At 51.6% G+C, this 115343-nt stretch carries 103 protein-coding genes and 1 pseudogene (2 of these 104 only partly in view); 28 read left to right on the forward strand and 76 right to left on the reverse strand.

Annotation, left to right across the window (positions count from 1 at the left end; translation table 11 throughout):
- Positions 1-81: the end of a PLP-dependent aminotransferase family protein gene (locus NST96_RS23250; protein WP_251237929.1), read on the forward strand. Its footprint begins 1533 nt before the window's first position; only the last 81 of its 1614 coding nucleotides appear in the window; the start codon falls outside the window, past its left edge; it ends in the stop codon at positions 79-81.
- A 92-nt stretch (positions 82-173) separates the two neighbouring features.
- Here the strand turns inward: NST96_RS23250 and NST96_RS23255 are convergent, their stop codons facing one another.
- From NST96_RS23255 to NST96_RS23265, 3 genes are all read right to left on the reverse strand, one after another.
- Positions 174-695 (reverse strand): hypothetical protein, encoded by a 522-nt coding sequence (locus NST96_RS23255; protein WP_024985548.1) that lies wholly within the window; start codon positions 693-695, stop codon positions 174-176.
- A 513-nt stretch (positions 696-1208) separates the two neighbouring features.
- Entirely contained in the window at positions 1209-1934 is a 726-nt protein-coding gene (locus NST96_RS23260; RefSeq protein ID WP_172920401.1) for an MBL fold metallo-hydrolase, read from the reverse strand.
- Between the two features lie 156 nt (positions 1935-2090).
- Complete coding sequence (locus NST96_RS23265; RefSeq protein WP_122958377.1) at positions 2091-3200, reverse strand: sugar diacid recognition domain-containing protein; 1110 nt, start codon at positions 3198-3200, stop codon at positions 2091-2093.
- Positions 3201-3375: 175 nt separating this feature from the next.
- On the opposite strand from NST96_RS23265, the gene NST96_RS23270 reads away from it, so the two are divergent.
- The 7 genes and pseudogenes from NST96_RS23270 to NST96_RS23300 all read left to right on the forward strand — a co-directional run bounded on the left by NST96_RS23270 (position 3376) and on the right by NST96_RS23300 (position 11335).
- Positions 3376-4518, forward strand: a complete 1143-nt coding sequence (locus NST96_RS23270) for a glycerate kinase (protein ID WP_342404799.1) — start codon at positions 3376-3378, stop codon at positions 4516-4518.
- Positions 4519-4539: 21 nt separating this feature from the next.
- A complete protein-coding gene (locus tag NST96_RS23275) occupies positions 4540-5646 on the forward strand; it encodes a 2-keto-3-deoxygluconate permease (RefSeq protein ID WP_003389999.1) in 1107 nt (368 codons plus the stop codon).
- A 107-nt stretch (positions 5647-5753) separates the two neighbouring features.
- The gene (gene larA, locus NST96_RS23280; protein WP_122958375.1) at positions 5754-7040 is read left to right on the forward strand and encodes a nickel-dependent lactate racemase; all 1287 of its coding nucleotides are present in this window, start codon (positions 5754-5756) and stop codon (positions 7038-7040) included.
- A 102-nt stretch (positions 7041-7142) separates the two neighbouring features.
- The gene (locus tag NST96_RS23285) at positions 7143-8705 is read left to right on the forward strand and encodes a spore germination protein (RefSeq protein ID WP_342404803.1); all 1563 of its coding nucleotides are present in this window, start codon (positions 7143-7145) and stop codon (positions 8703-8705) included.
- Positions 8706-8722: 17 nt separating this feature from the next.
- Positions 8723-9922 (forward strand): Ger(x)C family spore germination protein, encoded by a 1200-nt coding sequence (locus NST96_RS23290; RefSeq protein WP_003390003.1) that lies wholly within the window; start codon positions 8723-8725, stop codon positions 9920-9922.
- A 6-nt stretch (positions 9923-9928) separates the two neighbouring features.
- Positions 9929-10165, forward strand: coding sequence for a hypothetical protein (locus NST96_RS23295; protein WP_003390004.1), 237 nt, complete (start codon positions 9929-9931; stop codon positions 10163-10165).
- Between the two features lie 121 nt (positions 10166-10286).
- A pseudogene (locus NST96_RS23300) lies at positions 10287-11335 on the forward strand (endospore germination permease).
- Between the two features lie 103 nt (positions 11336-11438).
- Here the strand turns inward: NST96_RS23300 and NST96_RS23305 are convergent.
- Positions 11439-12152 carry a hypothetical protein gene (locus tag NST96_RS23305; RefSeq protein ID WP_024985543.1) on the reverse strand — a complete coding sequence of 238 codons (714 nt, stop codon included), beginning with the start codon at positions 12150-12152 and terminating at the stop codon, positions 11439-11441.
- A 112-nt stretch (positions 12153-12264) separates the two neighbouring features.
- Here NST96_RS23305 and NST96_RS23310 point away from each other — a divergent pair, with 112 nt between their 5' ends.
- Positions 12265-12555 (forward strand): hypothetical protein, encoded by a 291-nt coding sequence (locus NST96_RS23310; RefSeq protein ID WP_024985542.1) that lies wholly within the window; start codon positions 12265-12267, stop codon positions 12553-12555.
- A 23-nt stretch (positions 12556-12578) separates the two neighbouring features.
- Here NST96_RS23310 and NST96_RS23315 read toward each other — a convergent pair whose 3' ends face one another.
- The 4 genes from NST96_RS23315 to NST96_RS23330 all read right to left on the reverse strand — a co-directional run bounded on the left by NST96_RS23315 (position 12579) and on the right by NST96_RS23330 (position 15226).
- Complete coding sequence (locus NST96_RS23315) at positions 12579-12980, reverse strand: DUF5360 family protein (RefSeq protein ID WP_024985541.1); 402 nt, start codon at positions 12978-12980, stop codon at positions 12579-12581.
- A complete protein-coding gene (locus NST96_RS23320; protein WP_155808075.1) occupies positions 12977-13114 on the reverse strand; it encodes a hypothetical protein in 138 nt (45 codons plus the stop codon). Before NST96_RS23320 ends, NST96_RS23315 begins: the two co-directional genes overlap by 4 nt.
- On the reverse strand, positions 13111-13686 hold the full coding sequence (locus NST96_RS23325) for a TetR/AcrR family transcriptional regulator (RefSeq protein WP_024985540.1): 576 nt from the start codon (positions 13684-13686) through the stop codon (positions 13111-13113). Before NST96_RS23325 ends, NST96_RS23320 begins: the two co-directional genes overlap by 4 nt.
- Before the next feature lie 91 nt (positions 13687-13777).
- On the reverse strand, positions 13778-15226 hold the full coding sequence (locus NST96_RS23330) for a PLP-dependent aminotransferase family protein (protein ID WP_172920404.1): 1449 nt from the start codon (positions 15224-15226) through the stop codon (positions 13778-13780).
- A 99-nt stretch (positions 15227-15325) separates the two neighbouring features.
- Here NST96_RS23330 and NST96_RS23335 point away from each other — a divergent pair, with 99 nt between their 5' ends.
- Positions 15326-15907 carry a GNAT family protein gene (locus NST96_RS23335; protein ID WP_003390011.1) on the forward strand — a complete coding sequence of 194 codons (582 nt, stop codon included), beginning with the start codon at positions 15326-15328 and terminating at the stop codon, positions 15905-15907.
- Between the two features lie 240 nt (positions 15908-16147).
- Here the strand turns inward: NST96_RS23335 and NST96_RS23340 are convergent, their stop codons facing one another.
- The 3 genes from NST96_RS23340 to NST96_RS23350 are packed head-to-tail and all read right to left on the reverse strand — an operon-like array spanning position 16148 to position 17953.
- On the reverse strand, positions 16148-16462 hold the full coding sequence (locus NST96_RS23340) for a multidrug efflux SMR transporter (RefSeq protein ID WP_003390013.1): 315 nt from the start codon (positions 16460-16462) through the stop codon (positions 16148-16150).
- The gene (locus tag NST96_RS23345; protein ID WP_227278035.1) at positions 16462-17175 is read right to left on the reverse strand and encodes a multidrug efflux SMR transporter; all 714 of its coding nucleotides are present in this window, start codon (positions 17173-17175) and stop codon (positions 16462-16464) included. Before NST96_RS23345 ends, NST96_RS23340 begins: the two co-directional genes overlap by 1 nt.
- Positions 17147-17953: a MerR family transcriptional regulator gene (locus NST96_RS23350; protein WP_339166607.1), complete on the reverse strand. Its 807-nt coding sequence runs from the start codon at positions 17951-17953 to the stop codon at positions 17147-17149. The genes NST96_RS23345 and NST96_RS23350 overlap by 29 nt, the downstream gene beginning before the upstream one ends.
- A 247-nt stretch (positions 17954-18200) precedes the next feature.
- Here NST96_RS23350 and NST96_RS23355 point away from each other — a divergent pair, with 247 nt between their 5' ends.
- The 5 genes from NST96_RS23355 to NST96_RS23375 all read left to right on the forward strand — a co-directional run bounded on the left by NST96_RS23355 (position 18201) and on the right by NST96_RS23375 (position 21030).
- Positions 18201-18548: a metalloregulator ArsR/SmtB family transcription factor gene (locus tag NST96_RS23355; RefSeq protein ID WP_031931673.1), complete on the forward strand. Its 348-nt coding sequence runs from the start codon at positions 18201-18203 to the stop codon at positions 18546-18548.
- The gene (locus NST96_RS23360) at positions 18545-19066 is read left to right on the forward strand and encodes an SRPBCC domain-containing protein (RefSeq protein ID WP_031931674.1); all 522 of its coding nucleotides are present in this window, start codon (positions 18545-18547) and stop codon (positions 19064-19066) included. The genes NST96_RS23355 and NST96_RS23360 overlap by 4 nt, the downstream gene beginning before the upstream one ends.
- A gap of 261 nt (positions 19067-19327) precedes the next feature.
- The gene (locus tag NST96_RS23365; RefSeq protein WP_342404814.1) at positions 19328-19921 is read left to right on the forward strand and encodes a TetR/AcrR family transcriptional regulator; all 594 of its coding nucleotides are present in this window, start codon (positions 19328-19330) and stop codon (positions 19919-19921) included.
- 75 nt (positions 19922-19996) lie between these two features.
- On the forward strand, positions 19997-20482 hold the full coding sequence (locus NST96_RS23370; RefSeq protein ID WP_342404816.1) for a MarR family winged helix-turn-helix transcriptional regulator: 486 nt from the start codon (positions 19997-19999) through the stop codon (positions 20480-20482).
- An 89-nt stretch (positions 20483-20571) separates the two neighbouring features.
- Positions 20572-21030 (forward strand): GNAT family N-acetyltransferase, encoded by a 459-nt coding sequence (locus NST96_RS23375; protein WP_024985461.1) that lies wholly within the window; start codon positions 20572-20574, stop codon positions 21028-21030.
- A gap of 131 nt (positions 21031-21161) precedes the next feature.
- On the opposite strand, the gene NST96_RS23380 is transcribed toward NST96_RS23375, so the two are convergent.
- The 3 genes from NST96_RS23380 to NST96_RS23390 all read right to left on the reverse strand — a co-directional run bounded on the left by NST96_RS23380 (position 21162) and on the right by NST96_RS23390 (position 25605).
- Entirely contained in the window at positions 21162-21767 is a 606-nt protein-coding gene (locus tag NST96_RS23380) for a hypothetical protein (RefSeq protein ID WP_031931677.1), read from the reverse strand.
- A 69-nt stretch (positions 21768-21836) separates the two neighbouring features.
- The gene (locus NST96_RS23385; protein WP_342404819.1) at positions 21837-23333 is read right to left on the reverse strand and encodes a ribonuclease H-like domain-containing protein; all 1497 of its coding nucleotides are present in this window, start codon (positions 23331-23333) and stop codon (positions 21837-21839) included.
- The gene (locus NST96_RS23390; RefSeq protein WP_342404821.1) at positions 23323-25605 is read right to left on the reverse strand and encodes a DEAD/DEAH box helicase; all 2283 of its coding nucleotides are present in this window, start codon (positions 25603-25605) and stop codon (positions 23323-23325) included. The genes NST96_RS23385 and NST96_RS23390 overlap by 11 nt, the downstream gene beginning before the upstream one ends.
- Before the next feature lie 538 nt (positions 25606-26143).
- Between NST96_RS23390 and NST96_RS23395 the strand changes: the two genes are divergently transcribed.
- Positions 26144-27262 carry a deoxyribonuclease IV gene (locus tag NST96_RS23395; protein WP_003390023.1) on the forward strand — a complete coding sequence of 373 codons (1119 nt, stop codon included), beginning with the start codon at positions 26144-26146 and terminating at the stop codon, positions 27260-27262.
- 114 nt (positions 27263-27376) lie between these two features.
- On the opposite strand, the gene NST96_RS23400 is transcribed toward NST96_RS23395, so the two are convergent.
- The 5 genes from NST96_RS23400 to NST96_RS23420 form a co-directional block, all read right to left on the reverse strand.
- Complete coding sequence (locus tag NST96_RS23400; protein WP_339166609.1) at positions 27377-29290, reverse strand: ABC transporter ATP-binding protein; 1914 nt, start codon at positions 29288-29290, stop codon at positions 27377-27379.
- Positions 29287-31014 carry an ABC transporter ATP-binding protein gene (locus tag NST96_RS23405; RefSeq protein WP_003390026.1) on the reverse strand — a complete coding sequence of 576 codons (1728 nt, stop codon included), beginning with the start codon at positions 31012-31014 and terminating at the stop codon, positions 29287-29289. Before NST96_RS23405 ends, NST96_RS23400 begins: the two co-directional genes overlap by 4 nt.
- Positions 31015-31055: 41 nt before the next feature.
- Entirely contained in the window at positions 31056-31706 is a 651-nt protein-coding gene (locus tag NST96_RS23410) for a TetR/AcrR family transcriptional regulator (RefSeq protein WP_039070149.1), read from the reverse strand.
- A gap of 343 nt (positions 31707-32049) precedes the next feature.
- Positions 32050-33858: a VWA-like domain-containing protein gene (locus NST96_RS23415; RefSeq protein WP_031931682.1), complete on the reverse strand. Its 1809-nt coding sequence runs from the start codon at positions 33856-33858 to the stop codon at positions 32050-32052.
- Position 33859: 1 nt separating this feature from the next.
- Positions 33860-34924 (reverse strand): MoxR family ATPase, encoded by a 1065-nt coding sequence (locus NST96_RS23420; RefSeq protein WP_039070151.1) that lies wholly within the window; start codon positions 34922-34924, stop codon positions 33860-33862.
- Positions 34925-35119: 195 nt separating this feature from the next.
- On the opposite strand from NST96_RS23420, the gene NST96_RS23425 reads away from it, so the two are divergent.
- Positions 35120-36673, forward strand: a complete 1554-nt coding sequence (locus NST96_RS23425) for a VWA domain-containing protein (protein ID WP_172920412.1) — start codon at positions 35120-35122, stop codon at positions 36671-36673.
- A gap of 253 nt (positions 36674-36926) precedes the next feature.
- On the opposite strand, the gene NST96_RS23430 is transcribed toward NST96_RS23425, so the two are convergent.
- The 8 genes from NST96_RS23430 to NST96_RS23465 all read right to left on the reverse strand — a co-directional run bounded on the left by NST96_RS23430 (position 36927) and on the right by NST96_RS23465 (position 44994).
- Entirely contained in the window at positions 36927-37640 is a 714-nt protein-coding gene (locus NST96_RS23430) for an AAA family ATPase (RefSeq protein WP_035980189.1), read from the reverse strand.
- A 49-nt stretch (positions 37641-37689) separates the two neighbouring features.
- Positions 37690-38448, reverse strand: coding sequence for an ABC transporter permease (locus tag NST96_RS23435; RefSeq protein ID WP_081787884.1), 759 nt, complete (start codon positions 38446-38448; stop codon positions 37690-37692).
- Between the two features lie 215 nt (positions 38449-38663).
- Positions 38664-39776 carry a YcaO-like family protein gene (locus NST96_RS23440; protein ID WP_024985469.1) on the reverse strand — a complete coding sequence of 371 codons (1113 nt, stop codon included), beginning with the start codon at positions 39774-39776 and terminating at the stop codon, positions 38664-38666.
- Between the two features lie 12 nt (positions 39777-39788).
- On the reverse strand, positions 39789-40874 hold the full coding sequence (locus NST96_RS23445; protein WP_081787885.1) for a YcaO-like family protein: 1086 nt from the start codon (positions 40872-40874) through the stop codon (positions 39789-39791).
- Positions 40864-41697, reverse strand: coding sequence for a nitroreductase family protein (locus NST96_RS23450; protein ID WP_171505805.1), 834 nt, complete (start codon positions 41695-41697; stop codon positions 40864-40866). The genes NST96_RS23445 and NST96_RS23450 overlap by 11 nt, the downstream gene beginning before the upstream one ends.
- Positions 41690-42556 carry an McbB family protein gene (locus NST96_RS23455; RefSeq protein ID WP_170208418.1) on the reverse strand — a complete coding sequence of 289 codons (867 nt, stop codon included), beginning with the start codon at positions 42554-42556 and terminating at the stop codon, positions 41690-41692. Before NST96_RS23455 ends, NST96_RS23450 begins: the two co-directional genes overlap by 8 nt.
- A gap of 645 nt (positions 42557-43201) precedes the next feature.
- Complete coding sequence (locus NST96_RS23460) at positions 43202-43396, reverse strand: hypothetical protein (RefSeq protein WP_141334298.1); 195 nt, start codon at positions 43394-43396, stop codon at positions 43202-43204.
- A gap of 659 nt (positions 43397-44055) precedes the next feature.
- Entirely contained in the window at positions 44056-44994 is a 939-nt protein-coding gene (locus NST96_RS23465; protein WP_024985256.1) for a DUF2167 domain-containing protein, read from the reverse strand.
- 242 nt (positions 44995-45236) lie between these two features.
- On the opposite strand from NST96_RS23465, the gene NST96_RS23470 reads away from it, so the two are divergent.
- Complete coding sequence (locus NST96_RS23470; RefSeq protein ID WP_122959083.1) at positions 45237-46469, forward strand: FAD-dependent oxidoreductase; 1233 nt, start codon at positions 45237-45239, stop codon at positions 46467-46469.
- Positions 46470-46654: 185 nt separating this feature from the next.
- Here the strand turns inward: NST96_RS23470 and NST96_RS23475 are convergent, their stop codons facing one another.
- The gene (locus NST96_RS23475) at positions 46655-48409 is read right to left on the reverse strand and encodes a methyl-accepting chemotaxis protein (RefSeq protein WP_227278166.1); all 1755 of its coding nucleotides are present in this window, start codon (positions 48407-48409) and stop codon (positions 46655-46657) included.
- 155 nt (positions 48410-48564) lie between these two features.
- Positions 48565-48972, reverse strand: coding sequence for a ClpX C4-type zinc finger protein (locus NST96_RS23480; protein WP_003390036.1), 408 nt, complete (start codon positions 48970-48972; stop codon positions 48565-48567).
- Between the two features lie 180 nt (positions 48973-49152).
- Between NST96_RS23480 and NST96_RS23485 the strand changes: the two genes are divergently transcribed.
- Positions 49153-50796 carry a formate--tetrahydrofolate ligase gene (locus NST96_RS23485; protein WP_322630247.1) on the forward strand — a complete coding sequence of 548 codons (1644 nt, stop codon included), beginning with the start codon at positions 49153-49155 and terminating at the stop codon, positions 50794-50796.
- A 203-nt stretch (positions 50797-50999) separates the two neighbouring features.
- Here the strand turns inward: NST96_RS23485 and NST96_RS23490 are convergent, their stop codons facing one another.
- Complete coding sequence (locus NST96_RS23490; protein ID WP_031931685.1) at positions 51000-52010, reverse strand: LLM class flavin-dependent oxidoreductase; 1011 nt, start codon at positions 52008-52010, stop codon at positions 51000-51002.
- Positions 52011-52162: 152 nt separating this feature from the next.
- Here NST96_RS23490 and NST96_RS23495 point away from each other — a divergent pair, with 152 nt between their 5' ends.
- The gene (locus tag NST96_RS23495; protein ID WP_243014151.1) at positions 52163-52462 is read left to right on the forward strand and encodes a hypothetical protein; all 300 of its coding nucleotides are present in this window, start codon (positions 52163-52165) and stop codon (positions 52460-52462) included.
- Positions 52463-52537: 75 nt separating this feature from the next.
- On the opposite strand, the gene NST96_RS23500 is transcribed toward NST96_RS23495, so the two are convergent.
- From NST96_RS23500 to NST96_RS23625, 26 genes are all read right to left on the reverse strand, one after another.
- Positions 52538-54607 carry a methyl-accepting chemotaxis protein gene (locus NST96_RS23500; RefSeq protein WP_243014150.1) on the reverse strand — a complete coding sequence of 690 codons (2070 nt, stop codon included), beginning with the start codon at positions 54605-54607 and terminating at the stop codon, positions 52538-52540.
- Between the two features lie 4 nt (positions 54608-54611).
- Positions 54612-54764 (reverse strand): hypothetical protein, encoded by a 153-nt coding sequence (locus NST96_RS23505; protein WP_243014149.1) that lies wholly within the window; start codon positions 54762-54764, stop codon positions 54612-54614.
- Between the two features lie 178 nt (positions 54765-54942).
- Positions 54943-56637, reverse strand: a complete 1695-nt coding sequence (locus NST96_RS23510) for a methyl-accepting chemotaxis protein (protein WP_003390041.1) — start codon at positions 56635-56637, stop codon at positions 54943-54945.
- 244 nt (positions 56638-56881) lie between these two features.
- Positions 56882-57358, reverse strand: coding sequence for a hypothetical protein (locus tag NST96_RS23515; protein ID WP_003390042.1), 477 nt, complete (start codon positions 57356-57358; stop codon positions 56882-56884).
- Between the two features lie 168 nt (positions 57359-57526).
- Complete coding sequence (locus tag NST96_RS23520; RefSeq protein ID WP_339166618.1) at positions 57527-58891, reverse strand: amidase; 1365 nt, start codon at positions 58889-58891, stop codon at positions 57527-57529.
- A gap of 405 nt (positions 58892-59296) precedes the next feature.
- Positions 59297-60679, reverse strand: a complete 1383-nt coding sequence (locus NST96_RS23525) for an amidohydrolase (RefSeq protein WP_342404839.1) — start codon at positions 60677-60679, stop codon at positions 59297-59299.
- A 71-nt stretch (positions 60680-60750) separates the two neighbouring features.
- Complete coding sequence (locus tag NST96_RS23530; RefSeq protein WP_024985246.1) at positions 60751-61719, reverse strand: dipeptide ABC transporter ATP-binding protein; 969 nt, start codon at positions 61717-61719, stop codon at positions 60751-60753.
- Entirely contained in the window at positions 61716-62693 is a 978-nt protein-coding gene (locus NST96_RS23535) for an ABC transporter ATP-binding protein (protein WP_024985245.1), read from the reverse strand. Before NST96_RS23535 ends, NST96_RS23530 begins: the two co-directional genes overlap by 4 nt.
- A gap of 19 nt (positions 62694-62712) precedes the next feature.
- The gene (locus tag NST96_RS23540) at positions 62713-63654 is read right to left on the reverse strand and encodes a DUF1177 domain-containing protein (RefSeq protein WP_003390049.1); all 942 of its coding nucleotides are present in this window, start codon (positions 63652-63654) and stop codon (positions 62713-62715) included.
- Between the two features lie 15 nt (positions 63655-63669).
- Positions 63670-64941 carry an ArgE/DapE family deacylase gene (locus tag NST96_RS23545; protein ID WP_003390051.1) on the reverse strand — a complete coding sequence of 424 codons (1272 nt, stop codon included), beginning with the start codon at positions 64939-64941 and terminating at the stop codon, positions 63670-63672.
- 111 nt (positions 64942-65052) lie between these two features.
- Complete coding sequence (locus NST96_RS23550) at positions 65053-66645, reverse strand: ABC transporter substrate-binding protein (protein WP_024985243.1); 1593 nt, start codon at positions 66643-66645, stop codon at positions 65053-65055.
- Positions 66646-66676: 31 nt separating this feature from the next.
- On the reverse strand, positions 66677-67573 hold the full coding sequence (locus NST96_RS23555) for an ABC transporter permease (RefSeq protein WP_122957818.1): 897 nt from the start codon (positions 67571-67573) through the stop codon (positions 66677-66679).
- Positions 67574-67597: 24 nt separating this feature from the next.
- Positions 67598-68608 (reverse strand): ABC transporter permease, encoded by a 1011-nt coding sequence (locus NST96_RS23560; RefSeq protein ID WP_003390054.1) that lies wholly within the window; start codon positions 68606-68608, stop codon positions 67598-67600.
- 533 nt (positions 68609-69141) lie between these two features.
- Entirely contained in the window at positions 69142-69624 is a 483-nt protein-coding gene (locus tag NST96_RS23565) for a hypothetical protein (protein ID WP_231504361.1), read from the reverse strand.
- A 77-nt stretch (positions 69625-69701) separates the two neighbouring features.
- Positions 69702-70331, reverse strand: a complete 630-nt coding sequence (locus NST96_RS23570) for a hypothetical protein (protein WP_122957820.1) — start codon at positions 70329-70331, stop codon at positions 69702-69704.
- Between the two features lie 150 nt (positions 70332-70481).
- On the reverse strand, positions 70482-72044 hold the full coding sequence (locus tag NST96_RS23575; protein WP_024985241.1) for a PucR family transcriptional regulator: 1563 nt from the start codon (positions 72042-72044) through the stop codon (positions 70482-70484).
- A gap of 223 nt (positions 72045-72267) precedes the next feature.
- Positions 72268-72930 (reverse strand): AroM family protein, encoded by a 663-nt coding sequence (locus NST96_RS23580; RefSeq protein WP_039070157.1) that lies wholly within the window; start codon positions 72928-72930, stop codon positions 72268-72270.
- A complete protein-coding gene (locus NST96_RS23585) occupies positions 72927-73595 on the reverse strand; it encodes an aspartate/glutamate racemase family protein (protein WP_024985239.1) in 669 nt (222 codons plus the stop codon). The genes NST96_RS23580 and NST96_RS23585 overlap by 4 nt, the downstream gene beginning before the upstream one ends.
- A 259-nt stretch (positions 73596-73854) precedes the next feature.
- Positions 73855-74817: a DUF1266 domain-containing protein gene (locus NST96_RS23590; RefSeq protein ID WP_342404848.1), complete on the reverse strand. Its 963-nt coding sequence runs from the start codon at positions 74815-74817 to the stop codon at positions 73855-73857.
- 3 nt (positions 74818-74820) lie between these two features.
- The gene (locus NST96_RS23595) at positions 74821-77457 is read right to left on the reverse strand and encodes a tetratricopeptide repeat protein (RefSeq protein WP_339166625.1); all 2637 of its coding nucleotides are present in this window, start codon (positions 77455-77457) and stop codon (positions 74821-74823) included.
- A gap of 1 nt (position 77458) precedes the next feature.
- Positions 77459-79159 carry a molecular chaperone HscC gene (locus tag NST96_RS23600; protein ID WP_024985236.1) on the reverse strand — a complete coding sequence of 567 codons (1701 nt, stop codon included), beginning with the start codon at positions 79157-79159 and terminating at the stop codon, positions 77459-77461.
- A gap of 268 nt (positions 79160-79427) precedes the next feature.
- On the reverse strand, positions 79428-81974 hold the full coding sequence (locus NST96_RS23605) for a WG repeat-containing protein (protein WP_122957822.1): 2547 nt from the start codon (positions 81972-81974) through the stop codon (positions 79428-79430).
- An 87-nt stretch (positions 81975-82061) separates the two neighbouring features.
- Complete coding sequence (locus tag NST96_RS23610; RefSeq protein ID WP_342404853.1) at positions 82062-83624, reverse strand: ATP-binding protein; 1563 nt, start codon at positions 83622-83624, stop codon at positions 82062-82064.
- A gap of 317 nt (positions 83625-83941) precedes the next feature.
- Positions 83942-84421 carry a GyrI-like domain-containing protein gene (locus tag NST96_RS23615; protein ID WP_311068036.1) on the reverse strand — a complete coding sequence of 160 codons (480 nt, stop codon included), beginning with the start codon at positions 84419-84421 and terminating at the stop codon, positions 83942-83944.
- Between the two features lie 126 nt (positions 84422-84547).
- The gene (locus NST96_RS23620; RefSeq protein WP_003390068.1) at positions 84548-85120 is read right to left on the reverse strand and encodes a DNA-3-methyladenine glycosylase I; all 573 of its coding nucleotides are present in this window, start codon (positions 85118-85120) and stop codon (positions 84548-84550) included.
- 107 nt (positions 85121-85227) lie between these two features.
- Positions 85228-85959 carry an SDR family oxidoreductase gene (locus tag NST96_RS23625; RefSeq protein WP_251237848.1) on the reverse strand — a complete coding sequence of 244 codons (732 nt, stop codon included), beginning with the start codon at positions 85957-85959 and terminating at the stop codon, positions 85228-85230.
- Between the two features lie 268 nt (positions 85960-86227).
- On the opposite strand from NST96_RS23625, the gene NST96_RS23630 reads away from it, so the two are divergent.
- The gene (locus tag NST96_RS23630; protein ID WP_003390072.1) at positions 86228-87265 is read left to right on the forward strand and encodes an acyltransferase family protein; all 1038 of its coding nucleotides are present in this window, start codon (positions 86228-86230) and stop codon (positions 87263-87265) included.
- A gap of 65 nt (positions 87266-87330) precedes the next feature.
- On the opposite strand, the gene NST96_RS23635 is transcribed toward NST96_RS23630, so the two are convergent.
- Both NST96_RS23635 and NST96_RS23640 read right to left on the reverse strand, forming a co-directional pair.
- A protein-coding gene (locus NST96_RS23635) for an IS3 family transposase (RefSeq protein WP_155808037.1) occupies positions 87331-88679 on the reverse strand; the annotation gives its coding sequence in 2 pieces (ribosomal slippage) (positions 87331-88235 and positions 88235-88679; 1350 coding nt in all).
- A gap of 115 nt (positions 88680-88794) precedes the next feature.
- A complete protein-coding gene (locus NST96_RS23640) occupies positions 88795-89136 on the reverse strand; it encodes an MGMT family protein (protein ID WP_122957823.1) in 342 nt (113 codons plus the stop codon).
- A gap of 263 nt (positions 89137-89399) precedes the next feature.
- Here NST96_RS23640 and NST96_RS23645 point away from each other — a divergent pair, with 263 nt between their 5' ends.
- Positions 89400-89960 carry a cysteine hydrolase family protein gene (locus tag NST96_RS23645; protein ID WP_342404859.1) on the forward strand — a complete coding sequence of 187 codons (561 nt, stop codon included), beginning with the start codon at positions 89400-89402 and terminating at the stop codon, positions 89958-89960.
- Between the two features lie 69 nt (positions 89961-90029).
- On the opposite strand, the gene NST96_RS23650 is transcribed toward NST96_RS23645, so the two are convergent.
- The 3 genes from NST96_RS23650 to NST96_RS23660 all read right to left on the reverse strand — a co-directional run bounded on the left by NST96_RS23650 (position 90030) and on the right by NST96_RS23660 (position 92369).
- Positions 90030-90914 (reverse strand): GNAT family N-acetyltransferase, encoded by an 885-nt coding sequence (locus NST96_RS23650; RefSeq protein ID WP_342404861.1) that lies wholly within the window; start codon positions 90912-90914, stop codon positions 90030-90032.
- Between the two features lie 292 nt (positions 90915-91206).
- On the reverse strand, positions 91207-91560 hold the full coding sequence (locus NST96_RS23655; protein WP_003390076.1) for a nuclear transport factor 2 family protein: 354 nt from the start codon (positions 91558-91560) through the stop codon (positions 91207-91209).
- A 26-nt stretch (positions 91561-91586) separates the two neighbouring features.
- Positions 91587-92369 carry a SagB/ThcOx family dehydrogenase gene (locus NST96_RS23660; RefSeq protein ID WP_031931704.1) on the reverse strand — a complete coding sequence of 261 codons (783 nt, stop codon included), beginning with the start codon at positions 92367-92369 and terminating at the stop codon, positions 91587-91589.
- A gap of 131 nt (positions 92370-92500) precedes the next feature.
- On the opposite strand from NST96_RS23660, the gene NST96_RS23665 reads away from it, so the two are divergent.
- Positions 92501-93373, forward strand: a complete 873-nt coding sequence (locus NST96_RS23665; protein ID WP_024985226.1) for a LysR family transcriptional regulator — start codon at positions 92501-92503, stop codon at positions 93371-93373.
- Positions 93374-93418: 45 nt separating this feature from the next.
- Here the strand turns inward: NST96_RS23665 and NST96_RS23670 are convergent, their stop codons facing one another.
- Positions 93419-94165, reverse strand: a complete 747-nt coding sequence (locus NST96_RS23670) for a stalk domain-containing protein (protein WP_338463195.1) — start codon at positions 94163-94165, stop codon at positions 93419-93421.
- Between the two features lie 313 nt (positions 94166-94478).
- Between NST96_RS23670 and NST96_RS23675 the strand changes: the two genes are divergently transcribed.
- On the forward strand, positions 94479-95153 hold the full coding sequence (locus NST96_RS23675; protein WP_003390081.1) for a response regulator transcription factor: 675 nt from the start codon (positions 94479-94481) through the stop codon (positions 95151-95153).
- A gap of 126 nt (positions 95154-95279) precedes the next feature.
- Entirely contained in the window at positions 95280-96578 is a 1299-nt protein-coding gene (locus NST96_RS23680; protein WP_342404866.1) for an ATP-binding protein, read from the forward strand.
- 57 nt (positions 96579-96635) lie between these two features.
- Here the strand turns inward: NST96_RS23680 and NST96_RS23685 are convergent, their stop codons facing one another.
- From NST96_RS23685 to NST96_RS23705, 5 genes are read right to left on the reverse strand one after another with little or no spacing between them, the layout of a single operon-like run.
- Positions 96636-97241 carry an ATP-binding cassette domain-containing protein gene (locus tag NST96_RS23685; protein WP_003390084.1) on the reverse strand — a complete coding sequence of 202 codons (606 nt, stop codon included), beginning with the start codon at positions 97239-97241 and terminating at the stop codon, positions 96636-96638.
- Entirely contained in the window at positions 97231-98199 is a 969-nt protein-coding gene (locus NST96_RS23690) for an ABC transporter ATP-binding protein (protein ID WP_342404867.1), read from the reverse strand. Before NST96_RS23690 ends, NST96_RS23685 begins: the two co-directional genes overlap by 11 nt.
- A 42-nt stretch (positions 98200-98241) precedes the next feature.
- Positions 98242-99057: an ABC transporter permease gene (locus tag NST96_RS23695; RefSeq protein WP_342404868.1), complete on the reverse strand. Its 816-nt coding sequence runs from the start codon at positions 99055-99057 to the stop codon at positions 98242-98244.
- Positions 99054-100037: an ABC transporter permease gene (locus NST96_RS23700; protein ID WP_024985224.1), complete on the reverse strand. Its 984-nt coding sequence runs from the start codon at positions 100035-100037 to the stop codon at positions 99054-99056. Before NST96_RS23700 ends, NST96_RS23695 begins: the two co-directional genes overlap by 4 nt.
- Before the next feature lie 33 nt (positions 100038-100070).
- A complete protein-coding gene (locus NST96_RS23705; protein ID WP_342404869.1) occupies positions 100071-101684 on the reverse strand; it encodes an ABC transporter substrate-binding protein in 1614 nt (537 codons plus the stop codon).
- 201 nt (positions 101685-101885) lie between these two features.
- Here NST96_RS23705 and NST96_RS23710 point away from each other — a divergent pair, with 201 nt between their 5' ends.
- Both NST96_RS23710 and NST96_RS23715 read left to right on the forward strand, forming a co-directional pair.
- Positions 101886-102293: a hypothetical protein gene (locus NST96_RS23710; RefSeq protein ID WP_003390089.1), complete on the forward strand. Its 408-nt coding sequence runs from the start codon at positions 101886-101888 to the stop codon at positions 102291-102293.
- Between the two features lie 109 nt (positions 102294-102402).
- Positions 102403-103068: a hypothetical protein gene (locus NST96_RS23715; protein ID WP_003390090.1), complete on the forward strand. Its 666-nt coding sequence runs from the start codon at positions 102403-102405 to the stop codon at positions 103066-103068.
- Positions 103069-103334: 266 nt separating this feature from the next.
- On the opposite strand, the gene NST96_RS23720 is transcribed toward NST96_RS23715, so the two are convergent.
- Genes NST96_RS23720 through NST96_RS23730 form a run of 3 tightly spaced genes read right to left on the reverse strand, consistent with a single transcriptional unit; the run spans position 103335 to position 107131 of the window.
- A complete protein-coding gene (locus NST96_RS23720) occupies positions 103335-105515 on the reverse strand; it encodes a YcdB/YcdC domain-containing protein (RefSeq protein WP_342404872.1) in 2181 nt (726 codons plus the stop codon).
- Positions 105506-106066, reverse strand: coding sequence for a sigma-70 family RNA polymerase sigma factor (locus NST96_RS23725; RefSeq protein ID WP_039070164.1), 561 nt, complete (start codon positions 106064-106066; stop codon positions 105506-105508). The genes NST96_RS23720 and NST96_RS23725 overlap by 10 nt, the downstream gene beginning before the upstream one ends.
- Positions 106067-106108: 42 nt before the next feature.
- Positions 106109-107131 (reverse strand): hypothetical protein, encoded by a 1023-nt coding sequence (locus NST96_RS23730; protein WP_039070216.1) that lies wholly within the window; start codon positions 107129-107131, stop codon positions 106109-106111.
- A gap of 279 nt (positions 107132-107410) precedes the next feature.
- On the opposite strand from NST96_RS23730, the gene NST96_RS23735 reads away from it, so the two are divergent.
- Positions 107411-107938, forward strand: a complete 528-nt coding sequence (locus NST96_RS23735; protein WP_342404876.1) for a DoxX family protein — start codon at positions 107411-107413, stop codon at positions 107936-107938.
- 276 nt (positions 107939-108214) lie between these two features.
- On the opposite strand, the gene NST96_RS23740 is transcribed toward NST96_RS23735, so the two are convergent.
- From NST96_RS23740 to nikC, 6 genes are all read right to left on the reverse strand, one after another.
- Positions 108215-108883: a hypothetical protein gene (locus NST96_RS23740; protein WP_157211849.1), complete on the reverse strand. Its 669-nt coding sequence runs from the start codon at positions 108881-108883 to the stop codon at positions 108215-108217.
- A 165-nt stretch (positions 108884-109048) separates the two neighbouring features.
- On the reverse strand, positions 109049-110518 hold the full coding sequence (locus tag NST96_RS23745) for a polysaccharide deacetylase family protein (protein WP_342404879.1): 1470 nt from the start codon (positions 110516-110518) through the stop codon (positions 109049-109051).
- 411 nt (positions 110519-110929) lie between these two features.
- Positions 110930-112492 carry a gluconokinase gene (locus tag NST96_RS23750; RefSeq protein ID WP_342404881.1) on the reverse strand — a complete coding sequence of 521 codons (1563 nt, stop codon included), beginning with the start codon at positions 112490-112492 and terminating at the stop codon, positions 110930-110932.
- A gap of 51 nt (positions 112493-112543) precedes the next feature.
- Complete coding sequence (locus tag NST96_RS23755; RefSeq protein WP_003390098.1) at positions 112544-113416, reverse strand: MurR/RpiR family transcriptional regulator; 873 nt, start codon at positions 113414-113416, stop codon at positions 112544-112546.
- A 118-nt stretch (positions 113417-113534) separates the two neighbouring features.
- Positions 113535-114437, reverse strand: a complete 903-nt coding sequence (gene gnd, locus NST96_RS23760) for a phosphogluconate dehydrogenase (NAD(+)-dependent, decarboxylating) (RefSeq protein WP_039070168.1) — start codon at positions 114435-114437, stop codon at positions 113535-113537.
- 48 nt (positions 114438-114485) lie between these two features.
- A protein-coding gene (gene nikC, locus NST96_RS23765; protein WP_003390100.1) for a nickel transporter permease crosses the window boundary here: on the reverse strand, positions 114486-115343 show its 3' portion. Its footprint extends 39 nt past the window's final position; 858 of the gene's 897 nt are visible here — the last part of the coding sequence; the start codon falls outside the window, past its right edge — the gene reads right to left on this strand; it ends in the stop codon at positions 114486-114488.

A 115343-nucleotide genomic window follows, 5' to 3' on the forward strand; every position in this document is an offset into this window, starting at 1 on the left:
AAGGTGATTATCGGGTACGGGAATTTGCCGGAGGAGGACATTGTGGAGGGCGTATTGCGGATGAAACGGGTTTTGGGCTAGGAGTGGGCTTTGCTCTGAAAACTGGCTACGGATTAAAAATAGGGTCTGGGTGGAGCCAAAAAATGACCCACCCAGACAAGTTTCGACTTCAATTACTTTTCTTCAACGCTCTCTACTGTCCATTCTTTTGAGGACTCATTGGCACTAAGGGATTTTGCGTTTCCTTTAAGTGCTAATTCAATTTTAACTGTCTTACCTTTTCCTTCATCATGCTGGAACAAAATAATGACTTTCGATTTATCATCATTAACAAGCATAAGCGGCATCATGTCTCCCACTTTTGAATGCTTCTCCATCGCTCCAAGCATCGCATCATAAAAGCTTGTTTTCTCTTCGTCACTGAGCGTCTGAGTCAAGTGAATCCGGTCGGCATAGTCAATCTTAGTCCATTGGCTATCATCAATCTCGTAGGTTTTTAACGCATCTTCCCATGAACTTTCAATTTTTTTGTTGATTTCTTCGGGACGATAGTCACTCATCTTTTCCTCTTTCTTCATTTCAACCTTTTCTTTTTTCGCATTTACAGGCTCAACACCATAAAAGCCTCCAAAAGCAACACCCGACAAAACAGCAAATGTGAACATAGACGTTATTACTACATTCCGTTTTTTCATTTCATTCCCCTCCATGTTCTAATTACTATAATCTCTTGATTCGTCAAAGACTGAATCGGCATCATCACTTGACCACCATATTCTATGAGCTGCCGTTGTCTATTTTTGTAAATATTTCCCATGATCCCTTATAAGTAAGACGAAGAATTCTTCATTATGTTTCATGGGATACGGATGCCGCTTGTGTCACGTGTAGTGGCAATGGAATTAACATACTCTTTTCAAAAGATATATCGGTACTTCAGAATTGGAAGGGGACTTACTAATAGTACCGATTGTAGCCATAAACGGAGGGCAGACCATGCGGGTAACCTTTCAAAATAAAAGGCCACCTGATTGAGCAGCCCCTCTTCCTTTACAGCTTTTCTACTTCCCATCCCCACTTGCCTGCACTGCCGCCCCGTTCACAAAGCAGGAAACTACCTCAAGCTCCAGCTCCCCCGGCTGACGGCCAAGAGCGGCGGTTAATCCTGACATGATGGCCTCGCGCTCTCCATCTGTGTCCTCCGCAAGCTAACAGACTAGCCCCAGCAGCTCCGCATAGCCCTGATATTCCGCTTTGGACATCGGCATTTCGTGAGACAGGACATACCAGTCGGCATCGTACTTCTCCAGCTTCGAAAGCAGCGCCCTTGTTTTGGCTTCCGTGTAGCGACCATACAAGTCCGCGTACAGACAATCTCCCAAAAACAAGACCTTCTCTTCCGGGATAAAGACGACCGATGAATCCGAGGAATGATCGCCACCAACATGTTCGACTACGACGCGGATGCCGCCGAGGTCAGCCTCCCAGCTCCCTTGAAAGGTGATCTCCGGCAGTCGGATCGAGATATTGCGCTCGGCGCCGTACTCCTTTTTGATCATCTCGGCACAGAAAGCAAACCCGCTGCTTTTATCCTTCCATTGGTCGATGGCTTCATCTGTCCAGGCGAGAGGAACCAGCTTCTCCAGAACGGCTTTCGTTTTTTCATGGGCAACCAGCTTTGCCCCGATCCGTTCACCGCCAAACGTGTGATCCCAGTGCCAGTGAGTCAAAACGGCAACAGACGGTTGCGATAATCCGTGCCGTTCCAATTCCTTCAGAAACAGCTCCGCATGGGCAGGAGAGTTTCCTGTATCGAGCATTAAAGTCTGTTTCGTCCCGGAAATAGCTGCGAGAATCGGCCGATCTGTTCGCTCATCCGGTGGCAGAAAATGAATGCGGTCAGTCAGACATCTCAAGTGTCGGCATTGTTCCACCAGCTTTCTCCCTCTTTCCTTTCCATTTTTAAGGAAAATCTAGCTGTCTCCATAACGGTACCACGTTTTTCCGCATCCAGATTCACCACTTTTTTACAACCTGGTGAAAGTCAGAAAGAACGAGAACTGCGAAAAAAAGCGGCAGATCCTTCCCGTCTACCGCCCTTCCCCTTCTCCTCCCGCCTGATTTTGCTGCATCCACACTGCCAGCTGCAGCGAGACGGCGTCATGAAAAACCTGCGGATCGTAGCCGGTGCGCTCTTTGATTTTTGTCAAACGGTAGATGAGTGTATTGCGGTGGACATACAAATGTTTGGCTGCTTCGCCGATGTTCAGGTTGCTGGCAAAAAACGCCTCCAGCGTTTCGATCCCCTTCGGCGGGAGATGGGCAAATACGCGATCGAGAAATTTTTGTTTGGCCTGGCTGTCCATCCGCTTGATCAGCGCCTTCGTCTCGATATCCAAATAAGAGGTGATGCCCTGCTCCTGGCTTCCCAAGAGCAATGCCAGCTTTGCCTCTTCAAGCGACATGCCGATTTTCCCCGTCTCTGTCACCTGCGAGCCCAAACCGATCTTGAACGGGATCTCCTTTTGCCGCAAAAACAGTTGAATGGCTTCCAGCTTTTTTATGACTGTGCCTTCCTCCAGACCGGAAGTGAGGATGAACAACCGGTTTACGCTGCGGAATCCGACCAGCCATTTCGTTTCGCCGATCAGTTGCTCGACTTTTTGAATCAGCTCCTGATTTTGCATCGGAATTTCACGCATCTCGATGAGAGAGACCTGGAAAGGCTCCTCCAGTTTCATTTTCAGCAGGGCCAGCCTCTGCTCGACGGATTCTTCCTGAATCTCCCGCTGGATCAGCTCTTCAAAAATCATTTCCTTCAGCCGTTGCTTCCACTCGAGCTGGGAGGCCAGAAAGGACTGGTTGATCATCATCTCCGTAATCATTTTGACAAGCTCCCCAAACTCGCGGATCTCATCTGGCTCCCCCGTGATGCCGATGACACCGATCAGCTTGTCCTGAAAGACGATCGGCAGATTGATCCCCGGGCGCGCGCCTTTGTACTGGCGCTCATTGCTGCGGGTGATCATCAGCGGCTTGCCTGTCCGGATGACATCGGCAGCTCCCTCGTGGATTTCACCCACACGCGAAGCGTCTCCCGAAGCGATAATCGTTCCGGTATGGTCCATGATGTTGATGTTGCGGTTGAGGCGGTTCATCGTTTCGCGTACGATCTGTTTGGCAATCTCATAGGTCAGCATACTCAAATCTTATCCTTCACACATCGATTAAGCCAGCGCTTATTTATAATAAACAAAATTATGCGATAATTTGCACAGGATTTTTATGGATGGTAACCGATGATTTCGCGAATGCCCCTTCTCTATAATGAAAAGCAAGTTATGAAAGCGCTTTACAAAGGAGTGGAACGTCAGCGTGAAGGTTGTGATTGCACCCGATTCATTCAAAGGAAGCTTGTCTGCATTTGACGCTGCCCTCGCCATTGAAACAGGCATCAAAAAGGTTCGCCCCGAAGCCCATACCGTTCTGGTACCGGTCGCAGACGGCGGAGAAGGCACGATGGAAAGTCTGGTCGCAGCGACCCGGGGACGCAAGGTACAGGTCACTGTCACAGGCCCCTTGAACACGCCGGTGGATGCCGCCTACGGAATTTTGGGAGACAACGTCACCTGCGTGATCGAGATGGCGAGCGCGTCCGGCCTGTACCTGGTCCCGGCGGAGAAAAGAAACCCGCTAGTCACCACGACATACGGCACGGGCGAATTGATCAGACAAGCCCTGGATGACGGCTGCCGACGATTTATTCTCGGGATTGGTGGAAGCGCTACCAATGACGGCGGCATCGGCATGCTGCAAGCCCTCGGCATGAAGCTGCTCGACGCTGAGGGACATCAGGTCGGATTTGGCGGTGGCGAGCTCGAACGGATCGAGGTGATCGATGACAGCGGTTTTGACCCTCGCATACGCGAAGCGGAGTTTTTGATCGCCTCCGACGTCCAAAATCCGCTGATCGGTCCGGACGGGGCCTCCCACGTGTTCGGTCCGCAAAAAGGGGCCACTGCCGAGATGGCGGAAAGACTCGATCAATCCCTCCGCGCGTGGGCAGATCTGGTGAAGTCCAAAACCGGCATCCGGCTGCATCAACGGGCAGGGGCAGGCGCTGCAGGCGGAATCGGCGGTGCATTTCAAGCCTTCTTTCCTTCGTCCATGAGACGCGGTATCGACATCGTGATCGAGTACACGCAGCTTGACAAGCATTTGCAGGATGCCGATCTCGTCCTCACCGGGGAAGGACAAATTGACTTTCAGACAGCATCAGGAAAAACTCCGATGGGTGTAGCGCAGGTGGCCCAGAAACGCGGCATACCCGTTTTCGTTTTGGCAGGCTCGATCGGACGCGGTATCGATACCCTTTATCAGTACGGCATTCATAGCATTCATAGCATACTAAACGCGCCGATGTCCCTGCAGGAAGCGATGGAGCGGGCACCGGAGCTGCTCACACAGACGGCAGAGCAAGTATTCCGGACGTATCTGGCCAGGCAAAACCACAACTAAGCGTACAAGGGGGATTGTTGAATGAAAATCAAACGGACCATCGAAAAGGTACCCGGCGGATTAATGGTTGTTCCGCTGCTGCTCGGCGCCTTGCTGAACACCATTGACCAAATGCACATACCCGTTGTCATGGACTTTTTGAAATCCCTTGGGGTTGCTGCGACCAAAGACGGCCATTACGAGTTTTTGCGCATCGGCGGATTTTCCGAGGCCCTCTTTAAAAACAGCTCCATCATTCTGATCGCCCTGTTCCTGTTCTGCTGCGGCAGCCAGATGAATCTGCGGGTCGGCGGAACGGCGCTGAAAAAAGGCGTGCTGCTGACTGCCTCCAAGTATTTTACCGGCGTGATCATCGGCTTTCTGTGGGGAAAGCTGTCCGGCGACATGATGAACGGCTTCCTCGGCCTGTCGGCGATGACGATTATCGCCGCGATGACCAACGGAAACGGCGGGATGTATGCCGCCCTTACGTCCCAGTACGGGAATCGCTCTGACGTCGGCGCCGTTGCGGTCCTTTCGCTGAATGACGGTCCTTTCTTCACCTTGATGGCGCTGGGCATGATGGGTGCGAACTTCCCCTTCATCGCGTTTATCGCTGTACTGCTGCCGATCGGCATCGGCATGCTGCTGGGCAACCTCGATCCCGAAATGCGCGACTTCCTGAAGCCGGGCGAGCTGCTGCCCGTTCCGTTCTTTGCCTTTTCCCTCGGTGCCGGGATGGACTTTGCCACCTTCCTGAAAATCGAGGTGCTGCTCGGCGGCTTGGCGCTCGGCTTCATGACGACCATTTTGACCGGTTCTACAGGCATGCTGGTCTTCAAGCTGTTCCGCGAAAAAAGCCATATTGCCCCCGTAGCGGAAGCATCGACTGCAGGCAACGCCGTCGGAACGCCGGCAGCCATCGCGGCAGCCGCAGCCGTAGCCGCCGGTTCCGGCATGATGTCCGCCGCAGATGCACAGGCCTATCAAAATCTGGTGGAAATCGCGACCGCCCAAATCTCCATCTCCACACTGACTACGGCGATCCTCTGTCCTATCGGCGTGATCCTGGTCGATACGTGGCAAAAGAAGCGAGGTATCAACGGAAAGCTGGAAACCCACGAGATATCAAATACCATCCACACGTAACATCTAGTACATCCATGTATGCGTGTGCTGCCCCTGACAGACGTCAGGGAGTTTCACCTTTCGGATCAAGACAATCATGACAAATACGTGTTGAAAAGGAGAGAGCCATGAAAACGACATTGTTGTACGGCAAGCACGGACTGGAAGTAGAAGTGCCTGATCACTCCCTCATCCTGGAGCCAAAAAATCTTCCCGGACTGGCGGACGAGGAAGCAGCGGTACTGGAAGCGCTCCGCAATCCGATCGGAAGCGCCCCTCTCCGCGAGATGGTTAAAAGCACAGACAAAGTGGCGATCGTGATCAGCGACATCACCCGCCCTACTCCCAATCACAAGCTCGTCCCCTGGCTGTTGAAGGAGCTGTCCCATGTGCCGCTGGAAAATTTCGTCGTGATCAACGGCACGGGCACCCACCGGGACCAGACCAGAGACGAATTCGTCCAGATGCTGGGCGACTGGGTAGTCGAACATGTACGAGTCATCAACCACCATTGCCATGAGAAGGAGGAGCTCGTCAAGGTGGGCGAAAGCCGCTTTGGCTGCGACGTCTACCTGAACAAGGAGTACGTCGAGGCCGACTTTAAAATCGTCACCGGCTTTATCGAGCCCCATTTCTTCGCCGGTTTTTCCGGCGGGCCCAAAGGGATTATGCCGGGCATTGCCGGAATCGAGACCATCCTCACGTTTCACAATGCCAGAATGATCGGCGATCCGCTGTCCACCTGGGGCAATATGGTAAACAATCCGGTGCAGGACATGACGCGGGAGATCAACAGCATGTGCAAGCCCGACTTCATGCTCAACGTCACCCTGAACCGCGAGAAGGAAATCACCGCCGTCTTTGCTGGCGAGCTGTACGAAGCGCATGACCGGGGCTGCGCTTTCGCCAAGGAGCACGCCATGATCCGCTGCGACCACCGGTTTGATGTCGTCATTACCTCCAACTCGGGCTACCCGCTCGATCAAAACCTGTATCAAGCGGTAAAAGGGATGAGCGCGGCGCACAAGATCGTCAAGAAGGGCGGCACGATCATCTGTGCCTCGGAATGCTCCGACGGCCTGCCCAATCACGGCAACTACGCCGACATCCTGAAAATGCGCAAGACACCGCAGGAAATCCTGGACATGATCAATGATCCTTCGTTTAAAATATTCGATCAGTGGCAGGTGCAAAAGCAGGCGGTGATCCAGGTCTGGGCCGATGTGCACGTCTACTCCACGCTCTCCGATGAAGATGTGAGGATGGCCATGTTCGCCCCGACCCATGACATCGAGAAGACCTTGGAAGAGTTGAAGGAGAAGTATGGAGAAGGCATGACGGTGGCTGTGCTCCCGCTCGGGCCGTTGACGATTCCGTATGTGGAGGAAGACGATCATCTGCAAACCGTTTTTTGATTTTTGACTGTTTAGACAAATAAAAAGTGGAAATAGTAAGGATAGGGGAAATTTCCCTATTCCTTTTTTTGTTTGCCGTATTTTGGCTTACCTACAAGACTGATGGGAGAACGGAGGCGGCTGGACGTGGAACAATGCGGTTCTCTTCGCAAAGAGCCGCTGCAGGCTTGCCTTGATGCGAATCTAAAGCGGATCAGGGAAATAAGCGGGGGCAGCACTGACATTATCATACGAGAAGTCAGAATTGGCCGATCAGAAATAAAAATGGCCATTCTTTACACGGAAGGGCTCGCCGATAAAAAAGTGATCACTGATTTTATTCTGGAATCTTTGATGCTTGCGATCAAAGAAACGGAGATTGATCTCAAGATATCCGACCGTTCGCATGTGTCTCGTGTTTTGCGGGATTTTGCACTTACCGTCTCCGACACCAACGAAGTCTCTGATTTTGATGGCTTGTTTGCATTCCTGCTATCGGGAGATGCTGTCATCCTGGTCGATGGTTCTCCCTGCGGGATCGCGGCAAGCTCCAGAGGATGGAAAGACAGAGGAGTTTCAGAGCCCGCCGCACAGACAGTTGTACGCGGCCCCAGAGAGTCTTTTACCGAAACACTTCGGACCAATACCGCTTTAATCCGCAGAAGGATCAAAGACCCTCATCTCTGGCTGGAAACGATTCAAATCGGCCGAGTGACGAGAACCGATGTAGCCATCATGTACATCAAGGGGATTGCCAACGAGAAGATCGTGCAGGAAGTGCGAGACAGGCTCAAGCGAATCGACATTGACGGAATACTGGAAAGCGGGTACATTGAAGAGCTCATCCAGGACAAAACGTTCACTCCTTTTCCCACTGTACATAATACTGAGCGGCCCGATGCGGCGGCGGGTTTGTTGGAGGGCAGGGTCGTGATCTTAGTCGATGGAACCCCTTTCGTCCTCATGGTCCCCGCTCTGTTTGCACAATTTCTTCAAGCGAGTGAAGACTACTATCAACGTTGGGATTTTGCCACTCTAATCCGCCAGATCCGCTATATATCGCTGTTTATATCCCTGCTTGTACCTTCCATGTATATTGCTATCACCACCTTTCACCAGGAAATAATCCCACCCCGCCTGCTCATAAGCTTGGCATCGCAGCGCGAGGGTGTACCTTTTCCCGCTTTTGTGGAAGCGCTGCTTATGGAAATTACCTTTGAAATCCTCCGCGAAGCAGGCGTCAGAATGCCGCGGGCGATCGGTCAGTCCATATCGATCGTCGGAACATTGGTCATTGGTCAAGCCGCGGTAGAAGCGGGCATCGTCTCTCCGGCAATGGTCATTGTCGTCGCCATTACAGCCATTGCGAATTTCGTCATCCCGGCATTCAGCGTGGGAATTTCGATTCGGATGTTGCGCTTCGGCCTTATGGCCTTGGCGGCATCCTTTGGTCTGTATGGCATCATCCTGGGCGTCATTGTCATCGTTCTCCATCTGTGCAGCCTGCGCTCCTTTGGAGCTCCGTACATGAGTCCATTTGCTCCTTTTCATCTGGCTGAACAGAAGGATACGCTTTTCCGCTTGCCGCTATGGGCATTGTTTTCACGTCCGAGAGCGATCAGTCAAAACGATACCATTCGCGAAAACAACGAGCATCCACATCCAGAATCCAAGCAAAATTCTTAAGAGAGGGAGCGATTCGGTTGCGTAAACCTATTACCATGGCATGCCTATTCCTGCTGCTTCTCGTTGTTTTGACCGGATGTTGGAACAGAAGGGAATTAAACGAGCTGGCAATCGCTGTTGCCATGGGGGTTGACAAGAAAGACAACGACTATCTGGTATCCATCCAAATTGTGAATCCCGGCGCGGTGGCAGCACAAAGAGCCGGTACGGACACCGCTCCCGTAATTACCTACTCTACACAAGGGACGAGTATTTTTGAAGCATTGCGAAGAACAACGACAAAATCGCCCCGCAAAATTTACTTGTCCCATATGCAAGTAATTGTGCTGGGCAAAGAGGTAGCCGAAGAAGGAATTGCAAAAGTGTTGGACTTTCTTTCAAGAGACCACGAATTCAGAACCGATTTTTTTCTCGTTGTTTCAAAGGATGCAACCGCCGAAGAAATTTTGAAAACCCTGACTTTGCTTGAAAAAATTCCTGCCAATAAAATGTTCCATTCTTTGCAGTCGTCAAATACTGCCTGGGCGGCAACAGGAAAAGCGACCCTCGACAAGTTGATATCGGACATGACCAGCGAAGGGAAGCATCCGGTCCTGACTGGCATTACACTTGACGGAGCGAAGGATATTGCCGGGACCAAAGAAAATATGCAGCGAATAGACTCGCGCGCTCTCTTGAGGTACGAAGGATTGGCTGTGTTTAAAAAAGACAAGCTCGTAGGCTGGCTCAATGAGGAAGAATCCAAGGGATACAATTACATTCAAAATGAGGTAAAAAGCACAGCAGAATATGTTGCTTGTCCCAATGGCGGAAATATAGCGCTGGAAATCATCCGCACCAACAGCGAGATGAAGGGAAAAGTCGTGCGAAAAAAACCGGAAGTAGCCATCGAAGTCCGCGTGGAAGCAAATATCAGTGAAGTACAATGCAATATGGATTTGGCCAAGGACAAAACGATTCGGGGCCTTGAAGCGAAAGCGGCGGAAAAAATAAAGGGATTTATGCAGCAAGCCATTTCAAAAGCTCAGCATAAGTACAAAGCGGATATTTTCGGGTTTGGGGAAGCTGTTCACCGGGCGGAGCCGGGATTTTGGAAGAAGGCAAAACAGAATTGGGATGAGGAATTTGTCGGCTTGGATGTTGACATGCGTGTAGATTTCAACATCCGGGGCCTTGGCACGATCAGCAATTCGTACTTGGAAACGAAAGAGGAGTAGATCAACATGTTGAAAGCTGCAGCCATCATTGCGGTGGGAATGATCATTGCCTGCATGGAGGTGCCGGCTTTAGTCAAAAACAGGTTCGTCAAGGAAGCATGGGCATTTTCCCTCTTGTTAACGGCCGGGATCACGCTCGGTGTCCTCCAAGTGCTGCATGTGCCGGTTCCGAGTCTTAGCGAAATGATTACCTTTATTTACAAACCGGTCAGTGACGGGATCCTGTCTCTATTTAAAGAGTAACAGCCTTTTCTCCAATTGTTCATTCCAGCAAAGACAATGGCAGAAATGAGAGGTGAGTACCATGCTGGAACAAGGAAAAATCAACATACGTCAATTGACGGTTCTTGTGATTGCCTTTACGATGGGCACCTCCTTTTTGCTGGGACCGTCTCCATTGGCGCTGGAAGCGAAACAAAACGCCTGGATCGCAGCCATTATCGGTATTGTTATCGATTTGGTGTTGATTGTTATGTATGTTGCTTTGGGAAATCTGTTTCCATGACCTTGGCCCAATACAGCGAGAAAATTTTGGGAAAATGGCCGGGAAAATTGATCTCCTTGTTGTTTTTCTCATTTTTCATTTTTCTTTCGGCACTGATGGTTCGTGATCTGGGAAACTTCATCGTGTCAAACGTGATGCCTGAAACCCCCGTAGAAGTTATACTGATTTCCTTCAGTATGGTGGTTGTGATCGCAACGCGATACGGACTTGAGGTCATCGCCAGGACCACGGAAATATTTTTTCCCTGGATATTTGTGTCTCTGCTTTTTCTGACCTTCACACTGCTGCCGGAAATCGAGATCAACCAATTGGAGCCTGTTACGGAAGGCGGAATAAAGCCGCTGCTTGGAGCGGGGATACAATTTTCAAGTCTGCAAGAATTCGTCTGTTTTCTGATGTTGCTCCCGTTTGTCAATCGCCCGAAAAAAGTTCTGCATTCACTCTTGCTGGGCGCTGCCGCGGGTGGTGTCATTTTGATCATCATAACGGCTTTATGCATACTCGTTCTTGGCTCGGATTTTACAGCGAGAAATATTTATCCGTCCTTTGTGCTGGCCAAGAAAATCAGTATAGGCAACTTTTTGGAGCGTGTGGAAGTGCTTTTGGCTGGCGTTTGGTTTTTGTCCATATTTATCAAAACGACGATTACCTTTTATGTTTCGGCGTTGGGACTGGCTCAAAGTCTTGAGTTGAGGACCTATAAGCCATTAACGGTGCCTTTGGGCGTCTTAATGGTCGCACTATCCGTTTTGGCTTACCCGAACATTACCAAACTCCTTGAGTTCGTACCAAAAATTTGGTTTTCTTATGCGTATACGTTTCTGTTGCTGCTCCCTTTATTGTTGCTGCTGGTGGCCTTGATCCGGGGAAAATCCGAAGCGCCTCTTTCCATGGAGCAGAAGGACTAAGGACCAACGCACGATTCGTTGGGAGTCCATGATGTTCCGTCCATGCATGTTCCATCCACTCAGTACAGTCCTAAGCCCAAAGCTTCTGTACTGATTCCCGACCCTATTCATCGCTGCTTTCACGCTCTTCCGCCACCATCTGTTGAAACAACTGCTGAAACTCCCGTGACGCCCGAAAAACATACTGGCTGTCCTCAAATCGAAGCTTCAGATACGATCCGTCAGAGGCGACCCGAAACTCCAGATGTTTGAAGCGGTTGTCCCTGTTATCTGTATCCTGAAACAATTTTAGCTCGTATTCCTCATCCATCCGCTCCCGCAGAGGCAAGCCCTCGATGTAGCGGGATTCCCGCAGAGCGGCATACAGCTTCCGCCCGCTCTCGTCTTTTTCGGTTTTGCTGTAAAAGCGTCGCATGTCCGAACTGGCAACATTCATAGCAAAACCTTTCCCCGTCAAATCCTCATGCAAATAGGTAGACATCTCTGTACGCGGGTACAGCGTGTTTTCGATCCAGTCTGCCACTGGCAAAAAGCCTGCCAGAAACATGATTCCCCCCAGCCAGACGGCCGCAAGCTTCGCCTTCTTGTTTCCATTCGTTCGCTTCACCAGAAGAATGGCGGCGATCAGTCCGAGCGGCATCGAAAGCTGGTTGAACGAAAAACGGAACATCGCAAGCAAGGTATAGCCCATCAGTTTTACAAACAGAAGCGGCTCCCTCTCTTTTGGTGTACGGAACCAGATCAAGGCCAACAGGAGCAGCGTTGTTCCGTACCCGAGCAAACTGACGATCAGCAGGGTATCGCTGCCGTGCTTCATCGTTTCACTCCCCCTCCACTCTCCTTTGCGCTTGCTTGAACGCTTGTTTTTGGCTATGGTAGTACTCGAGGGCACAACCCAGATAAAGAAAGACTCGAGGAGGCTCTGCCGCATGCTGCTGTTGACGGTTGTCACGTTTATCCTCTTGCTTGTTTCCCATATCTTTGTTTATCTTACCATTCAGAAGAAAACGACGACAAAGTCTCTTTCCTTTTTTATCCTTTATATCGCGCTTGCCTGCCCGCTTGTTTTCACCTTGCTCTATGAGCGTTCCAACGACATGGTCGGAGCCAATATCGGCCTCGGCATCGCCTTTTTGTTCACCTGGGCGGCGATTATCGTGATGTGTGCCGTGGGTTTCTTCCGGTTTATCAAAAAGCATATGAAACAGGATGAGATATAGCGGCCATATCTCCCGGAAACGCATTACTGGGAGGCCGCGGAGTCTAGCTGTTTCCCCGCAAACAGACGGTAAAAAAACAAGGGATACAAGAGCAAATACAGATTGGGGAGCCACCAGGCGGGATCGAAGTCCCCTTTGAACCCCCAAAAGGCGATGGCTTGCAGGCCGGAGCAAAAGGTCAGGACGAGCGAAACTTGCGCCATGGGACGCCAGTTTCGGTTTGCATGATAAAAATACAGACTCGTCAGTCCCGTAATGGAAATGAAAAGATCCAGGGGAAAAAACGACAGATTCCAGGCCACCATCAGCGGATTGGCGTAATCCGGATAGAGGTACTCGGGAGGGAGCCATTCGAGGAAGACAATGCTCCAGTAAACGAGAAAGCCGACGTCGGTCAACCAGAAAAAAGGTCTTAGCGCTTTCATTTCACGCATACCTCCCCGGAGACATCCGCGAGGCCCTCCGCTGTGCCTGCGATTTGCCCGGTGGTACCTGCGATTTGCCCGGAGATACCCGCAACTTCCAAACAAATGGCGCCAGACAAGTCCACCCACCTCATCGCTGCCCCTCCTTTTTCCCGCCGCCCGCAATCCCGTGCAGCAATATCTCAATCATCGCGTCCAGGGCATCTGCCATCGTCATGTTTGTCTCCTCTACGACCTGGCGATCCACCAGATGCTCAAGCGATCCGATATACATATGAATAAAGACGGGAATGCTCACCCGCTGGAATGTTCCCTCGGCCATTCCCCGCTCAAGAATATTCCGCACATGCTCCCACTCGTTTTGAAGACAATCCTCAACAAGCGCCCACTGCTCGGGGTAGTACCGCTTGAGCTCGTACCACAGACGGATATGGGTGCTGCCAAAGCCGCTGGGGACAAGTGCCAGCAAAAGCTTCAGTTTTTCCGTCAGATCGATGTCCGTACGCCCGATAATCTCGGCTTCCTTCTGCTGCAGCTCTTTGACTCCGCGCTCAATGATCACGGAGATCAGTTCTTCTTTGGAGGAAAAGTACCCGTACAGCGTTTTCGTGCTCATCCCCGCTTGCCGTGCAAGCTCCGCCATCGTAAACTTGAGCCCTTTGGTGTGGATTTCCCGAATGGCCAGCTGAATGATTCTCTCCTGCACGATTCCTGCCCCCTCTCGAAAATTCAGGAAACGATTTTGTTTTTCATATTTTCCTATCAAGGAGCAGTTTACTCCCAAATCAAGCTCTGCGTCAAGATTTGGAAGCAAACTTGGAACACTGCCCCCACCAAACATCGGCCAGTTTGCGGATACCCGGCTCGATTTTCTCCAATTCAATGCCGGAAAAGCCTACGATAAATTCTTTTTCGGTCGTTTCCGTACGAGGCGTCATCCACGTATAGGCTGCTGAGGCGATATTGATTCCGGCCTTCTTCGCCATCCGGGAAAGCTCCCTCTCCTCCACTTGGTGCTGGACTTTCAGCAGTACATGAAATCCGGCGTCCTCTCCGATCACTACAGTCCGCTCCCCCATGTGCTTCCGGACCGCCTGAACCAGCGTGTCGTGCTTTTTCCGATAGACATTGCGCATCCGGCGCACATGCTTTTCGAAATGTCCCTCCCGCATAAACAGCTCCAGCGTTTTCTGATGCAGAGGAGATGAGGACTGCTCCAGCAGCAGCTCTCTCAGCAAAAGGTCGTAGGACTCAAGCAAAGACTCCGGCAGGACCATGTAATAGGTACAAATGGCCGGGGCCAGCACCTGCGAGAAGCCGCCCATATAGATCACATTGGCTCCCTGCACCAGGCCCTGAAGGGAGGGAACCGGCCTTCCGTGATACCTGAACTCGCCGTCATAATCGTCCTCGATAATGTAGGCGTCCGTCTTCTTTGCCCATTCCAGCAAGCGCAGCCGTTTGGCGATCGGCATGATCATTCCCCGCGGATACTGGTGGGACGGCGAAACCGCGACCAGCTCGACGCCGCTCTCTGCCAGCTCGTTTACATTCAGGCCATCCTCCTCCAGCGAGACGGGGATCACCTCATAGCCGTTTTGGCGGAAGGTCGATGCGATCAACGGATAACCCGGATTCTCGACTCCGACGCGGGCCACGCGAGCTTTCAGGAGCAGAGCGAGCAAGGTCAGCAGCCCGTGCTGGTCAGCCCCGATCACGATCTGCTCAGGTGAACACGAGACGCCTCTCAACTGGCGCAGATAACGGGCCAGCTCGGTTCGCAGTCCATACTCCCCCTGGGGGTCTCCGTAAAAAAGCAGGTCCAGGTGTTCATGCCGCAGCACTCTGTTGAACAGCCGCCGCCACAGGGCAAAGGGGAAGTGGGAAAAATCGTTTTTCGAGAGGTGAAAGTCATAGGGGTACGAGGATGCATCCCGATGCTGCAAGCGAGGGACGGTCAATTTTGTTTCCCTCTCCTCTGCTCTCTCCACCTGCTGATCGGCCAGTGGCTGAACGTAGTAGCCGCTTTTTGGCTTGCTGGCGATAAAGCCTTCCGCGACTAGCTGCTGGTACGCCGTTTCCACCGGGGTCGTGCTGAGTCCCAGCAGATCAGCCAGCTTGCGGACAGAAGGCAGCTTGACATGCTCGGACAACGCCCCTGCGATAATCTGCCGCTTTATCTGCTCGTAAATTTGTACGTAATGGGGAATCCGGCTGGAATCGTCCAACTGCGGTGCGAAAAGCATCGGTGAACCTCCATCTGTCCTTTTACTTTTTGCGAAACTGTCCATTTCCAAGTATACACATTTTCGCTATTGTAAGGTATCAAAAGGAGGCATCGAATCATGCATACATCCGCAAACAAGCCTGTCCGGTTCCTCGAAGGCGAACGCGTCTACCTTCGCCCTGTCGAGCTGGCAGATACCGATCTGTACTTTGGCACGCTCTTTCATCCGGAAACCCGCCGACTGACCGGTACACAGCGCAGCTTTACCCGCGAACAGATTCACCGCTACCTCGACGCCAAGTCCCAGGATTCTTCCAACCTGCTGCTGCTCATCGCCCTGCGGGACAATGACGAAGTGATCGGCGACATTGCGCTCCAATCGATCGATCCGGTCAATCGGAATTGCAATATTCGCATCGCCATCAACGAACTGCAGCATCAGAGCAAAGGCTTTGGAAGCGAGGCAATGCGCCTGCTGCTCGGATACGGCTTTGGCATCCTCAATCTTCACCGGATCGAGCTCAACGTGTTTTCCTACAACGAACGAGCCATCCGCGCCTATGAGAAGATCGGGTTTAAACAGGAAGGCGTCCAGCGCGAGGCTCTCTATTACCATCACCAGTACCACGATTCCGTCATGATGAGCATGCTGGCCCGCGAATACCGGGAGAAATACGGGGCTCCCACTCCCCAGGCGTAAGTTTTTTCAAGCTGTCGAAACGATTATATGGCGGGCAATCCAGCGCTCTTTTATGTGGCAATTCAGCTAATTGGGGCTCTGTTGTACAGATATGTTACTTTTAAAGGATAAACCCGTTTCTCTTGTACGGGGTTACCCTTTTATTTTTCAAGGTGGGGCCTGGGTGGCAACTGCCGCCGAGTCCTGCCGACCGATGGACCGCCAGTTGCCCATGGCCCCTCTCCACAAGCGTGAGCAGTTTCAATCTGCCAGTTTCAGTCCAAGAACAGTCACGATAATTCCCGCCATGCAAAACAGCCGCAGTCGGCTTCGCGGTTCGCGGAAAAACACCATACCGATGGCCGCAGACCCGAGTGTCCCGATACCCGTCCAAACGGTATAAGCCACGGATAACGGGATTTCTTGCATCGCGTGCGTCAGCAGACTGAAGCTGGCAAAGAAGCCGCCGTACAGAAGGAGATTATTGCTCCAGCTATTATGCTCGGCGACTTTTTTGATCCCGATCACGCCGATAATCTCAAGCAGCCCCGCCAAAATCAAATAAGCCCATGCCATTATCCGTCCCCCTTTACACTGCGCGTTTCAGAAGCTTTCAGACCGATGATAAACACGACAAGCAGCAGAACGAAAATCACCTTGACCGCAGAAAGCGGTTCTTTCAAATAGAGCGCTCCCGCCAGGATTGTGCCTACTGAGCCGATACCGGCGAAAACCGCATAAACGGTGCCGACTGGCAATACCTTGGCGGCCCGGATGAGCAGATCGAAGCTGGCAAAAATCGCGATCAGCGTATGAAGACCGATCGATCCGGTCTTGAAGCTGACAGCCCATACGATTTCGAGTATGCCTCCCATGAGGACGTATACCCATGCCCTGCCATGCGATAGCGTTTTTTCCGCGGCTCTTTGGTTCGATGCCTCTTTATTTGCGGCTTGGAAACCTGCCGATGGGGCAGGCATAGGATTGACTGCCCGCTTTTTCGGAAAGAAAGCAAACCACAAAGCCCACAGCGTGTGGATGGTCATGATCGTCGTCCAGACGGAGCTGATTTGATTGCCGAGGGCTTCCCGGTACAAATCAGGCTCCCGGTACATGATCCAGTTCACGATCTGTTCGATATAGGGATTGCCCGAAGGCCCGGAAGCAGGGGCAAGCCCAAACATGTAGGCCATTCCGAAGTGAGCGGCCGCAAAAACAGCAAAATGCCATCGCCAATATCTCCATTGTTGTTTCCCGTACTCATGATCGCCGACGGTCATCCTGCTCATCCCTCTCCTTTCCTCTCTCTTTCTCGTACCACTCAACGATTTGATCGATATAGGCCATCAGCTTGTAATCCAGGCCGTAAACGACGGGAGCATCGCCAGGCGAAGGCCTGATCAGTTCCCAATACTTTTCCATCACCTCCGTATTGCCTCCGAAAAATGCTTCCGCGCAATCCATAACCCGCTTTGCCAGGCGCTGTGCGACAGGTGATTGCGGCGGCTCGTGCATATGGTCCCGGATGTCCCTCAGCAGCTTGACCCATTCGTCGGCCTTCGGATCGTCTGTATCGAATGTCGGCAATCCGTCAATAACCTCGATTTCCTCCGGCGTAAAATGCTCATTGAAAAATTGCTCGCGAGATTCGTCGTTGCTCGGCTCTTTCTCAGGCTGCATCGCCTGAATAAACGAAAAAATGTCGTCGGTGCGAAAATCGCCCGTGATTTCGATCGAATACAGGGTGTGGAACAGCAATCGCTCCAAGCGCCGCAATCGCTCCATTTCTTCCCTGATCGTACCGATTTGTCCCCGGATCGCCTTTTTCCAGCGTATTTCGGCCGGGAGCGCATCCTCGGCATTGAGAATGTCCTTGATGCACGACAACGGAAATCCGAGTTTTTTGAGAGCCGTGATTTGCTGCAGTTTCAATACATCCTCTTTTGAGTAATACCGGTACCCCGTCTCGGTTACCCTGGACGGTTTCAGCAAGCCCAATTCATCGTAATAATGCAAGGTTCTCACCGAGATATTTGTCCTCTTGCGCAGCTCACCGACACTGTACATCGCAGATACCTCCACGAAAGAATTCCGCTTCCTGCTATTTACAATAAACCCTGACGTATGCGTTAGGGTCAATGTTTTTCAGAAGCACTTTCTCATCCAAGGAACTCCGACCGTCCCCTGAAATATGGATACATCCTAATTTTTATTATTTAAGTATTTACTTTATAAAGGTATCGATTTATAATTCAGTTACAACATCAGATTCAACCGACCGTCTTCACGAATACGACCTGGGAGGGAGGAATGTATGCCGAACGATCTGTTTTCCGCTCTCGCTGATCCGACGCGGCGCAGTATTTTGGAGATGCTCGCTGACAATGACGGGGTTCCCGCATCGGCGATCCACGACCAATTCCAAATCAGTCCGCAGGCTGTTTCCCAGCATTTGAAGGTTCTGCGCGAGGCGAATTTGGTACATGTGGAAAAGAAGGCGCAGCAGCGAATTTATCGGATTAACACCGAGACGATGATGGAATTGGAGAAATGGACCGAGAGTATGAGAGATCGATGGACCAGACGCCTTGATGCATTGGATGCTGTTTTGAGAGCCGAGATGGAAAAGAGCGTGAAACGCAAAAAGGAGGATTCCAAATGAATCAACGTACAAATGGGCAAAACCTCGTCATTACCCGTGTCTTCGACTTCCCGGTCGAACTGGTCTGGAAGGCTTGGACGGACCCCAAGCTGGTTATGCTCTGGTGGGGGCCGAAAGAGTACACTTCGCCACGCTGCGAAATTGACTTCCGTGAAGGCGGGAAATACGTATTTTGTATGCGGGCTCCGGAAGAACACGGCGGACATGAATTGTACTCCGCCGGCTTCTACAAGAAAATTGTGCCAATGGAGCGTATCGAATTCACGCAGAGCATGGCCGACAAGGACGGAAACATCATCGATCCCGCTCAGGCAGGCGTCCCGGACTACCCGAAGGAAATTGAATTTGTGATTGAATTTAAAGCTCTGGGCGAGCAAACGGAACTGACGATTACCGAATCCGGTTGGACGCCGGGTCAAATGGCCGAATACGCCGTAATCGGCATGAACCAGTCGCTCGACAAGCTTGCGGAAAACGTAGGCTCGCTGCATCGGGAAATGAAGGAGAAGCAAAAATAAGTACCGAAGGGCCAAACCGTGGCATAAAGCTTATCCCCTGTCGTCCTCCCCTCGCCTTTCCGGCCAGTGGAGGGCGGCCTTTTTACGGGTGCCTGTTTGTGCAAAGCAAAGCGCTACGGCATCGGTTCGTACTCGTATTGTTATAAACACCTGTGTGATCAGAAGCAGAAGTTCTTTTGATTCTTTTCTCTTCTTGAAAAATGGTTTATGATGAACATGCAACACGTTAGTATTCGCTAACATTGATAGAGGGGGGAAAATATGAGCTCGGGCAATCCGCATCTAAGTACCGGAGACAAAATTTTGTTGGCAGCCATCGATTTGATGGCCGAAAAAGGCTACAAAGGCGTTTCCACAAAAGAAATCTCGGCCGCGGCCGGTTTAAGCGAGATGACGCTGTTTCGCCATTTTGGCAGCAAGCAAAAGGTTCTGGAAACCGCAGTCGACCGCTTTTACTATACCGTGGAGATGAAACGGATTTTTGACGAAGAACTGGTGTGGGACTTGCAAGCGGACTTGTTCCTCGTCAGCAAAACGTACCATCAGATCATGGATCGTAATCGAAAAATCGTTTTGATCGCGCTAAAAGACGGCGATTATTTGCCCGGGTTTCGGGAAAAGGCGAACAAACATCCACAGCAGCTAAAAGAATTGTTGACGGACTATTTCGCAGCCATGCAGAAAAAAGGCTTGATGATCACAACCGACCCGGAGGTCCAGGCCATGACCTTCATGTGGATGAACTTCGGCGCATTTGTAAGCAGCCTGACCAGCGGCCAGTTGATAACAAGCACTTCCATCGACGACTTTATCAAATCGAGTGTTCAGTTATTTGTCAGAGCTTTGACGCCATAGTTTTTAAAAACAGCTGTTGTTAGTTAGCGCTAACTATCATTTGCTTTCGCAACGTCAGTGAGGAGGTCATGATAAATGGAAAACAACCCACTTCAGGGGAAAGGGAAGAGAAAGAAGCACTTCTCGCACGATTCTGAAATGCCGATCGGCTGGTATTTGAAACGAGTTGATAAATTCATCACGCAAAACGTCAACGACATGTTCGCACCTATGGCCTTAACACGCACCCATTGGCAGGCCATCAACAACACATACCACGGACGCGTCAAGACAAGGGAGAGCTTGCACGAATTGATTCACGACTTTGTCGATTTGAAAACATTGGACGACGTCATTGATTCCCTGGTGCAAAGAGGCTGGATGATTCGTACGGAAAAGCCGGAGCTGGGCATTACCGAGCTTGAACTGACAGAGGAAGGCAACGAAGCGTTCCCAAGACTTGATGCGATTCTTTTTGAATTTGATAAACAGGTGTTTCAGGGGATCACGGAAGAAGAATACAAGACGGTGATCAAAGTGTTGGACCAATTGATTTGCAATTTAAACCATACTACTCACTAGACTTTCCATTTCCCTCTTCTTTTTCGCATATCGAAAAGGAGCAAGACTATCCCACCCGATCAGAAAATTGCACTTGGAGGCGATTCGATTTGGAGATAAGAACGAGACTGGCAGTAGAAAGCGACGCACAGGAGCTTGCCAGGCTAAACCAGCTGTTCAACGGTGGCGACAGGAGGCCTGTACCGGAAATCGTCGAGAGCATGCGCACGAGCAGCGAGTTGATCGCCGTAGCGGAGTGCGATGGCAAAATCGTCGGATTCGGCTGCGCACAACACTTCCAATCATTCTGTTACGAGGAGCTCCTGGGAGAAATAACGGAATTGTATGTGGAGAAGTCCGCTCGGGGAAAAGGATCGGCTGCTTCCTTGATTGCTTGCTTGGAATCACACCTGATACAGCGCGGAGTCACGGAAGTGAAGGTATTGACCGGCAGACAAAACGCCGCTGCGATTCGGACATATAAGCGCTGCGGCTATGCAGTCGATGACGAGGTGCTGTTCAAAAAACTGCTGAGCGGAGAACCGCCGGATACACAAGCGCTACCGTGAATAAAAAACAGGCAGCAGCTGTTTCGGATTGTATTTTCGAACCCGAATTTGCCGCTGCCTTTTTTGTAATTGCGAGTAGCGAGCGAGTCGAATTTTCGCCTGCTAACTTGTATCGTCCACCTAAGGCGTATTTATAAATTAGCGACTCTCTCCAGCTTCGCCTCCGCTTCGAGCAAACGCTTGTTGAGGACGTCGATTTTGGACTCATGTGTTTCGGTCTTCGTTTTAACAAGCTTGAGCATGCCCAGTACCTCATCCTGCTGGGAGTGTTCGATCCGGTTTACGGATTTTTGCAGTTCGTCCAGCCTCGATTCGACGCGGTCCAGAGAGCTTTCAAAATCTTGCAGCTTGGGTTCTACATTGCCTTGAAACGCTGTCAGCCTGGTATCGAGCCCCACTATTTTCGACTCCATCCGATCTACCGTGCTCTGGAATTCCGTCATTTTCGACTCCATCCGGTCTACGGTGCTCTGGAATTCCGTCATTTTCGTTTCCATCCGGTCTACGGTGCTCTGGAATTCCGTCATTTTCGACTCCATCCGATCTACGCTGCTCTGAAATTCCGTCATTTTCGTTTCCATCCGGTCTACGGTGCTCTGAAATTCCGTCATTCTCGTTTCCATCCGGTCTACGCTGCTCTGGAATTCCGTCATTCTCGTTTCCATCCGGTCCAAGCGGTTCGTCAGCTTCTGAAATTCAGCAAACATCCTGTCCAAAACGTTTTCCAAATCAGACATCCGAAACACTCCCCCAGTCTTCTGTGTTCATTATACAATAGCAGCTATGCTTTTGTACCAAAATGAAAACTATACCAGGCCGCCGCCGTAATCCAGATCCGGGCCCGCCTGCGTTCGCAGCTTCTGTTCCAGCCGCTCGATCCGCTTGCGGTACGCTGCCTCCTCTGCTTTGGACCTGCGGCGCAGCAGCGCCGCTTTCTGCTTCCACCGGTCATACCCGGCTTCCGCGAAGAGAAGCGCCTTCTCCAAGTCCTTTACCTGATGCTCGTACAGCTTGGCCATCTCGATCAACACATCTTCCGGGAGAGTGACCCCGGAATTGCCGAGACCCTCCCATACCAGCAAAGCCCGGCGCCAGTCCTTTTGCCTCTTGTAACAGCTCCCCATCGCGATACGAGCCTTGTCGCGAAGCGGATGAACGCTGTCGGCAACGAGCCGGTACGCCTGCATGGCCCGCTCGGTATCGCCCAGCGCTTCATACCATCGCCCTACCTTGAATCGCTCTTCCTCAGAGATGTCGACCTGCTGCTCGTGTGACAGCAAGAGTGCTGACAGATGAATGTAGAGCGTGATCAGGGAAAGGACGTCGATTTCATTGTGCCGCAAAACCCCTGCCACCGTGTCCGGGTTTTTGTCTGTCAAATAGTCAAAATACCGGATAGGAGCCAGATACCCCGGGACATCGTCTTCCCTCACCACGCCCAGTTTTTCCCGCTCGATCAGGGAAAGCCGGCAAGACTCCAGATCCTCCCGCCACAACCGCCGCGCTCCGTGCAGCAAATCGTAATGGCCAAATGCCGGAAGCCGGGGAACAAGATCACGCAATAGCGTGTGCCGGGTCTTTACCTGCGGCCAGTCAAATGACTTCCCGTTGTACGTCACAAGGTGGGTAGCCGTCTGCGAATCCTCCAAAAAAGAGCGGTAGAGCGCTGCTTCCGAATAAGGAGCGGCCAAAAAATGCTGCCTGACGATGACGCTCTCGCCGTCCATTCGGCTGTGCCCGAGCAGAAAGACCGTGTTTCCCGTCCCGCCGTGCAGCCCCGTCGTCTCCGTATCGAAAAACAGCAGGTCCTCCACTGATCTCCCGGATGCTGACAGGGGGTGTTCAAACCCGGCCCTCTCCCATGCCGCAATCGTCTCGTACAAACCGGCAAATGCATAATGGCCATGCCTCTGGCTGATCGGGTAGCGCACCTCCCGTACCATGACATGCTCGTCTTCCCAAAAGTACGGCTTGGCTCCCAGCTCCATCCATTTGTCCATGAACGGAATTTCTTCCATATTAGCCTGAGAATTGACAGGCGCCGAGTCAGGTTGTGCAGTACCGCGGGCTGGTTGAGGTGCACTGAAGGGCGTCGGTTCCTGGGCTGCGGAAGGTGCTGGTTCAAATAGACCGGAAGACGCCGGTTCATGCCCCGCGGAAGGCGCTGGCTCGAACGGACCGGAAGACGCCGGTTCCAACATACCCCCGGCTCTTCCGGTATCTTTCAACCGGCTCCCTTGCTGCTGAGGCGCTTCCTTGGTCAAATGGTCCTTGAACCGATTCAGCTTGCTTTTAAGAGACATGCAGACTTCCTCCCTGCGCCACCCGCAAGAGCGTGCGCGCCAATTCCTTTCCACCGTCCTCCGCCGCGCCCACACAGGACGGGCAGCCTGATTCGCACGGACAAGAGAGGATCAGCTCCTCGGCCCTCGCGAGAATCGTATCCATCTCTTTGTACACCTGCTCGCTCAAGCCGATGCCGCCAGGGTAACGGTCGTACAGAAAAATCGTCGGTGCCCCGGAATGAATGGCCTTGCGTTGCGGGATGACGTGGAGGTCCATGCGGTCGCACATGACGAACAGCGGAGCGACGTGCTGCAGGACGTGCGCGAGTCCGACCAGACCGCGTTCTACCTCGCTTTTCCCGACTTCATTCATTACCTGCTCGGAAAAGCTGAGCCAAGCGGCATTCGTATGCAGCTCCTCCTCGGGCAGGTGAATCGGACCGGAGCCGATGTTTTCATGCGTCTCGAATTTGATCTTTTTGAAAATCGTCGCCATCGCATTCACAGTGACTTCTCCGTAGGCAAATTCCGTCTCGGCCGCCCGCCGCGTCTGGTCTTCCTCCAGCACCCTCAGTTGGACAGCCAGGTTGGCATCGGTGTAGTAGTCGACCTGGACTTCCCTGACATAGGCCTTCTTCTCCTCGTAGTCCAGCTTTTCCACCTGGTACTGCGTCCCTTGATGCAGGTAAATGGCTTCGTCATGCAGGAGGGTCATCGAGCTGAAGCGGTCCATTTCCCCGATTACCCTTTCGTTGCCCCGCTCGGAAATGTCAATGATCACGACGTTTTCTTGGGAAGCCGAGCGCAGACTGATGTTGTGGGCCGGGAAAGAATCGTTCATCCAGAACCACTTTCCTTTGGCATGGTGCAGGATCTGCTCCTCGGTCAAAAACTCCAGAATCTCCATAATCTCGGCTCGTCCAAAACGGTCCCCTTTGGAAAAGGGAAGCTCGTACGCCGCGCATTTGATATGGTCGACGAGGATAATCAGGTTGTCCGGATTGATCCGCGCGGACTCCGGACTCCGCTCGAAAAAGTACTCCGGGTGCTGGATCACGTACTGGTCGAGCGGCGTAGAGCTGCCGACCAGCACGACGACCGATTCCCCCTGACGGCGGCCTGCCCGTCCGGCCTGCTGCCATGTGCTCGCAACCGAGCCGGGATATCCGGTGATGACGCATACCTGGAGCTGGCCGATATCTACCCCTAGCTCCAGCGCATTGGTACTGACTACACCGATGATGTCTCCCTGGCGAAGCCCCTTCTCAATCGCCCTTCGCTGGCTCGGCAAATAGCCGCCGCGATAGCCCTGAATCGTCTTTTCGCCCAGCTTTCGCTTGATCAGCTCCTGCAGGTATTTGAGCAGGATTTCGACGCGGACCCGGCTGCGGGCAAACAAGATCGTCTGAATGCCATTGGTGAGAAACAGCTCGGTGATGTCCCTGGCCTCCAGCGTCGAGCTGCGCCTGATGTTCAACTGCTTGTTTACGACAGGGGGATTGTAAAAGATGAAGTGCTTTTTTCCGGCCGGAGCGCCGTTGTTGTCCACCAGCACGACGTTTTCCTCTGTCAGCTGCTCTGCCAGCTCGCGAGGGTTTGCGATCGTGGCAGACGTGCAAATAAACTGCGGGCTGCTCCCGTAAAAGGCGCAAATCCGTTTCAGGCGGCGGATTACGTTGGCCACATGGCTTCCAAAAACGCCCCGGTATGTATGCAGCTCGTCGATGACGATGTATTTCAGATGTTCAAAAAAGGAGACCCATTTGGTGTGGTGAGGCAAAATGGCAGAATGAAGCATGTCGGGATTGGTGATTACGATATTGCCGGCTTTGCGGATCGTCTGTCTGATCTGCGCCGGGGTATCGCCGTCATACGTATCCGACTTGATCGACAGCCCCATCTCGTTGATCAGCTCGTGCAGCTCGCTTTTTTGATCCTGGGCCAGCGCCTTTGTGGGGAACAGGTACAGGGCCCGTGCCTCCGGGTTTTCCGTCAGCGTTTGCAAGACAGGCAAGTGATAGCACATGCTTTTGCCCGAAGCGGTAGGAGTCACGGCTACGATGTGCTTGCCTTCGCGGGCATGACGAAAAGACGTCTCCTGATGGGTGTACAAGGAAGGAATCCCTCTTCCCGCCAGGGCCCCCCGAATTCTCGGGTCCAGATCATCAGGAAAAGGAACGGTAGCGGCTTCTCGGGGCGGTATGACCTTCCAGTGCTCTATGTTTGCGCGAAAACGCTCATCCTGTTTCAAGTTTTCCAGTATCTTCGCCAGATCCATTTTGATTTTCATCTCGTTCACCTTCTTTCACTTATTTTACGAATGAATGTTCGGGTTGTAAATGCATGAAGTCCTGGAATCAAAATAAAAGCCGCAGTCCGGATCGTTAAACTGCTGTACATCCGCGAGCATTTAAGTGGACAACCCTTTTTAAAATCGGTAATCTGGAGATGAATCTCTTTCGTCAACGAGATTTTTCCCTTGCAGTTTTGCGACACGTTCGTCTCTCATGTTCGCGCTGAAAACCGGTTCTTACTCGCGTTTTCCTGCTCAGAGCATGATACGGGATTTATACAGACGCGATCGAATGCATGGACGCGGATTCTTTTGGCAATAATAAAAAGTTACGTAGTGTTACAAGGTAGGTACTCAGAGTTACTCGTTACTCAGAGTTAATCAGACTTACTCAGAGTTAATCAGAGTTTACTCAGAATTACACGGAATTGTGGCAGAATTAAGCAGAGTTACGCAGACTAGCACGAGCAACTAGCACTACCACCGGTCCTGAGCCGGGTTCGGCAGTTTCCACCATATAGGAGGTATTCAATCGATGATGAAAATAGGATCGCACGTATCATTCTCCGGGAAAGGGCTGCTGAATGCGGCAGAAGAAGCAGCCACCTACGGATCGAGCACGTTCATGATCTATACAGGAGCCCCGCAAAATACGCGGCGCAAACCGATTGAGGAGCAATTTATCGACGAAGGCAGGGCTGTGATGGACAAAAACGGCATTGAAGAGATCGTCGTCCATGCGCCGTACATTATTAACCTGGGTTCGTACAAGGAAGACACGTTTGAGCTGGCTGTCCGCTTTTTGCAGGAAGAAATACGGCGAACGAGCTATCTCGGCGTACAAAATATCGTGCTTCACCCGGGCGCTTACACCGACAAGGATGCCGAATACGGGATTGAGCGCATCGCGGAAGGGCTGAATGAAGTATTAAGCGGCGTCAAAGACACGGACGTGAAAATCGCGCTGGAGACGATGGCGGGCAAAGGAACAGAGATCGGCCGCAGCTTTGAGGAAATCGCGGCGATCATCGACAAGGTAGACGACAACTACAGGCTGAGCGTATGCATGGATACATGCCATATTCACGATGCCGGCTATGATATCGTCAACGATTTCGACGGTGTCCTCGACGAGTTCGACCGGATCATCGGTCTGGACCGTCTGGCGGTTGTCCACCTCAACGACAGCAAGAACTTCCGGGGAGCCCGCAAAGACCGCCACGCCCCGGTAGGTGCGGGAATGATCGGCTTTGATGCGATGAAATACATCGTCGATCACGAGAAGATCCGCCATTTGCCGCTTGTGTTGGAAACGCCGTGGATCGGAAAGGAAAAAGGCAAGGAACGTCCCATGTACGAAGCGGAGATTGCCCTTTTGCGGGGCGATGTGGAAGGCAGGTTCGGCGACGAATTCCTCGATCATGTGGAGCGTCTGGATTACTTCTTGCGGAAACAAGCGGATGTCGACCACGATTTCGTCCACAATACGTGGAAGCTGCTCAAGGAGGACGCCAAAGCGAAAAAAGCGGATGGCCGCGAACCGATGGAGCGTTTGTACGATATGGTTGCGGAAGCCAGACTCTTCACCGACCTGAGCGAAGAGCAGATCAACCACCGGCTGATCGCCTGGTTTGCAAGCAAACACATTATGTAGAAACTGAAAGTGAAAAAAGGGTCCCCTTTCGTCGAGGGAACCCTTTTCTTTTTTGCTTTTCCTTTTTATTTTTCCGTGTTCCTTTTTCCTCGTATTTCCTGCTTTACATGTTCCCTACCCCGCCTGCTGCGCCATACCGCTTCCGGCAAACTGACTGTTGTACAATTCGGCGTAGAATCCGCCGGCCCGCAGCAGCTCCTCGTGGTTGCCCTGCTCGATGACGCTGCCGTTGTTCATGACGAGAATCAGGTCCGCGTCGCGGATCGTCGAAAGCCGGTGGGCAATGACAAAGCTCGTTCGCCCTTCCATCAGCCCGCTCATCGCTTTCTGGATGAGCAGCTCGGTTCTCGTGTCGACGCTGCTCGTCGCTTCGTCGAGAATCAGGATCGCGGGATCGGCCAGGAATGCCCGGGCTATCGTCAAAAGCTGCTTCTGGCCTTGCGAGATATTCGACGCCTCTTCGTTCAGAATCGTGTCGTATCCGTCCGGAAGCGTTCTGACAAAATGGTCGGCGTGGGCCGCCTGGGCCGCTTGCAGCACCTCCTCATCTGTCGCCCCGGCGCGGCCGTACGCGATGTTTTCGCGGATCGAGCCGTTGAACAGCCACGTATCCTGCAGCACCATGCCGAACAAGCTGCGCAGTTCGCCCCGCGGCAGCTCCCGGATGTCCCTGCCGTCAATCGTAATCCTGCCTTCGCCGATTTCATAAAACCGCATGAGCAGGTTGACGAGCGTAGTCTTGCCCGCCCCGGTCGGTCCGACGATCGCGACCGTCATGCCCGGCTTCACGTCGATATTCATATCCCGGATGAGCGGCTCCTCTTCCTTGTAGCCAAAGGAGACATGCTCGAATCGCACATGGCCCTGAGGCGAGAAGGTCCCTGCCATCGAGACAGGTTCTGCGGACTCTTCCGGTTCGTCGAGAACTTCAAAGACCCGTTCAGCGGCGGCCAGAGTCGACTGGATAATGTTGGCGATGTTTGCCGTCTGGGTGATTGGCTGGGAGAATTGCTGGGCGTATTGAATGAACGCCTGCACGTCCCCGATCCTGATGCTGCCCCGGGTCACGAGCACGCCGCCGACTACGCAGACGAGCACAAAGCCGATATTGGAGACGAGCATCATCAGCGGCATCATGATGCCGGAGATAAACTGGGCCTTCCAGGCGGACTCATGCAGCCGCTCATTGATCGTGTCAAACTTCTCGACAGCGCTTTGCTCCCGGCCAAACGCCTTTACGATTTTATGTCCGGTATACATTTCCTCCACATGGCTGTTCAATTCCCCGAGCGCCTGCTGCTGCCCTTTGAAGTGGGGCCGCGAACGGGAGGCGATCGCCCTGATCACGACGAAGCTGAGGGGCAGCGTCAAGATCAGGATGAGCGTCATCAGCGGGCTGATGGTCAGCATCATCACAATCACGCCGATCAGCGTAATGATCGAGGTGATCATCTGCGTCAAGCTCTGCTGCAGCGTGCCGCTGATCGTATCCACGTCATTTACGACGCGGCTCATCACTTCCCCGTGAGACCGGGCATCGAAGTATTTGAGCGGCAGGCGGGCCAGCTTTTCATCTACTTGCTTGCGAAGCGTATAGACCGTCTTCTGGGCCACGCCTGCCATCAGGTACTGCTGGATATAGGCAAATGCCGAGGAAGCGATATACAGCCCGATCAAGACCATAATGATATGCCAGACGTAGGCAAAATCAATCGCAGCGCCAGGGACGCCGTTTACCTTTGCCATGAAGCCTTCAAAAAGCTTTGTCGTCGCATCGCCGAGCAGCTTTGGACTGACGATGCCAAAAACGGTGCTGAGTGCTGCAGTCAAAAGTACAGCTGTCAGCTTCATGCGGTACGGCTTCAAATAACCGAGCAGCCGCCGCAGCGTCCCTTTAAAATTCTTTGCTTTCTGCCCCGGCATAGACAGCATGCCGGGTCCTCCGAATCCCATCGGGCCTTTGTGGCCGCCCGGTCCCGGGCCAGCCCCGGGAGCACCCGGAGACATGCCGCGTTTTTGCTCGCTCATGCGATCTCCTCCTCCGTCTGCTGAGATGTGACGATCTCCCGGTATACACCGCATGTTTCCATCAGCTCTGCATGGGTGCCGATGCCTGCTACACCGCCTTCCTCCAGCACGATGATCTGGTCGGCATCCATGACAGTGCTGACCCGCTGCGCAACGATAATCACCGTCGCAGCCTGCGTTTCATCTTTCAAGGCCGCCCGGAGTCGGGCATCTGTTTTGTAGTCGAGCGCGGAGAAGCTGTCGTCAAATACGTATACGTCCGGCTTGCGGATGAGAGCCCTGGCGATGGATAGCCGCTGCTTCTGTCCGCCCGACACGTTCATGCCGCCCTGCGCGATGACCGAATCGAAGCCGTCCTTCATCCCCGCGATAAACTCGGAAGCCTGGGCGATTTCAGCCGCATGGCAGAGCTCCTCGTCGGTCGCGTCTTCTTTTCCGTAGCGGATATTGTCCGCGATCGTCCCGCTGAACAGCAGCGCTTTTTGGGGAACGAACCCGATTCTGGACCGGAGCGCCTCCTGGGACAGCTCCCGGACATCGACTCCGCCGATGCGGACGCTGCCGCTCTCCACGTCGTAGAAACGAGGGATCAGGCTGACGAGTGTCGTCTTCCCCGATCCGGTTCCGCCGATGATCGCTGTCACCTGGCCGGGCAGAGCCTCAAAGGAAATCCCGGAAAGCGCCGACTTTTCCGCGCCGGGGTAACGAAACGACACCTGATCGAACACGACGCTGGCCGGTCCATGAGCCGCCGCTGTCGCGCTATCCCGGTCCACAATGACCGGCTCTGTTTGCAGCACCTCCCGGATGCGGGCCGCCGAAGCGGAAGCACGCGGCAGCATGTTGAACATCATCGAAGCCATCATGAGCGAGAACAGGATTTGCATGGCATACTGCAAAAACGCCATCAAATCCCCGACTTGGATATGCCCCTCGCTGATGCGCAAGCCCCCGAACCAGATGATCGCGATCGAAGTGACATTCATCAGCAGCATCATGACGGGCATGATGGCCGCCATGATCTGGGCCGCCTTGATCGAGGTAGCGGTCAGATCCTCGTTGGCCGCATCGAACCTCTCCCGCTCGTGGTCTGTCCGGTTGAAAGCGCGGACGACGCGAATGCCGGTCAAATATTCGCGCAGGACGAGATTCAGTTTGTCAATCTTCGTCTGCATCGCTTTGAAATACGGGATTCCTTTTGATCCGATCAGGTAAATCGCCAAAGCCAAAACCGGAATCACGGCGATGATGACGAGCGACAGTTTGGCGTCCTTGGAAACCGCCATGATAATCCCGCCGATGCACATCATCGGAGCCATAACCATCATCCTCAGCATCATGATCAGCACCTGCTGGAGCTGCGTGATGTCATTGGTCGTCCGGGTGATGAGCGAAGCTGTGCCGAGCTTGTCGAACTCCTGCAGCGAAAACCGCTCGACATGGCTAAAAACGCTGCTCCGTAGCCGCATGCCGAAGCCCGATGCCGTCCGCGAAGCCAGGTAGCTGGCACCGACAGAAAGCGCCGCGCCGACCGCAGAGACGAGCAGCATCAGCCCGCCGATTTTCAAAATGTAAGGCGTGTTTTCTTTGACGACGCCTTCGTTGACGATATCCGACATCAACGTCGGCAGATACAGATTTGCTATCGATTGCAACAGCACAAATACCATCGTCCAGATGATCATGGACCGGTAAGGCCGCAAATACCGCATTAATGTACGCAAAATAACCACCCTCCGGACCTCATTGAACTCGGCTGCAAAGCTTAGACAGGGCGAAGCATCAACGCGCAGGACAACGCCGCATCGCGGATTTCCGTCTCCAGCAGCTCTTTGACTTCCTCCAGGCTATGGCCTTGCTTCAACAGTTCATCGTTTCTCTGCCGCAAATGCGCCATGCCATGCATCATCGCCCCCCAGAACTGGTCCGTGAGCAGTTCCGGAGACATGCGGCGCACTTCTCCCGCATCCATTCCCATCTTCAGCTTCTCAACCATCACTTGCAATTTGGTGTCTCTCCAGAGCAATCCTTTTATTTCCTCTTTGCCAAACAGCTCGCGCAAGTCGTGGCGCATCCGGAAAAAAAACAGCACGTGGTCGGATTGTTCAAACAGGTTGTTGAACATGGTATTGGCAAATTGTTGGCACAGCTCGACCGCGGACCCCTCCTGGCCGAAGTGGGTGCGGATGTGATTGTTGGACAAATCGAACATGTGCAAAAAAAGATCGCGGAACAACGACAGCTTGTCTTTGTAGTAGTAATAGACAAGTCCTCTGGCAACGCCCGCTCGTTCCGCGACATCGCCAATATCGGCGGCTGCGTATCCTTTTTCAACGTAAACACTGAGTGCGCCCCTCATGATCGCTTCTTTGCGCCGGGCACGGATTTCTTCGTTTTGCTCTTTCGTCCGAGGCACGGTTTGTTCACCGCCTTTTTTGATTGACTTTTTTGTCAGTCAAAATATAAACCTATTGTCAGGTTTCTGTCAATAGCCGAACTGCGAGATTCTATTCAGTAGTTTGTTTCAGCGAAAGGCCGCGTTGTTGACAAAGGGGGGCACAAGTTCAAATCCCTGCAACTCCCCGCTCCGAAACATTGCACGAGAAAAGACCAGACCGCCCTGCACAGGCGAACTGGTCTTTTTCTTCTTCCGGTTATTACTTGCTTTACAATCGGCAGCATCGACGGCGATCCTGCTCGGCGCCGGAAACCCTGCTCCAGGCCGGAAACTCTGCTTTCTCAAAGCGGCTTTCTCCGTATCACGATTCCATGCGAAACACGGGTCCTCTGGGCACAAACGGAAGGCTTTTCCCTTTTGGCAAAATGAAAGCGTGGCTCCGTGCGACACGGATGCGGTCACACTCGCCGTCGGTGATGACGAGAATAGGGCCGTCCGGGGGAAAGTCGTGGGCATTTTGCAAAAGATCAATTCCCGGCTGCAGGACCGTCCCGCCCCTGCCCTTTACCCGGACCCGTTCCGCTATATCGTCGGGGGAGAGATACCCGGCATCGTAGGCGGCGGCATCGCAGAAAACGACGCGGGCAAACGGGACATCACGCGACTGGCTGTAGCTGGCGATTGCTCCCAACGCTTTGCCCAGCAGCTTGGCGTCCATCGAGCCTGACGTATCCAGGACGACACCAAACGTACGGCCGGCCTGGTCGGATTCCCTGCAGCTCCATGCCGGACGCGGAATATTCGGCGTAGACATCTGCCGTCTGCTGACACGCGCGTATGTCCTGCTCTTTTCCAAAAGGGGAAAGTGCTCGTCAAACCAGCGCGCCAGTTGAACATCCCAAGGGATCGGCGGCTGTCCCAAAGCGCGAATTTCCTCGACCAGCCCTGCCGGAAGAAGGCCGCGTCCCTTTTCCTGATGATAGACGAGCCCCTGCATCAAAGCGCTGCGGTAAAAGTCATCCAGCGTCGTCCCGTGATTGGCGTCCCAAAAGCGGGGGTCTCCCTTGTCCAGGATATCCCCCATGCCGATCCCGCGCAGCGTAAACAGCTTGCGGTAGGTCCGCAGGTCGGAGACGATGCGGTCGTAAATGGCTTCGGCCGACATCCCGCGCAGCTCCGGGTCCAGCAAAACGCCGACCTGCGGCAGTTGCCCCACGTTCATTTCGACCAGCCATTGGTTGATCACGTAGTCGCAGCTGACATTCCAGTAGTACGGGTCACGCCCCATGCAGCGCTCATGGTGCCGCAGTCCCGCGTGGAGAAGCTCGTGGCCCATGACAAAAATCGCCTCTTCCCGGTCGAGCCCCGCCGCCGGATTCATGTAGATTTCACCTGCGACCACATCAATGGCGGCGACGGATATTTGCAGCCGCTGACACAGCTGCGCATCTTCGATCATCGTAAAATGGCTTGCCAGCGAAGCAAGGAGCGGGAAGTGATTGATAAACCACTGCCTTGCCTCCTGGGCCGGGGACAGCGTGGCAGTCCGGTCATCCAACGCCTGGACGTATCCTCCCGCCACGCTGACGGCCGAATGCACAGCATTGGACAGGCCTGTGCCAAACAGCGCTTCCCAGTTGACATCGCGAAAGCAGCCGCTCCCCTCCAGCTTGCCGGACAAAAGCATGTCAGGCTGTCTATCCCCTCCGGTTCCCCATCCGGCAAACCGCTCGGGGACGCCTTCGTCGCAAAAACGCCTGTACAGCTCCTCCTCGCTCCTGACGGAGTGCTCCAGCTCGCCCGCCCATGCCATCGGCGGCTTTCCGAGCTTCATGCTGGATAGAAAGGAAGCGATGTAGACATCACAGGCGATATTCCACAGAGCCGGCCTTTCTTTCTCGACAAAATGGCCAAACCCGAGGTGCAGCAGATTATGAGCCAGCACGTAGACCCACTCCTGAACGTCCAGTCTTCTCGTAGGGTGGACGTGGATCACTCCGTTTTTGCCCACGACTGCCCACCCGTTTTCCGGGCACTTGCTCCGTTTGTCCCTCACCAGCGAGACACGGCCCATGAGCGGGGAAAACATCGGATGACGCTCGAGATAGCTGACCGCTTCCAGATAAGCGGCAAGGGCGGGGTCCAGCTCCGTCTTGCTTCGTTTCGCCATCTCAGCCGTCCCTTCTTTCCGCAGCCAACCGGGGCAAATCGCGAACCACTTCCACCACAAACCACGACGGAAGCGCATTTCCCTCTTCGTGCTTGGCCACGACCATCTGCGCCATCTCCAGCGAAATCATGCTCAGCTCCTTGAGCAGCGCCTTGGCCCGGTGGGCAAAACGCTTGTGCTGGTCCGTTACCTGCGACTTGTCGGCAGGCAGCTCTTTTCTGATCTGCGCCCGGAACGAGTCGGCGAGGAAATAGAGAATATCCCGATCCTCCGGGGCACTCGGGAAAGTAGCCTCTCCTTCCAGTATCCGGTTCAACTGATACTTTCCCTGGATGTTTTTATGGAAAGCCTGAAACTGCGCCGCATGCTGGGGCGTCAAGCAGCCCCGCGCCAAAATTCCGACCGTTTCATTATCGATCGCTTCGCCGTATTCGTACAAAATGTCCGAGAGCATATGCCAGGAGCGCGGTGTGGAAAAAGGCTCCTCCGTTTTCGGCGGCTGCGACCAGAGGTAGTCGGGGCGCACCTCCAAAAATTGCAGTACATACGGATGAATGCCGTTCTCATACGCCCAGCTTATCCACTCCTGGTACGACACATTGAGCTGGACATGAAACATGCGATTGATCAGGGCGGAGGACATCGGCTTGACAATAGCGCTGTCCTGGGCCCGGTTTCCCGCTCCGATGACGATTGAGCCCTCCGGGAGATGATAATCGCCGACTCTCCGTTCATGGATCAGACTGTAGAAGGATTTTTGGACCTCCTGCGAGCAGGCGTTCAATTCGTCCAAAAACAGGCAGTACGGCTCTTCCCGCGCGATCATCCCGGGAGGGCAAAAACGGCTCTTGCCCTCTACGATTTGCGGAACCCCGATAATATCCTCCGGGGCGAGCTGGCTGCCGAGCAAGGACACGCATGGAAGTCCGACCTGCCGGGCAAAGGATTGCACCAGCGACGATTTTCCAATTCCCGGCGCTCCCCAGATAAAAACAGGCCGCGCAACCGCGACATGCAGCAAAACATCCAACAGTTTTGTTTGTGTTACGTGAATTCCCAGATTCATTCTTGTTCCTTTCTTTTCTCATCAGTTTTTTAAGTATCATCCTCGCTTTTCTGCCTTTTTGACTATGGGCACCCGTCACACCACTAAATATTTCCCATTCTAATCCAGATCAGGAAGCCGAAGCAACCAAAATCTTCAGACCGTTGTAACATTCCTTTTTTTTCCACGTCGAATCAGAAAAGGGGGTATACAGAGATGAAAAAACAGATAGTGGCAAGCGCTTTGGCATTGGTCACCCTAACGGCAGCAGGGTGCAGCTCAGGGGAAAAACAGGCAGTTGCTCCAAGCGAGAAGGCTGGCCGCAGTGTCGAGAGCAAGGCAGAGCATGCCGTACAAAATCAAGCGCAGTACGCGGCGCCTAGCAGTGCTATGGACAGGACTGTTGCCAAAAGGTCAGCCCCGGCGCCGGCAGGGTCTTACAACGGCATGCATTTCAAGAACTACGGCACCAACCCTGCTGTCGATGCGGCTGAAGATCATTTGTCCACCTTTGCCGCCGATGTAGATACAGGTTCTTACTCGGTCATGCGCAATTACATCACGCGAGGCTCATTGCCTCCTGCGGATGCTGTCCGCGTGGAAGAGTTTATCAATTACTTTCCTCTCTCCTACGAGCCGCCCGCCAAGGATGCATTCGCGATCCATACAGACGGAGGCCCCTCGCCTTTTCGTCCGGGCTACGACCTGCTCCGCATCGGGATAAAAGGCAAGGAAATCGCCGTTACAAACCGGAAGCCGGCCAACCTCGTCTTCGTGATCGACATTTCCGGGTCCATGAACCAGGAAAACCGTCTGGAGCTGGTCAAAAAAAGCCTCCGCGTCCTGGTTGACCAACTGGAGGAAAAAGACAAGGTAGGCATCGTCGTCTACGGCTCCAAAGGCAGAAAGCTGCTCGATCCGACATCTGCCCAGAACAAGGCGGCAATTATCGAGTCGCTCGACTACCTCTTGCCCGAAGGCTCTACCAATGCCGAAGAAGGGCTGCGCCTCGGCTACGAAATGGCTGCACAAGCCTTTTCTCCTGATGCGATCAACCGGGTCATTCTCTGCTCGGACGGTGTCGCCAATGTGGGGGAAACCACCGCGGAAGGCATTCTCTCCACGATTGAACGATACGCTGGCGAGGGCATTACGCTCAGCACGTTCGGCTTTGGCATGGGCAACTACAACGATGTGCTGATGGAGCAGCTGGCCGACAAGGGGGACGGAACGTATTCGTACATCGACACGTTTTCCGAGGCGCGCCGCGTCTTCACCGAAGCTTTGACCGGGACGCTCCAGACCATCGCCCACGACGCAAAGATTCAAGTCGAATTCGATCCAAAGGCTGTAGAAACGTATCGGCTGCTCGGCTATGAAAACCGGGATGTGGCGGATGAGGATTTCCGCAATGACCGCGTCGACGGCGGGGAAATCGGAGCCGGCCATACCGTGACAGCCCTTTACGAGATCAAGCGAAAGCGCCCGGAAGCCGAAAAGCTGGGCACAGTCCGGGTAAGGTATAAAGACGAGAAGACATCGCAGGCAAAAGAAGTGGCCGAGCCGATGGCAATTGGAAAAACGCTGCAAAGAGAAGTCCAATTCCTCGCCTCTGTAGCGGAATTCGCGGAAATGTTGCGAGGCAGCGAATGGGCAGAAGGTAACTCGCTGAAGAAGGTAGCCGATTTGGCGGAAAAAACGGCAACGGGCGAGCAGCAGTTGGAATTTGTCCGCCTGGTCAAGGATGCACTGGCCCTGCGGGGAAGCTGAGTTTGCAAAAACCAAAATTGAGTAGGAGGGGGGTAATTAACCTCTCCTACTCAATTTTGAAAACACGGCCAGTATAATTTGTTTGCCGAAATACGGAGGAAAATAGCTTTTGGTGGAATCGAGGCTTAAATACTGAAGGGTTCTTTATAAAAAATACCCCTCAGTTTTTTCATAAACGGATATTTCATTGCTCCGTGTTTTACCACACAGAAATTAATAGAATTTAATGTTGCATAATGAGAAAGTTCTTAGGTTACGTATTACTTTCAATGCAGTACTGAAATGCCCTATCAGGATTGGATGTATTGTATTTTGTAAGTAAATCTTGGTAAGTACCAGCAAACTTAATATTACCTAAATGTAATACAAAAATTTTACATTCAATAAATTCTAGCTCCTGTAATTGATGAGTTGAAATTAACACCGTATGCCTATCTTTTTTTGCTATTTCTTCGATTTTATTGTATATTTTTAGCCTAGCCGTAGGATCAACTCCACTTGTAGGTTCGTCAAATATATAGAAGCTTTTATCTATTTCTGCGAATAATGTTACGAGCAACCATCTTCTTTCCCCGACAGACATCTGACCAAACTTCCGATTCCAAAGTTCACCTAGTAATTCCTTTTCTCTATCATCCGCAAGCGATAAACAAGTCTCAAAATTATTATTAAAATTTTTGTCTGATATATTAAGAATAAGTCTAGTAATATCCTTTCCTTTTAGTATCGGTGAAAAATATAAGCTTTGAGTTTGATAAACAATATCCCTTTGATTTGGAATGTTTATGATGCTGCCTTCCTGGATTGTTAAAACTCCTGTTAATATATCAAAAAGGGTCGTTTTCCCTGCCCCATTTAGTCCAATTACTACATTGACTTTATTCTCTTCTATAATCATTTCTAGATTACTGATTGCCTTTTTGGCATTCTTTGGATATGAGAATGAAATATTTTTTAATTCGATCATAATTATTCACCCACTCTTTTCTCGGCGATTATGTTGAGTAATGGATTATTTATGTTCTTCTTATAGTTGACGTAATCTTAATTCTCGACCATGCTATAGTTCCAATCGCAATATAGACCAGTGATATGAAAAGTAAATATAATTGGTTACTGATGGAATGCAGATTATTAGTCAAAATTGAATAAATAAATACTGAAAAATTAAAAACATATTCAACTGGGTTTAAATTATATAGTGTATTTATAAAAAAATTTGAAGATTCACCACGATACACTGCTAAATACGTTGCAGGAAAAATCAATATATTAACAAGTGTATAAGCGGATGACGCTCGTACGGATAAGCTGGCAACAGATAAGGATAACATAAATAAAGGAATTAAAACTACTAAATATGTGCATGCTGCAGTCAGGAACAAAATCAAGATAGGATAGGTAAAGACGAGAGAGATAGTAACAGTAAATAGAGCTAGGCAAAATATACCAAAAATAATTTGACTAAAAACTAATCCAAAAATAACAGGTGTTTTTGAACCACAAAGAAATACAAAACTTTTCAAAATACCTAGTTCTCTAAAATTGGTTAAAGTTAATCCAACTCCATTAAAAAGTATCAATACTATTGTGAATGCCCAAAAACTAGCAAAGTAAAATACAGCTTTTGATACGTCAGGCTTAGTGTGGAACCAACTATAATTTATGGTAAAAAACAATAAAAGTGGCAAAATAATTGACCAAGCTAATGCAATCTTTTCATCGATCATTGATTTTAAAAATACTATAAAAAACTCATATGATTTTTTTAGCATTTATTACTTCCCTTTCTTTAATTGAGAAAATTTTTTATGTGGATTAAATATAGATACATCTGAGAGGATAAGGAAATGGGCTTATTCAAAAGGGATTCTCTTTGAAAAAGATCATTAAGTGCCAAAGTCAAGGCTTTCTATTATCAAAAAGAAGGAATATGGTCGTTTGCTGGCGGAATATAAATTTTTTCCAATTCCTCAAAATCCTATAAAGCTTAGGGGAACGGAATTAACCTATACAAGTTTTTAAAAATTGATTGATTAAATTTACTAGAGAATTTATAATCCATTGGATTGAGTAATGCTGTATTCATATGTGGATAACAATCACTTGAAAAAACTTTTACTATTTTTGTATTAAAATCCATTCTTTCAGGTATAAATGTTGCATAAACTGAAATATCAAGATCTTCTACCACTTTTCGGATTTTGTTACTTAAATTTATTCGTTCTTGACTAGTATTTTTGTGGAATTGATATGGATTATATTGCGTTTTTGTATCGATGACAAATTTGTACTCTTGTTTAAAAGCCTCTGGGCTTAAAGTGTTACAATATTCATAATATAAATCACCATCGCTGCTTTCACTCTCATCGTTATTCCCCCAAAAGCCAGTCATAAATTGGAAATACTCATTCATAGCTCTTTCAATTGCATTCATAATGTTCCAATGTGCTCCTGCGCCAATACTGAAACTTTCTTTTCCAAAACCTAAAGCTAGTACCACCTTAATTTCGTCTGTTATCGAAATGTCAACCAGATAAAATTCTTGGATACCCTTGTATGTTCTACTCATATTTATTATCTTTTTAAGATCAATATTGTTTAACAAATTTAGCGGAATTAATTTCCCTGCTTTTTTGGTTAACCATGTATGGATCAGTGATTGTCTTTCAATAAATTCAAGAAAAGCTGCTTCAAGTGCAAAATCGCTTGAAGTGTGTGATGCTACTCCACAAGTATCACTAAACGCGTTACTCATATCTCTATCATTAAAGATAGGCAATCCATACTCTAAAATGACATCCTCAAGTGGTATGTTAATTGTCTCCCCTGTCACTAAATTAAAAGCTTCCACATAATATTTTATTCCTTGATTATTTTTAATTAATGGGTTAAAAAGAGCTAATCTTTCAAGATGTTCGCCAATAGCAGCTGCTATTGCTTTTTTGCTATTATTCTTAACCGAATTCCCATATGCTGCTTTATGTAATGCACAATCCACATAGCAATTAGAATATCCGCTTTGAAAAATCCCTTTCTTTATCCAGATTTTATTTGCAACAAAAGGATGTCCACTAATTAGATTATTAATTAAGTAATGCATAGGTATCTCCTTTTATAGTATTGGACACATTGGAATACTTTTTAAAGACTCTTGATCTAGATTGACTGTAAACCGATTGACATCGCTATCAATATTGATATACTTCTTAAGTGCAGCGTGATTGTAAAGATTAGGGGAAATGGCTTTAATAACTATTAAATTTCTATTTACAATTTGATTTAAAACAACTGTATGTAGTTCTTTTACCCAAAATGGTAGGTTTTGAACAATAAGGTCTATTTCCCCTTCAGCATCTAATGTTGAAAATTCGTTATCCTTCCTTTGTTCCTCATAAGTGTCTAGACCATCTAAAATTTCAATATACTCTAGACATTCAGGGTTCATTTGAGAATTTAAAACGATGCCAGAATAGGAATCGGAATCTAGTTCTTCTGTTTGGAACCTAAAAAAAGCGTCATCGTAAACTTCTTTGAGTAAATATGCTTCTGACATAGCTTTATGAATCGCAGTAGTAAGAACAACACTTGAACCTACTCCTGCCATAAATTTAAAAGGAGTAATATGATTTGGATTTATCACAATAATAAACGCAACTTTTAATGGACTGAATGTTTCTTCAACATAAGCTCGTACTTGGTATCCTTCTTTCCGAAAAAGGTCAAAGTATATTGAACTATAACGAGTTAAATCAAGTTTTCTTCCTTGTTTACCATACCAAAAAAGAAAAGTGGAATTTTTTTCCAAAAGTTCTTTTATTGCATTTAACATAGCCACATTACTGTTTGTGTAAGTTGCCGTTCCAGAAGTATCGGAAATAAAAGGAGCTTTGTTATTCAGTCTAGTATAGTATTTTGATATATAGGATACACTCCCACTTATTAGATCAAATGATCTAATCATATCATCTTCATCAGCTCCATTGGCTCCAATTACTAATGCTCGGCGTTCTAAGGATTCAGAAAAACCTTTCATAATTGACTTTTTTTTATCTCGAGAAATTGAGCCACAGTCAACCGGCCCTAGTCCACCATCTTCACTTTTGAATGTTCCGATCCTTGATGTCGATAAATAGATCGTTTTATTAATGAAAATTGATTCTTTATAACCAAAATTTCTTTTAGATACCTCAAACATCATTTTTTTCACCAAACCACTGGATTAATGCCACTGGTGCTAATCTGGGATTTAAACCAGATAAATATGTTAAAGCATTATCATTAAAACCAGCAAAGCAGAAGTCACCTAAGTTATTAAATTTACTAATTGACTCCCTAAAACTTTGGCACATTGCTCCTACTTCTATTAGTGCATATCTATAGCCGCGTTTTCGATATTTAGTTATAGCCCGTTTTAAATCAATAGCGTAACCAATTGCTATATTCGAAAATAAAAAACTGTCAGTTGGATTAATTTGTTTTTTTACTTCTTCAATACTTTGCTCGCTATATTCCTTAAGTAAAATCAACTCAAATTGTGTAGAATTAAATAAATAACACCCCTTAATATCAACGCCTTTTAGTACATTTTTATTAAAAATGTATACGAGTGGTAATATTGGGTACAATCCTCCTGCAGAAGGATAGTTTTTGGATAAAGTGTTAGAAAATCTTCCGAATGAATCACGTAGAATTTCCCCAAAGTCATCCATCTCTATACTCCAATCATTCACAAATGTTCTGCAACTTCTACTGCGTTCGACAAAATCCGGTTCAACACTGAATTGGAAGGATTTCTCATAATAATCTGGAATAATGTCAGTAAATTCGACCAAGCCCATCCATTCAAGCAAATTCTTATCATATTCGAACATAATCTCTGATATCCAACAGGTTTCTTGATGCATTTTTATAACTTCGTTTAGTAACCGGTTATTAAGAACCTCTGCTTGCAAGTGATTCGAAAAATCATCTTTCCTTCTTTTTTGCACTAATAATTCCTGCTTCTCATTCCTTCTATTCATAACAATCACACAGCTCCCAATGAATTGAAGTATCTTCATACTTTTTCAAATCGTCCAACTTCATTATCGTAGCCTTATTAATGTCTTCATGATGAATTTTAGAGTAGGTGAAATCATTTATTAATAATTGAATGCGCTTGACTAAACATGCGGCAATAATAATCCGTTGAGCATTAGTTAATGGAACGCCGATTTCTATGTTTTGATCCAAAGAATAAAGAATATCAACAACTTGTTGATAAGTTAAATTTTCTGCGCTTCCAATCCTCATATGTGATTCAATGTGACCAATATGACAGCAATGGCAAGGATTACACCAATTTCGATTGTAAAGTGAATCCATATAAAATTTATTATTATAAATATAGCTCATCAAAAGATAGGAATTATCTGCTTTTAAATGCCTATCCCTTATCATCTTACCTAAGTTTTTGTTATAAGGATTAAGAAAAACCAGCGATAGTTCATTTTTCCCAATTTGTTGTAAGTCATTTATTTCAATTGACTTAATTGATAATTTGTCTTTGAAATCTTCCGATAGTGTTTTTAACAAAATTTCATCTATAAAAGAATCATTACTCATAACTGTAATTAAATCGATCTTAATCTTTTTTTCTTTTACAGCACTTATTAACCCATTTGTTTCAAGAAATTCAATAGCTTGCATTTTGTCATCTTTGAAACACTCTTCTAAAAACGATTCTGAAATTTCTTTCATGTCAGTTTTGTCCCATAGCAATATTAAATCTATTAGTTCCCTATTGTGAATCTTCATTATTCCATTTATAGTTTGAACAACCAGTTCTCCATTTGGTAAATAATGGCACAAAAATTTATTGATTCGATAGTTTGAAATCATATTTACATTCACCTTTGCCTTCATTCCGTATTTATATCAACGCTGACCTATTTTGATATACCATAGCCGGTTTTAAATGACCCAAACTGCAATTTTTTCTGTTTGTTAGACGGTTGAGGCTCAGCATTTCTTTCACGATATTGTTTAACAGTTTCTCTTAATGTTGAAACGATAAGAGAGTAGTTATAGTATCGCTACAAAATAACTCTATCAATCATTAGATTATCCATCAGTTGTCCCAATTAGTAAGGATTCGGTACTGCTTGTCAATAGGAACCTTTCCACATGTCTTACACTTACTACCTGAAAAGAGATCGGCCTCAAAACTTCCAAACGGTAAACTAACCAATTTCGTTAGTAAACAGGAATCTAGGTCAAACTTTATTCCGAAGTCGTTTGGTAATTATCTAGCCCGTTTACCGTGTATGCTCTTCGCAAATCCTCAATAAACTGCCGGTTTTCGAAGTATATGTACGGATTGATCACTTTAATCCAGGTGAGGGTGAATCAGTTTATCCCGAAGGTGACATTTATGTTTAAAAATTCTTAGCCAAATTCAAAACAGCAAGTAAATATCTTTGCACCAACCTTCATTTTGAATTTGGCCGAATTTACTAAGCCCTACTCCAAAGATATAACAGCATTTTATTTTTTAGCTATAGTAGCAGCACCGCTGCTTGATGATGAAGATGAGGCACAAAGTCGACCGCCGCCTTTTGATTTGTCAGTTAAAGATTGAATAGTGTTGAAATTCGAACCAATACCAAACTTTGAAACTCCTAATCCACCCCCATCACCGATAATTTCTTTGCTGGCACCTCGAACAATCTCTTTTTCCATACTTTTATATACACTCCCAAAAAAAATTAATGATGGACATAAATTCCATCTGTTTCTAATATAAGGTAATTGTGAAATTTTGTAAAGAAAATCAAATTGTTATGCCAATATTCTGATATTTTTGCCAATAATCTCGAGAGTATTTTTGCATTTCCAATTTTAGTCGTTACTACTTTTAGAGCCTATGTGTTATTTTTGGATCTGATGCTAGATTAAATATTGAACACTGAGAACAGAGAGCACACCAAAATACTTAACAAGATATGATAAGGAATTTAAAATACAAACGAATCAACTTATCCAGGAAGGTGTTTCAGTGGACCGGGTAGCCTAGCATGAACACGTTGCAACGCTAGAGCAGCCAATTTTAAGTGAGATGGTTTAGAGGTTATCTATGGAAATCTGTAGGTTATTTAAGTCCTGATGATAAGGACTGAGCAACTTTCAGAAGCCTACTCGTGACCATAGGGAGGAGCATGGAATCTTAATAAAGGCATTGCGCTTCATAGCAAATAACAACATACGAATCAAGACAAAATTAGAAGGTCTGAGTCCAGTAAATTATCGACTCAAACCTTACATGATTTCAAATAACTTTTGGGGCCACTTGCTTTTACCGCCGGTGATTTCTTTTTATTTTCCTTCTACCGGTATTCTCCTTATACCGGCGGGTTTTGGCTGGCAGGAGGATTTTGGTTGTTGTCGCCTGGAGGCTGTTGCTCCATCGCTGCCTGTTGTTCTGCCTGAGCAGCGGCCTGCTTTTTCTTTTTGCCAGTCAGGAATCTCCACAGTCCGCCGATCGCAACTACGATCAGGACCCAGCCCTTTTTCAAAAAGAGCAGCAGACCCGCGAGAATCCCCACTTTCTTTGCAATCGCGACGCCCAAACCGCCGAGGACAAGCCCAGTCAGGCCGTACTCTGCCACTTTGTCTGTCGCTTCATTGAAATCTTCGTAACGATTGCCTTCTTTCAGTTTAAAAGTAGGAATGATTTCATCATGCAGCTTCTTTTTATCGCGTTGCAAATTGTTCGGATCGGAAATCAGCAGAAAAGAAACAAAGCCTTGGCGGGTCAGAACCTGAACGTTGTAGTTGATCAAAGGAGTCTTCTGGTAATCCTCGCCAAGCATGGACCATTCCAGCGTGTGGGTTTTCTCATCGTAGAACGGCTTTACATCCCAGCCGATGACGTGTAGCTGGTCTTCCGGCTTTCTTTCCTTGTTCGCCGCTTCCGTTCCTTCCTTGTAGCTTTCCAAAATGGCATCGGCGTCAATGTTGTTCTTTTCCTCGTCCTTGATATGCCCTACCTCTTCGTACTCCATGACGACGATCCATTGCTCATTTTCATTCTGAGGAAAAATGCTTCCGATTTCATTTTCGGTGGGAATATTGCCGATCTGCTTTTGCAGCTTGATTGTGTCCTCACCACTCAAAAAGACAAAATCCTTGCCCAGATCCAAAGTACCAAGACCTGATCCGACCTCGACGGATTTTCCTCCTTCGATCCAGTTCAGCTCTGGCTCAGCACTCGCTGCAGCGACGACCCCAAACGTCATGGCAACGCTCAGTAAACAAGACAGGATGGTTTTTTTCTTCATTTTCTAGTCCTTTCTCTCTCTAGCCCTTGGTTTTGTAAAAACGAACCTCCACATCGTACCATACAGTTTTAAACAGGGAAAATCATACAATTCTCCCAAAAAGAAAAACGAGCTTGGATTTTCTAGTCCCTATTTACCATGCATTTCCTACCAGTCCCCTAACAAAAGGAGGGATGCCGGAATGGACAAGACCCAAAAAGGCTACGCTATCAAAAAATGCGCAAATCGGGAGCGATACCGCCATGGATCTACATACCGGAACCTTTTACTGGCCAAACAGGCTTCCTGATCCCCCCTCCTATCCCGCTCTGGATTCTGATCTTTCCTGTGACGTGCTGATTATCGGCGCGGGGATTTCAGGGGCCCAATGCGGCTACTACCTAAGTGAGCTGGGGCAGGACGTCGTGATCGTGGAAAAGGGCAAGGCCGGGCTTGGCAGCACTTGTACCAATACGGCAGTATTGCAATATGCCGGAGATAAAATGGCCCACGAGCTGGCAGACAGCTTCGGGGAAACCGCCGCCATCCGCCATTTGAAGCTGTGCCGGGAAGCTATCGATGACATGGAAGCAGCTATCAGGGATATCGGGCGGGACACAGAATTCGAGCGTCGGGACAGCTTGTACTACGCGAGTGCGAAAAAGGATGTCGCGAAGCTTGAAAAAGACTTCGCCCTCCTCACGAGAAACGGCTTTTCCCTTGATCTTTTGACGGAAAAGCAAATCAGGCAGCGCTATCCATTCTCCAAGCATGCTGCCCTCTACATCTACGGCGACGCCGAGATGAATCCGTATGCGTTTACGCTGGGTCTGCTGGAAACCGCCCATGCCAGAGGGGTCCGCATCTATGAGAACACCAAGATTACGGGCAAGAAGCTGAATAAAGACGGGACTGCCTTCATCCTGACTGACGGGAGCTGCCAAATCCGGGCCCGCACAGTGATCGTTGCCGCCGGCTGCGAGAGTCTTGCATTCAAACGCGAACAGAATGCCTCGGTCATCAGCTCCTACGCCGTGATTTCAAACCCCGTCGACGACTTGTCCATGTGGTCCGACCGCACGTTGATCTGGGAGACTGCCCGCCCTTACATGTACATGCGAACGACGAAGGATAACCGCATCATCATCGGCGGTCTGGATGAAAAGACCGCCTCCGCAAACAAGCGAGACTCGATGCTGCCCCAGAAAAGAGAGAAGCTGATCCAAAAGTTCAACGAGCTCTTTCCAGGCCTGAACGTACAGCCCGCCTACCAGCTTGCCGCATTTTACGGAGGGTCGCGTGACGGCCTTCCGATGATCGGCATGTACGATGATTACCCGGGCTGGTACTTTTTGTTCGCCTATGGGGACAGCGGGATTGTCTACAGCATGCTGCTGGCCAAAATATTGCGGGATGTGATCATAAGCGGCTCTCATCCTGATCTGGGATTATACCGTCAGCAGCGTCCTGGTGTTCATGAGCAGCCTGTCATCTGATTGGCTGCCAGCAAACTTCAGCAGATTGCTTTGGGATGCAACAGCCCCGGAATCATAGACTTCAGAAGTTGGAGATCCCATTCTCCATCTGCTCCCTGTACAGATAGACAAAAAAGAAGTCGTCTCATCAACGAGACGACCTCTCTTGTATGCCTTCTGTTTTCGTTACTCCAAAATATCTTTACCTACACTTTAAATCTTTGCACCAAGTCGTTTAACTCCTCCATCATCTTGGAAAGAGCTTCTGCCGACGAAGCGATTTCCTCCATGGCCGCAAGCTGCTCTTCGGTGGCGGCGGAGACATTTTGCGAACCGGAGGCGGTTTCATTGGCGATATGGGCAATCTGGCGGATTACGTCCATGACCCCGTCCATTCCGGCCTTCAGCTTTTCAGCAGAAGAAGCTACACTGTCGATCTGCTGTGCTACCTCGCCTACCGAGCCTTGAATGTGGCCAAAGGATTCCCCTGCGCCATGCACCAACTGGATTCCTTCCCGTACCTCTTGGGTGGCCGACTCCATCGATGTAACGGCCTTCGCTGTTTCTGCCTGAATAGCTGCGATCAAATCAGCGATTTGCTGTGCTGATCCGGAAGACTGTTCAGCCAGCTTCCGCACTTCGTCGGCAACAACGGCAAAGCCGCGGCCATGTTCGCCAGCACGAGCGGCCTCGATCGCAGCATTCAGAGCCAGCAAATTGGTCTGTTCGGCAATACCTGTAATCACCTCGATAATATTGCCGATCTGCGTGGAACGTTGCCCCAGACCTTCGACCACTTCGGAAAGCTCCTCTACCGTGTGATTGATAGAATTCATCTGATTAATCGCGGTCTGGATCGCCTTGTTCCCTTCAAGCGATCTCTCCGATGCCTGCTGGGATGTGTGGGTGACAGATATCGCTGCATCTGTGATCCGCTTCACTTCACCGGCCATTTCATCGACTACGCGGCTGGCGCTGTCAAGCTGATCGGCCTGCTTTTGCGAGCCAGCGGCTACCTCCTGAATGGCAACGGCTACCTGCTCGCCGGCCTGCGTGCTCTGTTCAGCCGAAGCTGACAGCTGCTCCGCGGTAGATGCTACAGACAGCGTGCTGCCCCGCACTTCCCGGATGACCTCCTGCAGGTGGCTGGTCATCTTGTTAAAGTCTTGGGCCAGCTGCCCAATCTCGTCTTTTCTGATGACCTGCACCTGATCAACCGTCAAATCTCCCTGGGAAACCCGTCTGGCGTGCTCTGCTATGTTTATAATCGGACCCGTGATCCGTTTGGCAACGAATATGATGATCAGCGTACCCAAAACGAGGGAGATGCCCAAAATCACCAGGATATAGTAAAGTACCTGATTGGCTCCCTTGTAGAATTCAGACTGGTAAGCGCCAACCCCGACGATCCAGCCCCAATGGGGGTCCTGCTCGACATAAGCAATTTTGGTATCAATGGAATCTGTTGTTGCGACTCGCCATTGGTAGTTGACAAATCCGCCACCGTTTGTTCCCTTTTCCACGAAGGCTTGCACCAAATTGACTCCATCCGCTGAAACCGAATCATTGATATCCGTTCCTTCGTTGGCAGGATTCATGATGCTGATGCCCTCTGGAAGGATAGCCCAAGCGTAGCCCGTTTCTCCCATCGTATATTTCTGTACGAGCGGTCGCTTATTATCGCTCCCTTTTGGGCCCAGGATTTCATCACGCAGCCTGTTTTGCGCGTCTTCGAGCTTCAAATGGCCCGCATCCACCTCTTTTTGCAGCAGGGCAATCATTCCTAGTACCATTTGGACGTTTCCCTTGAGCCGGTCCATCCCCGCATGATCCAGCTCCACCTTGGAACGTTCGTAGCCGACCAAACCGATCAGCAGGCTGGGAATTCCCAGCAACAACAAACAGATGATCAATAAGCGGCTGCGCAAAGACATGGACCGCTTCTCTTTTTCTACTGCCATTTCCTCTCTCTCCCTTCCAAGTCCTGTATTACACGGGTACCTATTCCCTGTTTTCCCCAGTCATAAACAGAAAAATGGGCGGAGAAAAAAAAGGAATAATCCATCAATTGAACCACTGACGAAATTCCCGGAAATATGCGACTTCTAGACACCTTTCATCCCTTCGGCGACTGTGAATCAATCACCGCAACGCCGAATTGCAAGCAATCCCGGCAAATCGAGACGCCCGGCCCCAGGGCCAGCTCGCCGACATCGCTTTTGCTTTTTCCGCAAAAGGAACAGCTATCGGTGTAATTCGCCACGGTCGGGCTGTTTGCTCCCGTTTTCTCCGCGGCATGGCAAAGCTGTTCGACTGCCTCCGCCTCGATGTAGTCAAATTCGCCTTTGAGCTTTAGCGATACCGTCGTGTAGGCAATCGCCATGCCCTCGTAAAAACGCTGCCTGTCCAGACTGTCGCTTTTGTCCCTGTTTTGTTCGCAAAGCTGGATCAGCCGCTCAAGCTCTTGGATGATGTCCTCGATTTTGGCGCCGCGAAATGTTTTTTTACGGAAATCCCGATCCATCTGTTTCTCCTTTCTTCATTACTGTATACATTTGTATACGCGTATTTCTCCGCCAGGAAAATGATTCCTTCCCGGTTTACAAATTGACACAATCAACCGGTCCATTCCCCATTCTTTGACATTTTTCCAAGGACATTCGCCCCGCTTTGTTGAATTAGATCATGTTCGTAAATAAGCTGTATGGAGGCATCGTCCATGAAACCTATCGCCGACATTGCTAAGCTCGTAGACATTACGGAAGAGGACCTGGAGTTTTATGGAAAGTACAAAGCAAAGCTGTCCCCGGATATTTGGGAAAAGGTAAAGGATCGTCCTGACGGCAAACTGATTCTGGTAACCGCGATGAACCCCAACCCGGCAGGCGCCGGAAAGACACTGACCACCATCGGACTTTCCCAAGCCCTCAACAAGCTCGGGAAAAGAACGATTGCAGCGCTGCGCGAACCGTCGCTTGGCCCCTGCCTGGGGATGAAAGGCGGAGCTACGGGCAGCGGAAACGCGCAAATATTGCCCGCGGATGAAATCAACCTGCATTTTACCGGGGACATTCATGCGATCACATCTGCCCACAACCTGCTCGCTGCAATGATAGACAATCATATTTACCACGGAAATAAACTAAGGCTGAATCCGAAAAAGATCGTCTGGAAACGGGCCATGGATATGAACGACCGTTCCCTGCGCAGCATCGTGATCGGACTCGGGGACGGAAACGGGCAAACAAGAGAAGACGGCTTTATGATTACGACCGCCTCGGAGATCATGGCCATCCTCTGCCTGAGCGAAAATATGGACGATCTGCGCGAACGGCTCGGCAAGATCATTATCGGCTACGATCTCGATGACAAGCCGGTTACGCCAGCGGACATCAAGGCGGTAGACGCCATGTGCGTGCTTCTGAAGGATGCGCTCAAGCCCAATCTCGTCCAGACGACGGAAGGCACACCGGTGATCGTGCACGGCGGTCCGTTTGCCAACATCGCCCACGGCTGCAGCAGCGTCATCGGCACCCGCCTGGCTTTGAAGCTGGCTGATTTCGTCGTGACGGAAGCCGGGTTTGGAGCCGATCTGGGCGCGGAGAAATTTTTCGATATCAAATGCCGGAAAGCGGGCCTCACCCCTTCCGCCGCCGTCCTCGTCATCACAGCTCGGGCGATTAAATACAACGGCGGCATCCCTGTAGCCCAGTTGCACGAGGAAAATCTGGACGCCCTCCGTGCCGGCTTTGCCAACGTCCGGCGGCACATCGAGAATTTGCGGTCGTTTGGCATTCCTGTTGTCGTCGCGCTCAACAGCTTCGCCACAGACACGGAAGCGGAGCACAATCTGGTCATTTCCATGTGTGAGGAGCTTGGCGCAGAAGTGGCGCTCTCCCAGGTGTGGGCAAAGGGCAGCGAAGGCGGACTGGACCTCGCTGCGAAGGTAGTGGCAGCAGCGGATTCGCCTTCTTCATTTGACTATTTGTACGATGACCAGCTGCCGGTTCGCGAAAAGATCGAGACCATCGTGAAGAAGCTGTACCGCGGCTCCGGAGTGATTTTCTCCAAAGCGGCTGCACAGACGCTGCGCAAGGCGGAAGAGATGGGGCTTACGCACTTCCCGGTATGCATGGCAAAAACGCCCTACTCGTTCTCCGATCAGCCTGACCAGTTGGGCGCTCCTTCCGATTTCACGATACATGTAAGTGAGATCAGAATATCTGCAGGTGCCGGCTTCCTCGTCGTGTTGACCGGCAGTCTCGTCACCATGCCGGGATTGCCCAAAGTGCCGGCGGCGGAATCTGTTGCCATCGGCGAAGGCGGGCAGATCCTCGGATTGGCTTAATGCAAAGCCGCCAGAACCATGTGAAAGACAAGGCAAAACCGCAGCCGCTGCTCCGGAAACGGCGGCATCACCAATGGCTCGGGAAGCATAAAAAAGGTGCGGGGGAACTGGCTCCCTGCACCTCTTTTTCATCTTGAATAGGGCCAAATCAAGCAGAATACGAAGCCTATGAACGATGCACCTGCAGCCGCCGAGAGGACGAGCTAGTTTTCCTGCCCCGAAAACGCCTCTGCCAGCAGTCTGTAGGACCTTAGCTTGGCCTCAAAATCATGAGTGATGGTCACGATCATGAATTCCGTTGTTTCGTAGGCTTTGCTCATCTCCAGGATTCTTGCCTTTACCTGTGCGGGATTTCCGACGATCATCCTGCTGCGATTGGCCAGGATTCGCTGCCGGTCAAACTCCGTGTACGGATACTGTCTGGCGGTTTCGACGGAAGGAACTCCTTGGGCCGCTCCGCCTTTTTCCAGCAGCAGCAGGGTCAAATCAAGGCTCGATGCCACCTCTGACGCCTCCTCAGCCGTGTCGGCACAGATCACAAAGACCGCGACTATCGACTGCGGGGCATCCCCCAACAGAGACGGACGGAAGCGGCGGCGATACCAGCTCATCGCTGCTTCGCCTCCCTCCCCGTTGATAAAGTGGGCAAACGCAAAAGAAGCCCCTCTCTCCGCTGCCAGCCGGGCGCTCTCACTGCTCGAGCCGAGCAGCCACACTTCTGGCGCCGTCTCTATGTAAGGCGTAGCGCGAAGCCCTGCAAACGGATGGCGAGGATCGAGCGCGTCGTGCAAATAGCCGATCAAATCGTCCAGCAGATCGGGATACTGGTCCAACCCCGGAGCCTTTCCTTCCTGCAGCGCTCTTGTAGCGAGCGGCATGCCCCCCGGCGCTCTCCCTACCCCCAGATCGATCCGATTCGGATGCAGCCCTTCCAACACGCGAAAGTTTTCCGCGACCTTGTAGGCGCTGTAGTGCGGGAGCATCACCCCGCCCGAGCCTACCCGCAGGCGCTTTGTATGTGCAGCCAGGTGGGCGATCAAAACCTCCGGGCTGGAACCGGCGAGACTGTTGCTGAAGTGGTGCTCCGATACCCAGAGTCGATGATAGCCCAGTTTATCCAGCTCCTGTGCCAGCCGTGTCGTTTGCGCCAACGCCTCCACAGCCGTGCTGCCTTCCGCGATTGGCGATTGATCCAAAGCGCTTAATCGTATCACTGGTCCCCCTCCTTTTTTGCTTCCTTATTATGTACAAGTATACACCCTTGCAGAATCCCGCACTCTTTTTCTACAATAAAAACACGTATCCGTTCATCCGCATGAAACAGTTGTCAGTGTGAACAAACTGCCTGTACCAAAGGAGACTTCCGATGAATTCAAAGAAAGTAGAAGAGCAAATCATTGAAAATTACCAGCGTGACGAGGGCATGATGATTCTGGTTTTTGCCCAGTGGTGTGTCAATCACGGTCTGGATGCCCATGAGCTTTACCGCCGCGCATATCCCGGGCAGGCAGAAAATCCGCTGCTGCGTCAAATGACAGAAATCACCGTCCCAAAAGAAGAATCCGAAGAAATCCCGGATGCGCCCCTGCTGGGTGTTCTCTCGCTTTTTGGCAACGACGACCTCGCTTTTGTCGTAAACGAAGAAATCGAGAAACGCCAAAAATAAAAACTCGGCCAGTGCGCGAACATACTGTTTGAAGATAGGCAGAGCCTCCCAGACAACGGGAGGCTCTCTCTTCCTTTACAAGGTAAAGTGGCTGGTCATTCGATTCAATTCCTGAACGTTCTTCAAGCTTCCCTTGGAATACTCTGTGAGCTTGCTGTTCTCCTGGGCAATCGTTTCGGAGAGATGAACAATCGTCTCGATGTCCTGTGAGTTTTCCTGGATCGTCTGGTTTACTCTTCCCGTTGCCTCCGCGGTGCTTTTGATCGATGCGGCCAAATCCTCAAAGGTGCGGTTGAATTCACTCAGGAGCGTCTGAAAATGAAGGGCATCCTCGTTATACGTATCCGAGGTTTCCATCAGCTCGTCCAGGCTCTCTCTGACATTTCGATCCACAAAATCAAGCAGCCGGGTCAGACTGGCAGACAGATTGTGTACGGACTCCTTCACAGTACCGATGATCTGCTGAATATCGGTAACCACCTTGGCCGATTCGGAGGAGAGCTTGCGAACCTCTTCGGCGACGACCGAGAAGCCTTTTCCGCTCTCCCCTGCGCGCGCCGCTTCAATCGCTGCATTCAATGCAAGCAAATTGGTCTGGGAAGCGATACTGTGAATGGCATCTACCAGTACGTGGATGTGGTCCACGGATTTGGTCGACTGCTCTATGGCGACTTCCGCCTGCGCTTTTACTTCGCTGTAGATAAGATTGGCGCTTTGTCTGGAAGCGACGGCTGTCTCCTTCAAATGACCTGCCCGCTCGCTGACATTTTGGGCAACGTGAACGGACTTGTTGGCTTTCTGTGAAACAGACTGAATCACATCGCTTACTTCCGTCAAGGTAGCGTCGATTTCCTGCGAGATCGCGGCTGTCTCCTGCATCCGGCTGGACATCTCTTTCGTTGCCAGCGAGGTTTGGACGGAACGGCTGCTGACATCGTCACTGACGTTTTGCACGGCGCTTGCCTTCTCCACGATGGACTCTGTTACGCTCACCAAGCCTTCTGCCATTTGACGCAGTTCAGCCCGCATCTTCACGATGGCATGGAACACACGTCCCAGCTCGTCCTGCGAGGTCATGAACTTTTCATATCCGTGCTGCTCTGTAAGGTCGAAGGCGGCTGTCCTTTCGATCAGCGCGGACATCATCCGGACCGGATGGGAGATGATCCGGCCAACCAAGTAGGCGATCAGGATCGATCCGATGACGATGACCAATAGCTGAAGCATGAATTTTGACCGGTTGGCGGCTACCGCCTGGTCGACTTCATCATGATTGTAGACGATTTGAATCATCCGCGAGCGGCTCAGATCATTCGACTGTTCGTCCAATTTATACGGAACAAACCGGTACGTGACAGATTTCCCCTCTTGATCAAGAGTCGCTTCCTTCACGGTCTGGGTCTGGTACGATTCGCTGAAAATGGACTCGAGCTCAGGACTGACCCGAAGCGACTTTCCTTCTGCATCCGTCTTGCCCAAAGCATAGCCGTCATGACTGAAAACCGTAATGTCATCAATGGAGGCATAGCGTGTAATCAGTCTGTTTGATACGTCCAGGAAATTGAACTTTTGAAATAGGGGCGTTCCTTGCACATTCATCCCCAGCTCAAGCAAATATTTGTGATCAGGGGTAGGCATATAAGCGAATTTGTTGATCGACCCGGTATTGACGGACACCTCCATGCCGTCTGCGACAAAATCCTTTCCGTCGATCCTTGTTTTTAACAGCTCGGCAAACGCTCCGGCATTGCCAAAATCAAGACCGATATCCCCCGTGTTGCTGGAGTACAGGATTTTCAAGCTTCGGTCGAGCACGAAAATGTCCATTCCGTCAAACCTCTGCTTGTAGCCCGCGAAGTTCCATGCCGAGAAATCGGGGTTCCTGCTGTATTCCTCCATCAACTCCGCCATGTTTTTTCTCATCTCTTCCTCAATTTCCACGTCAAACACCTGATAGGCCACATCGACTGCCTTGATCGAATTCAGCACGCTCTCTTCCACCAGCTTCAATTGCGTGTTTCGTTCTCCGACAATCGTTTGCTCCAACTGCCTGTTGTCGAAAAACGATATTGCCAGCGTACTGATCAGACTAAAACAAAGAATGGCCAGCACCACTTTGTTTCGATACGATATGTTTCGCAGCATGTCTCTACATCCTCCACTGTCCGAAAGCGGGTGGCTCCGGCGATTTTGCTTGCAGCGCCCGCCTTTTTCTCTCTATGTAAACGCCTCTTACAGGCAGGATCGTCGGCTCTGCCGAGCGATTGCCGCTTTGCCGGGCAAAGAAAAAAGGCTTATCCATCTTTGGATGAACCTTTTTATGAAGAAAGGACCAGGATCATAATCCTTTGCAAAATCATTCAATTGGCCCGTTTTTTAGTATATTTGAATTTTGCTGGATGTATTTTCATGTTTATTATAATACTTGAGTCATACAAAAAAGACAAATACGAATTTCCGATCATTTCCATGCGAGGTGGTTATACCCGAAAGGAAGCGACAAGGCAACGGAGCTCTTCTGCCATTTTTGCCAGCGAAGCTGCCGAAGAGGATACCTCCTCCACACCGGCGAGCTGTTCTTCGGATGCGCCAGAAACCGTTTGCGAACTGGCCGCTACTGTTTTCGCCCCCTCTCCAATCATGTGCGCAGTTTGTGTGACATGTTCGCTGCTGGCAGAGATTTGCTTGATCGCCGCGGAAATTGCCTGAATCCGTTCAGTCACTTGTTCTATAAATTGTTTAATTTCACCGAACTGGTCGCCTGCCATATTTACGGTTTGGATGCCTTCTTCCACCTCTGTAATCCCTTGCTGCATTTTTTCCACGGTTTGCTTTGTGTTTTGCTGCATGCTTCCAATCAAGCCGGTGATCTGGTCTGCGGATCGAGCCGATTCCTCGGCAAGCTTGCGAACCTCGTCCGCCACGACGGCAAAACCGCGTCCATGCTCTCCCGCTCTCGCCGCCTCGATCGCTGCATTTAGCGCCAACAGATTGGTTTGGGCAGCAATTTCCGAGATGACCCCGACAATTTTTCCTACCTGCATGGAGTGAGCATCCATTTCCTGTACGGCTTTGGCCAGATGCCCGATCGTTGCATCCAGAGAATCCATTTGCTTGACCGCTCGCTGAATCGTTCGATTTCCTTCCTCCGACTTTTGCGCCGCCTGAACGGACAGAGACGAGGTGGCTTCGGTCTGGTCCGCAATGTGCTGAATGCCCATCGCCATCTGATCCATGGCCGCTACGCTTTCCTCCACACTTCTGGCCTGTTTCTCCGCCGTGACGACCACTTCCTGGATGCCGCAACTGATCGCCTCGGACGCCCGGCTGGTCTGCTCGGCACTGGCTGACAGCTCTTCGGACGAAGCCGCTACGCCCTCTGCGCTCACATTGATTTGCCGAATCAGATCGCGCAGATTTCCCGCCATCCGGTTGAACGAATGCGCCAAATCCCCGATCTCGTCTCTGTTTTTGACGTGAAGGTCCTCACGTGTCAAATCCCCTGTCGCGACCTGCTCGGCAAGCGCAGCGATCTGTCTGATCGGTTTGGAAATGAGCCGGGAGATCAGATAGCCGATCAAAATAGAGAGGATCAAAGCCCCTGCACTAAAACCGACAAGACTCGCCGTAGCCCCGGAAACAGTCCTCTGATTGACCAAGCTCCCTTCGGCCATCAGCTCCTGCTGTCCGGTGACGATCTGCTCAATCGTCGGTTCCAGTTGGCTTGCCAAAGGCAAAATTTCCTTCATGTACGATTCCATCAGCTTCGACCCGTCTTCTTTTTGCTTGACCATTTGCAGAAGCTCTTGGGCCTCCTTCTGGTATTGGTCATAGAGCCGCATAAATGTATCCACTGTCTCTTTATCTTCCTGGCGATGAATCAGGGATTCCGTCTCCCTAATAATCCCGCGCAATTGCTCGTCATCGGCCTGCAGGCTGTTTAAAAATTGACTATCAGCCGTCATCAAATATCCCCTCAGGCTATTTGACTGTTTGATTGTCAGCACCTGTATTTTTAAGGCACTGCTCAAAATGACCGCCCGTCTGCCTACCAAATCCGAATACGAATCATTCACCTTGTCGAAATAGTAATAGGCGACACCGGCAGTCACCGCCAAAAGCAAGGCAACACTTACAAATCCCGCAATCAATTTGGTTCCAATGGTTGTTCTCACACTTCACACCCCGTTGTCATTTTAGGTTCAAATGCCCGACTGCTTGTCAAACCGTTTCATTTTTAAGGGCATTCAACCTATGCATATCGTCCTGGTTTTTTCTCTAAAGTAATCATTGTACGATATTCCAGTGACAATTCGGTCAATCATTTTTCCAAAAAGCAAAAAATTTCCAAGTCCCTCTTGGATTGTATCAAGCCAACCAAAATTGGCCCGCCAGAACGTCACTTTTTACAGTGTCCGTCTAACGGGCCATTGCTGAAATACAGACTGCCCCTCCGGCAATCTGCTTCGGGCCTTTTGCTCCTGCTTGCTGCACAACCACTCTATCCGGCTTTGCGGAACGGTGGCCGAACGGATTGTAGCCGATAACGACGAGCTTGTCATTGGCCGTCACCAGCAAGTGATAGTGGGAGCCGGGGCCTTCAATCGCGTAATCATAGGTGGAGGATATGATTCGTGCCTGATCGCGGATGGCCTCACGCTCAAACGGCTTCCAATCATGCTCGAAGATGTGTCGATCGCGAGTAATCCGCAGCCTGCCGCTGATGGCCAGCACATCGTCCTCCTTTGCGTCACCCGCCCTCGCTTCGATCCGTTCCAGCTTTGCCGCATAGGGCGGCACCCGGTTTACGATGATTTCATGCACGCGTCCCTTTTCATCGAGCGCCCAGACGGATTCCGGCTCCATCGTGTACCGGACGAAATATTCCGGGGCCAATGCCTTCAGCCAAGTTTGCTGCGTTCACGGGCTTGAACGAGTCCAGAGGATCTCCTGCGCTACCCGGATTTTCCGTGTTCCCCATGTTTTCGTAATGGGCCGAATTCTCTGGCGGACATGAAGACATTTGTACCTGAATAGCCTCCTGCTGTCCGACAGCCTGCGACATCACGAACGCGTCTCTTGTTCGTAGGCGTATCCAAACTGGTAGAGCTTTGCTTCCTCTCCGTGCTTTCCGATCAGTTGAAACCCGATAGGCAAGCCATCCTTTGAAAATCCGCATGGCACAGACAAGCTTGGGTTGCCCGTAAAATTGGTCGGGGCTGTAAGCCGCAGCAGTGCCGGACGGACACCATCCTGATAATCGCCGATCATCACTGTTCGCTGACCAATGTCTGTCGGCAGAATCGGCAGTGTCGGCGTCAGCAGGACGTCAACGCCGGCAAACACCTCGTTGTAGCTCGCCGTGAGCCTCCCGCGCCGCTGCTGTACCTGCACGTACTGATAGCCGCGCACTTCCTTGCTGTCCAACAGGCGCTCGCACACCTCCTGATCCAGATCGGCTGCGTAATCCCGCAAGGTTTTCTCGTGAACAGCCGAGGCTTCGGCCTGGACCGTAATGCGCTGTGCTTCGACCAGCTCATCCATCATCGACAGCTCAACCTCCCGCACCTCTGCTCCGAGTGCCCGGTAGACTTCCATCACCTGCTGAAGCGCCTGTACGATTTCCCCTTCCACATGCTGATAATACCAGCGCGGAACTCCGATGACCTTTCCCCGGATCGCTGTGCCGAGCAAAAGGGCGTAGTCCTCCTCAGGCCAGGAGAGCGAATACGGGTCGTTGTGATCGTAGCCTGCCAAAAGGTTCAGCAGGCCGGCGTTATCCCTGACGCTTTGTGTCATCGGCCCTACGTGGTCAAGGGTGTAGCCCAGATCAAACGCGCCGTACTTGCTGACAAGGCCAAATGTCGGTTTCATCCCTACGATGCCGCATGCGGCAGCCGGTATCCGCACCGAACCGCCCGTATCTGTTCCGAGTGCAGCATAGGCGAGATTGGCGGCTACAGCAGCCCCGGACCCGCTGCTGGACCCGCCGGTAATTTTCTGCGGATTGTGGGGATTGCGGGACGGACCGAAATGGGATTTGTCGCCGGTCGGGCCATAGGCGAATTCATGGGTGTTCGTCTTTCCGAGCACAATGGCCCCCGCTTCCTTCCATTTCCTCACGACCGTTGCGTCCTGTTCCGGGACGAACCGCTCGAACACTTTGGAGCCCAATGTCGTCCTCACCCCAGCGGTGAGAATCATGTCTTTGACCGCGACAGGAATCCCGTGCCACATGCCCCGCCACTCGCCGCGCATAATGTCGGCTTCAGCCTGAGCCGCTTCCTTCCGCGCATCCTCGGCGCAGATCGTGATATACGCATTCAACTGATCGTTTTTCGATTCGATCGCTGCCAGCGTTTGCGCGACCAGTTCGACTGGCGAAACCTTTCTCTCGCGAACAGCTTCTGATAGTGCAAAAACATCCATGTAAGTACCCCTCCACTCCTTCTTCATGCCGGCTTGGCCTCGAAAATGCCTCTAGAAGAGACACAAGCATCACGCAGCATAGTTCTTTGACTTTCATCATATACCTTTCAGAATATTTGGTCCATGCCATTCGCGTAGAGCGAAACCGGCATCCCTTTGGGCTCATCCTCGTATCTGCTGTCGGGCTGAATTTATTCTCAGCTTGAACAAAAGGGCCGGTCCCCATAGGAGACCCGCCCTTTTCTTGCATCCGCTGTCCTGTCTTTGCTTGTGCGCCATGAAAAACCAGGCGTTTTGTCTTCTCCGTTACGACCTGTCTTCTATTAGTACCTTTCTCATCTTATCCGCTCTGTGCTCTTTGTTCCTGTCCTTTTTCCCTTTCTATCACTTTTTTTGCTTCTTCTGTCACTCCGTGATCTTTCCGTCCTGCCCTTGGCTCCCGCTCTTTCCTCTTCCCAATGCTTCCAGCTCTCCGGCATGCAAGGCACACAGGGCGTACGTCTGAATCGCGATCGCCATCACGCGCTCGTCGATGTCGAATTTTTCATTGTGATGCCCCGCCGCGAGAGTCGTCCCGATCACCAGGTAGGAAGCGAGGCCGCCGTTGTCCTGCACCCTTTGAAGCATGTAGGTGGCATCCTCGGAGCCGCCCGCTACGACGAAGTCGTGTACGGTGTGCACCTCCGCCAGCTTTTCCGCCTGCGAGCGGATAAACGGGATCAGCTCGCTGCTGGAGTCGCAGCTGTTGGCCATCCCGACGACCTCGATGCTTTCCTGGACGTCGTGCATCGCAGCGGCTCCTCTGATGATTTGCACTGCCCTTTCCAGCATGTATTCATTGATCTCGGAGGTAGCCCCGCGCGTCTCCACCTTGAGGAAAGCCGAGCCGGGCACGACGTTTCTCCCGCTTCCCGCCTGCAGGACGCCCACATTGATCCGGGACGAGCCCTGCGAATGCCGGGAAATGCTGTGCATATTGAGAGCCGCCGAAGCTGCCGCGAGCAGCGCGTTTTTTCCGTCCTCGGGATGGCCGCCGGCGTGGGAGGAATACCCTTTGTAGGTGACATCGAGCTTGGTCGTCGCCAAATAGCCTCTCGCTCCGCAGACGATCTCACCCAATGGCACGCCGCTGCCGATATGGCCGGAAAAGAAAAAGTCGACGTCGTCCAACACGCCCGCCTCGACCATTGCCTTGGCTCCGCGCACCCCTTCCTCGGCTGGCTGGAAGACAATTTTGATCCGTCCGTTCAGCTCTTCCTTCATCGCCATCAGTACTTGAGCGAGGCCAAGACCGATGGTGGTGTGGGCGTCGTGGCCGCAGGCGTGCATCATGCCGGGATTGACCGAGACGTAGCCGTTTGCGGCCGGGAGATGATCCGCCTCCTCCGACTCCTGAATGTCCAGCGCATCCATGTCAACGCGAAAGCCGACCGTCGGACCCGGGCGCCCCGTATCGAGAATGCCGACGACTCCTGTAAAGCCGCCGGAAAAATAGGGCAGCCACTCTTGTTCCGCCCCTTGCTCTACTGCCCGTTTTTCCTGCTGCGCCAAAAACGCCGCTGACGGGACGCCCATCCGCGCTTCATCACGGACCACTTCCTTACCCGCCCGGACCTCATAGCCCCATTCCTTCAGCTTGGCGGCCACCTTGGAGGCCGTGCGGAATTCCACCCAGCCGGATTCGGCGTACTTGTGAAAATCACGCCGCCACGCCGTCCATTCCGGGGTCAGGCTCTCCACCAACTGTTTCATCTGCTGATTCATGTGCGTCTCCTCTTTTCTGATCATGATGCTTGCCTGCGAAAAAGGCAGCGGCCTCTCCAGAGAGATGACGGCTGCCTTTTGAGATGAAAATGTTGTTACTGCTCGAACAGATGGCAGGCGACGTGACGTCCGGGCGACACCTCGCGCCATTCCGGCACAGCCTGGCGGCAGCTGTCCATAACGTATGGACAGCGCGTATGGAAGGTGCAGCCGGTCGGCGGCGATTGCGGATTGGGCACGTCGCCTGTGAGCACGATTCTCTCCCGTGCCGCCTCCGGGTCAGGGACCGGGACAGCAGACATCAGCGCTTTCGTATACGGATGCAGCGGCTCGGCGAACATCTCGGCCGTCGGCGCCATTTCCACCATTCTGCCCAGGTACATGACGCCTACCCGGTCGCAGATGAACTTCACCACAGACAAATCGTGGGAAATAAACATATATGTCAGCGAAAACTGGCTTTGCAAGTCCTGCATCAGGTTGAGCACTTGGGCCTGGATGGACACGTCGAGCGCCGATACCGGCTCGTCGCAGACCACGAATTTGGGCCGGAGCGCGAGTGCCCGGGCGATCCCGATCCGCTGCCGCTGTCCGCCCGAGAACTCGTGGGGGAAACGGCTCGCATGATACGGGGCCAGGCCTACTACGCTCATCAGCTCGGCGATCCGGTCCTTGATCTCCGCCTCGGACAGCTTCAGGTGGGTGCGGAGCGGCTCTTCCAGCGTCCGCTGAACCGTCCACCGCGGGTCCAGCGAGGCGTACGGGTCTTGAAACACGATCTGCATGTTGGTGCGGAATTTCCGCATCTCGTCTGGCGGCAGCTTGCGAATGTCCTGGCCGTCAAACAGCACTTCACCCGCAGTCGGCTCGATCAGACGAAGAATCGTCCGGCCTGTCGTCGATTTTCCGCAGCCCGATTCGCCCACGATCCCGAGCGTCTCTCCCGGCTGGATGGAGAAGGAAACGCCGTCCACCGCTTTGACTGCGCCTACCTGCTTGCCAAACAGACCTTTTTTGATCGGGTAGTGCTTTTTTAGATCCTTTACTTCCAGCAGCGGCTTCACGCTTCCACCTCCTCATACAACAGGCAACGGCATTTATGCCCGGCCTCTACTTCCAGCAGCTCCGGTTTGACGCGGTCGCAAGCGTCGATCCGGAACGAGCACCGCGGGGCAAACCGGCAGCCCGGCGGCATTTCCAGCGGATTGGGCACGTTCCCCGGGATCGACTGCAGGCGCGTCTGATCGCCCGCAAGCTGCGGCAAGGACGCCATCAGCCCTTTGGTGTACGGATGCTTGGGGTCGCGAAACAGCGTCTTTACATCCGTCTCCTCGACGACCTGTCCCGCGTACATGACGACGACACGGTCGCACATTTCGGCCACGACACCGAGATCGTGCGTAATCATCAGGATCGCTGTCCCTTCTGTCTTTTGCAAATCCCGCATCAGATCGAGAATTTGCGCCTGGATCGTCACGTCGAGAGCCGTCGTCGGTTCGTCGGCGATCAGCAGCTGCGGATTGCAGGCCATCGCCATCGCGATCATGACGCGCTGCCTCATTCCGCCGGAGAGCTGGTGCGGATATTCGTCCGCGATCTGCTCCGGACGGGGAATCCCCACTTTTCTCAGCATCTCGATCGAATGCTCCCATGCCGCCTTTTTTCCGAGCTTCAGGTGGAAGCGGACTGCCTCCGAGATTTGGTGTCCGATCTTGAACACGGGATTGAGCGAGGTCATCGGCTCCTGAAAAATCATCGCCAGCCGGTTCCCGCGAATCTTGCGCATTTCCGCATCCGAGAGGGACGGCAGGCTCTTTCCTTCAAACCGGATGTCCCCCGAGGCGATGCGGCTTTGTCCTTTGGGCAAAAGCCCGATGATCGACAGCGATGTCACGCTTTTTCCGCAGCCGGATTCGCCCACGACGCCCAGCGTTTCGCCTTTGTGCAAGACCAGATCGACCCCGTCCACCGCCCGAACCACGCCCGCATGGGTCACAAATTCTGTTTGTAAGCCGGTGATCGAAAGCAGTGGTTGCATAACGAGTCGCCTCTCTTTCCTAATTCTTTGAAACGCCGCCCAGTGTTTGCAGGTGCTTCATCGAGCCGTACAGCTCCTGGATGCGGGCGAACTCCTCCTCGGAGTGGAACGAGCATTTGCCCCTGCCGTACTGCTTGGCCGTCTCAACGGCGAAACGGGCCGCAAGCGCGATGTCGACCTCGTGCGAAGCGCCTGTCGCGCAGCCGGGAACTGTCGAAGCTGCCGTGACGGCTACGCCGACCACAGGAGCCGAGGTGGCCACGGCTGGCTGCAAAATGCTGTTGATGTGGTACAGGCCGTTGCCGTACGGAGTAATGTCCTGCGTCGTGACAGCAAAGGTGACGGCTGGCTGCCCGGTTACGGTCTGAAGAATTTCAACCAGATCCTCGCTGATCCGCAGTACATACCCCTCGCGCACGGTCGGAGAAATGGCGATGCCTTTGTGGTTGATGACGCGGTTACCTTTCGTCGTATCAATGGAGAGAATCGCCTCCATTTCCGGCGATACCTCGTACTTGTTCATGGTCAAAATGTCTGTCGGCGAATCCATAAACGGAACGGGATCATGCGGTCTTGTCGGCGCATCGGGGCAAATGTGGGTGGCGATGATGACATCCCCGTCCAAGGTGTCGCCCTTTGCCTGCATTTCGATCAGCTTGGCGGCAGCGGCGATGGCTGCAGCCGCACCGTCGCCATCGGATACGAAGCCGATTTGTTCAGGCCGGGCACCGATGCCGCCGAGACGGCCGATGATTCCGAGAGTGGGACTTTGTCCGCCGTTTGTCCGTCCGGTCTTCCCCGGGATTTTGATCTGAATGAAGTCGGTGGAGCCTTTCGGGGAAGAAACCGTTTCGACGTGAATCGCTGCCGCTCCCTTGCCTTGCAAGTACGCCTCCACCTTTTTTCCGTTTACTGTCGCGTCATCGAGCAAATCTACTACTTCCAATACTTGTTTTAACAAGGCAGTACCCTCCTTTTACTTGTTGGCATTTGTGGTGCCGAGATATTTCAAGGCGGTCAGCGCGTATACCTTTGCCGCCTGGATCACTTGATCGACCGGCACGCGCTCGTTGAACGAGTGGATGCCAGCAAGCTCGGAAGGACCGTATTGCAGCACCGGAATTCCGTGCTTTCTGAAGTGGCGAGCGTCGCTTGACGCCCATTGCAGCACGCCGTACGCTTCCTTTTGGCTCACGTCCGTAATGCTTTCCACCAGCAGGCGGACGATGTCTTCGGAATCCGATGTCCAGTTGGCGTTGCCCTGGAATCCAAACGGCTTCAGCTCCACATCGATTCCCTCTTCCAAGAGCAGCCGCTTCGCTTCGGCGAGCACGTCCCGATAGTCGAGGCCAAACGGCACCCGCGTATCCACCTGCACGGTGCAGCGGTCAGCCACCACATTTACCTTCGTCCCGCCGCTGATCGTGCCGATGTTGATCGTCACGTGGTCATGCACGGCGCTGACGTCCTTGCCGGGATTGCGCACGAGTGCAAACTCTTTGGAAATGTTGATGATGTCCTGTACCTCTGCCGGAATGTCCGGCTTCAGCTCCCACAGCTTTTGCAGGGCCTGGATCGCCCGGGCCGCCTTCAGGATGGCGCTCTCGCCGTTGAGCGGAGCGAGACTGCCGTGACCGGGGGTGCCTTCAACCGTAAATTCAAACCAGCAGCTGCCCTTTTGCCCGATGGTCGGGTTTTGCGGATGGGATGGCTCCGCGATCACCGCTGCTGTTCCCGCGATCAGACCGCGATCGAGCACCCAGGGCACACCGAGATCGCCGCCGGTCTCCTCGTCAGGGACAATAAAGAGAGACAAATTCCCCGCCAGCGGAACGCCCAGCCGGGCAAACAAGCCCGTGACGAAGATCAATCCGGCAAGACCGCCCTTCATATCGGTTGCGCCGCGTCCGTGAATAAAGCCGTCCTTCACCAGGCCGCTGTACGGGGGTACGTCCCACCGGGAGAGGTCGCCAGCCGGCACTACATCCGTGTGGCCGCAATACAAAAGATGGCGGTCAGGCGACGGGCTGCCGATGGTGGAGATCAGGTTCCACATCGTTTCCCCGGATTCGTGGATCGCGGTGTCGATCCCTTCCTGCTTCAAATAGTCGATGATGAACTTGCTGATCGGCCGGGAATCTCCCGGCGGGTTTTCGCTGGGAAACTGAATCAGCCTGGAGCAAAGCTCAATCAGCTCGTCTTGTCGCTTGTCAATTTCTTCGATAACCAATCGATTCCAATCAGTCATTGGTGCACCCCTTTTCACGGCAATAAGTAGATGTGATGGCCCATCGGCGAAAGGAAACTGCCAGGTACGGAAAGTGAGTGCCCCCGTTGTGCGAACCGGGGGCTGTTGTCTCTACTCTTTGGAGAGCGGGTAGAAGCGGATGATTTCATCCGGGAAGAACGCGTACCCTTTCAGGTTTTTGTTCACTCCGACTACACGGTTGTATTCGTACATGTACGCCCACGGTGCATCAGCCGTGATGAGCTGCTGCGCCTCTTTGTACATTTCGTAGCGCTTGACCGGATCGGCCTCGACATCCGCCTTCTCCCACAGCTCGTCCACCTTCGGATTTTGGTAGTTGATGTAGTTGGAGGAGCCTTTGCCGTACAGCAGGAAGCCAAGGTGATAGCCGGGGTCGTTTACAAACGAAGTCCACTTGGACAGAAACGCCGTCAGATTCTTTTCTTTTTGCATTTGCAGGAACTGCGCGCGAGCCACTTTCTTGATGTTCATTTTTACACCGATTTTTTCCAGCTCGGCCTGAATCAGCACCGCGTCATCTTCCCAATCCTGGAACCCGGAGCCGAGCGTGAAGTCAAACGAGAATCCGTTCTCAAGTCCCGCTTCCTTCAGCAGCTGCTTTGCTTTTACCAGATCGTGCGTGTAGACAAAACCGGCGTCGGTAGAGCCTGGCGTGTTGCTCGGAACGGCACTCTTCAGCTGTTTGGCCTGGCCGTACATGACGTCGTTGATCAGCTTGTCATACGGAATCGCGTAGGAGATGGCCTGACGGACCTTCGGGTTGTCAAACGGCTTTACTTTGTTGTTCATGGCGAAATACAGAATCCGGTTGCTCGGGTTGGAGTGGATCGTGACGTTTTCATTTTGCTTCAAGCTTTCCACGTCTTTGACGGGAATTTCGATAGCCAGATCGACGTCGCCTTTGCCCAAAAGCAGGACGCGGCTGGACGCTTCCTTGGTGAATTTCATCGTGACCTTGTCTACCTTTGGTGCGCCTTGCCAGTAGTCGGGATTGGCGACCAGAACCGCTTCGGAAGCAGGGTCCCACTTTTCCAGCTTGAACGGACCGGAGCCCGCAGCGTTTGTCTTCAGGTAGTCGACGCCCTTCTCTTTGACCACCGACGGGTCGATGATCGAGAAGTTGTATTGCGCCAGGTATTGGAGAATCAACGGATTTTGCTTGCTCAGCTTCAGCTCGACAGTCTTGTCGTCCTTGGCCGTAAAGCTTTCGATGCTGGCCATTTTGAAGATACTGGACTCCCCGTTTTTCAGGTGATCCATCGAGAAGACGACGGCCTCTGCATTGACCGGATTGCCGCTGTGGAACTTCGCGTCATCACGGAGCGTAAAGGTATAGGTCAGCCTGTCGTCGGACACTTTCCATTCTTTTGCCAGCATCGGCTTGACCACTTCGGTATCGGCGACCTGCGTGCCGTCTACCTCTTTGGTTCCGAATTGGACGAGCTGGTCGTAGGTCGCCACGATCAGCGTATCGGAGGTCAGATCGCTCGCCTGCGCAGGGTCCATCGTCGTGCCGCCTTCGGAGTACGCGATGGTAATGCCTTTGCCTGCCTGAGGCTGCGCCTGCTGCTGTTCAGGCTGTTTTTGCCCCTCGGCCGGCTTCTGGTTGGCATTGGGACTGCAGCCCGCAGCGACGAGCATGGCTGACAGTGTTAGTAGAGCTAGCCACTTGCGTTTCTTCACATGAATCTCCCCCTACTTTTGTGTATATGTGTTACCTGCTGGATCGAAGGCGCGGGTCAAGGACATCTCGCAGGCCGTCTCCCAGCAGGTTGAAACCGAGAATCGATGTGGCAATCGCCAAGCCCGGGAAGGTAACCAGCCACCATTCGCCGGAAATGATGTACTCCCGCCCCTCCGAAATCATCGCGCCCCATTCGGAGATCGGCGGCTTTACACCGAGACCGAGGAAGCTCAGACTGGCTGCGGTCAGGATCGCAAAGCCCATCCCGAGCGTCGCTCGGACGAGCAATGGCGCCAGCGCGTTGGGGAAAATGTGGCGAAACAAGATGATCGAATCCTTTACGCCGGTAGCCCGGCACGCTTCGACGAATTCCTTTTCGCGAAGGGAGACGGTCTGTCCGAACATCAGCCGGGCAAACTCGGGAATCCCGACGATCCCGACCGCGATCATCGCGCTGATCAGTCCGGGACCAATTGAAGCGGCAATCGCCATCGCGAGGACGAGCGACGGAAAGGCGAGCAAGGTGTCCATCACCCGCATGATCACGTTTCCGGTCACCCCGCCGTAGTAAGCGGCGATCCCGCCCAGCGGAACCCCGATGCAAAAGGAGATTCCCACGGCGATCAGGCCTGTCCAAATCGAAATTTGCGCGCCGTAGAGAACGCGGCTGAAAATGTCGCGGCCGAAGTTGTCCGTACCGAACCAATGCTCTGCGCTTGGCCCCTGCAATTTAATGGACGTATCCGGGGCATTCGGCGCGTACGGTGCGACCAGCGGCGCCACGAGTGCCGCTACGGTCCACATCACGATAAAAAATAGTCCGAGCGCTGCCAGCCTGTTTTGCAGCAGCAGCCGAAAAGTCGACCTCGGTTTGATTATCTTTGCACTCCCAACGGTTGTGGGCGAACTCTGTGTTGCGCTGTTCATGAAATCCCCCCTTTGCTTCGATGCCTAGTCATAACGGATGCGCGGATCGATAAATCCGTAAATCAAATCGACCGACAGATTGATCAGGCTGTACAGGATGGCGCTGACCAGGGTAAACGCCTGGATGGGAGCGTAATCCGTCGCCAAAATGGACTCAGTCACATAGCTTCCCAGGCCGGGCCAGGAAAAGATCGTCTCGGTAATGACCGCTCCGCCCAGCAGCTGGCCGAACTGGAGTCCGAGTATCGTCAAGGTCGGAATCAAGGCGTTGACCAGACCGTGCTTGAAAATGACGATACGCTCCATCAAGCCCTTTGCTCTCGCCGTCCGGATGTAGTCCTGTCCGATCACTTCCAGCATGCTGGAGCGGACCATCCGTGCGACGATTGCCATCGTCCCGGTACTCAGACAGATCGCCGGGAGCAAGATGTGCGACAGCGCCTGCTTGAAGGCGATCATGTCGCCGGACAGCAGGCTGTCCACGAGGAACAGCCCCGTTACATGGGTAGGCGGATTGATTTCCCCGCCGATCCGTCCCATCGGTGCAGGGGACCAGCCCAGCTTGGAATAAAAGAAGTAGATCAGAATCAGTCCGAGCCAAAAAATCGGAACACAGGCGCCGATCAATGAAAACACCCGCGATATGTGGTCGGTGATCGACTCTTTTTTCGTCGCCGCAACGACCCCGACAGGGATGGCGACCAATATCGCGATCAAAATGCTGAAGAGCGTCAGCTCGACCGTTGCCGGAAAGCGCGTGGCGAAGTCTTCGAGCACGCTGTGGCCGGTGTGCCAGGCAAAGCCAAGGTCGCCTTTCGCAAGGGCGCCCAAATAGTCGAAAAACTGAACGTAGAGCGGATCGTTTAGCCCCAGGTCCTCTCTGATTTTTGCCAGCTGTGCCTCGTCCGCTTGCTCTCCCGCTATCATCAGGGCGGGATCGCCGGGCAGCACCCTCGACAAGAGGAATGTAATCAGGATAATCCCGATGAGGCCCGGAATCATTAGCAGCAATCTTCGGAAAATGTAAATGAGCAATCTCCCAACCCCCCTCATACTTCCGATCCAGATCTGAAATATGAAAATTTTCATATATTTGTGGTTATTGTACCTGTACCGACTTCTTGTCCACTACGTCCGCTCGCAATAAAAAAGAGGCATAACATTTGTCCCCATTGAACAAAGAGCCCCGGTTTCACTCGCTTGCACCCGTGCAAAAAAATACCGAACAAATACATAGCATGAATGGAAAATTGTTTGTAAAAAACAGGAATCTCCAAAGCAACCTGCCATAAAGGCATGCTTATATGGAAGAGAAAGGAGACATTTGATTGTTCCGAAGGACGGTGAGACGGGGAAAATAAAGCCCGGAAGATAGGCTGGCAGGATCAACAGAAACGTATTTTCGAGTCTGGAGTACAGAGTGGAGTAATCCAATATGAAAAAACTCGATTTCCTTCGTGTACAGGAAATCGAGTTCCATCTTGCATCCAAGTCCCTAGTGTTTTTTATGGCATGAGGAGTGTGGCCACGATGGCCACATGAAGTACAAGTCGCAACAAGCGTTTTTACTACTTCTGATTATCTTCTGGAAGTAGCGAATTTTCCAAACCCATAAAACTGGCTACAGAGAGCTCTTCTTCGTTTATAACCTGAAATCGGTAATTGGCAGGAGACAATAGCGCCTGTTTATCAGCTTCCGTCAAATTTTCTTTTAGCTTCAGCTTTTGCGAAATCGTATACAGATTCTCTTTACTGTTTAACTCAATTTGAACGAGTGAAGGAGATTCAGCAAGCAAATTCTTAATTGTCTCGTTACCCGGCAGATCTCCAAACGTAAAGTAAATGGGTTTTTCCGTATGCATCATTTTTTCTTTCAAGGAATCCGAGAGTAAGATTCGTAACGTGAGTTCTACCGAATTATCGCTTTTTTTGATTTGAAGCACGGATGTTTTCAAATTCTCCCCTGTAAATTCTTCGAAATAGTCGTAGACGCTTCCATACGACTTTTCTTTGGGGACTGTTTGCATCATGTCACTTGGTGTTTTTTCCACTGTTTCTGATGAATTATCCCCGCTACAACCACTAAGAAGAACGATAAACAGAAGGAGAAGAACATGGAGAGGTCGGATCATAGATTTTTTGATTTTTTACTGGAATATTCTTTGTACGAATATTTGACGTTAACGTAGTTAGAATCTTTTACTCTCCCTTGGAAATATTTCACCAGGTTTCCGGTTGTTTTTACAGCTTTTGATCCGTATTCAACGGTTGTTATCGTACGCTTTGGTATGACCCAAGTGTGGGTTGTTTCTATAGTGTCTTCTTTTCCGAATGAAATTTCTGCATGAATCCCGACTTTCCCCTCTATTATCCTCCAGTTGACTTTCGTCTCGCCTGACCCACCTATTTTTCCGGTCAAAAAGGTTTTTCTTGTTACCTTTCTTGAAAAGGAATCGTTTTCGTCACTATCATTTTCGATTTCAGCTTCATAAGATTTTGATTTGTATAGATCCTTGGTGGACATTTCATAGACTGTACCAGTCATATCATTGCCTAAGGGACCAATCTTATTTAAATCACTCTTTGCTAGGGCTTTTGTAAAATCATATTCTACCGGGTTTTCATATACCCGTTCAACAATCGTAAGGCTCCCTATTTTAATTGTCTCGCCCTGAGATGCTGCGAAGGCAGAACCAGCTCCAGATACGACTAAACTGCTAACCAAGACAGTCGCAATAGAAAGTTTTTTAATATTCATTTTCTCATTTTCTCCTCCTAGTATTCCCCATAATTTCAACACGGAATGATTCTAACACAAAATCCCAATTATTTACAATGGTTGGGATTTGTAGCAATTCATGGCAATCGCCGCTGGATCATGATTCGTCCAGAAGACGGCTGCAGCGGGCTATTCATTTGCTTTCAAGTAATGATACGTCAGACATAGATGATAGACAAAACGCTGCCTCGGACAGCTCAAGTCGATTGGAATGATTTCGCGAATCCGCTGCAGTCTGTATTTGACCGAATTGCGGTGAATATAGAGACGATTGGATGTCTCGATCAAATTTCCCGATGACTCCAGGAAGTGGTAAAGAGTTCGCAAAAAGTCGCTGCCGTGCTCTTTGTCATGTGCATGGAGTTTCCCCAGCTTTCGCTCGAACAGCTCGGAGAAATGAGCATGATCCGCATACTCTGCCAACAGTTGAAAGGCCTCGACATCTTCAAAGGCCGTGACCTCCATGGGACGGGACAGCTTCATCCCGATCGCCAGCGCTTTTCTCGCTTCCGTATAGCTCTGATGCACATGCCACAAGGGATAGGCTCTTCCGCATCCGATATGGATATCATGCCGTTTGCCCCCTTGCTCGCGCAGACTTCGCTCAATGCCATGCCGCCACTCAAAACCGGGGACAGCTTCGGTTTCCGTGCCTTTCTTGGCCTTTCCTGGCTGTTCTTGGCCTGCCGGTTTGCTGGAGAGCAGAAGCAGCAGCGAATTATGCCTGACCTCCACGTGTGCCTGGAAGCCCCTCTGCTGAGCCTCCTGCTCCAGAGACTGGCGAAAACGCGAAGCGGGCGCCGCGATCTGGCGAACAACCGTTTCGTTGCCTTCAATAATGGCTACCTCCCAATCCTGGCTCGGGTTCAAGCCGAGCTGTCTTCCCCTCCGCTCTACCTCATGTCTGGCGGGGGGAACGGCGGAGAGCAGCTCGTCGATAAAATTTCCTCTCAATCGATTCTCTGTATCCATGGCCGTTTTGGTACGCATCAGCTCCAGGGCGACCACGACTCGCGCCTGCTCCACGCATACCTGCTGGATGTCGTCCAGGCTTTCCTTGTCTATCTGGAGCTTGCCTACTACCTGCTTGTCTACCGCTATATCCCATTCCAGCTGCTTGGACTGCGGCTTCCAGTCCGGCGGGACGGAGACGAGTACGTGTCCGTGGTTGTCCAGCACCCGGACCGCTCCTTTGACCAGCTCCGAAACATTATCTGCCACCGCTTGCAGCCCGCTGTTTTCCAAAACCATCGTCGTCAGCGTCCGGTATACCTCCTCGGAGCGGCGCAGCAGAGCCGCCTGGCGATCCAGCACCTGCTCCATGACGGCATGGGTGATGTCCATATAGGGGATCATCGCCGGCAGCTCAATGATCGGCAGCTGATAGCGATTGCTCACCGAAATCATCTCTTCCGGCAGGTCGTGGAGAAACCTCTCCGGCTTGATCGCCAGTGCCGCTGCTCCCGCCTGGGCCATATGTTCGACGATTTCGGGCAAAAGCGAAGGATCGTGACGGATGGAGTACGCTGTAGTCAAAAGCAGTTCGCCTTCTCGCAGCCACCCTCTCAAATCCGGGACTTCCATGATATCAATAAACCGCACCACACGATCCATGCCTTCAAATCCACTGATAACACGAGCGTCTTTCAAAAGGGGCATCTCCATTAACTCTCGAATGGTCACTCCGTTCACAAAGCTTCCCTCCTTCGCCGCGCTGTTTGAAAAATAGTGTAGCAAAAATATAGTCAAAATAGACAAAAAATTTAGTATTAACGATAAAATTTTCTTTCTGGTTGAAATAGACAGGGGCAGGCGACACTCTCTGTATCAAAAGGGGCAGTCCGATCAAGTAGTTGCCTACGATAGGACTGCCCCAGTTTGCTATCCATTCTTCAGTTCGTCATCCTCTGTAGATTTAGCCCAGCTCTCCCAGCACCCGCGCGACCAGCGTCCGCGACAGGATGACCGGCTTGCCTGTAATCTGCTTGACCGTCCGCTTCATTTCCTCCGTATAGCCCATGCAATCCAGCAAGATCAAGTCTACATCATGCTCCTTCAGCGAAAGTGCCGCCTTTTCGATCTCGTCGCCCGGCAGGTACGGAGAACCGGCTGCCGTGAAGACCTCGAGTCCGTCGCGTTCCCATTTCTCCAACGAAGCTTCGCGCTGCTCGGGTACCGGATTGATGACGCCGAGCTTGCCCTTTGCCAGCAAGCCGTGAACGGCGTTGTTTAGGATGCGGTCCGGCTCCAGCAGTAGAGCGTTGCAGTCAAAAGACGGAAAATGACCGGTGCACAACAGCAAAATAACGTCGACTCCATCTGCTTGCAGCTCGTCGATCCGCTGCTGCATCAGGTGCAGGATGGACTGCTTGGACATCGTAACCTGCGAGCCGTCCCGCAAGCGGCTGACCAGCACATTTTCACCCGGCTTCGGCGCAAGGGCTGCCAATTCTTCCGGGCCAAGCCCGTCCAATGCCCCTTTTTCCACGACCTGAAACTCGGTGAGAAAAGGCAGCATCTCCGGCGTTACATCGACACGCGGTGATTGACCGATGGTGATTGCCCCCAGCTTTTTCATACGGCGGCTCCATCCGGGGAAAGCGAATTCTGTTTTTTCAGAAACATCGAGGCAGTCGTTCCGATCGCCATGATCGGGTCCATGGCGGGCAGCTGCAGCCTCTCCATCAGTTCCTTGGCAAAGCCGATCGTGGCAAAGCCGGTGCAGCACAGCACGATCGATTCTGCTCCTTGTTCTTTCAGCCACTTCGCCGCTTCGAGCGCATTTTTCCGTCCTTCCGGGGTTTGCAGATCAAGAGTAGTTCGCACTCCATCGGGCCTTTTCATGCCGACATAGGCATCCCCGAGGATTTGTTTGACCAGCGGCGGTGCATCATCGAGAATCGTCAATACACCCGCCTTGCGCGACATCGCCATCGCCTGATGGGCGGCAGCCGAGCCCGCTCCGATCACCGGGACACGGACAGCCTGTCTCACTTCCGCCAAAGCCGGGTCGGCCGCGCAGCTGATCCCGATCGCTTGACAGCCCTTTGCCTCCAGGCGTTTGGCCACCTCAATGATTTTCGGGACCGCAATGTCCTCTGTTTCCTGATCGTAGATGCCTTTCGGCTGATCCCAGATGCACTCGCTCACTACCGGAATCTGGTACTGTCGCTCGATTAGCTCCCCGTGACGGTGTACATCGCGGGGATCGGAAAGCGTGAGAACACGAATAATGCCCAGCATGCCAACCCCTCCTGTCAACTTTGCCTTGTGTTTTCCTTACATTATAGGCAGAGCCGTTTGGCGAGGAATACGGCCTGATCAGCTAAAAAGACGGATAAAATTTGTCCCTTATGCACAAATCAGTGCTTGCAGAAAAAAGAGAAAAGCCACCTCTGGGGTGACTTTTCACGTCGTGTGGCATTTCAATAGCTTGACATGGCTTTGACTTCGCTTTTGTACTTGTTCCAGAAATGCTTTTCGTTCTTTCGTTCTCGTTCCTCTACTTCTGTCTGGTTTCTGTTTCCGCTTCTTCGGTAGCCACTTCTATGTGTTCAGTTTCTGCGTCTTTCGCTGTGACTTCTGCTGGTTCTGCTTGGGCTATTTCTGATTCTACGGCTTCTGATTGTACTTCTACTGTTTCTGCTACTACTGTTTCCATAGCTTCTGCTTCCAGTTCTTCTTTTTCAACTACAACTGTCTCCACAGCTTCTGCTTCCACTTCTTCTTTTTCAACTACAACTGTCTCCACAGCTTCTGCTTCCACTTCTTCCGCTTCCGCAGCCTCTTCCGCCTCTTCTTCATCCACAAGCTTCAAATTCCAATCAAGCCTCCGCCACAGGCTGTCCTTATTCAAAACAAGGCTTCGGACATAGTCGGTATGCTGCTTGGCCTTCTCCTCACTGATCGTCCCCAGCCAAAATTGACGGCCAGCCACGTAGCTGATGCCGTACTCCAGCCAGCCCGAATACGATTCCTGGGCCACGACCGCCACTTTCCTGATCAACTCCCATGATGTTTCCTCGGATATGTATCCGACAAAAGCCCCCATCCTGCACAAATCGACATATCTGCCAAAATCCCATGCTGCGATGCCCGCCAGAGGAAGCTTGTGCATGTACGCCTTTACCAGGATGTACTGCATATGCTTTTCCGTATTTTTCGGCAGCGTCTCAAGGAAGGCTGATTGATCCGCCATAGACAGAGTGGACAAGAAGCTACGCATTTCGTAAAAGGAGGTGCGATGCCCCTCTTCCTGAAGCCAGCGCAGGTTGTTCATCAAATCCTCGGTGCTCTCGATTCCCCAGCCTCGTTTCAGAGACCGCCGGATTGCTTCGAGATTCTCTTCGGTTGGCTCGATTTCGTAGTTGTTTGCGGCATCGTAGCCGTTCATCTCAAATAAAACGGCCCCCAGCGCCAATCCCCACAAGTCGGTCGGATCGAGTGTCGCTTGTTTGCTGCTCATCGGCTATTCCTCCCCCTGCCAATAATGTATGTCGGGAACCTCTTCAAGCTCCTGGTGCCATACGAAGGGAAGCGAGGATGGCCACAAAGCTTGGGAGGATTGTTTTTTACGGAACAGACCGAAAAGCCCTTTCTTGCTTTGGCTGACGATTCCCTCGTAACGGCGCTGATACTCGGCATTTCCGGGAACGGCCTCCAACGCTTTCTTGGCAAAAGCAGCAGCCTCTTCCATCCTGCCCAGATCAAAATAGACCATGCTCAAATAACTGCATGTATCGCCGTCCGCTTTGAGCCGGTAAGCCTGCTCCAGGTAAAGCGCAGCTATCTGATAACGCTCCAGGCGGTAATGAACATAGCCGGCATAAAACAGGAGGGTCGGGTCCCACTGCTCCTTCGGTACCACATTGCGGAAATTGTCTGCGATGGCGACAGCCTCTTCCCACTCCCCTTGCTGGATCGAGATGTTGAGCAATGAAGTGGCGGCCCATTCGCGATAGTCCTCGCCCAGCAGCAACTGCTTGAGATACGGAATCGCTCTCGTCTGAGCATTCTCCTTCAGCAGGCTGTATACAGCCATTTTGACCAGATCCTGATTGTCTGGGAACTGGGCAGCCCCGCTGCAGTACACTTCCCGTGCTTGCTCCTCGTCTCCCATCCCGCGATACACGTCGCCCATCACCAGATAGGCATCGGGGTCGTTTTCGTGGCTCTCTTTGTAATATTCAATGGCCCCGAGCGCATTCTCGTAATCTCCCAACTTGAAATGGCAGATCGCGATAAAGTAAAAGGACAGCTCGTTGTCCCCCCACCGTTCGGATTCGTGAAAGCCTTCTATCGCCCTGTCGTATTCGCCCAGACGAAAATGGCTGTATGCCTTTCGATGCCAGGCCCCGGAGAAGTTGTACTCGTGGTTGATGACGATCTGATGGTCATCTCTGGATTCCTTGTAATGATTCAGCCAATAGTGGGCGAGCCCCCTGGTCGAATAATAAATCCAGCGTGTAGGGTTCAACGAAATGGCCTGATCGGACAGCTCCACGCAGCGTTTGTATTCCTTCTGGCAGCGATATGCCTCCGCCAGCTGATGGAGAATCTCGGGATGGTTGGGCATAAGCTCCATGGCGGCGGTCAGGTCTTCGATGGCCGCCTCGTATTGGTTGCTTTCCACATACGTAGTACCCCGCTCCAGGAGAATCGCCCACTCGCTGTCCCCTGCCTGGCGGGCAAGCTCCAACGCCTTATCCAGATGAGCGAGTCCTTCCTCCGTCTGTTCCTGCTTGATCAGCGCCCGGCCCCAGAGCAGCTCCATGTCCACTGTAAGCGGAATGGCTCTCTGAATGCGGTCGAGTGATTCTACGCACTCCTCATACCGTTCCAGATCGAAGCAGACGCTCGCCAAGCAAAACCTGCGCTCGTGATCGTCCGGCGCCTCCTGCAGTTCCTCCTGAAGCTGATCGGCGAGCAAGCCGTTTAGCGCAAGCAGGCGGACTTGTACGTCGATGTCGTACGGACATTGAACGAGTATCCGCTTCAGCACCGCCCTCGCCTCGGTCAGCTTTCCAAGCGAGACATAGCAGCGGGCAAGCCCGCTCAAAGCGAGTTCATTGTCGGGAGAAAGCGAGAGGACATGCTGATAGTCTTCTTGCGCCTCTTCGTACTTGCCAATCTTCCGCAATATGTTTGCCCGATGGATGTAGCCGTCGATCTCCTCCGGAAGCACCTCGGTCAGCCGGTAAAAGGCATGAAAAGCGTTCTCCAGATCGTCTTTGCGCAGATAGAAGTGCCCGATCATCCTCAGCAAATCGGGGTCCTCGGTAAACATGTTGGAAGCAATCGCGAGGTACTTCTCGGCTTCCTCCAGCTCATTGTCCAGCATCGCCCGAAACGCGTGCTCCCGGCAATCGATAAAGTCGTCGTACTCGTAATCGCTGTCCTCGTCTTTTTTCAAAAATTCGTAGCGAAGCTCCCACGGCTTTTTGATCTGGTTGATGACAAAGCGAATGAAATTTTCCGGAAACTCCTGGGAAAGCTCCATCTCCTGATCGGTCCAGAAGAAGTAATCGTTCAACAGCCTCCATATTTGACGGGGCAAATGGTACTTCTCCATCAGGAATGTCAGCATTTCTTTGTTGGTCCGCTGCTTGACTTCCAGCTGCCAGTATTCTTCCTTTTCCAGCAGCGCCACCCATTTCTCGCGGTCAATCCGGGATGGGAAATCAGCGTAGAGCACAGTCACTTGCGAAATAAAATGCTCGGCAAGCTCCTCGGGTGTGGCCGGCTCTTTTCCCGCTGAAAAGCTTCGGCTGGCCAGCCTTTCTCCCGCTTGCTCAGGGCCCCCTGCTTCAAGGGCTTCCCCTTCGCGGGGTCCTTGCTCCCGGACGCCAGTCCATACCGCTTCTGCTGCCGGAGCTGCTTCCTCCTCCGGATCGAGTACAAAAACAGAACCAGCCGCATCGCCTGACGCAGCCGCTTCCTGTAAAAATTTCGCTTCGCGGAGGGCATGCTCATACGCTTCCCGCAGCCGCTGAAACCCTTCCGGATCGTCCTCCGGGTGATAGGTTTTCAACAGTCTGGCATACGCTCGCTTGATTGCCCCCTGATCGGACGTAGGTTCGATGCCCAAAAATTCCCAACTGTTCATATTAATAGTCCTGGCACCTCTCAATCCGATCCAGCACAGCCTTCAGCAGCTCCGCTTCCTTCTTGATTTCCGCATCATTTTGACGCTTGAGGACATTTTCGAAGCGCTGCAAGGCTTGGGCGATCTCGTACCGTTTTTCCGCCAGCGATTCTTCGTACATCCTCTCTCCCCGTGCCAGGAGCAGCCTGTTTTCCATCCTGTCTCGGGGATGGATCTTGATGGCCTCCAGCTCCTTCAGACGTTGCTCGATTTCCTTGCGGGAAACGGCCCCGGGGTTCTCTTCGATAATCATCCGTTTTTTCACGCCCGTCTCGACGACGGTGACCTCTACTTCCAGAATGCCGTTAATATCGTAAGTGTAGCGGACGTCCACAGCCTGCTGGCCAGCGGTGGCGGGAGGAATCGGGATTTCCATCTGCCCGAGCTTGATGTTGTTTTTCGTCAGACGGCTCTCTCCCTGATAAATCTCCACCTTGATCACCTTTTGGTTCTCGTGCACAGGGTAAAGCCGCTCTACCTTGCTGACCGGGATCGTACTGTTGCGTTCAATGATCGGATAAAAATGACCCGACTCGTAGCTTCCCGAGTCCGTCTCGACCGCGACCATAGTGCCGAGCGTGTACGGACAGACGTCAGTCAATACCACTTCCCGCAGCGCTTCATTCCGCTCCTTCATCGCGGCCTGAATCCCCGCTCCCAAAGCCACGGCTTCATCCGGGTGGATATGCGATGCAGGCAGGCGCCCAAACAGTTTGCCGACAAACGAATAGATGAGCGGCATCCGTGTAGCGCCGCCGATCAGCACGATAGCGTCCAGCTCGCGCGGAGTAATCGACGAATCGCGCAGGGCCCGCTCGATCGGAGCGCGGAGCTGAGCAAGCAGCGGCTTTGCAATGACTTCAAATTCATCCCGGCCGATCTGCAATTCGTAGGTCTTGTCATCGATCATGCAGCTCATCGTGCCGTACTTTTCTGTGCCGAGCTGCCGCTTGCACAGCTCCGCCTGCTTACGCAAGGCGTTCATCGCTTTTTCGCTGACATCGCTCGCTGTCAGCAGATGGTGCTGGAGAAAGTGCGAGCAGAGAAGCTCGGTGAAATCTTCGCCGCCCAGGTAGTTGTCACCGGCGATCGCTTTGACCTCCATGACCTGATCAAACAGCTCCAGGACGGAGACGTCAAAAGTCCCGCCCCCGAGGTCAAAGACGAGGAATTTGGTTTCCGGGTCCTGGAGATGCAGACCGTAGGCGATCGCGGCCGCCGTCGGCTCATTGAGCAGCCGCTCCACTTTCAAGCCGGCCAATTCTCCGGCCCTCTGCGTGGCTTTTCGCTGCGCATCATTAAAATAAGCCGGAACGCTGATCACGGCCTCTGTCACGGGTTCTCCCAGAAATGCCTCTGCATCCTCCTTCAGCGAACGGATGACAAATGCAGACAGCTCTTCCGGGGAAAATGTATACGATCCAAGCTGAAAGGTTTTGTTGCTGCCCATATACCGCTTGAATGTCTCTACTGTCAGATGGGGATGTGTAATCAGACGCTCCTTGGCCACTTGTCCGACGAGGATCTCCCCATTTTCATCTACACTCACAACAGAAGGCGTCAGGTTGCTTCCCAAAGCGTTGGGAATGATCACTGAGCCCTCCTCTGTCCAACAAGAAACCAGGCTATTGGTCGTACCTAAATCAATGCCAATAATCGGCATAATACGATCACATCCTACAAAAAATTCTTGAAAGTAATCATAGCATTTGCCAATATATTGAATCAACTTTCACTTTTGGAAAAATCATGAATCGTTTTTCCTATATATAAGGACAAGCAAATGAAACAGGACTTTCGGACCACGCTGCCATTTGCTGTGCGGACCGCAAATGGCACAAACCGGCATTTTGCCTCGTCTCGATTCTTTCTTCGCAAAAAAGCGCAAATCTGCTGTTGAGGCAGACCTGCGCTTCTCGATTTCCTCTATTTTAGTGAAACGATCTCCAAAAATCCCCATTCTCGCCAATGATGTCCGCGATCTGCGAAAAAGGGATGCGGAACGTCGGAAAGCCTGCAGCGTAGGGCGCAATTTCATACGGAGCAAAGTAGAGATACAGGGCGTTTTCCTTGACATAAAAAGGCTGATCGGGACTGATTCCTTTAAAGGAGTCCGGGAAAACGTGCGAGTATTCGGGATTGTTTTTGATTTGGTTGCCGACGATATCGCTCAGTACCCTGACGTAATCGCTGCCCGGCTTAAACAGGTCTTTCAGAGCATAGATCCGTCCGCTGACCAAATCAATCGGGACATAAGTCATGGTCGGCATTCCGTGAGCGGCGCCAAACGGGTAATTGTAGCCGGTCAGCTCCAGCTCCACCAGCCGATTTTTGAAGAACGCCACAGCAAAATCGCCAAAGTAGTTGTAATCCAACTGTGCATTTGGATCAATCGGTTTGATCTGGGACAGCTCACGCAAGCGTTGGTTGACCGCCTCCTGCGCCTGTCTGTTCGCCATGCCCCTGATTTCGGGGTAGTAGACGAGATAATCTCTGTTCGGAGCGTACTTGTGCTCGACAACCCGGTACTGACCAGTCAGCGGGATGGCGGTGTTTTGCTTCCAGACCAGTTTTCCGCTGCGGTCATAGTAGGATATCCGTTGATCGACAAACGCCTTGACCAGCTCCCCTTCCAGCGTCAACGTTCCGCTGCCCGGGACGACCGGAAGATTTCTCGCCACATGTCCCGTTCTGTCGATGAAAAAGGTTCTCTGGCCATCGGTTGCAGATGCTACCCCTTCTTTGTACTCGGCGACCTGGTCGTAGAGAAAATCGGTCAGGAAACGGCCGTCTGTGTCCGTTATCGCATAGGCCGATCCGATGTAGGGCTTGCTCGGATCCTTTGCCCGGCCAACAGCGAGACGCCCTGCTCCCAGCATATTGATGTCGTTGTATTCCGGCTTGATCACGTACGCCCCGGTCTTGTCGATCAGACCGTACAGATTTTCCGAGAAATCCCTGGAGGCATTGACGATGGCTCTTCCCGCTTCGAACGGCAAGGCCACCGAAAATTGCGGCGGGATGACCACCTCGCCGGATTCATTGATGTAGCCCTTGGGGCCGCTCTCCGTCTCCGAGAATGCCAACAGGCCGTCTCCCGGCGGTCCTACATAGGGATGCTGGTAGGAATGAAGCGCCTTCCCGCTGCGGTCGATGAGGGCGAATTCTCCCTCCCTGACCTGCACAAGCGCTCTTCCGTCCTGAAAGTCGTTGGCAGACATATACACCGGCGGGATAATTTCCGTGCCGGAAAGATCCAGGTAGCCGTAATGGGAACGGCCTTGTGCATCGACCTTTGTGAAAACTGCCCGCCCCTCCTTATACGTTCCGATATAGGAGTAAGGCGTGGCCGTTAACATGTTCCCTCTTTCATCAATGACCCGAAAGCCGCGGTCATCGACAACGGCTGCCCGCCCTTCGGAAAAGGGGGCAATCGACTGATAAATAGGACCTACGACAAATATCCCGAGCTGGTTGATCAGGCCGCTGTGGTTGTTTGCTTGCACGACGGCCAAACCGTTATTTTGAAAATCTTCGGCGTAGTCAAAACGAGGTGAAATGATAAAACGTCCGTTTCTGTCAATGTACCCCCATTTTGTACCTTCTGCCGTTTTGACGGGGGCGGGGTACAAAGCAGCCCTGGTTTGCAGCTCGCTGCGGATCAACCGGATAACCGACTGCCATTTTCCGGCGGATGACGGGCGCAGCTTCACCGCTGTAGCGAGCGAGTGAACCGCCTGTGCCGGCAGTCCTGCTTTTTGCTCGGCACTGGCAAGCTGGTACCAGAGACTCGCATCTTCCGGCCGTTCTTTTGCCTGTTCCCGAAGTTGCGCAGCTATCTGCTGAAAATAGGAAGGAAAGCGATCATTGGCTTGCTGCAATCGCTCCCCGTTCCATTTGTATACATCGGCCGTATACACCCCTCCCTCCTCCTGCTGCCAGAGGATGATCTCGGCAATCCCGTCCACTCCCGCAGCAGATTCGAGATCGGCTACTTCCAGCTTGTGATAGGAGAGAGGGGGCATCGCTCTGTTCAAAAGCCCGCGCTGCGTCCACTCATAGACAGCAAGCGCGGCTGGCTCTGCTTCTCCCGCTTCTCTGGTTGTCAGCACAAACGGCCAATCATGCCGGGTTTGAATCAACGCAGCTTCCCCGTCAGCCTGCCAGCCGATGATGACGTCAAACTTTTCGCTGCTGGTCACGGGCGCCGTGTGCAGATCGCAAATGACCGCCTTTCTGCTGGAAAGCGTCTGGACTGCATACCAGCCGTCCGCTCCATTTTTCCATACCGTGAAAAAGGTTTCCCCGACCCACCTGTAGGCGCCAGCCAGCTCTGCCTCTCCATCGCCGTCCAGATCGCGCAAACAAATAAACGGCGAGGGAGCCTCGTCCGACGGCGCCTTCCCTGCTGCTGCGAGGATCTTTGCTCCACAGGGCAAAAGCTTATCTACCGTAAGTTCCAGCTGTTTATCCCACATTGCCTAACTCTCCCATGTAAATGTTTTGAGATATCATATGTGGGCAAATACAGGTGGTGACCCAAAATGCTGGCCATGCGACAGCCGTTACACCGGGGGGATTTCCGGTTCAGGTCCCGGCGTCATGTACTCCACCAAGGCCTGTTGAAGCGTTCCTTTCATAATAGCTTTACTGTCAAACGATATTCCGTTTCTGATCATGACCTTTACGATTTCCGGGCGCATACCGGTGATGACACCCTTGCAGCCCATCATCGCTATGCCTTCGAGCAGGTGCAAGAAGCGTTCCATCACGGCTATCTCCATTTCGGCAACGCCGGAGAGGTCCAAAATCAGCACCTCGATTTTATTCGTGCAGCCAATCTGCGTAATGACTTTATCCTCAATTAAAGAAAAACGATGGCTGTCTATCGCTCCTACCAGCGGCAAAATGCACATGGCAGGCTTTAACGGAATGAACTGGACAGATAAATAGTCGACGAGTTCTCTCTGCTTCTGAATAAGCTGCTCCTTGTAATCGGAGTAGCTGATAAAGAAATAATTAAGGAACCGATCGACCAACTCATTGATTTGTTTTTCCAGCGAGTAGAAGTTTTCCCGGCTGCTCTCGAAATTCTGCAGCTTGTCATAATTGTACAGGAAATCCCAAAGAACCCTGCGGATGGATTGCACCCACTCGAGCTTGAACGCTAATGTCAGCGAATGCTTGGCCCAGACAACCCCTTCCTGTCGGGCGAAGGAAATCACATCGTGCTCGCGGCCATCGACGATGTAAAGGACCAGCTTGTGAGCGTTCGCCAGCAAGTTGACGTTTCCCACCTGCTGTATTTCGTGTATTTTCTCCTTGACGTTGACCGCCTCAGCCAGCAAGCATTGTTCGAATTCGTTCCGATTTTCCAGAAAGAAATCCCGCAGCTCCTGGCCTGCTGTTGAATGCAATTTCAATTCAATCACTCCACGAGTTAACCTTGTTGATTCCTTGGGGATGCTCAGCGTGAAGCGTGTACCCTTTCCTTCCTCGCTGTAAACCTGAATCCTGCCTCCATGTTGATGAATGACAGAAAACACTTGGGTCAGTCCCATCCCGGTCCCGTCGACTTTTGTGGAAAAGAAAGGGGTGCCCAGCATAGACAGCTTTTCCTGCGGAATTCCCGTTCCGGTATCCTCGATGGAGATAACCACTTGCTCCTCTTCCACCTTGTGTTCAATCGTGATGGCTCCCTTGTCCGGAATCGCTTCAAAAGCGTTTTTCAGCAGGTTGAAAAATGCTTTTTTAAGCTGATTCTTCCGTCCATACACGCAGGCGTCCGTATTGTGAATTTTCTTTCTTATCTCCACGCGATACAATTGGTCCTGAAAAAGATGTACCAAGGATTCCAGCTCTACAGAAAGATTAACGGACTGTATGGACTCCTCCTCCAGATCGGGCTTGGCTACATGCAAAAGGTTTTCAAGCGTAGCCAAAGCATTCTGCAGTTCCGATTGGGCAATGTCAACGTATGTTTCATTCGGCTCCTCCTTGAGCAACTGCAAAAAACCCTTTACGGCTGTCAGCGGGTTCTTTACCTCATGTGCAATCCCTGCGGCGATTTGCCCTACTGAGGCTAGTTGACTGATGTGCACATCATTTTTTACACGATGCGTTTCCATGAAGTTCACGTCCTGCTCCTTTCCCCAGCTTGTGAGAGAACTGTTTGCTCCCTTTCTTTCGTTGGATATTTTTTCATGGGTAGTTCTTCTTTCTTTTAAAGCTGGGCAATCTCCTTTTAAATTTGTCGAATTTGTCCCGTTTTTAAACAGGAGAGGCGACAGATAAACGGAATTTTCGTGCAATAGGAGCTGCGAGCACTGACCCCTTCTTCATACAATTGCGGCCTTTTTGTTCCAGGCATAAAAAGGACCGGAGAAGTTTCCGGTCCCGATTTGCAGGAATAGGAGGCTCCTTGTCAGCCCCTTCCTTCGCTGTCTTATTCAACGGCTACGTAAATCCGAACGACTGCATTCTGCGGATCAAAGTCACGGGCATCGTACAATTCAAAGTCTCCGGTAAAGGTACGGCGCTCCTGTGAAGTCGCAGACCATTCCCAGATGCGCTTCCACGCTTCGGTCACGACGGCGCCGACCGGCCCTCTCTCCGAGGTAAAGACGGCATACTTCGCGGCCGGTACCGAAATGACCTCCATCCCCTCTTCTGCCTCGCCAGCTTCCGACTCATGGCCGATCAGCACGGTATATTCGCCAGCCGCTCCATTTTCGTAATTCGCATAAAGCGTGTAGGTGAGATGAGGGTTTTTGACTGCTTTCGCCCGTCCGCTTACATCCGTGGTGAAAAACCGTTCCCACAGGCCCGGAATTTTTCCTTCTCCCCGTGCTTCCCGCTCATTCGTCGTCCTGGCAGCAATCCCCTTTATGTACAAAGCATCCTGAAAAACATAGGCCGGTTCCATCCCAATTGCTCCCTTCATTGTCTCTGTCTTTACAAACACATTTTACGGGTAGAAAGTTGACAACTGGGTGTCATGTTTGATCAGCCAATTCCCGTTTTTTCCGGAGGCGCTTGCACCTGTATATCCCTATGCTTCTTTTTTCTGTTTCCCCTGGTAGCACATGCACGTCACAATATGGTCGTTTACCATTCCGACGGCCTGCATGAACGCATAGCAGATCGTGGTTCCCACAAACTTGAATCCCCGCCGCTTCAAATCCTTGCTCAGCCTGTCGCTTACCTCTGTGGAGGCGGGCACCTCGCTCATCTCTTTGAAATGGTTTTGGACCGGTTTCCCGTCCACAAATGACCAGATGTACGCACTGAATGAACCGAATTCCTCGACAACCCGAAAATACGCCTTGGCGTTTGCAATAACAGCGTTGATCTTCAGCTTGTTTCTGACGATGCCTTCGTTTTGCAGAAGCTCGTCTATTTTCCGCTCGTCATACTTGATGATTTTTTCGGGCTCAAAGTTGTCGAAAGCCTGCCGGTAGTTCTCTCTCTTTTTGAGGATTGTGTACCAGCTCAGCCCTGCTTGCGCGCCTTCCAGATTCAAATATTCAAAGAGCAGACGGTCGTCGTAGACCGGAACGCCCCACTCCTTGTCATGGTATTCGAGGTAAAGCGGATCTTGTGTCACCCACCCGCATCGGTTCATCTGCCTGTCCTCCTGTTTTCACCATTGCAAACAAACGTTCGCAATCCGTTTCTTCTATCATATACCGGAGCCGCTTGTTTATCAATCTCTTCGTTTCGCTCCATCGATTACCTTAGGTAACACCCGTTGTTCAAATCAAAGGTAGCGCCAGTATAATTCCTCCCCTTTTCAGACAGCAGAAATACAACCGTGTTTGCCACATCGACAGGCAGCACCGGGGACTTGATCAGCTCGTGCTCTCTGTATTCGTTCTTTCTCCACACAGGCAGCTTGTCCATCATCGAGGTATCTACCAGTGTGGGTGCTACGCAATTCACCCGGATATACGGCGCAAAATTCATCGCACAGCTTTTGGTCAGACCGACTGCGGCCGCCTTTGACAGACCGTATACGGCATCAGAGCTTCCTTCCAATCCCGAAACGGATGACAGGTTCACAATGACTCCGGCTCTTTTTTGATCAAGCAGCATTCTCCCGAACAGCCTCGAAAAGTAGATGAATCCCTTTATGTTTACGTTGATCACCTGGTCGATTTCATCCACGTCATAATCGAGGATGCTTTTTCCCAGATAAATGCCGGCGTTGTTGACCAGCCCGTTGATTGCGGGATGCCGTTCGCTGGCCCAGGCGAAAAAGCTTGCAACCTCCTCGTATCTCGTGACGTCCAAAGTGTATACGTCCAGCGCGTCCGAGTTGATAGATTGCTTGATTTCCGCAAGCTTCTCGCGATTTCGGTCGCAGGCGATTACGTGGGCATTCTCTTGAATGCATTGTATGGCAATTTCAAGCCCGATGCCTGAAGCAGCGCCCGTAACGATAATGGCTTTCTCTTTCAGCAATGTCGGCTTCCTCCCTTTGCGGAATCAGGAATCTGAATATCCATGCATATCATCCTTGTGCATATGAACATGCTGACGAATTGCCAAGCTTCAACAAGTTCGTTACCATACGATGGAATTCTCTTTAAAATTTACATGTTTCATACTGTCTGTATTCTAATATAATTCAAAGAATAGTTTACTATCATGAAAACTGATTCTTTTTCATCTTTTTCTTCATTGAAAATGATGATGTTTCATGAAATAAACGAATGGAGATTACTCGCTTATGTCCACCGACTCGAAGATCCTGAAAGCCTTGTTTTTCATTCAACTGCTTTCGTCCTTTCTGGTCGTCGCCGGTCATTTTACCGCTTCCGTGCTGGACTTTACCGATCCCTTCTGGGTGCTTGCCTTAAACCAGATCAGCCGCTATGGCACAGTGCTTTTGGCCATCGTGAGCGGATACATGACCGCCTATACGCTTGAAAAGAAAAAGCCGGGCTTTTGGCAGTTCTTTTCGGGAAAGCTCACCTACATCTACGTGCCGTTCCTGGTGTGCGGCGTCTTGTATCATTACTTGCTCAATGACGTGTGGCCTCGCACTTCCACAGATTTTTTCAACATCTTTCTGGGAAAAACGGGCGGCCACCTGTATTTTGTGTTTATGATTTGCCAGTACTACCTGTTCGCCTACCTGTTCCGCAATGTGATTACCAAGAAAAACATCCTTTTTCTTATTTGGGTATTCATGGCGGTTCAATATGTGTACATTAATTACCTCCACCAGGGGTGGCTTGGCTTGACGACTCGCCATCTTCTCCCGACGTGGATCTTCACGTTTTATATCGGCCATCTGGTGTACTGGTATCGGGAAACCATCTTTGCTTACCTGCAAAGGAAACAGTCCTACCTGATTTTGTTTACAAGCGTCTCCGTCATCAGTGCTGTCTTTTTCATCCTATCCAGCAAAATGTATGTGGCGGTTCATCTGTCCTTTGTGATTGCGACACTGATTACCTTTTTGGTCATGGTCGTCTTCTTCCTGGAGCTGGTCGACAAGGTACAGCTCAAGTTTCGCAAAGGTCTTACCTATTTTATCTACCTGTTTCACTCGGCCTTCCTCATTCTCTACAAGGAATGGCTGAAGGATCTTTTCGGAAATGACGTCTCGTGGCTGTTCAGCAACACGTGGTATTCGCTGATGTATTTGCTCGTCGTCTACGCGAGCACGGGGCTTGCTTCCATCCTGCTGGTGCAAATTACGAAAGGCATTGAGAGCCTCATCAAGACGAGGTGGCGGGTCATTCGGGAGAGATATGAATAAGACGACAGCCGAAAAAGGCATCCAAGCTGATGAAGTGACCCCAAAAAGTTAGACAGTCATTTTAATTAAGCAGCAAGTAAGGTTTGAGTTCGGTATTGCACTGGACTCAAGCCTTTTAATTTTGCCTTGATTCGTTTGTTGTTGTAGTAATCGATGTATTTTGCTAACTCTTGTTTAAAATGTTCAATGTTTTCAAACTCCTGCATATATAAAAATTCCGATTTTAAGATACCAAAGAAGTTCTCCATTACAGCATTGTCATAACAGTTTCCTTTTCGTGACATACTCTGCGTAATGTTCTTTTCTTTTAATGCCTGTTGGTACTTGCTCATTTGGTAATGCCAGCCTTGATCCGAGTGAATAAGCAGCTCGTCTTCATCTGTTAGTCGTTTAAAAGCTTGGTCCAGCATCGTTGAAACAAGAGAATACCTTGGTTTTGAATCAATCGTATAGGCGACAATTTCTCCGTTAAATAAATCTAACATTGGCGATAAATAAAGCTTTTCGCCAAATAATTTAAACTCCGTAATATCCGTTACCCACTTCTGATTTGGCTTGTCTGCGTGGAAGTTGCGATCCAAAATATTCGGCGCCACCTTTCCAACTTCCCCTTTATAGGAGCGATATTTTTTCATCCGAACCATGCTTTTTAAGCCTAACTGTTTCATCAATCGCTGTACTTTTTTATGGTTTACCTGATGTCCTAGATTCTTGAGTTCATCCTTAATACGACGGTATCCGTAGCGTCCTTTATGTTCATGGTAAATCGCCTGAATTAATGTTTTTAATTCAGCATGTTTATCTGGACGGCTGAAAGTTTTTACATAGTAATAATACGTACTTCGTGGAATACCCGCGAGTTTAAGTAGCGCTTTTATAGGAAATTCGGTCCTTAGTTCAAATACTACTTGCGCTTTGTCTTGCTTTGTAATTTTTCCTTGCTTTGAACTAAGGCATTCAACTTTTTTAAGTAAGCATTCTCCATGCGTAAACGCTCTAATTCTTCCTGCAGTGCCTCGACTGATCCTTCAACAGGTGTTCCTTTCTTGTGTCTCTTCTTCATGGCTGGACGCCCCTTTTTCTTTGAAATGAGAGCGTCTATTCCTTGTGATTGAAATTGCATTCTCCATTTTCGAATCAATCCAGGAGAGGTGATTCGAAAAATGGCGGCTGTTTCATTCGGAGACGTCCCATAAGTATTCATATAATTGAGTACGTCTAGTTTAAACTGTACCGAGTAACTTGTATAGGATTTTACAAAGGCTTTTTCACCCTGATGCTCGTACTGCAACACCCAGTTTCTCACCATATAGTCAGATGCACCAATGGACGCTGCGATCGAAGCATAACTCTCCACACCTTCTAAGTATCGTTGAACCGCAGCTAACTTAACATCCCCACTAAATTTAGTCATAAAAAAACTGCACCCCCAACTGTTGAATATGTCCAACAATTGGGGTGCAGTTCATGATTGGGTGCCTTTTTATATATTTTGGTGTCCCTGCTTTTTTGCTTTCACTTTCTTGCTCTCAGAAGCAGTCTTCGCTATCCGGGTGCATGGCGGGCTGAGGATGAAATTGGTAGATGCTCAGGTTGATTGATTTTCCGCCGATCACCTCGACCCCTTCCCCTTGCAGCAGAAGCATTTGCATGGTCCGGGATTCCTCTTCCTGCAAGCTGATCTTCCCTTCCGCGTTTATGACGCGATGCCACGGAAGGCGATGCTTATTGCTCATGGAATGGAGGATTCTGACGACCTGCCTTGCCCCCCTCGGACTTCCGGCTAACGCGGCAATTTGCCCATAGGTCATCACTTTCCCCGGAGGAATACTGCGGATGATTGCCACCGCTCTTTCTGTGAATGGCCGCATGCTTTTTTCTCCTTTTCTACTGCCGGGGAAGCCACTGGCAGGTTTGTCCAGTTTCCCCTCTGTTTTTGACAGAAAATTTATGCTACGCTACTCGGTAAGCAATCCTACCCATACTAACGGGATTGCCATCCTGGTTTTTGAAAGGAGCTGAATGGTTATGAGCACATATTTGAACACTCGTTACGATACAAATCATCACCACTTGTCATTCTGCAGGGGGATGCATACCCATTGACTCCCCCCATTTCAGGAGGAGGTACTGCATGCAGCGGAAAACGGCATTGCTTGTCATTGACGTACAAGTAGGAATTGTCGAAGGACCCGAAATCGGTCCGGTTTTTCAAAAGGAAGACGTTTTGCAGACCATAACGAAACTGATTTCCACGGCGAGAAGCCAGTCCATACCTGTTGTTTATGTTCAAGATTTGGATGTAGCCGCCCAAGACTCGGCCGAATTTCAAATACATCCCGAGATTGCGCCGCTTTCCGGCGAACTGGTCATCCGAAAAAAAGCAACAGACGCGTTTCAGCTCACGGAATTGCACAAAGAACTTCAAGCGCGGGAAATCAACCATCTGGCAGTCGTCGGTTGCAAGACGGAATACTGCGTAGATACGACGTGCAGAAGGGCGACCACCCTCGGATATGATGTGACACTGGTGGCAGACGCCCACTCGACGACTGGCAACGATGTTCTTTCGGCAGAGCGAATCATCGCTCACCACAACGCGCTGCTGCATGGTCTGGACAATGTCAGCGGTTTTGTCATGGTGCGCCATTCAGGCGAAAACGTTTTTGAACCGACCCACGATCAGTATAGATAAAAGCGAATGAAACAGCAAACCCCTCCCGACAATGCTGGGACTCGCCCGCTTGTCTGGAGGGGTGTTTTTCTATCGTGGGATCTCTATATGAATGTTGCGTCCGTACTCTGAACGTGTGGCAAACTGAATGTACCCGGCCCTCCGAAAGGCATTGGCCATCGGTTCGTTATGCACGTCGGTATCCGCCCGAATAGGAGTGACCCCCGCTTTCAGCAGGATGTCCGTTCCCCGCCCAAGAAGCTGATGGATGTATCCGCGTCCTCTTTGCTCCGGCATCACGCCGATGTAGCCGATCGTAGCAAAGGCAGGGCTTTTCGCGGGCATCACCAATCCGATGCATTCATCGTCCTGGTTATAGGCAAGCTGCCACCAATGCGGATCATACACCAGCTGCTGCAGGTCCTGAAACAATTCCAGCGCTTGTCCCCTTGCTCCCAGGCGCTCACTGTCATGCAAAATGCGACGGTCCAGCGTTCCTTCAGATACGCGCATGACAGCTTCGATAAAGACCTCGTTGCCCACTTCGGCGAGCGAGCGAAAGGAGAGACCTGCAGGCACGGGAATGTCTGCAATACCCGGCTTCCACTCAAAGCGACAGGTCTCCCGCTCCAGGCGAAACCCCATCTCTCTGAGCAGCTCCCTGCGCTCTGTCGGAAACGTCTGCCACTGGGGGGCCAAAGGAGGAGTATCCAGCACATGCCCCACTTCCTTGACTCCCATGCCGCGCAGGGCTTCCAGCGCTGTTTGCAGCAGTTCTTTGCCGAGAGAAAGGGAATCCTCACTATCCCATGGAATATCGAGCAATACCAAGTCAAGCGGTTTGTCCAGCTTGGGCAGTGTCCAAAATGCTACACGTCCCCGCAGCCGGTTCGCTTCCTCTATGACAAAGCACCATTCCGGGCGCATCGAACCGACTGCGATCATCTTTTCTACGTAACGCTTTACCTCCTGCACGCGGGCCGGATCGCTATTGCCTACTCCTGCGAAATCGTCACTCTTCCGGTCTGATCGGGCGCACTGCGGCCACTGTCATTCGCTTCCCTCATTCCTTTTTATAAAAACGGGTTTTGAAACCGAATTTATGTAACCACCAAAATAACTGTTAATAGTTACAAGCTGATTGTATCACAACCCATCCCAGCCCGGCAACCACATTTTCCCAGCGCCTTTTTGTTCATTTCGCGATCCGACGCGATCCAACAGAATGCTGCCCCTTCTTAACCGAACAGTAAACTGGTTTTGCTTCTCACTTCGCCTCAAGAAACCACACTTTGCTAATCACCTGATCGTTGACCTCATAAATGGCCAAGGCTTCAAATGCTCCGCGATTGTCTCTTCCCGTAATTTCCTCGCGGTCGATGACGTAATTGGAATAGCAAATGCGATCTTTGATAACGCAATGGTTGTTCGGATTTTCCTGGAACATTTTCGCGTAACGTTCTGTCAGCGCTTTTTTTCCACTGACCAACACATTTCCGCTCGGATGCTCCATGATCAAAACATCCTCGGCATACGTGGACACAAATCCCGCCAAGTCCTGGCTGTTGTAGCAGAGCAGCTGCTGCTGCACGATTTCCTCCGGCGTTTTGTTCTTGTGCACAAAAAAGCCCCCCTGCAATGTCTTTCTTATCGCGGCCTGCGGTCATGCAGCCAGTCCTTGCCTTCCACCTTGCCTACGGAAGCCATCAAGACGGAGAGATGCTCCTGGCCGTCAATTCCCAAATATTCATTCATTTCTTTGTCGAACCAGTGGCCGATCGTGGACACGCCCAATCCCAGGCCATTTGCCGCGATATGCAGATTCTGGGCAACGTGGCCGGCATCCCACCAAATGTACCGGTACGCCCGTTCCCTGTATTTATGCCGTGTACGGTTGACCACTGCCGTCCACACGAAATTGACAGCCGCCCGGCGCGTCATTTCCTGATTCTCCGTCAAGGCATAAGCCGTTTCAGACACGTCCTCCAGCTTTAACCCTTCCAGGCACCACTCTTCCACATCCAGGTGATACAATCCTTTTTCCAAGCCCTCGACGTTGTTTACGAGCAAATAGGTCTCGATCGGATACAGCGCTCCCGCGGAAGGGGTCGCGCGGATTTGGTAATCGCCCATGTCGGCGGTGATGCCTTGGGTTCCCCAGAGCAAAATGTTCAATTCATTGAGTGTCATCGGTTCACACAGGAAATTCCGTCTGGAACGCCGATTCTTCATCAGCTCCCAAAGATCCGGGGACGGGGGCAGCTCTCTTGGTCCCAAAGGTATGCGGACTACCGCATCGTCATACCGCATGTAAGTAGGCGGTCTTTTGTCAAAGTCATATTTGGCGGCCCAGCCTTCCTCCAGATCGCCGACTGCGTATGAGGTCGCCTGTAAAAATTCGTTGCATATTCTTTGCCATTCCGGATGCATGGTGTTCTCCTCCTCTTGTGCTTGCGACTGTATCTCGCTAAAATCGAGTATACGAACAACACAACCATTAGTAAAACGATGTTTATTAATATAATTCATTAGATTTTACTAATAATTCAAGGAGAATCCCTATGACACTGGCCCAATTGCAAGTGTTTATCGCCGTGGCCGAAGCGAAAAATTTCACGAAAGCCGCTGAATCTCTCGGTTTTACACAATCGGCTGTCTCTCAGATGATTCAAAGCCTGGAAAAGGAACTGGGCGTTCCTCTGTTTCACCGCAGCCGAAAAGGGGTCGCCACGACCAACATCGGGGAGAGAATGCTGCAGCATGCAAGGGAAATGCTGCGGATCAGCTCGCGCATGCAGCAAGAGGCAAAAGCGGCGCAAGGGATCGAGACGGGTACGCTGCGGATCGGTTCCATCCACAGCGTGTCCAATAAAATTTTGCCCGGCTTGATCGGCTCATTCCGCAAGCTGTTCCCCCAAGTGGACATCGTCTTGTTTGAGGGGGAGTATGAAGAGGTAAACAGTTGGATATCCGGCTCTGTCGTCGATGTCGGCTTTACCACCGTGCCGGGAAAGGATATGGAGTCATACACGCTTGCAACCGACAGAATGGTCGTGGTTGTCCCCGATGACCATCCGCTGCGGAGCGAGCCGTATCTCACTTTCTCCCACATTCGGGACAAGTGCTTTATTATGCCGAAGGACGAATGCATCAAAAAGCTGCTTCACACCAACGGGCTTGCTTCCACCGTTGCTTTTGAAGTCCGGGACGTGACGACGATTCTGGCCATGGTGCAGGAATGGGTCGGGGTCACGATTGTTCCGGAGCTCTACTTGCCGGAAATGCTGCCCAAGGTAGTGCCCGTCCCTTTGTCTCCCACGATTACGAGGGAGCTGGTCATCAGTACCCGCAGCTTTGATTCGGTCTCGCCGATAGCGGCAGAGTTCATTGTGCACAGCCAGCACTACATCAAGCAGCGAGCCGTCGCGATTTAAAAAAAGATCTTGCTCCTGAAAACAGGCAGCAAGATCTTTTCTCTATTAGATATCTTCTCCATCAAACTCAATATCGTTGTTGGAGGCATCTCCGGAGAAGTCGTAAAGGTTGTCATCGTCGTAGCTGTCGATAATTTCACCTTCGATGTCTGCATCGTCAAACTCTTCCCAGATATCGTTGCAAATATCTTTCACCAGGCGTCTCAATTCGCTCTTAGTCAAATCGTCAAAATCATCTTGGTATTCGTCGAGGTCAATCTCAATGTCAACAGTAATTTCGTCCTCGTCGCCGCCAAGCGTAATTTCCCAATCAAGACCTTTGTAATCGCCGTAATCGTCATTCAAATCGGTTTCCAGATCATCGATGCGATCATCGACATCGTCGTCCTTGCTGCTCTTTCTGTCTTTAAGGTCGTCGATTTCATCTTCCAGATCGGCAATTTTTGCTTCCAGATCTTTGATTTTCGCGTCCTTCGTTGCGACTTCCGCTTGCAGAGCGGTTACGCGCGTATCCGGGCGGTCTTTGACATCAATTGTGTAAGTCGTTCCATTCCAAACGACGTCCTTGTTAAAGACGTTGGCCATCATCCGCACCGGGATATAGGTGCTTCCATTGACGATGAACGGCTCGATGGTCGTTGGAACATTTACACCGTTATACATAACTTTGATATTATTGTAGCTAGCCTGCACATTCTTTTTTCCGACAGCCGCATCCGTGGTGACCGGCAAGAAAGTCGCACCCGCGAGTACTACAGACGACAAGATCGGTACCCATTTTTTCTTCCACATACTACATCTCTCCCATCGTATTTTTCTGTGATGCAAAGCATTTATTTCCAATATTCAGTTGACTGGTGGCTTCACCAAAGCTTAATCGCTTTCCCTGCTACTACTGATGCTCCCGCCGGTATGTACTTTCGCGGTGCTTCCCGCATACAGTGCCCTCATCGTTCGTGGCCAAAGCATCATCTTTTACTGTACCTGTGAACGGTGAAAAAACGGTGAAATTCTGCGCCCTCTTCCAACTTTTTTTCATTCATTTTTCACGAAAATACGGTAACATGATCGCATAATGGGTTATGTGAAAAAGGGGTGGAAAGCCGTGCACATACTGGTAGCAGAAGATGATCTGATGCTGGGTCAACTGATTGCCCATCTCTTGAAGAAAAAAGGCGGATATCAGGTAGAGTGGCTGACAACAGGTGACGATGTCTGCGAGTACGCTTTGAAATCGCACTACGATGTCCTGATCCTCGACTGGATGCTGCCGGGAGAGGAAGGCGTGAGCATCTGCAGCCGATTGCGGAAAGAAGGCTATTCGGGGGCTATCATCATGCTGACCGCCAAGGATGCGCTTGAGGACAAGATTAACGGATTGGATGCCGGAGCCGATGATTATTTGATCAAGCCTTTCGAAATTGATGAGCTGCTCGCCAGAATTCGGGCTGTCAGCCGGAGAAACTTCGCTCCGATCCAGGAACAACTGGTCGAGCTGCAGAATATTCGCGTGAACCTGACACAGCGCACCGTTTTTGACGGAGAAACAGAGGTTTACCTTACTCCGCGGGAGTTTCAATTGCTGGACTTGCTCATCCGCAATAAAGGCCAGGTATTGTCCAGAGAATTGATCTACGACCGGATTTGGGGGTACGAGGCCGACGTCTCTCTGAAGACGATCGATGCCACGGTCAAGCTGCTTCGGAAAAAGCTAAACTGGAATAGCGAAAAGGACTACATACAAAGTATTCGCGGGGTGGGATACAAGCTTGATATCTGACTGGTTTTCACGCACTCGTCTTCCTTGGAGAAAGGACGTATTTGTCCATACCCAGACCAAGCTGGCCTTTCAGTACAGCATCGTCATCATGATTTTTCTCTCTCTTTTCATTACGATTGTCTATTTTTGGTCCACTTCGCGATCTTTTTTGAACAGGAAAGACAACTGTACACCATCACCGAGCAACAGGCCCAGATCATCAAGGAATCGCTGCCGGATGAAAACCTCGACCAGCAGGATCTCGATGACCTGAGCACCATTCGCGAAAGCGGCAGGCAATTTTTTTACTATTACATAAAACCGGATGGGAAGCTCTTGTTTGGAGATGCATGGAACCGCCGCTTGCAGCCGGAACTGCTGAAGCTGGTACAAGACTGGACACCCGGCATCCGGGAAGTCCGCTACGAGACCATGACGATCCCCACTCCTCCCAGCAACAAGCGGGGGACCAATGCTTCTCCGAACAAAGTAAAGGTAAAGAACAAAGAGGCGGATCGCGAAATAAACCTGATGATTACCGGCCAGCGCATCTATCATGGCAATGAATTAGCCGGAACGCTTTATACGGGGCGCGAAATATCGTACACCTACGAGCTGATCAAAAGGCTCCTGACGATTTTGATCGTATTGGGCATCCTGTTTCTCGGGGTTGCCGTCCTGCTCAGCTACTTTATGTCCAAACGCGCCATGATCCCGATCCGGCAATCGTTTCAACGGCAAAAGGAGTTTGTCGCTGACGCCTCTCATGAACTGCGGACACCGCTCAGCATTCTGAACTCCTCGCTGGACGTGTTTGAAATGGAAGACGGCGAGCACCTCTCCGACTTTTCAAAGACCGTCCTGGTCAACATGAAGGATGAAGTAAAGCGGATGGCCAAAATGGTCAGTGATCTGTTGACCCTCGCACGTTCGGAAACGGATCGCCCGGCTCTTACGGTTGAGCGGTTTGATCTGGTCCCGACAATCGAGCAGCTGGTGAGCTCCACAGGGCCACTGGCGCAATCCAAAAACATCAGCCTGCATCACCACATGCCCTCTATTCTGATCGTGTACGGCGATCATGAACGAATCAAGCAGCTTCTCTACATCCTCGTGGACAACGCGATCAAATACACGCCGCCAGGGGGAGAGGTGCACCTCACTGTATCTGTTGAAGCACGGGAGAAGCAAACCATGATTCTCATCAAGGTACGGGACACCGGCGTCGGCATCGCGCCAGAGGATGCGGAGCGCATTTTTGACCGCTTTTACCGGGTTGAAAAAAACCGTTCCCGGAAGATGGGAGGAACAGGTCTGGGACTTGCTATCGCCAAGTGGATTGTGGAAATCCACCAAGGCAGCATTCATGTCTCCAGCGTTCCGGGCCAGGGAAGCACGTTCACCGTGGCGCTTCCGATTTCTACAAGCAAGAGCGCAGCGATTTAGTCCGCTGCGCTCTTTCCGTTGTATTTTCGAAAGCATCCACTGGCTCCCGTTATTTCGCTAACAAAACTGAGTCAGATCAACAACTCTGGTGCACAGCCGGTTGATCAGGCTTTTCTCGTGGCTTACCACGAGCACGCCCATTTCTTGCTTGCGGGCATAGTCCAGCACGGCGTGCCAGATTTGCGCCTGGGTGATCCCGTCGAGCATCGCTGTCATTTCATCGGCGATCAAAAAACGGGTTTGCGGCCGGAGCGCCCGCGCTACACAAAAGCGCTGAAGCTCCCCGCCGGACAGCTCGTTTGGCCAGCGGCTGAGCCACTCCTCTTGAATGCCGAGAGCCGCCAGCAGCTGTTCATCCGGCCCCCCGCCCTCCGCAAGCGTTTTGCGCATCCTCCAACGGGGATTGACCGCTTTCTCCGGGTGCTGGAATACAAGCTGGACAGGATGGTACCCGGTTGCGGGGAGCGCTTTGCCATCCAGTGCAACGCTGCCCTCATGCGGGCGCTCATACCCGGCCAGGATGCGCCCCAGCGTTGTTTTTCCGCACCCGCTCGGACCGATCAGACCAACGACTTCACCCGAACGTATTGCAACGCTGACTCCCCGGAGGACCCACTGATTTTTGCTGTATCGAAACCCGATCTCACTTGCTTCAAGAAGCATGGATACACCTCACCATCCCCTCGCGAACCGCTCGCATCTCCGGCCGTCCTGCCGTACATTCGGGCGTAGCCATCGGACAACGAGGCTGAAACAGGCAGCCCTCGGGAAGCGCACTGGGATGCGGCTGAAAGCCCGGAATGGGCGCAAAGTCGTTTTGCGGAAGCGACCTCCACAGCGCTTTTGTATACGGATGGCGGAGCGCTTCGCCACCTCCGGAAAAGTCCTGTACAGGTGCGACCTCGACCGTCGTGCCTGCGTAAAAGACGGCGATCCGGTCTGCGATTTCAAGCGCCGTTTCGATATCGTGAGTGATGAGCAGCACGCCGCGCCCCTGATCAGCCAGCTCCCGAAAGCAGCCGAGTGTTTCCCGGACAGCGGCATCATCGAGACCCGGCGTAGGCTCATCCGCGATCACAAGCCGGGCACTGCTGACCAGCGCAGTGGCTACCAGCACACGCCGTGCCATGCCGCCGGACAATTGAAACGGGAGCAGCCGCTCCACTTCCGGCGCCAGGTTGTACCGGGCAAATGCCTCGCGCTGGATTTTGCGGGCAGCTGCACGGTCTGGAGAGCTCCCCCTCGCAATCTTTGCAGCGTTCCGCACCTGTTTGCCCACCTGCATCAGCGGGTCCAAATAGTTGACGGATTGCGGGATGAGCGCGATCTCCCGTCCTCTGATCGCTTCCTGGTACTCGGCTGTAAGCTTTTGGCCCGCAAATCGGATCGATCCCGAAATAGCAGCATTGCCCGGCAGTATCCCGAGTATGGCATGGGCAAGCAAGCTTTTTCCTGATCCGCTGGAGCCTACCACGGCTACAATTTCACCAGGGCAGACGGATACGCTCAAATCCGCAATCACCTTCAGGCTGCTCTGCCGAAGGCCGCTCGTATACTGCGCAAATGAAATGGAGAGCTCCTCCACCTCAAGGATCGGTTTGCTCTTCGTCTGTGTTGGCACGTACATCCTCCTCTCTTATCCCGCAAACCGGTCGGGCAACTGTTACTGATGGGCACGATGCGGGTCGGTCAGCAGCCGGAGATTGTCGCCCAGCGTATCGAAGGCCCGCACGATGATGAGCAGGGAGATTCCCGGAAAAAACGCCAGCCACCACATTCCCGAAGTCAAGTAGCGCATCGATTCCGAAAGAATGATGCCGATTGCCGGCTGGTGGGGCGACAGTCCAAAGCCGAGGAAGCTGATCGACGCCTCATGCAAAATGGCGTGGGGAAACAGCAGCACCAAGCCGACAAGCAGCTGCGGAAACAGATGCGGCAGAATATGGCGGCTGGCCACCCACCAGCGTGATTTGCCCAAACGGCGGGAGATTTGGACATACTCGGCGGACCGGAGCTGCATGACCTCAGCCCGTATGATCCGAGCCAGGCTTGGCCAATGGGTCAGCGCGATTCCAGCCACTACCCCTTTCAATCCGCCGCCCAGTGTAAACGAGATCAAGATAAGGGCGACCAGATGCGGAACGCCAAGGAACAAGTCGATCAGCCAGCTAATGGCGGCATCGACAGCCTTGCCCATCGTGGCCGCCAGCATGCCCAGCACAAGCGCAATGGCGGCACTGGCTGCAGCGGCGATGACACCCACGCCGATACTTATGGTCAACCCCTTCAGCGTCCTCGTCAGCATATCCCGGCCGAGGTGGTCTGTACCAAATGGATGCTCAAGCGACGGCGATGCGTTTCTTATGTCCAAATTGGTGGAGAGCCGCTCCTCGCCCAGCGTCAATCCGCCGACAACTACACCAATCAACAAGATGGCGGAACAAAAGGTAGTGATCAGGGTTATTTGCCTGCGGTTCACGCCGATTCCCCCTTTCTGATCCTCGGATCAACCACGCGGTAGATAATATCGGCCGCAAGATTGCCGACGAAAACGAGGAGGGCGCTGAAAATGACGATGCCCAATAGCAGCGGTACATCGCTGCGCAATCCGGCCTGAACCGTGGCCTGTCCAAGGCCGGGGTAAGAAAAGACCTGCTCGGCCAGTACCGTCCCACCAATCAGCTCACTGATGGAAGCAAATTGAATCGAAATGGCGGGCAAGGCGACGTTGCGCAAGCCATGCCGCCAAAAGAGCTGCAGTCCCTTTTCTCCCCTGGCCCGGGCAAACAAAATGTAATCGCTGGCCAAAACGTCCACGAGCTTCTGCCTCGTATGCAGCGCAACATTGGCTACGCCGAGAATGCTCAAAGTCAACGCTGGCAGGATGAGATGATAGATGCGGTTTGCCAGTGTTACATCATCGGCAAGCTTTCCCGCCGGCACTCCCAAGCCGACCGGAAACCAGCCGAGCCAGACGGCAAATACCATGACGAGCAGCAGCCCCAGCCAAAATGCCGGTGTCGAAGCCAGCGTAAAGCAGTACCATTTGATCAGCCGGTCCGCCCAGGTGCCCTGCTTCATTCCGGCGACAGCCCCGAGCGCAAACCCCAGCACACCGGACAGCAGCCAGGCCGTACTCATCAAGGCCAGCGAAGCCATAAACCGTTCTCCGATGACCTCCGCTACCGGACGGCGGAAAATCATTGAGGTCCCCAAATCTCCGTGCAATACAGCCGAGCCCCAATGCAAAAACCTCTCCAGGGGCGGCTTGTTCAGCCCCCAGTACTCGGCGATCATTTCTCTCTGCTCGCTGCTTACCCTCGTCATATCGGCTCCGACATACGCCTGCACCGGGTCCAGCGGGGAGTAGCTCACCAGCCAGAATGAGAGTATACACAGGGCAATCAGCAGTGCAGCCATTCGCAGCAGTTTTTTCAGAATAAAAGGTACCAGGCCCATTTGCTGTCACCCAAACTCCTCTTCTCTTTGTCTTTACTTCTTCCAGGACCATTCGACGATATTGTCGGTAATCGGCCACCCATGACCGTGCGGCTGAATTTTCGGCTGCCCGATATCAAGCCCGTCCCGTACCAGATACAGGTGCTGACGGTTGACCAGCCAGGCCCAGGGAGCGTCACCCTTGGCACTGAACCCGGTTTTTCCGTCCCACTGCGCCTTTTTCCAGTAGCCGAGCGCTTCTTCCTCTGTCGTCGCTTTCAGCGCCTTTTCCATGTATTCATCAACAGCCGGGTTCGCATAAAAACCTGTATTGTACCAGCCAATGCCCGCTGTTTTGCTGCTGTACAAATTGTACATCTCCAGCGGATCGTAGCTGCCCCAGCCGAACAGCACCGCATTGGAATGCATCATGCGCGCGATGTCATCCCAGCTGCCGCCTACTACTTTGATATTGATTCCGAGCGGCCTGATCATATCGGCTGCCGCGATGGCGAGCGATTGGCGCGATTGATCATCAGCCTGATAGACGAGCGTAAACTCCGCCTTCAGATATCCTTTCTCCAGAATGCCGTCTCCATCGGCATCCTTCCAACCGGCCTCGGCCAGAATTTTCCCTGCTTGGTCGAAATCAGCATCCTCAATCACGGTATCCGGGTTCCACCACGGCATGCCGTCCGCAACCGAGTATGCGGGCGTGCCGAAACCATCAAAAATGCCTTCCACCAGCTTTTTGCGGTCGATGGCGATATTGATCGCTTTCCGGATAGCGATATCTGCGGTCACGTCATTGCCGACCGGAGCTCCGTCCTTGGTCGCTCCGCCTGCCTTTACGACCGGGAACAGAATCCCGCGGTTATCCACGCTGTTTACCGTGACCAGATGCATGCCCGGCACTTGCTGCTTGGCGGCATTCGGCAGCACGAACGCCATGTCCACTTCCCCCGCTTTGGCAGCGGCATACGCGGCATCTTCCTTCAGGAAAAGGAAGGTCAATTTTTTAAAAGCGGACTTCGGTCCGTAATATTCCGGGTTGGCCTCGACGATCAGCTGCTGGCCCGCATCCCATTGGACGAGTTTATAGGGTCCCGAGCCAATCGGCTTTTTGGCATAGTCCTCGCCATGGGCGTGTTTGGGAACAATCCCGGTGGCGACGAGTATATTGACAAATGTTGATTGCGGATGGACGAGCGTAAACTTGACCGTAAACGGGTCGACAGCCTCCACGCTTTTCAGCACGGTGAGATCAATAACCGATCCACTTTTGGAAGCTGTGTCATAGGTGTACGCCACATCGTCCGCCGTCAGCGGCTGGCCGTCAGAGAATTTTACATCGCTCCGCAGCTTTACCGTCCAGACCAAACCGTCATCGCTTACCTCATAGCCTGTTGCCAGGTCGTTTACGATTTTCAAATCCTTGTCGCGTTTCAGCAGGGTGCTCTGGAACAGCGGCGAGCCGTAACGTCCCCAGCCTGTGGTCGGGTCAAAGCCATCCTCGGGCTCATAGCCGATCGCCAGGATCAGCTCATCTTTTTTCTTTTCTGCCTCAGCACCCGTCCCTTGATTTTTGTCGGGTGCGCAGCCCGCCGCAAGCAGAAGAACCATCGCCATTATCGCCGCGATTGGCTTTGCGTACCATTTTCCAAGCATTCTTTTCTCTCTCTCCCATTCAGCAAGTAAATTTGTATGGAATCATCAGAATTTGGCCTATTTTTTCATCATACCTTATTCCCGGCAAGTTTTTTACCCTCCTCGAACAAAAAAGCAGCGTTCCGATTCAGAAACTTTTTACAATACTATGGCGAAACGAAAGTCCCGACGAATCGTCTTTATCGCAGTAGGAGTGATGATATGGGCAAGATCATAGAGGGATTGGTGATCACGACCATTTTGTATTTTGTGACTCTCTGGAGCGCATTTGCACTCTATTATTGGATTTATCAAATCCCTTTTGATCACGATTGGGATTTGTCCGGAAACTTTATCGGCATATTCATGATTACGATTCCGTATATCACGTACGGTCTGCTCATGCGCTTCATCCAGGACAACCCCGTCAGACAAGCGTTCACAGTCAGCCTGGTCACGGTCGTTTGTGAATTTTGCAGGTGGGCTCATCAGCGTGGCCCTGTGTGTCATCGCCGCCGGGATTCGACGAAGATAGCCACTGCCCGTCCTCCTAAAAAGCCTGGCTGCACTTGGCCCCGGTTCCTTCTTGTAAATCCAAGTCGGGAGGAAAAGTTGGTGCATGTAATTTGAACATTCTGACTAAAATTATTTCATTTCCACTTTCATGAAATATATGGTAGAATCACTTTTGCGTTTCCTTTCATTACCAAAAAATCGTTAAAGGTGGAAAAAACTCAAAATGAAAAAGGTTCTCTCAACAGCCGCACTACTCGCTATGTTGACTGTTTCTGCTTGTTCAAACCAGTCGACAGACACGAAGCCAGTACCACAAAACGAAGCAACAAACGCGACTCAGCAAGCTTCCGGCACGAATGGCAGCGACTCCTCGGCCGCAAAAACTGAGGCGCCTGCGGAAAACGCAAGCAATCAGACAAGCGACAAGCTTGAGCTGAAAAAAGTATTGTCTGACAAAGTCGAAATTCTGATTCCGAAAGGCTTTGACATCATGTCGGAAGAAATGGCAAAAGTGAAGTATCCTTCAGAAAATCGGCCAACATTGATCTACACCGATGCGGAAGGCTCCATCAACGTCGCTTTCAATCATACTGCCACACCGATCCAAGACGGCCAGATCAAGGAACTGAAGGATCAAATGAAGCAAATGTTTGAAGGGCTCTACCCGGATGCGACATGGTATAAGGACGAAGTAACCCAGATCAACGGCAAAAATGTCGGCTATTTTGAACTGTTAACGCCTGCTGCAGATACGAAGGTGTACAATCTCATTTTCTTTACGGAACTGGACGGAAAATTGTTAATGACCACCTTTAACTGTACCGAGCAACAAATGGATGAGTGGAAACCGCTTGCCCAACAAATTTTGCAGTCCTACAAAGTCAACTAAGGCTCTGTTCTCCGACTTGCAGACAGGCAGCCTCTTTCAAGCGGCACGCCTGTAATATTGAACACAATCGCATGATCGAAAATTGCCCTCCCCTCTCCAGAGCGGAGGGCTTTTCCTTATTGAAAGCCCCCTTGTCCATGCAGCAAAAAAGAAAGCCCCGCTAAAAGCAAGGCCTTCTCATAAACCTGAAACAGCTAACCGGTCATTTCCCGTATGAGACGTCGGAAGGAAGTGTTGGCTCCTTTCCTGATTTCGCCTCCGGAAACCTAGCGGATCACGGCTTTCCCGCTGATGGCATCAATATAAATGTATTTATCGGCGTACTTTTTGTCGCTCATCGGTACATAGATCAGCTTCGGCTTGGCGAGCTTTTCATCTTCCACGCCCTTGATTGTATAGGCCAATTGCAGCGGCATGTACGCCAGGTATTCCCGGACAGCCTGCTCCACGGGAACCGCTTTGCTCTTGTCGGGAAGAGCGACTGCTTCCGCCGACGCCGTTCTGTTCAAGAACCCGTTCGCTTTGCCCGTGGAAGGGTCCACCGTTACGATGTAGGCCTCATCGGGATATTGCTGAAGTACGGGTACTCCGTCATGGCTCTTGATAAATTCAAACTGCCAGTCTCCGGATGTGACCGGCGAGGGCTCTCCCGGTTTGATAATCTGGCTCACCTGTACCTCTGTGACTCCCGGATCGACGTATTTTTCCAGGACGCGGATCGCTTCCTTGAGCGCAGCCTGCTCCGATACGGAGATATTCGTATCCTTGCGGGGAATCGTGACATCCACGACCCGCCCTGTTGCGGCGTCCACGACGACCTCCAGCCTTTTTTCGTCTTTTGTCTCCCAGTGGAAGACTTTCTCTTTTCCTTCGCCCTCGCGCTTCTCTTGCTCCCGCTCGCTATACGGCAGGCCCTTCAGATCGGCTCCCCATTCCTCTGTCAGCAGGGCTGCCGCCTCTTCCTTCGTTTTGATGGCGGCCGCCTGCTTCTGCGCTGCAAGCGTGATCGGTTCGTGCGTGCCCAGGCGGTCGTACTCCATTCCGTTGTTTCCGGTTCCGAACTGGATTTTCCCTGTTTCCGCGTCGATATACCAATGAAGCGACCCGGACTGACCCATTTGAAAAAAGGCGACCGCCGGGGTGTAATCGAGCAGCGGCCCGAGGTCTTGCTGTTTTTGGTCAGAGGAGGAGCGCTCAAACAGCCGCTCGATGTAGCGCAGCTTCATGTTTGCGGCTACTTCTTTTTCCGCCGCCTCTCTGGAAACCGCTGTTGACGGATCAGGCAATGCGGCAAGGTCGTACGCTGACGCGTTCTTGGCAAAATCCGTGACGCGTCCCGTCTTGTCGACGACAACGTACAGATCGTCCCCGAGCACAGGCAATCCGTTGTGATAGCGTTGATATCCCGGGATGTCGGAGGAATCCTTTTCCCGGTAGTTTTTCAAGTCTTCACCCAGGACGCTTTGCAGGAACTGGCTTGCCTTTTCGCTTGCCAATGCCTTCGGAGCATGCACCCATCCCTCGTCCCGGGGGGCATCGACGCGGTAGCGGGAAATTGTATCGCCTTTCCCCTGTGTGCTGACCATTACTGTGTTCCCCTGTTCATCTGCATTCGCAAGCGTCAGCGAGGAGCCGTCCTTCCGTTTGTCTTTGTTTACCAAAACGGCCCCGGTGTTGAACTCTGGCAGCGCCTTTGCCAGTTTGTCGAAGGTTGCCTGCTCCTCGCTGTTCAACTGTCCGAACGCGACGATCCGGCCTGCGCCATCCACCCAGAGCGTGATGTCGCCAAACGGCACCGCCTTGCCGTCTTTCATTTGTTTGTAAGTGACATACATGCCGTTTACGTCCAGCTCCAAAAAACCGTTCTGCGGGCGGTATATCTCGCCTGCCGCCGTCTGTTCGTACTGCTTGCGCTGCTCGCCAAGGAGCGCGTCCAGAAACGCATTCGCTTTCTCCGCGGCCGCTTGCTCCGTGAGAGCCTGCTTGCCGGCATCGCTTGTGAACCATTTGAACATTTCCAATTGCTCTGTGCCTGTGTTGACGGCCACTTGGGCGTACTCATTGTCGCTCTTTCTCAACTCGGCCATGACCACGCCCGGCCCGACTTCCTTCACAGTCAACTGATAGCCGCCCAGCTCGGGAATCGCTTTTTGCAGCGGCTGCAATGCCTTTTGAACGAGCGCCTTCGCTTTTTGCCCCGACAGCTCGGCTGCCGCTTGCTGCAAATCACTTGGAAATAGAGACGTCACCGGCTTCCATACCGCAAACGCCAAAGCAATGCTGGCGGCTACCGCACCTGCCGCGTACAGACTGCGATACCCTTTCGCCCGTCTTTTGCTTAGCTGATCATTGATCCGCTTTTCCAATTCGGGAGTGAATTGTATATCCTGTGCCGACTTGCGGCTGACATTTCGGACCGCCTCGCGAAATTCCTTGTCTACGTCCATTCCAGCCCCTCCTCTTCCAACAGCGCCCTGAACTGCTTCCGTGCCCGGGACAGTTTGGTCCGGACCACTTCTTCTGTTACATTCAGCACCTGCGCGATCTCCTTGATCCGCAAATCCTCGTAATAATGGAGCACGATGACCTGCCTGTATTGAGGGGACATTGCCATGACCCTCTCCGCCACCTGCTCCTTGGTCCATTTTCCGATCACCGCATCCTCTACATGCTCGTCGTCTTCGCAGTCCGGCACGTCAGCTTTTTTAAAGGTAGAGAAGATGTGCTTGAAAGACCAGGAGCGGAGGTACTTGTTCGATTCGTTGATGGCGATGCGATACAGCCAGGTTTTCATATTGCTTTCCGCGCGAAAGGTCCGCAAGCCGCGAAACGCCTTGAGAAATACCTCCTGCGTAATATCTTCGGCCATGCTTCGGTCTTTGACGATGAGGTATACGAGCTGGATGATCTTCTCTCCGTACTCTCTCATCAACTGTTCCAAGACAGCCTCATTTGTCATGCGCAGCGACTGATCCGCCTGGTTAGTTTCGGGATACACGTCAGTTTGTCTCCTTCATTTCATCTCGTCCCTTGCTCTGCGCTAGTTCGCCAGGCCGTTTTCCGGCGTCACGAGGAAGCTCCAGAAGGTTCCTTTTTTGTTGATCTGGGCGATAACGGTGGGTTTGCCCTTTTTCGTAAAGGTGTACGTATCGTGCTGGACAGCCATGTTGTATCCGGTCAAATCGATCTGAAGGTGTTTTTTCACCGCCGGGCCTGCAGCGCCGATTGCTTTTTCTTTCGTGTAGAAAGGTTTCGCAAACACTTTGGGGATGTCGCTTTCAAAGACGAAATTGTCGCCGGAGATTTGTTCAAGCATTTTGATGGATACCGGTTTCCCCGTTTTGGCTCCGATGCCCACTACGTATTTTCCGTCTTTATCCGAAAGTCCCCACAAATTGTCGATGTGCTCCTGCGGGTTTTTGTAAAGCGTCGCGGAAGGCGCCAAGGGAACCTGCTTCCCCCCGGACAGTCCTTTCAGCGTTTGCTGAGCAGCTTGAACGACTGCTGCGGGAACCTGTGCCGCTTCATATTCCGCGTTGGCGTGTAGAACTTTGCCTGTGCCGGGCTCAAGCGCCACATTGACGCCTTCTCCGTTAAACGACCAGATGTTTTGCTTTTCCCACTTGATCCGCTCGACCTCACGAATGTTGAACGAACGCTTGGCGTCCATTTCTTTCAGCGTGTTCATGACAGTCGCTTTCAAAGCGGCATTTACTTCGTCGAGCTTGAAGCGTATCCGCATCGAAACAATGTCGCCATTGCTCTTGGCGATGAGGACTTCTCCCCTGTCGTCTTTGGCAGAGAGAACCCAGCAATCTTTATTTTGGCCGCTGACTCTCTCCAGCACAATGGGTTTGCCTTCTGCTAGTTGCTGCATGGCTTGGGCTGCCGCGTCGACAACCTTTTTGTCCAGCTCCGCGATGGTGATCATTTTCGGGGCCGCAGCTGGCACTGGGGCGTTATTGGCTGCGTGCACGGTCGAAGAGATTCCTGGGAACGGCGATGCTGCGGCAGATACCAACAGCGCCAGCATGCTTATGGACAAAAGTGTTTGTTTTTTCATCACGAAAATCATCCTTTCAGCTTTCGAATCACTCATTTGATCCAGCAGCGGCAATTTCGTGACACCTACAAGCAAATATTCCTCCAGAAATTTTGGATGAGTTGGATCCGTCAGGAAATCACCTCCCAACAAATCAGGGAGCTTCCCCTCTCGTTTCAGGGAGCTCCCTTACAGATAAATCCATTGATTTCCCCTACAATTGCAAGTGAACCTATCTGGAACACACCCCGCCAGGCTGAAAGGTTCAACTACTCAAGTCACAAGATGGAGATGACCGTTATGATCGTGAACTGGCTTCGAAACAATGCATACGCCTCCGTGCTGCTGTTGCTCGCGCGCCTATACATCGGATGGCAATGGCTGACCGCAGGCTGGGGCAAGCTGACCAGCGCGGAAGGCTTTCAAACCGCCAAATTTCTGCAGAACGCCGTTGCCAACCCCGTTACCAGCCATAATGAAGTCGTTTACCCGAACTACACCGCGTTTCTGGAGAACTTTGCCCTGCCTAACGCCCACCTGTTCAACTTTCTCATCCCGCTGGGCGAGTTTCTCGTCGGGCTCGGCTTGATCCTCGGCTGCTTGACCACGGCTGCCGGATTCTTTGGGGTCGTGATGAACTTCGCTTTCCTCTTGGCCGGCACCGTCTCTACCAACCCGTGGATGATCTTGTTTGGCATCTTCCTGCTGGTCGGCGGCCGCAATGCTGGCATGATCGGTCTTGACCGCTATCTGTTTCCGTTTTACGACCGCTTGTTTCATAAGAATCCGCCCAAACCGATCCTTCTTACAAACCGGAAGATCATTTAACCGGAGCTCTTGTGTTGGATGCGTGAAAAGGCCCTGACCCTCCATGCGGCAGATTGCTGGAGGGCCAGGGCCTTTTCAAGGAAGTTATTTCTGTTTCTCATAAATGGCAACAGCTATGGAGGTCAATCCAATTACAACGGCCAAAGGCAGAGCCCTTGCACTATGTACTTCACCTATATAATCATGAAACTGATACACTACAAGCAAGGATAAGCATGAAACAACCAGAATGCATAACAAAAGCCATCTAATAAGTTGATTGATCATACGAATCTCCTATTTTCTATCGACAGAGTAGTGGTAGATCGCCGGAACTCCTACAGTGCTAGAGTATTCTTTTGTCCAAAGCTTCCCGTCCCAATTTGATCTGTGTTCCTGAACAATCCGCACCGCATGAGTGTGTCTACCATTTTTGTAATAAAAATCTCGGCTACTGTAACCAGCGTCTGGCCCCGACAGTTTTACTCTTACTGTTACTTTTTTCGTTCCGGATGAACTCAACTCAAAAGCGTCATTAACAGAAGATTTGGCTGCACTTGGAATATTTGTACCATATGAAGCTGTAAAAGTTGAAGAAACCTCTTTAGATTCTTCATATTCCATACCTCGTGCAACACTAATGATAAAATAAGGATTTGAAAGGTAAGACCAGCTTTGGGTTATTCCCTGATCGTACACATACCATACATCGTATTCTCTATAGTCCTGTGGTTTAGATTTGCCTGAATTTTGTACAGGTTCATAGTATCCTAGTAAAACCTCATGCTTCCCGTCATATCTTTTCGTTACAGGCTCATTGTATTCTATAAAGTTGTACCCTTTCAAGCTTTTCCCTGTTAAAAATTCAATATCCTTAATTGGAACTGAAGAATTTTTTGCCTCAACCGTCTTAGGAGAAGCAACTCCTGTAAACAGTATTGCCCCGATTAAAAATAACGAAGACAAAGAAGAAATTAAATTTCAATTCCTATTCCTTTGATGAACGAGTCACTCTATCTATAGCAAATACACCCTACAGAGTCACAGTCAACCGCAAAGTTTTCATTATGTCTCTGTAAGGTGTATCTTACTTTATAGTCTTTAACTTTTTATCTCTTGAGGTATTTTGAATCATTTCCATTGTTGGTTATTTTTTTCTTCCGTCATCTTTACAAACCTATACCCCTGCTTCTGCAGCTCTTCGATGATTCTCGGCAAAGCCTCTGCCGTGTGGATATCGTCCAGCATGTGAAGGAGGATCACGCTTCCGTTTTTCGTCTGCTTCAAAACGGCATTCACGATATCATCCGCGCTGTTTTTCGAATCGTGATCGGACGGTATGACCGAAAACATGGCGATCGTAGAATAACCAGTAGCGGCGATGGCCTTCAGCGATTTTTCGTTTTGCGCTCCAAATGGCGGCCGGAACAGCATCGCAGGCTTTTGCTGAATCGCTTCGGTAATGATCTGGTGAGCCTTGACTACTTCCTCCTGCAGCTGCTCCGGCGTAATTTCGGTGCCAGTCGGGTGCGAGTACGTATGATTAGCCACATCGTGCCCCGCTTCTGCCATCGCCCTGGCCAAATTGGGGTTCTTGACCGTTCCGTCCGCTCGCAGGAAAAAGGTCGCTTTCACCTGATGCTTGTCCAGGATGTCGAGAATTTTCGTGACGTTCGCGTCGCTCCCCCAATCGTCAAATGTCAGGGCGACCTTCTTTTCGTCCGTATCCAGCTCTTTCACGAGCTTGTACGACGCGTTGCCGTAGTCGGGATTGATTTTTGCCGCGTCGTATCCCTCAATGTCTTTGAGCGGCTTTTTCTCTGCTCCATCCTTGATCAGCTTGTCCAGCTTGACGTACTCGTATCCCGCATCTGCCGCGGCCTTGGCGAGCAGCGGAATGGATACGGCCAGATGCTTGTTCTCCTCGATATCCAAGGCGATGATGCCTCCGCGGTTGATGTACTTTCTCACGTAGTGGTACTTTTGCTCATCGGTTTCCTTTTCCCAGTTGTGCAGAAACAGGCTGTATCCGATCACGGCTTCCTCTCCGTTATGTGCGGCAGCCCGGAGGACATCATCCGTGTATGTCCCCAAGCTCGTCCTGACATACCGCGGGACAATACCCGTCTTTTGCTTGATCAGCTCCTGGCTCGCTTTTATCTCCTTGTCCATTTGCTCGTAGGTCAGCTTTGTTAAATCCAGCGAACGCACCGCATTGTTCTCGATTTCATGCCCTCTGGCGACAATTTCCTTTGCCAATGCAGGCTGCTTGGCTACTTTGTCTCCCGGCAAAAAGAAGGTTGCCTTGATCTTGTAGGTGTCGAGATCGTCGAGCAGCCGCTTCATCTTTTGTGCGTCCCCCAAGCCATTGAAGGTGAGGGCCAGCTCCCGTTTCGTGGTGTAGACCATCGAGATCGCTTTGCTCTTTTCGGCAGTATTGCGGGCGGTTTGGGTGGCCGGTTTGTTCAGTGTCTGGGAGCTTGCAGCAGCATTCACCCGGCTTTCCATAGAGCCCCAGCTCGTCAGCAGGACGAGGGCTGTCGCTGCCAATATCGTTCTAGCAAAAATTCTAGTTGTTGCTCGGTTTTTACAGATCGTCATGCTTTCTACTCCTTTCTCGAAACATAATTAATGAAAGTTGGTTTTTCAGAGAGGTTGAGCCCGGGTTTAAGCAATCAGCAGGGGCCATGCGGTTTGGCAAACAGTAAGCCGAATCAGCATCGTTTATCTTAGCAAGCGAAACTGAAAGGATTCTGAACAAGTAGAAATGCCCCAGTGATCTCGCCTGGTCGCCGCGTTTGCCGTTTTTGGAGGACGAATCTCCAAAAAGCCCTGGAATCGCTTTTAGCTGCTGCTGCCAGGCAAAGGCAAATATGATGCATCTAAAGCTAAAGAAGGCAGTCGCAGTGAGAGACCTTTCCTCTCGCCGTGACTGCCTTCTGCTGTTAATCAGCTTCCAACTGCTTTGACCGGTACTTCTGTCGGACGTGCCGCGTGTTAAGCGTTTCCTCTCTATTTTCCTGCTCTCACGATGTCAGCCTGGGCTTCCCGCCATTTTGACAGCGTATCAAAATGAGGAACAAGCGAACGGTACACATCAGAAAACAGCTTATGCAGCTCCTGATACACTCCTGTGTGTTTTTCGTTCGGAGTATAGGTCTCCGTAATCCTGACGATCGAGCGCGTCTCCTCCAAAGTAGAGATAGCCCCGGTCGCCAGCATGGCCAGCATAATAGCCCCGAGACACGCGCTTTCCCGAGAAGCCGGCACGTGGACAGGTACGCCGAATACATCTGCCGTCATCTGCAGCCAGACCGGAGAGCGGACAAAGCCGCCTGTCGCCAAAAGGCTTTTGCCAGATTGTTCTGTCGACATCAGCGATTGGTAGACGCTGAATGCGCTGAAAACGACTCCCTCCAGCACCGCCCGCATAAAATGCTGGCGACGGTGATTCAGCCCTGCCCCGAAAAACACGCCCCGCGCCTGCGCGTTCCAATGAGGCGCACGTTCCCCGGTCAAATACGGGAGAAACAGCAGGCCCTCTGAGCCCGGCTGTATCCGCTCCGCTTCCCGCGTGATGATATCGTAGATTTGCTCCCCCGTCTCCTCCGCCAGTACCCGTTCGTCTCCGGCAAACTGGTCCTTGAACCATTTGAGCGCAATGCCGCCGTTGTTGATCGGGCCGCCGACGACCCAGTAGCCTTCGGTCAGCGCATAGCAAAAGGAGCGCATCCGCTCATCGGTCAACGGCTCTCTTCGCACGGTGCGGACAGCGCCGCTCGTTCCGATCGTGATCGCCGCCGCTTCCCCCGTGATGGCCCCTACCCCGAGATTGGCCAGGACGCCGTCGCTTGCTCCGATGACGATTGGCGTTTGCGGCGGAATCCCGAGCTCTCCGGCCTTGTCCTTTTCCGAGATCTCCAGGATATGTGTCGTCGGAACTGGCCGGGAAAGCTGCCCGGGCGAGATGCCTGCGTACTCCAACGCTTCCCGGTCCCACTCAAGCTGCCTGAGGTTGAACAATCCGGTGGTGGAGGCAATTGAATAATCGACCGCATACGTTTTGCATAGCTGATACAAGACGTATTCCTTGATCGAAATGATCTTGTGGGCGCTTTTCAGCAATTGCGGCCTCATCCGCGACAGCCAGCGCAGCTTGGTCAGCGGCGACATGGGATGGATAGGCGTCCCCGTTTTTCGGTACAGCCCAAGACCTGCGCTGCTTTCCAAAAGCTCTCTCGCTTCTGCCGCGCTCCGGTTGTCCGCCCAAATAATGCACGGTGTCAGCGGCTGATGCGCTTCATCCACGAGTATCACACTGTGCATCGCGCTGCTGAAGCCGATCGCAGCCAATTGCCCGGTCTGTGCCGCCTCTGACCGCATCAGCTGCCGGGCAACCATCCATACGGCCCGGGAGATTTCATCCGGGTCCTGTTCCGCGCAGCCGGGCTGCGGCTGGTAGATGGGATACTCCACCATGCTCTCCGCCAAAATCTCACCGGACAAATTGCTCAGTACCCCTTTGGTGCTTGTAGTCCCGATATCTAAACCCATGTAGATGGTTTGTTGTCCCATTGATGTACCCTCTCAATCAGAAAATCATATGGGGTAAGGCAAGCAAAATGGTCAATACCGCTTTTGGGCAATCAGCTTCCGAACCTTTGCCAGATTGTCGTAGGTTTCTTCTTCCCGCAGCATGGAGACGCCGATAAACAGCGTATCCAGGATGCTGATCTGCGCCAGTCTGCAAGACATCGACTCGGGGCGCAACAGCGTCTCCCGCGACGACGTATACAGCACGATGTCAGAGATTTTGGTCAACGGCGATTTGGTATAGTCCGTAATGCAAATCGTGGTCACGCCCGCTTCCTTGGCAGCCTGTACCGCGTCGATGATGTCCTTGCTGCTACCGGAATGCGAGATGCCCACCACGACACTCCCGGGCTTCAGCAGTCCGGCGGATACGATCTGCAGGTGGGAGTCTGTCAAGGCGATGCATGACAGGCCTGTCCGCACAAACTTGTGATACGCGTCCAGGGCGATGGGCCCTGAGCCTCCGCAGCCGTAGAATTCCACCCGGTCTGCTTTGGCGATCGCGTTTACCGCCTGCTCCAGGGAGTCGGGGTCCAGCACCTGCAATGTATCGCTTAACGTCTCGGCGTTTACCGTAAACACTTTTTTGGCGATCGTCGCCATATTGTCCGAGATTTCGACCTCTTCATGAATCGCCTGCAGCGGCGTCACCAGGTCGGCAGCCAATGAAATTTTCAGCGCCTGGTACCCTTCGTAGCCAAGTCGCCTGCAAAACCGAAAAATAGACGCATCCGCACAATTGGCCATCTCGGCAAACTGTGTAATCGAGAGGTGAATGATATCCTTCGGGTGATTCAGTATATAGTTGGCGATATTCAATTCCGTAGCCGTGAAATTGTCGTACATGTAGCGAATGCGAGCCAAGCAGCCCTGGTCTTCTTTCCAGGGGAAATTCGGTTTGTTCATTGGGAAACCTCCTCAAAAACACGCAAGCGGACTATTACCATGATTTTACCAAATTCCGCTCCCGCGCATAGCAACTTCTTCGGAAACCTGTTGCCCGTCGACACTCCCGCTGCGAAGGCTAGTCGGCTTTTTCCACAGCGTGGCCGCCAAACTGGTTCCGCAGTGCGGCGACGACCTTGCCGTGGAACACGTCCTCATCCAGCGAGCGGTAGCGCATCAACAGGGACATGGCGATGACCGGCACGGATACTTTCAGGTCGAGAGCCGTTTCGACTGTCCACTGTCCTTCGCCCGACGCGTGCATCACGCCTTTGATCGTGGAAAGCCGCGGGTCTTCCGAAAAAGCCTGCTCCAACAGTTCCATCAGCCAGGAGCGGATGACCGAGCCGCTGTTGAACAACCGCGCCACTTTCTCGTAGTCATAGGAAAACGGCCCTTTGTCGAGAATTTCGAAGCCTTCTCCAATCGCCTGCATCATTCCGTATTCGATGCCGTTATGCACCATTTTCAGGAAATGTCCTGAACCGGCAGGACCCGTGTACAAGTAGCCATGCGCCAGCGAAATATCCCGCAGCAGCGGCTCTACTACAGCGTACACGTCCTCTTCTCCTCCGACCATCAGACATGCGCCATTACGTGCTCCCTCAGTTCCTCCGCTCGTGCCGATATCCAGGTAATGAACGCCGGATTGCTTCACGCGCTCGTATCTTCTGATCGAGTCCTTGTAAAACGAGTTTCCGCCGTCAATCAGAATATCTCCCGGAGACAGATGCGGCAGGACGGCCTCGATGACTTGGTCCACCAGCTCACCTGCCGGCACCATCATCCAGATGATCCTCGGGGAGACGGACAGCCGCTCGGCCAGCTCCTGATAGGATTGGCTGGCCATTCCTCCGGCCTGTTCAAACTTTTGCAAAGAATACTGGTCAATATCGCATCCAATTACGTGATGCCCTTTTGCGATCATGCTACATCCTAAATTCAGCCCCATTTTTCCTAGACCAACGAGACCAATATTCATAATTCCACCACCATGCAAGAAATTAAGACGCTTGTGTTCGACGAAAGCCTACTGTGCCTTTGGATCAAGCGCATCGCGCAATCCATCGCCAAACAGGTTGAATCCGATCACGCTTGCCATAATGGCAAAGCCGGGAATCATCACGACCCACGGTGCCGTCGTGATATAGTCGCGGGAGTCTGCCAGCATTTTTCCCCACTCCGCTTCCGGAGGCTGCGCCCCCAGTCCGAGGAAGCCCAGCGCGGCCGCTTCCAAAATGGCGGAAGCCACGCCCAGCGTCCCCTGAACGATCAAGGGAGTCCAACTGTTGGGCAGTACATGGCGAAACAGTATGCGGACCTGCGACATGCCCTGCGCTCGCGCCGCCATGATGTACTCCTCTTGCTTGATACCCAGCACCTTTGCCCTCACCAGACGGCCGTACATCGGCACGTTGACGATCGCAATCGCCAAAAGCGCGTTGAACAGTCCCGGTCCGAGGATCGCGACGATCGCGATGGCCAGCAAAATGCCGGGAAACGCCAGCATGACGTCGAAGATGCGGGAAATCAGCGTATCGATCCATTTGCCGTAAAACCCGGCAATCAAGCCGAGCAGCGTACCTACTACCAGGGAGCCCAGGACAGAGAAAATACCAATCGTCATCGAGATGCGGGCTCCGTACAAGATTCTCGAAAACATATCCCGGCCGGAGTCGTCCGTTCCAAACCAGTGCTCTGCAGACGGAGGCTGCAGCGTGTTGGCGAGGTTTTGCTCGATGGGATCATGCGGCGCGAGCAAAGGCGCAAACAATCCCGTGAGGATGAACAGCAAGACCAGCGCGCCGCCGATGACTGCCGCTTTTTGCTTGCGCAGTCTCCTTACGCCTTCACTCCATGGTGTTCGTCTCCGTACCTTGCCGGCGGA

Source organism: Brevibacillus sp. FSL K6-2834 (assembly GCF_038592925.1).
Taxonomy (GTDB): domain Bacteria; phylum Bacillota; class Bacilli; order Brevibacillales; family Brevibacillaceae; genus Brevibacillus; species Brevibacillus borstelensis.

Excerpts from the sequence above, each read along its gene's own strand:
- NST96_RS23450 (WP_171505805.1), bottom strand. The coding sequence starts at position 41,697 with ATGAATAGAAGGAATGAGAAGCAGGAATTATTAGTGCAAAAAAGAAGG.
- NST96_RS23640 (WP_122957823.1), bottom strand. The coding sequence starts at position 89,136 with ATGCGGCCATTCACAGAAAGAGCGGTGGCAATCATCCGCAGTATTCCT.
- NST96_RS23275 (WP_003389999.1), top strand. The coding sequence starts at position 4,540 with ATGAAAATCAAACGGACCATCGAAAAGGTACCCGGCGGATTAATGGTT.
- NST96_RS23460 (WP_141334298.1), bottom strand. The coding sequence starts at position 43,396 with ATGGAAAAAGAGATTGTTCGAGGTGCCAGCAAAGAAATTATCGGTGAT.
- NST96_RS23630 (WP_003390072.1), top strand. The coding sequence starts at position 86,228 with ATGTCCACCGACTCGAAGATCCTGAAAGCCTTGTTTTTCATTCAACTG.
- NST96_RS23600 (WP_024985236.1), bottom strand. The coding sequence starts at position 79,159 with ATGCCGATTATTGGCATTGATTTAGGTACGACCAATAGCCTGGTTTCT.
- NST96_RS23255 (WP_024985548.1), bottom strand. The coding sequence starts at position 695 with ATGAAAAAACGGAATGTAGTAATAACGTCTATGTTCACATTTGCTGTT.
- NST96_RS23620 (WP_003390068.1), bottom strand. The coding sequence starts at position 85,120 with ATGAACCGATGCGGGTGGGTGACACAAGATCCGCTTTACCTCGAATAC.
- NST96_RS23470 (WP_122959083.1), top strand. The coding sequence starts at position 45,237 with ATGGATCTACATACCGGAACCTTTTACTGGCCAAACAGGCTTCCTGAT.
- NST96_RS23665 (WP_024985226.1), top strand. The coding sequence starts at position 92,501 with ATGACACTGGCCCAATTGCAAGTGTTTATCGCCGTGGCCGAAGCGAAA.
- NST96_RS23710 (WP_003390089.1), top strand. The coding sequence starts at position 101,886 with ATGGGCAAGATCATAGAGGGATTGGTGATCACGACCATTTTGTATTTT.
- NST96_RS23535 (WP_024985245.1), bottom strand. The coding sequence starts at position 62,693 with ATGCAACCACTGCTTTCGATCACCGGCTTACAAACAGAATTTGTGACC.
- NST96_RS23370 (WP_342404816.1), top strand. The coding sequence starts at position 19,997 with ATGGAAAACAACCCACTTCAGGGGAAAGGGAAGAGAAAGAAGCACTTC.
- NST96_RS23555 (WP_122957818.1), bottom strand. The coding sequence starts at position 67,573 with ATGAACAGCGCAACACAGAGTTCGCCCACAACCGTTGGGAGTGCAAAG.
- NST96_RS23720 (WP_342404872.1), bottom strand. The coding sequence starts at position 105,515 with ATGGACGTAGACAAGGAATTTCGCGAGGCGGTCCGAAATGTCAGCCGC.
- NST96_RS23395 (WP_003390023.1), top strand. The coding sequence starts at position 26,144 with ATGATGAAAATAGGATCGCACGTATCATTCTCCGGGAAAGGGCTGCTG.
- NST96_RS23670 (WP_338463195.1), bottom strand. The coding sequence starts at position 94,165 with ATGTGGAAGAAAAAATGGGTACCGATCTTGTCGTCTGTAGTACTCGCG.
- NST96_RS23315 (WP_024985541.1), bottom strand. The coding sequence starts at position 12,980 with ATGAAAGCGCTAAGACCTTTTTTCTGGTTGACCGACGTCGGCTTTCTC.
- NST96_RS23505 (WP_243014149.1), bottom strand. The coding sequence starts at position 54,764 with ATGGATAAGCCTTTTTTCTTTGCCCGGCAAAGCGGCAATCGCTCGGCA.
- NST96_RS23645 (WP_342404859.1), top strand. The coding sequence starts at position 89,400 with ATGCAGCGGAAAACGGCATTGCTTGTCATTGACGTACAAGTAGGAATT.
- NST96_RS23305 (WP_024985543.1), bottom strand. The coding sequence starts at position 12,152 with ATGAAGCACGGCAGCGATACCCTGCTGATCGTCAGTTTGCTCGGGTAC.
- NST96_RS23390 (WP_342404821.1), bottom strand. The coding sequence starts at position 25,605 with ATGAAAATCAAAATGGATCTGGCGAAGATACTGGAAAACTTGAAACAG.
- NST96_RS23435 (WP_081787884.1), bottom strand. The coding sequence starts at position 38,448 with ATGCTAAAAAAATCATATGAGTTTTTTATAGTATTTTTAAAATCAATG.
- NST96_RS23705 (WP_342404869.1), bottom strand. The coding sequence starts at position 101,684 with ATGCTTGGAAAATGGTACGCAAAGCCAATCGCGGCGATAATGGCGATG.
- NST96_RS23580 (WP_039070157.1), bottom strand. The coding sequence starts at position 72,930 with ATGAAAAAGCTGGGGGCAATCACCATCGGTCAATCACCGCGTGTCGAT.
- NST96_RS23605 (WP_122957822.1), bottom strand. The coding sequence starts at position 81,974 with ATGTGGGATAAACAGCTGGAACTTACGGTAGATAAGCTTTTGCCCTGT.
- NST96_RS23520 (WP_339166618.1), bottom strand. The coding sequence starts at position 58,891 with ATGGATGTTTTTGCACTATCAGAAGCTGTTCGCGAGAGAAAGGTTTCG.
- NST96_RS23745 (WP_342404879.1), bottom strand. The coding sequence starts at position 110,518 with ATGACGATCTGTAAAAACCGAGCAACAACTAGAATTTTTGCTAGAACG.
- NST96_RS23365 (WP_342404814.1), top strand. The coding sequence starts at position 19,328 with ATGAGCTCGGGCAATCCGCATCTAAGTACCGGAGACAAAATTTTGTTG.
- NST96_RS23455 (WP_170208418.1), bottom strand. The coding sequence starts at position 42,556 with ATGATTTCAAACTATCGAATCAATAAATTTTTGTGCCATTATTTACCA.
- NST96_RS23400 (WP_339166609.1), bottom strand. The coding sequence starts at position 29,290 with ATGAGCGAGCAAAAACGCGGCATGTCTCCGGGTGCTCCCGGGGCTGGC.
- NST96_RS23480 (WP_003390036.1), bottom strand. The coding sequence starts at position 48,972 with ATGGATCGGGATTTCCGTAAAAAAACATTTCGCGGCGCCAAAATCGAG.
- NST96_RS23360 (WP_031931674.1), top strand. The coding sequence starts at position 18,545 with ATGAATCAACGTACAAATGGGCAAAACCTCGTCATTACCCGTGTCTTC.
- NST96_RS23425 (WP_172920412.1), top strand. The coding sequence starts at position 35,120 with ATGAAAAAACAGATAGTGGCAAGCGCTTTGGCATTGGTCACCCTAACG.
- NST96_RS23465 (WP_024985256.1), bottom strand. The coding sequence starts at position 44,994 with ATGAAGAAAAAAACCATCCTGTCTTGTTTACTGAGCGTTGCCATGACG.
- NST96_RS23335 (WP_003390011.1), top strand. The coding sequence starts at position 15,326 with ATGCATACATCCGCAAACAAGCCTGTCCGGTTCCTCGAAGGCGAACGC.
- NST96_RS23715 (WP_003390090.1), top strand. The coding sequence starts at position 102,403 with ATGAAAAAGGTTCTCTCAACAGCCGCACTACTCGCTATGTTGACTGTT.
- gnd (WP_039070168.1), bottom strand. The coding sequence starts at position 114,437 with ATGAATATTGGTCTCGTTGGTCTAGGAAAAATGGGGCTGAATTTAGGA.
- NST96_RS23585 (WP_024985239.1), bottom strand. The coding sequence starts at position 73,595 with ATGCTGGGCATTATTCGTGTTCTCACGCTTTCCGATCCCCGCGATGTA.
- NST96_RS23285 (WP_342404803.1), top strand. The coding sequence starts at position 7,143 with ATGGGAGAACGGAGGCGGCTGGACGTGGAACAATGCGGTTCTCTTCGC.
- NST96_RS23750 (WP_342404881.1), bottom strand. The coding sequence starts at position 112,492 with ATGGGACAACAAACCATCTACATGGGTTTAGATATCGGGACTACAAGC.
- NST96_RS23735 (WP_342404876.1), top strand. The coding sequence starts at position 107,411 with ATGATCGTGAACTGGCTTCGAAACAATGCATACGCCTCCGTGCTGCTG.
- NST96_RS23385 (WP_342404819.1), bottom strand. The coding sequence starts at position 23,333 with ATGTCTCTTAAAAGCAAGCTGAATCGGTTCAAGGACCATTTGACCAAG.
- NST96_RS23440 (WP_024985469.1), bottom strand. The coding sequence starts at position 39,776 with ATGCATTACTTAATTAATAATCTAATTAGTGGACATCCTTTTGTTGCA.
- NST96_RS23345 (WP_227278035.1), bottom strand. The coding sequence starts at position 17,175 with ATGAGCAGGATGACCGTCGGCGATCATGAGTACGGGAAACAACAATGG.
- NST96_RS23265 (WP_122958377.1), bottom strand. The coding sequence starts at position 3,200 with ATGCTGACCTATGAGATTGCCAAACAGATCGTACGCGAAACGATGAAC.
- NST96_RS23415 (WP_031931682.1), bottom strand. The coding sequence starts at position 33,858 with ATGGCGAAACGAAGCAAGACGGAGCTGGACCCCGCCCTTGCCGCTTAT.
- NST96_RS23610 (WP_342404853.1), bottom strand. The coding sequence starts at position 83,624 with ATGGAAACGCATCGTGTAAAAAATGATGTGCACATCAGTCAACTAGCC.
- NST96_RS23700 (WP_024985224.1), bottom strand. The coding sequence starts at position 100,037 with ATGGGCCTGGTACCTTTTATTCTGAAAAAACTGCTGCGAATGGCTGCA.
- NST96_RS23590 (WP_342404848.1), bottom strand. The coding sequence starts at position 74,817 with ATGAGCAGCAAACAAGCGACACTCGATCCGACCGACTTGTGGGGATTG.
- NST96_RS23475 (WP_227278166.1), bottom strand. The coding sequence starts at position 48,409 with ATGGCAGTAGAAAAAGAGAAGCGGTCCATGTCTTTGCGCAGCCGCTTA.
- NST96_RS23525 (WP_342404839.1), bottom strand. The coding sequence starts at position 60,679 with ATGATCAGAAAAGAGGAGACGCACATGAATCAGCAGATGAAACAGTTG.
- NST96_RS23420 (WP_039070151.1), bottom strand. The coding sequence starts at position 34,924 with ATGAATCTGGGAATTCACGTAACACAAACAAAACTGTTGGATGTTTTG.
- NST96_RS23430 (WP_035980189.1), bottom strand. The coding sequence starts at position 37,640 with ATGATCGAATTAAAAAATATTTCATTCTCATATCCAAAGAATGCCAAA.
- NST96_RS23445 (WP_081787885.1), bottom strand. The coding sequence starts at position 40,874 with ATGATGTTTGAGGTATCTAAAAGAAATTTTGGTTATAAAGAATCAATT.
- larA (WP_122958375.1), top strand. The coding sequence starts at position 5,754 with ATGAAAACGACATTGTTGTACGGCAAGCACGGACTGGAAGTAGAAGTG.
- NST96_RS23660 (WP_031931704.1), bottom strand. The coding sequence starts at position 92,369 with ATGCATCCGGAATGGCAAAGAATATGCAACGAATTTTTACAGGCGACC.
- NST96_RS23330 (WP_172920404.1), bottom strand. The coding sequence starts at position 15,226 with ATGCTTTTCGCACCGCAGTTGGACGATTCCAGCCGGATTCCCCATTAC.
- NST96_RS23595 (WP_339166625.1), bottom strand. The coding sequence starts at position 77,457 with ATGAACAGTTGGGAATTTTTGGGCATCGAACCTACGTCCGATCAGGGG.
- NST96_RS23380 (WP_031931677.1), bottom strand. The coding sequence starts at position 21,767 with ATGTCTGATTTGGAAAACGTTTTGGACAGGATGTTTGCTGAATTTCAG.
- NST96_RS23615 (WP_311068036.1), bottom strand. The coding sequence starts at position 84,421 with ATGGAACCGGCCTATGTTTTTCAGGATGCTTTGTACATAAAGGGGATT.
- NST96_RS23295 (WP_003390004.1), top strand. The coding sequence starts at position 9,929 with ATGTTGAAAGCTGCAGCCATCATTGCGGTGGGAATGATCATTGCCTGC.
- NST96_RS23545 (WP_003390051.1), bottom strand. The coding sequence starts at position 64,941 with ATGACTGATTGGAATCGATTGGTTATCGAAGAAATTGACAAGCGACAA.
- NST96_RS23320 (WP_155808075.1), bottom strand. The coding sequence starts at position 13,114 with ATGAGGTGGGTGGACTTGTCTGGCGCCATTTGTTTGGAAGTTGCGGGT.
- NST96_RS23495 (WP_243014151.1), top strand. The coding sequence starts at position 52,163 with ATGAATTCAAAGAAAGTAGAAGAGCAAATCATTGAAAATTACCAGCGT.
- NST96_RS23730 (WP_039070216.1), bottom strand. The coding sequence starts at position 107,131 with ATGAAAAAACAAACACTTTTGTCCATAAGCATGCTGGCGCTGTTGGTA.
- NST96_RS23500 (WP_243014150.1), bottom strand. The coding sequence starts at position 54,607 with ATGCTGCGAAACATATCGTATCGAAACAAAGTGGTGCTGGCCATTCTT.
- NST96_RS23350 (WP_339166607.1), bottom strand. The coding sequence starts at position 17,953 with ATGTACAGTGTCGGTGAGCTGCGCAAGAGGACAAATATCTCGGTGAGA.
- NST96_RS23570 (WP_122957820.1), bottom strand. The coding sequence starts at position 70,331 with ATGAATATTAAAAAACTTTCTATTGCGACTGTCTTGGTTAGCAGTTTA.
- NST96_RS23685 (WP_003390084.1), bottom strand. The coding sequence starts at position 97,241 with ATGCTTCTTGAAGCAAGTGAGATCGGGTTTCGATACAGCAAAAATCAG.
- NST96_RS23755 (WP_003390098.1), bottom strand. The coding sequence starts at position 113,416 with ATGAACAAACCGAATTTCCCCTGGAAAGAAGACCAGGGCTGCTTGGCT.
- NST96_RS23340 (WP_003390013.1), bottom strand. The coding sequence starts at position 16,462 with ATGGCATGGGCTTATTTGATTTTGGCGGGGCTGCTTGAGATTATCGGC.
- NST96_RS23485 (WP_322630247.1), top strand. The coding sequence starts at position 49,153 with ATGGAGGCATCGTCCATGAAACCTATCGCCGACATTGCTAAGCTCGTA.
- NST96_RS23310 (WP_024985542.1), top strand. The coding sequence starts at position 12,265 with ATGCTGCTGTTGACGGTTGTCACGTTTATCCTCTTGCTTGTTTCCCAT.
- NST96_RS23355 (WP_031931673.1), top strand. The coding sequence starts at position 18,201 with ATGCCGAACGATCTGTTTTCCGCTCTCGCTGATCCGACGCGGCGCAGT.